Genomic DNA, 114,516 nt, shown 5'->3' on the forward strand with positions numbered 1-114,516 from the left:
CCGTTGTGTGCCTTGCGTTGAGGATGCTGTTGTCATGATTGGATCTCGAATTCCTTCTCGGTGACGTTGGTGCGTCGAACGATGAGTTGTTGGAGAGAGACAGGGGAGAGTTCAAGGCCCGCGCTCGCGGCCTCTCGCCTGTCGTCGGCGCTGAGCGGGCCGACGGTGACGGATGCCAGCCCCCCGATTCCCTCGCGGGAGAGGACCTCGCGGTCGGCGACGAACGCGTCAACGGCGCCCCGCATGCCGACGACGGTTGTCGCTGAACCCCGGAGAGCCTCAGCGGCTTCGTCGATGATGATCGAGCCCTGGTCGATCACGAGGACGTGCTCGAGGAGCTGCGCCACCTCGTCGATCAGGTGAGTGGAGAGCACGACGGTGCGGGGGTGCTCCGCGTAGTCCGCGAGAAGCCGGTCGTAGAAGAGCTGGCGAGCGACAGCATCCAGTCCCAGGTAAGGCTCGTCGAAGAACGTCAGCGGGGCGCGCGACGCGAGGCCGACGATGACGCCAACCGCAGACAGCTGGCCGCGGGAGAGTTTCTTGATGCGGCGGTCGACGGGGAGTCGGAACTCCTCGACGAGCTGTTCGGCGAACTCGGCATCCCAGTTCTCGAAGAACCATGGCGCGCTCGCAAACACGTGCTTCGCCTGGAAGTCGTCCGGGTAGCGCTGGCTCTCCTTGATGAACGAGATGCGGCTGAGCACCCGTGCGTTCTCGGCGGGAGGCTCACCGAACACGCGGACGTCGCCCGATGTCGCGAACTCCTGTCCGGTAAGTACCTGCATGATCGTGGTCTTTCCCGCTCCGTTCCGGCCCAGGAGGCCGGTGATCGTGTTGGGGGTGATGTCGAAGTCGACGTTGTTCACCGCGGTGACCTTGCCGAATCGCTTGGTGAGGTTCCGCACGCTGACGACAGCGTCGGATCGAGAGTCTGATGTGTGAGTCATGCTGAGACGCCTTCCGTAGAGATCATTTCGCTGAGCTGGTCGGGATCGATCCCGAGTTTTGCTGCCTCGGCGATGAGGGGTCGTACGAATTCATCGCGGAAACGGTCCTTTCGAACCTGGATGAGTCGGGCGCGGGCGCCCTCGGCTACGAACATGCCGATGCCTCTCTTTTTGTAGAGAATTCCGTCGTCGACGAGGCGGTTGACGCCCTTTCCGGCGGTTGCTGGGTTGATGCGATAGAACGCGGCGAATTCGTTCGTCGACGGCACCTGGCTCTCCTCAGGAAGAGAGCCGGCGATGATGTCGTCTTCGATCTGTTCCGCGATCTGCACGAATATTGGTTTGCCTTCGTCGATCACGGCGCCTCCGCGGTTGCTCGGTTGGTTACTTCACTAACTAACCAACATCCTTTCTTTCGGTTTGTCAAGCAAATTCGAGAACATTGGCGGATTAAGCTCGTTGGGTGACCGAACTTCATGAACTGAGTGCGCTCGACCAGTGGCTGGCCCTGCAGCGGGGGGAGTTCTCACCGCGCGAGCTGGTGACTCACTACCTGGAACGGATCGAGCGGCTCAACCCCGACCTGGGCGCGTTCGTTACGGTGACAGCGGATGCCGCGATCCGGCGGGCAGAGACCCTCGAGTCCGTCGTGTCACGGACCAGTCCGCTGTGGGGGCTGCCGACCGCTGATAAAGACCTGACCCAGCGCCGCGGGGTGCAAACGGGCTTTGGCTCCAAGGCGTTCACGGGGACTATCTCTCACCGATCCGACGAGATCGTTGAGGTGCTCGACGATGCGGGAGCGATCAGTCTCGGTAAGACGAATACTCCCGAGTTCGGCATGTACGGCTACACGGAGTCCCGTGTTGCCCCACCCGCACGGAACCCGTGGGACCTGTCGCTCGGTGCCGGCGGGTCCAGCGGTGGGGCTGCTGCAGCGGTGTCTGCCCGGCTGCTGCCCTTTGCGCCGGGGAGTGATGGGGGAGGGTCCATTCGGATTCCGGCTGCGGCCTGTGGTCTGGTCGGAATCAAGCCGTCTCGCGGTCTTGTTCCGGCGGGCTCCGGTATCGATTCTGTCGGCGGGCTGGCCGTCAAGGGGCCGATCGCCCGCAGCGTCGCGGATGCTGCGCTCCTGCTTGACGCCATGATCGCGCGTCGCAATGGCCGCATCGATCACCATTTCACCCTGCGGGCGCCCGACGACAACGACGGTGATCTGCTCGGTGCTGCGGTGCGGGGTGAGGGCAGGTTCAATATCGGGGTGCTTCGAAACAGCCCGTTTGACGACGCGAGGGACATCGTCATCGCGCCGGAGGCATCCGCAGCCCTTGATATTGCGCTGGCGCAGTTGTCGTCCATCGGACACGGCATGGAAGAGGTTGTTCTCTCACACGGTGGCGTTTACGCCGATGCGTTCCGGCGACTGTGGCAGATTTCGGCCGCGACGATCCCGGTGTCCGACGACAGTCTCGAGTTGCTCGAGCCCGTGACGGCCGAGCTGGTGCGCGGCGGTCGTCAGATCGGGGCCAGGGAGGTGATGGAGACGTTGTCGATTATGAGCGGATTCGAGCGTTCAGTCATTGCGCAGTTCTCGCAGTTTGATGCAGTGATCTCGCCTGCGCTCGGTCAGCTGCCGAGGCCGGTTGGTTCGTATGATCTGGAGGATCCTGATGAGAACTTCTGGCAGCAGGTGGAGTACTCGCCGTTCACGTCATTCGTCAATGTAGCCGGGTTGCCCGCGATTACTCTTCCGATCTCGGAGACCAGTGAGGGGTTGCCGATGGGAGTGCAGGTGATCGGACGGCCTGGCGGTGAGGCGACACTGCTGTCGATCGGAGCCCAGTTGGAGCGCCGGATCCGGTGGCAGCACCGGAGTCCAGCTTTCGCGAACCGGTGAGCCGCTGGCCACGCCTTCGCTTGTGCACTCCGTGGCCGGAACGTGCGGTGCGCAGCTCCGACGGCTGCGGGTAGGTGTTTGTGTGACATTTGTGACACTCCAGCGTTCCTGCATCATGATGGACAGATGACTAAAGCTGCGCGGGTTCACCTCTCCAAGACGTTTCCGTCTGTGTACGAAAAGCTGGCGGCGCTGTCCACGGAGGTGGGCCAGGTCGCTCGGGACAACGGGATCGAGCCGCTGTTGTCTGAGCTCGTGCAGATGCGGGCGTCCCAAATCACGGGCTGTGCGTATTGCCTTCGGGTGCACACAAAGAAGGCACTCGCGCTCGGTGAGACGACCGAACGGCTCACAGTTCTTTCCGCCTGGCGGGAGGCTGGCCTGTATTCCGAGCGTGAGCGTGCTGCGCTTGCCCTGTGTGAAGCGATGACGCTGATTTCGGATGGTCACGTCTCCGATGACGTGTACAACGCAGCGATGGCGGTATTTTCGGAGAAGGAGTTTGCTGCGCTCTCCTGGGTGATCGTGTCGATCAATGCGTTCAACCGAATTGCAGTGACGAGTCGCTACCTCGTCGATCCGGTGTTTGCCGAATCGGCGGGCTCGGCTCACTCTGGTTCACCCGTCAATCCCCGCGAAGCACCCGCAACCCAACCCGCTCCGGAACGGAGTCAGGCCGGAGGGCCCGACACTCACGCCGGAGCCCACTGAGAACCGGCTGGGGAGGCGCTGCATTGTCTGGTGATTAAGGTAAGGCTTGCCTATACTGAGAGGGACATGACAGTACAGCGCCGCACCGACCACGCCGGTCACAAGGTGAACGAATCGAACCATAAGCACCGTGTTCAGTTTCTGATTGCCGGTGACGAATCGTCCCTTCCCGAGCTTGAGGCGGTCCTGTCGACTCTTCCGCTGTGTGCAACCGGTCGGGTGTTCGTTGAGGTCGAATCCGAAGATCAGATCGGTTCGCTGGATGTTCCGCCGCGGATGACAGTGACGTGGTTGCCCCGGTCGCGTCGTTCGGGTGTTCCCGGATCTGGCGCCGGTTGTGCTCAGGGTGAGGCCTTTTCGCGGGCCGTTCGGGCGTGGGCTGGCGAGATGCTGTGCAGCGATCCCGAAGAGGCGCACATTTGGCTCGGTGGCCACTATCGCGGTGTTGCGGAAGCTCACGAGTACCTTACGACCTCTCTTGGTGTTGCGGCCGACGTGATTCAGACGCCACCCGCGTACCGCCTGGGCGTTTCGCGCTAACATCCCCGGTCCGGTCCGGTCCGGTCCGGTCCGGTCCTGCCGGTCTGCGTCGGAGTGGAGTGGGTTCTGGCCGTCCGCTTTTGTCTGGTCTGGTCCGTCTGCTTTGGTCACGTCTGCTTTGGTCACGTCTGCTCCAATCCGGTTTGGCCTGGCTTGGGCTGCTCCGCTCTGGTCAGAGCCTCGAGCGCGTTCGGTCGATGGTTCCGCTGGCGATCGGTCTAGTCCGGTGGCACATACCAGGTCTCCATAGCCCGTTGACTCGATTCGCGGCGGCGCTGGGATTGGGATTGATCAGCCGTTCGGTCTCGGTTCGCGGGCCGCGACGAGCCCGAAGGATACATGGGCCCCGCAGGTGATCCCGGTGCCTGCCGGGATGGTGCCGCCGGTGGAATGGGTGGAATCGGTGGTCGTTCGTGAGGCTGGGGCGACATGGCAACCGATGGCGTCTCGGACTTGGCAGACTCTGGCGATGGCGATGGCGATGGCGATGGCGATGGCGATGGCGATGGCGATGGCGATGGCGATGGCGATGGCGATGGCGATGCCCATGCCGATGGCGATGGCGATGGCGATGCCGATGCCGACGGGGTTGATGGCGGTGGTGATGGGGTCGGTGGTGGCGGCGAAGCACCGACGCTCCGGTTCGAGCTGATCCGGTCGGCCGTGCCTCCCGTGTGTCCCGCACCTCCCGCACCTCCCGTGGCGCTCACACTGTCGTCTGCGCTGCCGTCATTACTCGCCGCTTGCCCGGCCTCGATGGCGCGTTGTTTTCGTTGTTCGAGTGCGCGGGGCGGGGGTTGTTTGAGGGCGGAACGGCTGCGGAGGGGGCGTGGTTTTTGCTCGGGGTCGAGAGTTTTGGGTGGAATGGCGGAGTAGGTGGTGCCGTTGCGGATGATTTTCCAGCCGGTGTTGTGGATGAGCATGTGGTCTTCGCGGCACATGAGGATTCCGTCGGCGATGTTGGTGAGTCCGTGGTCGGCGGCCCATTCGTTGATGTGGTGGGCTTCGGTGTAGGACGGGGGTCTCGTGCAGTCTTCGAAGACGCAGCCGCCGTCACGGATGGCGAGGGCGATGCGTTGCTTGGTGGTGAAGCGACGTTGTTCGCGGCCGACGTCGAGGGGGTTGTTGTTCTGGTCGACGAGGACCGGGCGGGTGCCGGTGGTACAGATGTGTCGCTCGATGATGTTGCCGGGGATGGCTTCTCCGGTGTCTTCGTTGAATCCGGTGCCGGTGAGGTGGCCGTCGGCGTCGCGGGTGTCGAGTTGGTCCTGGGTGATCACGATCCGGACTCCGGGCTGGCGGTTGCCGAATGCTGTGTTCGGGTCGGCTTCGGCACCGGCTTTGAGGGTCGCCATCAGGAGGTCGAACACGAGCTGGTCGTTGCTCCGGGGATCGTCGATGAGGCGCTGGGCGCGTTCGGCGTCGGCGGGGTCGATCATGCGGGGGCCGCCGCGGCGGGGTCGCATTCCAGCGCCGACGAGTTGGTCGATGTATGCCGCTGATTCGTCGTCGAACTCGACCCACGCGGTCCTCACACCGTCGGCGGAGCGGGAGAAGCGCCATTTGCGGTTCTGGAAGTGTTGGTCCCAGCGGAGTCGGACGCCAACCGGGTCGATCTGGTCACGGAGGAACCGGGCCCGCCGGCCGAGCTCGTCGGCGTTGGTGCCGACGGCCTCGGTGAGGATCTGTTCCGCCGAGATCCGGAGGTCGTCGGCGCTGACCCGTTCGTTGGGTTCACCCAGGCCTCGCATGATGATCGTGACCGCTTCAGGCTTGAGGATCCGGTCGCGGACCGCACGGGTGAGGGGCTCATGCCACGGCACCTCGGGTGCCGGTCGCGTGGCCGCGGGCCCTGCGTCCGCACCATCTCGGCCGCCGGAACCATCTCGGCCGCCGTCGAGGCCGTCATCCGTGCCCGGGCCGCCATCAAGCCCACCGAGCCCACCGAAAAGCCCATCGCCAGAGCCGCCACTGACGATCGGGTGGGTGGCGGCATCCGCCTCGCCCATCGCTTCACCGAGCTTCACCTGGCGGACCGCTTCAACCCGGGTGGATCCGGTCAGTCGTTGCACCATGTCGACGGCATTGTGGTCGCCGTTACGCTTGGCCAACCCGGAGTAACCGAGCTCACGAGCGGAACGCTTCGCGACCACACCGGCGGTCGCGGCGACCACGGCATCCGCCTCGGACCGCAACCGTGACGCATCACGCAGAAGATCCTGGAGTTCGGCGTCGCTGGCCCGGTCAATGAGGATCGACAATGGTGCGGGTTCATCGCAACCTGACCGGCGGGCAGCGGCGGTCGGGGAATCATCGTTCGATGGCGCCGCACCGGGCAGCGCCGTACCGGGCAGCGCAGCACCAGTCAACGCCGAGCGGGGGACACCGGAAGGGTCAGCGTCAGACACCGCACTAACCGACCGAGGCGTGAGAGTGGCCTCAAGCGAAGCGATTCGATCGCACACGTCGAGTGCGACCCGGCGAACCTGCTCCGAGATCTGAACCATGCTCAAATTTTACCAAGCGATCCGCCAAATTGGAAGATACGTTCGAAGATATCTCAAAGTAGAGCCGAAAAAAATAGAACGAAGGCTCCCCACAGAATCTGACTCCACTGCCCACCTCCACACCGGCGCGACCATAATGGACCCATGGATCCCCGAACAGTCCCCGCCCTTACGCTCAACGATGGCCACCGCATCCCCCAGGTGGGCTTCGGGGTGTACAAGGTTCCTCGTGAACGAACAGCGGATGCCGTCGTGACCGCCATTGAAGACGGCTATCGGCACATCGATACCGCGACCCTCTACGCCAACGAAGCCGAGGTGGGAGAGGGCATTCGCCGCTCGAGAATTGCCCGCGATGAGATCTTCGTCACCACCAAGGTCTGGAACACCGACCAGGGCTTCGACGAAACACTCCGAGCGTTCGACACCAGCATGAGCCTGCTCGGACTGGACGTCCTCGACCTCTACCTCATCCATTGGCCCGCGCCGACCCAGGACCGCTACGTGGACACCTGGCGCGCACTCGAGCGTCTTCAGGCCGACGGCCGGGTTCGGTCCATCGGCGTCAGCAATTTCCACCCGCACCACCTGGAGCGGCTCTTCGCAGAAACGGATGTCGTCCCCGCGGTCAACCAGATCGAGCTGCATCCGTGGCTCCCGCAGCAGGCGACGCGCGAATTCAACGCGGCCCACGGCATCCTCACCGAGGCATGGTCGCCGCTCGCGCGCGGTCGCGTGATCGGGAACCCGACCCTCGACGCCATCGCCGACAAACACGGCGTCACTGCCGCGCAGGTCGTGCTTCGGTGGCACGTGCAGCTCGGAAACGTCGTCATTCCGAAGTCCGTCACTCCCGAGCGGATAGCCGCCAACATCGACCTGTTCGGCTTCGAACTCGACGGCGAAGACCTCGCGAGCATCGCGACCCTCGAGTCGGGCGAGCGCACCGGTCGCGACCCCGACGACCTGGACTGATTCGCGCGACAACCTCAGGCGGCCCATCCGCCAACGACGCGTTACCCCAGCTCGGCCCGCACCTGCGGGAGCACCTCGGTCGCGAGCAACTCGATCGAGGTCATCACCAGAGGGTGGGGGAGACCCGACCAGTCCATCTGCAGCGCGTGCCGATCGTGCGCCAGGTGACCGTGAAGCGCAATGATCTTGTCGGCCACCTCGTTCGGGCTTCCCGCGAAAATCGCACCACGGCGTGCCGTCTGGGTGTCAAACCCCAGCCTGCTCGGCGCCGTGAAACCGCGCTCAGCCGCAATCGCGGTCATCGACCTGTGCCAGTACGGGAAAAACGTGTCCTTCGCCTCCTGGCTCGACTTCGCCACAAACCCCGGACCCGAGACAGCGACTTTGAGGGCGGATGCCGCGTGGCCGGCCGCCGCTCCCGCCTCGCGATACAACCGGGCACGCGGCGCGAACTGCTCGGGCGACCCACCGATAATGGCGTAGTTGATCGGGAGCCCGAGGTACCCGGCGCGCATCGACGACTCGGGGTTTCCTCCCGTCGCGATCCAGATGTCGAGCTTGCCCGAGTGAGGCCGAGGCAGGATGACTGCATCGGTGAGCGCTGGCCGGTACTTGCCGTGCCAGGTCACTCGCTCATGAGCGTTGATCTCGAGAAGGAGTCCGAGCTTCTCCTCGTAGAGTTCGTCGTAGTCGGCAAGGTTGGCACCGAACAGCGGAAATGACTCGATGAACGACCCGCGACCGGCCGCGATCTCCACCCGGCCTCCCGTGAGGAGATCGATCGTCGAGTACTGCTGGAACACCCGAACCGGGTCTTCCGTGGAGAGCACGGTGACGGCGCTCGAGAGCCTGATGTTGTTCGTCACCGAAGCCGCCGCCGCGAGCACCGTCGCCGGCGACGTGATCGAGTATTCCGGGCGGTGATGCTCGCCGATTCCGAACCAGTCGAGGCCGAGCTCGTCGGCCAGTCTGATGCGCTCGATCGTGTTCCTGAGCTGCTGTTCGGCGGACTCCAGCTGCCCGGATTCGGGGTTCAGCGGAATGTCCCCGAAGCTATAGACGCCCAGCTCCATGCTCACGACCCTTCTGCCTGCGACGCGACCGCGTGCGAGGCAACCGCCGCAAGCACGAGCACTACCACGGGCGTCGACTCAGCCACGATCACTTCCAGCACCTCACTTTCCGTGAGTAGCAGGCCGGCCAGCAGCGGGACGCCCGGCGCGAGAACCGGAGGGATTCCCCGCGGCCACGCGTCCGGCGGCGGTACGCCCGGCCGAAGGACGCCGGATGTAACCGCCCTTCTCGAGCCCTGCCTCGATCTCGAACCGGTTCTTGAGCGGATCCCGCCCGGCGAAGAAATACAGGATCGGGAAGACCATCCCGTATCGCTGCCACTGCTCCTTGTGCACCGCCTCGTGTTCGAGCACATCGGCCGACACGTTCCGGTCGGTGAGGTAGCACCCGCCGACACACGACCCGCCTCGGCCAAAGGTCCATTTCGGCATCCCGGTGAAGACGAAGAGCCCATTGCGGCGCGTGATCTTTCCCGTCGACCAGATCGAGCCCCAGATGAAGCCGACGGCGGTCGCGTACAGATAACCGGCGCGGCTGAACAGCGAATTCGAACCCACGCCCGTCACTCTCCGGCCCGGTAGGTCTCGAGCAGCCGAAGCCAGATCTCACTCATCGTCGGGAACGCGGGCACCGCGTGCCACAACCGGGTGAGCGGCACCTCACCGACGACAGCGATGGTGGCTGCGTGCAGCAGCTCCGCGACATCCTGCCCCACAAAGGTCACCCCGAGCGCAACGCCCCGGTTCTCGTCAACGACCATGCGCGCATGACCCTCGTACCCGTCGGCGTGGAGTCCCGAGCCTGAGACCGCACCCAGGTCGTAGTCGACGACGCGCGTGCGGTAACCGGCCTTCTCCGCCGCGGCAGCGGTGAGCCCAACGGTCGCCACCTGCGGCTCGCTGAAAATCACCGACGGCACACGTTCGTGATCAGCGGATGCCGCCAGGTCGCCCCACGGTTCGGCCTGCGTTTCCGGCGCGCGAACGCGGGCGGCGATCGCCTTCCCGGCGGCGCGCCCCTGGTACTTGCCCTGGTGGGTGAGGAGCACGCGGTGGTTGACGTCGCCCGCCGCGTACAGCCAGCCGCCATCCACTCCGTCGACACGGAGCGAATCGTCAACGCTGATCCAGTCACCGGGTGTGAGTCCGACGGTCTCGAGCCCGATGTCTGTGGTTCGCGGCGTGCGGCCCGTCGCGACGAGAACCTCGGCGGCCGTCACGGTTTCACCGGAGTCCAACTCGATGACCGCCAAGCCGTCGTCGTCGCGGCTGACCCCGACGGGTGCACCGTGGAGGACGGTGGCGCCGTCGGCGCGAAGCCGCATCGTCACCGCTTCGCCCGCGAACGGTTCGAGTCCGGACAACAATCCACTTCTGGCGATGACGGTCACCGTCGACCCGAGCGCGATGAACGCGGTCGCCATCTCTGCGGCGACCACTCCGCCGCCGATGATGGCGAGCGACTCCGGCACGTCCTTCACGCTTGTCGCGTTGCGGCTCGTCCACGGTGCCGCCTCGGAGAGGCCGGGGATGTGGGGGATCAGCGCGTCTGACCCGGTGCAGACAGCGACGGCCTGCCTGGCCTCGAGAACGACGGTCTCGCCGGCATCCGTCGTCACTTCGACGGTGCGCACTCCGGTGAGCCGCCCGTGCCCACGGACGAGGTCGATCCCCGCGCTCTCGAGCCAGGGCAGTGAGCCGGTGTCGTCCCAGTCGCTCACGAACGAGTCGCGGCGCGCGAGCACCGCAGCGACATCGAGTGGTCCGGTGACGGACTGCTTCGACCCGGCCACCCGCAGTGCAGCGTCACGGGCCGACGGCGGCCGCAGCAACGCCTTCGAGGGGATACACGCCCAGAATGAGCAATCCCCGCCGACAAGTTCACGCTCGACGATCACGCACGTGAGGCCAGCTTTCGTCGCGTAATCAGCGACATTCTCACCCACCGGTCCTGCCCCGAGGACGATGAGGTCGTACTGCTTCTCAGTCATGACCCGAGGCTACCGGTCACCACCCACGCTGCGGAATGTCAGCGCGCGAGCGCTCCAATGATTCGCAGGATCGTAGGCAGGTCGTCGACCGCTCGTTCGGGGCTCGACGGCGCGAAGCCGCAGATCGTGGCACCCGCGAGCTCGAACGAACCGCGGACGCCGCCGATGAGGTCAACGAGGTGTGCCGCAGGGAGGCCGAACGGCTCAGCCCACGATGTGCCCGCGATGTCAGCGGGGTCGAGCACGTCGAGGTCGATGTGAATGAAGACCTTCGATGCTCCGGATGCCGAAACCGCCTCGATCACGGATTCCGGCGTCCAGTCGTCGACAGACAGCATCCGGATCGCGCGTTCGTCGATCACGACCTGCTCGGCATCGTCCATTGAGCGTGCGCCGAGAATGACGACCTGTGAGGGATCGAGCGGAGCGGTTGATGCCAGCTCGGGAATATCTTCGCCGAGCAGCGAGCGCAGCACCATGCCATCAAACGAACCGGATGGTGACGACACGGCGTCGTTGAGGTCGGAGTGGGCGTCGATCCACAGGACGCAGACATCGCCGTCCGCAGCCGCGTATTCGATCGAGGCGAGGGCAACAGCGCACCCTCCGCCGATCGTGATCACGGGGGCCGTCGCCTCTCGGAGGGCGGCAAGCTGGTGTTCACGGATGACGAGGAGCGATGAGAGCCGGTGTACTCCGGTGTCGAGCGATTCGCCGGCTTCGACGGGAACCTCGACTCGAACCGTCGCCGTGGATGGCAGGTCGCCGCCGATCGCGTCAGCACCATCGATGAGTCGCATCGCTCGGGAAGAACCGGAACCCTGCCACGCGGGCACCACCATGAAAGTCGCCATTTTCTTAGTATCCGGCAGCGGATCGGGTTTTGCCGAGACCCCTGCGCTTACCGGTGTGTTGCGCGGTGTTGCACCGGCATACGGTATTTCTCTCGGGGAGAGGGCAGAATGGAACCACAACCCGAAGGAGGCCGCCGTGTCTGACGCCGCTGCGCGCCTCGTTGTCGTCGAGGTCACCACTCGCCGCGAGAACGCTCCCGAGTACGACGCCTACGTCAGGACCATGATCGACCGGGCGGCCCACGAGGCACGCGAGACCGGTTGGGATGTCACGCAGCTGTCCGCCGCCGACCTCGGAGTCACCGGGCTGCTCGATGCGGCCGACTCCGCGGACGCCATCATCGTCATGGGCGGCGAAGACATTGATCCCCAGTTCTACGACGGCGAACGCGGTTACGAGGGCGAAAGCCATCACTTCGAAATTGCGGATGCCGCACAGATCGAACTTGTTCGTCGCGCCGCCGCGACGCGGACGCCGGTGCTCGGCATCTGCCGCGGGCACCAGGTCATCAACGTCGCGCTCGGCGGCACTCTGCTGCAGCATGTTGAAGCTCCGGGGCACCGCGTCACCGATCTTCCGGTGGAGTACGCCCTGGTCGAGCACCCGGTCCGCCTTGAGCGCGGGTCCAGGATCGCCGAGCGCTTCGGTCGCGAGCACATCCTTGTGCAGAGCGCGCACCACCAGGTCGCCGACCGGCTCGGCGATGGCCTGACCGCTGTGGGCTGGGCGCACGACGGCCACATCGAGGCCATCGAACACGAGTCGCTGCCCATCACCGGTGTGCAGTGGCATCCAGAGGGCCTCCTCGCGCCCACCGGGCAGCTCCGCGTCCTGCTCGACGGCCTCGCGGCCGAGACCCGCGCTCAGCTGCAGCGTTCCTGACCTCGCCCGCCAACGGCATCCGCTCACCGGGTTCTTCTGCAAGCGGTGGCTGGCGACGACGGATGCCGCAGGGCACGGTTAACAGGAAATCGCACGATTATCAGGACCGGTCGTTGAGAACCTGCCTGATAACCGTGCGATTACCTGTCAATCCCGCGAGCTAGGCGGCGGGTGACGTGCTACTCACCCGGGGTGTACGGCGCGCCCTGTGTGACGGCGGGTGCGCTTGAGTTGCCCGAGACGGCGCGCGAGCCGCCTGACTTCAGTTCGGCGAGCCGGGCCTCGACCTCGGTCATTTCGCCGATGTCCTCGAGCGACTCGAACTGGGCGTCGAGGCTGGAGGCCGCGAGCTCCTGCTGGCCGCGGACCTTGGCCTCCTCGCGACGGATCTTGTCTTCGAACCGGCTGACCTCGCTGGTCGGGTCCATGATGTCGATGCTCTTGACGGCATCCGCGACCTTCTTCTGGGCCTCGGCGGTCTTCGAGCGGGCGATGAGCTCGCTGCGCTTCGACTTGAGCTGCTCGAGCTTGCCCTTCATGCCATTGAGGCCGTTCTTGAGCTGGTCGACGACCTGGGTCTGCGACGCGATCTGCGGCTCGGCCATCCTCGCCTCGTTTTCGGAGGTGATCTGGCGCTGCAGGGCCACCTTCGCGAGGTTGTCGAACTTGTCGGCGTCTGCGCTGTTGCCCGCCGCACGGTACTCGTCTGCCTTGCGGCTCGCGGCGAGTGCCTTATTGCCCCAGTCGCCTGCCGCACGCACGTCTTCGGCGTGGTCCTCCTCGAGAAGGCGCAGGTTTCCGATCGTCTCGGCGATGGCGCTCTCGGCCTCAGCGATGCTGTTGGTGTAGTCACGCACCATCTGGTCGAGCATGAGCTGCGGGTCTTCTGCCTGGTCGATGAGAGCGTTGATGTTCGCTTTCGCCAGCTGGGCGATGCGCCCGAAGATTGACTGCTTGGTCATAGTTCTTCCTTCCGATCGATTGATGTCATGAAGCGAGCCGTTAGAACCGGCCGCCTCCTCGTCGGGAGCGTGAACCGCTCCCGCCGAAACTTCCCGCGCTGCGACCGCTTGACCTGCCGCCGCCAAAGCCGCCGCCACCGAAGCCGCCGCCACCGGAACGGCCGCGCGAGCTTCCGCCGCCCCCGCCGAACATGCCGCCACCGCCACCGCCGAACATGCCGCCACCGCCACCGCCGAGCACCTGGCCGATGAGGATGCCGCCGAGAATCGCACCCATGGAGCCGTCGCTCGAGCCTCTGCCGCCACCGCCCATCACGTCACCGAAACCTGTGCCGTAACCACTGACGTCGTTCTGGGCATACTGCATCGACTGCCGGGCGAGTTCGTTGGCTCGTTGCGCGTAGATGAGGGCCGATTCGCTGTCGGATTCCCGCGACTGCATGGCGAGGCCGAGGTTGCGTTCAGCCTCCGCGAGGCGGGTGCGGGCCTCGGCTCCGACCGCGCCGCGACGGGTCGTGATGTACTCCTGGGCTGCCGCGACCTGATCCTGCGCACTCGTCAGGGAGTGCAGGAGCATCGACTGCGTGCGCCGGCGCTGGCCTTCCGCGTCACGGACCTGGGTGAGCACGCTGTCGATGGTCGAGTCCGCTGCTTCGAGTCGCTGGACGAGCTCGTGAGGCGAGTATGGGCCCGCCGAACGATCGGCGCCGAGCTCGGCGAGGATTCCCTCTGTAGCGCCGATGACGTTCGCGAGCGAGCCCTCCGGGTCGGGCTGCGAGCGGGCAAGCTGCAGGTCGTTCTCGAGCTCGGTGACCAGGGCGCGGATCGATTCTTCCGCCTTCGCCAGGTCAGCCGCAGCGTGGTCGATGGCGTCGAGGAGGATTCCCGCCTGCTCGATCGATTCTTCGGCAGCACGGATGCCGACGGCCGCGGTTGAGAGGTCACCTTCCGTCAGGTCCTGATCCGCGGCATCGAGTCCTGTCGCTGCGAACCGCAGCCGCTCGTCGGCCTCTTCCACGTTGTCGGCGACAGCCGAGAGAGCGGCGGGACTATAGCGGCCCGAGAGCGTGGAAAGCGTTGCCTCTGCAGCGGGCCTGCGCTGAGAGACACGCTCGAGTTCGGAGCGAAGCCGCTTGACGGCATCCGGTGCAGTCTTTTCGATCTGCCTCAGTTCGTCGAATGCGGCAGCCTCGCGATCGAGGGCGTCGTTGGCGCTCGCGCAGAGGCGGATGATCTCGGCGTTCCAGGCGCGAACCTGTTGCTCCGTGTCGGGCTCGGCGTCGTCGAGACGCTGCTTGATCGTGAAGGCCTGCGAGAGGGTGGTCTTTGCCGTCGCGATGGCCTCACGGAACTTAGCCGCCGACTCTTCGCCGTACTGGGCGATGGCGAAGCCGAGTTCCTGTTCGCTTGTACGCACGGCGTCGTCGGTCTCGATCAGGGCACTGCCGGCCTGGCGATCGAGGTCCTCGGTGGAGATCGCCGCGAGTTCGGCTGGCTCACCAGCGCGCGGATCGACGGCCGGGGTCTTCTTGCGGCGCCGCATCAGGACGATGACCAGGACGACAGCGATCGCTGCAATGACGAGAAGGATGATCCAGACGGTGCCGCCGGACAGGCCGCCGCCACCGCCGGTGCCAACAGCATCCGTCACAGCGTCACCGTTGATCGCGTTGGTGAGCCCCTGGGCGGCGGCAACGCCCGCGCCTGCCCAGTTGCCGTCGGAGAGCTCGGGGAGGACGAGGCGCTGTTCGATCTCACCCAGCTGTTCGTCGGTGACCGGTCCACCGGAGTCACCGGAGAGGTAGTACACACGGGCCTCTGTGGCGACCGCGAGGATGTACTGGTTCGGACCGAGCCCGTTGTTTTCCGCCGTGGTGTTGGCCCACTCGGCGGCGTCGCTCGGGTCTTCGAAGGTGTCGACGTAGACGACCCAGAGGTCGGCGCCGGTTTCGGAGCGCAGTGTGTCGATTGCAGTCTCGATCGACTGGGTTCCGCTCGAATCGAGAACCCCCGAGTCATCGACGACCCGCGAATCACCGAGGATGACGGGCTCAGCTGCAGACGCAAGAGCTGGGGTTCCAAGGACGACGGCGACCGCGAGTGTCACAGCGCCCCAGATCGAGCGTGCCCGCATCGGCTCACCTTCGGTTGGGGTTGGAGGTACGGTGCGAGTCTATTGTTCGGTCACTGAGGGAGTCCAGAGAACGAGGCCCCCTGGGTAACCCGCGCGAGGTTGTGGTAGGCGGGTGCTCGTTCATCCCACGGATGCCTCAGGCGTCGCGACGTGAGGCGCGGTCCAGCCAGTCTTCGATGAGTACTCCGAGGAGTTGCGGGCGCTCGTGCATCAGGGCGTGGCCTGCGCCGTCGATGACCGCGGGGGTAGTAATCGGTCGGTCGCTGGGGTTCACGGTGGGGGCGGATGCCAGTGGCGTCGTTTCGGGAGGTAGATCCAGGTGTCGGGGCGCAATGGGTGCGCGGGCTCTGCGATTCTCCGCCCGAGCCCCTGAGAGGGCGGCGCGGCGCAGCGACGCCCGCTGCTCGGGTTCACGCTGGCGCGGATGCCCGTGGCGTCGTTTCGGGAGGTAGATCCGGGGGTCGGGGGGCAATGGGTGCGTGGGCTCTGCGATTCTCCGCCCGAAACGCTGAGAGGGCGGCGCCGTGCAGCGACTCCGCGGGCCAGGTAGGCGCCGTAAGAATGTCCGGCGAGAAGGACAGGTCCGCCAGAGATCTGGTCGATGAAGTCGGCGAGCAGGGCAACCACGTCACTATTGCTGGTGAGGCCCTCGGCCGTCGAGCGACCCATTCCCGGCAGATCGGGATAAATCCGGCGGTAACCAGCCGCAGGGACGACGGCTTCAACTGCCGCTTCGATGTCACGGTGGTCAACGCCGGCACCGTGAAGGGCGACCAGGGGGATGCCGTCTCCGTGCTCGGCGTATGAGATGAGGACTCCGCGTATTCGGGTTTCCATACTCCGAGATCGTAGTGACGCGTCTCGGTGAGGGGAACGGGGGTCCGGATGCCAGCGGTGCCAGCATTGCGAAAGCGATCAGCGCGTGGGACGGCCGCTCATCTGGACACGGCCGAAAACGTCAGGGTTCGCCGGTGCCAGCTCCGGGAACTGCTTCGCATAAAGGTCGGCGACCCGCGAATTCTGCGCTCTCACATCAATGTGATGAGGAAGAGTGCCAGCCCAGTTCGCAACCTGCGCTCGCAACGCGGCCGCTGATGAGTCACCTGGAAGTCGCCCGTGATTGTCGAAGGACATCACGCTCCGTTTGAATCGCACATCCAGAGACGCGCCTCGGGTGGAGGACAGAAACACTAAACGTTTGGGGTCCAGCAGCCGCCACGCCGCGTGCAGGAGAACGGCACCGACGATAGAGATGGTGAGGACTGCGATGTATACCGCCCCGATCACCAGGGCCCAGGTCGCGTCGAGTAAAAGCGCGAGAGAGCCCAAAGACACGGCGAGGGCGACCGCCCCGATCACCACGGCAACGAAAAGTGCGCGTTGTTTCCGGGTAGCCAGGAGCTGGGCAGACATGGTAATTGCCGCCAACCGCCAGAAATCGGCCATCGTCGCAGCGGACGGTCCAATGGGCCGGGTCGATGGAAGAGTCACCCCAGCAGACTATCGCCGCCCGCGTTTCACCCGCCTCGCCGTGGCAGCAGATCCTGCGGGTTGCCTCTGCATACAGGAGGCGGCATATCGGGTGCGGGCCTTAGGCTAACGAGCGACGGCGGACGGGGGGAGGGCGGCTTGGCTGATGGCTCGGTGCGCGTTGCCGATGCGGCGCGCGACGATATCGCCGCGGCACACCTCTCGGAAGCCGGAGTCCTGGCCTGGTTCCAATCTGAGTGGATGGCTGACCAGCATCCGCTGGCCGCCGATGTCTGGGTCTTCTCGCCGGACTCTGACCGCGTGCTCGTCGTTGAGCACCGGTGGCGGGGACTTGTGCCGCCCGGTGGTCGGGTCGAGGACGGTGAGACTCCTCGAGAAGCGGCGAGCAGGGAACTGGCCGAAGAGACGGGACTCGACCTGGACCTCGGGGAGCGACCGGCCTTCGCCGCGGTGCGCTCGTACCGGTCGGATTGGCCTGTGACGCTGAGCCTTTCGTACTGGGCGATCGCCGACACCCAAGCGGCCCTCCGCCCCGAACCCGGGCAACCTGCACGGTGGGTCTCCATCGATGACGACTGGCGCACATTCCACCTCGACGACGCGCGAGTGATGAGACGTTTCGTTGCGGAGTTGCGTGAGCGTGAAGGAGTCGCCCGTTGACCGATCCTGGTCTTCGCAGCTGGCCGCCGAGCGACGGCCGCTTCCGTCACTCTGATGTGTCAGCGCCCATAGGGCGCGGTGACGCAGGTGGGGCGGATGCCAGCTGCGTCGTTTCGGGCGGTAAATTTGGGGGTCGGGGCACAATAGGTGTGTGGACTCTGCGATTCTCCGCCCGAAACGCTGAGAGGGCGGCGCGGCAGGACGACGCTTCCAGGGAGGTCGCATGACTGATCGACAGTCCGACGGAAGCGCCGGCGACGCGAACTACGGCGCGATCGGTGAGGGCTATACGGCATACCGCCAGCCGGACCCCCGAATTGTGGCGGCAATTAACGCAGCGTTCGGTGGAGCACACACGATCATCAACGTTGGCGCGGGTGCCGGGTCGTATGAACCGATCGACCGTGACGTAACGCCGGTCGAGCCGAGCGCGACAATGCGCGCACAGCGACCACGCACGCTCGCCCCGCGATCAACGCGACGGCCGAGGCGCTGCCGTTCGAGGACGCTGTTTTCGACGCGGCGTTGGCGTCGTTCACGGTCCATCAGTGGGCGGACCTCCGCGCCGGGCTGAGCGAGCTGCGCCGTGTCACTGCGGGCCCCGTCGTCGTTCTCACGTGCGATCCGACCGCCCTCGATCGTTCCTGGCTGTCTGAATACGCACCGGAGGTCATCGCGACCGAGGCCAGCAGATATCCGAGCATCGCCGACATTGCCGACGCGCTCGGCGGAACCGTTGAGGTATCCGCGATTCCGATTCCTCTGGATTGCACCGACGGGTTCGGTGAGGCTTATTACGGTCGGCCCGAGGCGCTGCTGGACCCCGGTGCGCGACTGGCGAACTCTGCGTGGAGTTTCGTCGAGCCATCAGTGGGGAAGCGCTTTGAGGCGTCGCTGCGGGCCGATCTCGACTCCGGCGCATGGGACGCCCGCCACGGTGCACTCCGCAGCGCGCCGACCTTTGGCGGCTCGCTTCGGCTGATCGTGTCGCGCCCGGCGCAGTAATCGCGGGATCACGACGCGGGCATCGATTGGTTAAATCGACATCGCGAGGGCTGATGCAAACAAATACAGGATGCCCGTCATCAGGCCAATGAGTTCGCGGGGAGAACAGGCCAACTTTCCGTGAGCGAATCCGCTCACGGACAGGTCGCCGTGCGTTCGCTGATCGACGCTGCGGGTGGCATCCACTTGCCGTCACCGGCCAGCGGATGCCAGTGGTGTCGTTTCGGAAGGTAGATCCGGGGGTCGGAGCGCCAGAGGTGCGCGGACTCTGCTATTCTCCTCCCGAAACACTGAGAGGGGCGGCGCGGTAGGTGTGTGGCATCCACTTGCCGTCACCGGCCAGCGGATGCCAGCGGATGCCAGTGGTGTCGTTTCGGGAGGTAGATCCGGGGGTCGGAGCGCCAGAGGTGCGCGGACCCTGCGATTCTCCTCCCGAAACACCACGGCGCGGCAGGTGAGTGGCGACTGCTACCCAGCGCTACGGGCGTGTCGCGCCCGTAACCAGCCCCGCTGTAGCTCCGTGAAGAACCGAACCGCAGCGTGGCATCCGCTCGCCGTCACCGGCCGCGACTACCGTTGACGACGTGAGTTATGACCCGTACGGAAGCGATGTCCTCGCCACCGATTGGCGAAAGAGCAAGACCCCGCCACCCGAAGAGCACGAAGCGGTACCCGACCTCGTCGTCGAAGAAATGATGACCGGCTGGTGCGGTGCCGTCACCGGTATCGAGGGCAAGACCGTGCAGCTCGAAGACCGCCACGGCAAGCGCCGCGTCTTCCCGCTCGGCCCCGGGTTCCTGCTCGAGGGCAAGCCGATCATCCTCACGGTGCCGAAGAAGAAGGCCCCTGGTCCGACCCGCACGGCCTCGGGTTCGTTCGCCGTGGAGGATTCACGGGCACGCGTCGCGCTTCCCTCCCGCATCTACGTGGAGGGCAGGCACGACGCCGAACTCGTCGAGAAGGTCTGGGGCGACGACCTGCGCGTTGAGGGCGTCGTCGTCGAGTACCTCGGCGGCATCGATGACCTCGCCGCCATCATCACCGACTTCGCGCCAACCCCGACTCGCAAGGTCGGGGTGCTCGTTGACCACCTCGTCCCCGGTTCCAAGGAGACCCGAATCGCGGATGCCGTGATGCGCGGAAAACACGGGGGCAACGTTCTTATCGTTGGTCACCCCTACATTGATGTCTGGCAGGCCGTGAAGCCGGCGCGCGTCGGGCTCAAGGAATGGCCCAACATTCCGCGGTCGATCGAGTGGAAGAAGGGCATCTGCGCCGCCCTCGGCCTGCCGAACGAGAGCCAGGCTGACATCGCCCGGGCGTGGCAGGCGATCCTCGGCCGGGTGCGCAACTACTCAGACCTTGAGCCGGCGTTCCTCGGCCGGGTGGAGGAACTCATCGACTTCGTGACGGCGCCGACCCCGTAACCCGGTCACCAGCGGTTGCGGACGTCTTCCGCCCAGCCCGTGATCCCCGAGAACGAGACGCGGTTGCCGGTGTCATCAAGCAGCCAGCCGCTGAACGTCCCGAAACACTGGTGCCCGAACGACGAGAAGACCTTGAGGTCGGTGGCCGACACTTTGTCATAGAACGGGGTGAAGGTGATGTCGCCGGAGTCGCCGAAGATATGCCACGGCGCGAGCCAGTTCTCGGTGTCGTACTCCCAGGTCAACTCCTCGCTGATCTTGCTCATCCGCCCGTCAACGAACAGGGCGTTCTCGGTCGACCCGGTGCCGTCGGTCCACTTGGAGCCGAGCTGCAGCCCGATCACCCGTCCGTCCCAGACCCCGGAACCCGCAGCCCAGTTCCAGTGCATCGAGTACGGCCAACGGCCCCTGCCGTGGTCGAGGGTCGCCCAGGATGCCCCGCGGGGGATGTCGATTGCGGCGCCGTCGATCCGGATCGTGCCGGATGCCGGCCGCGCCACGTCTTTCACCGTGTACTGGAACCGCGTTTTCGACCACGGCACCACAACACCGAGCGCCTCATGGCCCTCGGGCCTCGCGGCCAGAACGTCGAGGTGAACGAGCGAGGTGTCCGCCTGGAGCCGGGTTCCGCCGTCTTCCTCGGTGATCTCGACCTGCAACGGGCGCGTGCGCACTCGCGCCGGTCCGCCGCCGAGGGTGCCGGGCAGGGTGACACTCCCGCTGAGCGGTCGGATCACGCCGGTGTGGATGACGTCCTGCGACTCACGATCGAAGAGCCACAGGTCGTGCACCGAGGCGTAGTCGAGGCTCGAGACGGTGACCGAGACAATGTGGGTGGGCGTTGTGACCGCCCAGTACTCCCAGCGTTTGTTCCTTCCCCAGCCGCGACCGAACTTACCGATGCCGTCGGTGGTGTGGAGTGGCGTCCGTGTGAAGCCGACAGCGGCGGGGTTCAGCCGCCCGTCCGGACCGGTCAGCGCGACGGGCCTGGTGATTTCACTCTCGCGCATGGGCGGGTGGGTCCTCTCGGGGTGTTTGGGTGTTGCCCGCCGTAAGCCGCGCGTTGACGCGCCGGACAACATCCGGGGTCAGCTTCACGATCCGGCGGTCGTAGGTCAGGATGCCGTTGAGCTCGTCTTCGACGTCGGAGAGCTGTGTGTAGACCGTCGCCGAGAGTCCCTGCGGGACGGCCGGGATCACCTCAGCGTCGTGCAGCCGCTCGAATGCGGCGTCGAGCTCGGCGTGCGACCGATAGCGCCGGTAGCCGAACTCCTTGTCGCTGAACGCGTGCCCCGGCTCGCGGTAGCTGTACCCGCCGTACTCCGAGAGCACGACGACGCGGCCGTCCTCTCGCCACGAGCGTCGCATCCGGAACGGCCGGATGTACACGTGCAGGCTCTTCACATCGCCAGCGCCCTGGTCGTGCCAGCCGCTCGCGTGGTCGATGGTGCGCGTCGGGTCGAGTGCCCGGACCTCGTCGGCAATCTCTCGCGCGTCGAACTGGCCCCAGCCCTCGTTGAACGGCACCCACATGGCGATGCTCACGACGTTCGACAGCAGCTCGATGGTCTCGTGAAGTTCGCGGCGGAACTCGGCGCGCCCGGCAGCATCCGCTCGCCCGAACAGGTCGTAACGGTCGTCTCTGAACCGAACGGGAGTTGCGGCGGGCAGGGTGATCACGGCTGGGCGATAGGGCGCGCCGCCGTTGACCATGTCCTGCCAGACCAGGATGCCGATCCGGTCGCAGTGCGCGTACCAGCGGAGCGGTTCGATCTTGATGTGCTTGCGCAACATGGTGAAGCCGAGATCCTTCATGGTGCGGATGTCGGCGATCAGTGCGTCGTCGGATGGCGCGGTGTAGAGACCGTCGGGCCAGTAGCCCTGGTCGAGTACTCCGGCGTGGAAGTAGGGCTTCCCGTTGAGCAGCAGGCGCGGCACGCCGTCGGCGTCCGTGCCGGTGCCGAACGAGCGGATGCCCACATAACTCGTGACCTCGTCGGTGCCGAGAGTGACGCGGACGTCGTAGAGGAACGGGTCCTCGGGGCTCCACGGGCGCACGTTTGCACCGAGGGGAATCCGGGTGGGGGAGTTGGCCTGCACCGTCGCCTCGGCCACCGTCTGTCCCTCGGCGGTGACGACGACCGTTGCGGGCGAATCCGAATCGGAGACCACGGTGACCTCGACGGCGCCAGCCTCGAGCTGCGGCGTGAGCTGGAGGCGCTCGATGTGAGCCTCCGGCACGGATTCGAGCCACACTGTCTGCCAGATCCCGGACTGGGCGGTGTACCAGATGCCGCCGCGGTCGAGCTTCTGTTTGCCGTGCGACGCCGGCACGGTGTCCGACGCATCGTGAACGGCAACGGTGAGCGTCGCGCTGCCGCTGCCGACGGCATCCGTCACATCGATCGAGAACGGGAGGTACCCGCCGACGTGCGAACCGATGGATGCGCCGTTGAGAAATACCTCGCACTCCGAGTCGACGGCGTCGAAGTGCAGGAGAAGACGGCCGACATTGAAATCGGAGGGCAGGTCGAGCTCGCGCCGGTACCAGAGCGTCTGGTCCGGGGCGAGCTGGCGGTTGACGCCCGAGAGCGCCGATTCGGGGGAGAAGGGCACGAGGATCGGCCCGTCCCACTCGGTCGGTTCGGCCTCGTCGTCGGTCCTCGCGCGGATCGCGTATTGCCACCGGCCGTTGAGGTTGAGGTAGCTGTCACGCACCAGCTGCGGCCGCGGGTACTCGGGGAGGATCGCGTTCTCGTCGAGCGCATCGCCCTCGATCGTGGTCAGGTTCATGCTGCTGTTCTCCTTTTCAAGGCTCGGAGAGGGAGGATCGCGACCAGGAGCACCGCCGCTGCGGCGAGGAAGATCCACGCCGTCGGGACCTGCTTCTCGACGCCGAGGTCGACGTACGTTTCGGCGGCGCCGACGATTACTGCTGCGCCGAGAAAGGGACCGGCGACCATCGGAATGAGCACGGCCGCGATCATCCGGAGTCCCTGCACGCTCCCGACCCGATCGGTCGGAGTGTGGTCCCGCACCGTCGCGGTAAGTGCCGCGATCGATAGCATGAACCCGGTCATCATCACGATCCCTGCGAGGATCACCGGCACCATGTCCCGCACGAAGAACATGAGGACCAGGCCGGTCGCGAGCAGGGCGACGGCAGGGGGGATCGACCGGACCTTGCCGAATCGGTCGATGAGTCGTCCGCCAAGAACGCTGAGAACGGATGCCGTCACCAGCACGGTTCCGAGAACAATGGCGTAGCCGTCGATCCGCAGGGTGCGCTGGATGTAGATGATGAGGTAAGGGAGGAAGACCTGCGTGCTCGTGCCGACGATGGCGAGGCACACGAGCGTCACGTAGAGCGTCGGGTTCTGCCGAACGGCACTCGGTCGGAGGCCAGCGACCACGGCGGAGAAGTAGCCGCCGGGTTGGGGCGAGACGGTCACCGGGTCGCGGACGAGGAACCACGCGACGACGCCGACGAGGCTGGTCGCGCCACCGATGAGCAGGAAGAACTCGCGCCAGGCACCGGCCTGAGTCAACCCGTCGAGCGCACCGAACACGATGAGCATCGCCAGGAGTGGGAGGATCGCAAGCACCGAATCCACCCGACCCCGGTTGGCGGGCACCGTCGACTCGGTCACCCAGGCGTTGAACGCCGCATCGTTGGCACCCGCCCCGATCACGCTCATGAGGCAGTCGAGGAGAATGACCGCGAGAACGGTGAGAACGACGGCATCACCGACAGCGGCGAGCTCCCGGATGCCGTCAACGCTGAGAAAACCGAAGGCCGCTGTGATGAGCCCCCACAGCACGTACCCGATCGCGATGAACTCGCGGCGCCGGCGGACCCGGTCGCTCGCCGCGCCGAGGAGCATGGTGGCGATGGTCGCGCTGGCGGCGCTCGCCGCAACCATGAGCGCGAGGACTGTCGGGTTGTCGGTGATCGTGTCGTAGACGAACACGTTGAGGTACATGTTCTCGATGGTCCACGCGAGCTGCCCGACGAGGCCGACGAGCACGATCGAGGTCCAGACCCGACCGCTGAGCGCTGGCGCAGTGCGCTGGGCAGACCCGGGTATGCCGGTGACGGGCGTCGTAGTCATCGTGGTCCTCATCATCGGGGAATCCGGCCTGAGACGGCCTCCGCTGATCATATCGGCGGGCGGCGGTAACCGCGCGGACGGCCGCGAAACAGGAGGTCGCACGATTATCAGGATGCTCGTGGCGGGATCGCCCTGACAACCGTGCGATCTCCTGCAAACCCGTCGGCGGCGGGAGCCGTTGAGTAAAACTTCTTGCACTAGCTTGCCATGCAAGCTAGCTTGTGAACATGACAGCGGACGTTGGTGCACAACTGCGCAAGGGCGTGGTCGAGTACTGCGTGCTCGGGCTGCTGTCGCGCGAACCAATGTACGGCTGGCAGCTCTCCGAAACGCTGACGGCGGCCGGCATGATCGCGAGCATCGGCACCCTCTATCCCGTTCTCGGTCGCTTGCGCGAGAAGGGCTTCGTGATCTCGTTCGATGAGGCCTCCGACGCAGGCCCCGTGCGCAAGTACTACCGGCTGACCGCAGCGGGAGAAGAGCGCCTCGACGCGTTCCGGCAGCAGTGGGCACCGTTCCGCGACACGGTGCAACATCTCATCGAAGGGAACCCCCGTCCATGACTGAACAGACCCCGCAGGTCGTTCGCAGTTACCTCGCCCAGCTGGATTCGGCACTCGAGGGCATGCCCGCCGAGCTCGCCCGCGACATCCGTTCCGGCGTGGAAGAGGAACTGGCCGGGCTCGATGCCGGAACGGCATCCGCGCGCATCGAGGAACTCGGGGATCCCGTCTTCATCGCCGCCGAGGCGCGGGATGCCATGGGCACGGTTCGGGCGCAACCAGTCGTTCTCGAGGCGCCGGCGAGCACGCTGAGCGCGTCACGCGGCTTCGCCATCACCGCTGCGTTGCTCGTCGGGATCGGCGGGTTCATCGTGCCGATCGCCGGCTGGATCGTTGGCATGGTCATGATGTGGATGTCGTCGGCATGGCGTCGGTGGGAAAAGTGGGTGGCCACGCTGGCCATACCTGGCGCGGCGATTCTCGCGATGATCGTTGCCGCGATCGGCTCGGCACTCGGGCAGCCCAACGGCCAGATGGTGTTCGGGATGCTGTCCGGCTGGCACGTTTTCCTGATTGGCGTGCCGTCGACGATCGTCGTCGGTATCTGGCTGCTCTGGCGCGCCAGGGGGCGCGTTTTCGCCTGACAGCGATCACACCCCGCCACCGTTGTTTTGAGTTAGTCAAAACAACCGTGTACTCTGGAAGATACGGAACGACCGCTCAATGCTGCGCCCGGTGCGCGGATTGAGAGATTTCCACCCGGGTGCAGCGAGTTGATCCGCCGCCCGAATCGGTGGGATCAGCGGCATCAGACGCCGAGCAACGTCGGACCGGAGACGGCCGCACGCGCCCGAATGCGCTGCGGCGCCGTGCCTGGCAACACAGCCAGATGTTCAAAGCCTGAAGGCAGAGGCCAGGCGCCCGTCGGTCGTGTCGCGGAAGCGGCACACAGAAGCTCACACCCGAATAACAGGAGAACCCTTGTCACGCCCTTACCCCCAGATGACCGAAGCGACGCTACTCCTGGGAAACATCTCAGCAGAACACGTCTCGCAGCAGCACGTTACGCCCCCGGCGTTGAACGATGACGAATACATCGCAACGCTGTCCACCAGTAGCCCGGGAGCGCCAGGCTACGTCGTCGGACGACGCGTTCAGGGCAAGGCTTACGACCGAATCGTGATGAACTACGGGCCCGCCGACAAGCCCTGGCAGCGGACCTGGCGTCTCGATGTCGACCGCGGAACCCGGGTCAACTACCAGATCCTCGACGACACGTCCTCGAACGGGTTTGCCACAGCCGAACGCTGATTGGTTCGCCTGTCTCAGTCCGCGAAGATCGGTGGCACCCGCTCGCGCCACGGCATCGCCTGCTCAAGCTGGGCCGCAACGGCGAGAAGCAGGTCTTCACGACCGTGCGCGGCCACGATCTGAACACCGATCGGCAGCGATTCCCTGCTCTCGCCGAGGGGCAGGCTGATCGCCGGGTTGCCCGAGATGTTGAACGCTGCGGTGAACGGCCCGTACTCCGAAATTCTGGCGAGCCACTCGCGGGCGGAGTACCTGTCGTTGTCGTAGTCGAGGGTTCCGTGCGGCGCCGGCAACTGCCCGATGGTCGGCGTGACGAGCAGGTCGAACGTCTCGAAGAACCCGGCGACTGAGCGGGTCACCCGATGCTGGGCGTCGATCGACGCCAGGATGTCGAGTGCGCTCGCTCGTGCAGCCTCCTCGAGCACGCGTCGCGAGACACCCTCGAGCAGCGCCGGATCCGGCCGCCGTGGTGCCCGCAGCATCGCGCCACCGGTCGAATACACGGCGAGCATTTCGCCCTCGATCAGGTCGTCAGCATCGAGGGCAGGCATTGCCTCGGTGATTGTGTGCCCAATCCACTCGAGGGTCTCGGCCGCGCGCACTGTCGCGAGCCGCACGGTCTCGTCGACCGTGGCATCCGACCACGCAGTCGACTGCAGTGCGATTCGCAGGCGTCCCGGATCGTGTTGCGTGCTGTCGACGAACGGATGCCGCGGTGCGAGCGACGTGTACTTCTCGCCGACGGTCGGTGCGCTCACCGCGTCGAGGAGAAGAGCGGTGTCGCGCACGGTGCGGGTGAGCGCGAACTCCGTGATGAGGCCGAACCCAGCCTCGCCGGCAAGCGGGCCCGACGGGGTCCTGCCGCGCGTGGGCTTGAGACCGACCAGTCCGCAACTCGACGCGGGAATGCGAATCGAACCGCCGCCGTCGTTGGCATGCGCGAGTGGAATGGCGCCAGCCGCGACGAGTGCAGCGCTTCCGCCGCTCGAGCCGCCGACGCCCCGATCGAGAGACCACGGGTTGCGCGTGATCCCATACCGACGCGACTCCGTGGCGAAAGTGAGACCCAGCTCCGGTGCCGTGGTCTGGCCGAGGGCAACGATCCCTGCCCGGCGAAACCGGGCCATGAGTTCGTGGTCGACCGCTGCAAAGGCCCGGTTGATGCTCCGGCTACCGAGGGTGAACGAGATATTCCGCGCGAACGGACCGCTGTCCTTGATGAGGAACGGCACGCCGGCGAGAACACCGGCAGCGTCGGCGTCGAGTGCGGGGTCGAAGAGTTCCAGCGTCAGAGCATTGAGGTCGGGATTCACTGCTGCGATTGCCTCGCGGGCAACAGATTCAACCTCGGCACCGGTCACCTCACCGGCCGCGATCAGTTCGCGAACGCCTGTGGCGTCGAGCGCTGAGTACTCTCGCAGCTGCACACGGACTCCCTTGACTCGTGGATCACACTAACGAAACAAAAGACCCGGTCGGCCTGAAATTCAAGCTGACCGGGTCTTTCTCTATGTGCCCTCGGAGGGATTCGAACCCCCGACCTGCGGTACCGGAAACCGACGCTCTATCCCCTGAGCTACGAAGGCGTACAACTCAAAACTACCAGAATTTCAGCGCGCCGATTGCCCGCGTCCGACGGTTGTTTCGATCGTGGAGGAGCTACGCCGGAAGATTCTGCATCGCCGCGATGGCCAGCTGCTCAACGTCGCCGGGTTCGAAGAACGTCGTCGACCGTGCCGCGATCCAGTAGGAGCCCGTGAAGATCTGCGCTTCGCCCTGGGAATCGATGACCGTGAAGTAGCCCTCGATGGGCGGCGCGCCATAGGTCGGCACCGGAGTGCTCTCCGTTATGGCGACGTTCTTCAGCGCTGTGAGCTCGTCATCGCTGAGTTTGGCCACTGCGATATCGATGGTGTCTTTGCTCGTGTTGTTAACCCACTGGCACGTGAGCCCGTTCATGCCGGCAATCTTGCCCGGCTTGGTGTCCGGGTTCGGTGCACCGTCGGCTACAAGGCTGAAGTTCGGGTTGTAGTCGTACATGTCGTCGGCGGTGATGAGTTGGTCGCACGACGCGCCGATGGGCTGGCTCACGACCGGTGTCTCGCTTGGCGGAACCGTCGCGGTCGGTGTCGGAGTCGGTTCGCTCGTCTCGCTTGAGCTCGGCTTCGGGGTCGGGCTCGCGGAACTCGAAGGCTCAGCGTCCGGGGTGCATCCCGTCAGCATGACAGCGCCGACGGATACGGCGACGATCAGCGCGAAGGAACGGGAAGAGCGGGGGAACTGAAGCGAGGTGGCCATGGATGTCTCTCTGTGAGGATGTACAAAAGATACCAAGCCACGCGTGCTCCGACGATGATGCCGGATGGTGCGTCGGGGGTCCGAAGGGTGAGGCACGGGCGCTGCCGTAGAATTGACTCTGTGACCCCTGACGATCTCTCCGCTGCCCTGTTCGACCTCATCCTCCCACTCGCCGAGAGTCACCGCGAGGGATCGAGCGCCGAGATCCGGCGGGAAGACGTCGTTCTTGAACGCCCGAAGAACCGCGACCACGGCGACTGGGCATCGAATGTGGCGATGAAACTGGCCAAGCGACTCGGGACGAACCCCCGCGAGTTCGCCGCACAGCTCGCTGCGTCACTCGCCGACGTCCCCGGCGTCGCGACCGCCGAGGTCGCCGGACCCGGATTCATCAACGTGCGCCTCGACGCAGCGGCGGCGGGAGCGCTCGCGAAGAAGATCGTTGACGAGGCTGACGCCTACGGCCGCAACGAGTCGCAGGCCGGAAGGGCGATCAACCTGGAGTTCGTTTCGGCTAACCCAACCGGCCCGCTCCACATCGGCCACACCCGCTGGGCAGCGCTCGGTGACTCGATCGCCCGCGTGCTGAAGGCATCCGGAGCAAACGTCGCAAGCGAGTACTACATCAACGACGCTGGCAGCCAGATGGACACCTTCGGTGCCTCCGTGCTCGCCGCCATCCAGGGCAAGCCAACGCCGGAGGGCGGATACCCCGGAGCGTACATCGCCGAACTCGGTCGCCAGGTGCTCGAGCTTGAGCCGAACCTGCTCGAGAAGGACGAGGCCGAAGCCCTCGCCACCGCCAGGGAACTTGCATACAAGCTCCAGCTCGCCGAGATCGAGAAGTCGCTCGCGAGCTTCAACGTGCACTTCGACGTTTGGTTCTCGGAGCGCACACTTCACGCGAAGAACCCGGACACCGGACTGAGCGCCATCGACGAGGCCGTCGACCGGCTGCGCGCGCAGGGCCACGTCTTCGACGAGGACGACGCCGTCTGGGTGCGCACCACCGACTTCGGTGATGACAAGGATCGCGTCATTCGTCGCGGCAACAGCATCTACACCTATTTCGCAGCGGATGCCGCTTACTACCTCTCGAAGTCCGACCGCGGTTTCGAGCACAAGATCTACCTGCTCGGCGCGGATCACCACGGCTACGTGCACCGGCTCAAGGCGCTTGCCGGTGCTGCCGGCGACAACCCGGACACCGACATCGAAATTCTGATCGGGCAGCTCGTGAGCGTCAACGGCGCCAAACTCTCCAAGCGAGCGGGCAACATCATCGAGCTCGACGACCTGCAGGCCTGGATCGGAACTGACGCGCTGCGTTACTCGCTCGCGCGCTACCCGGCAGACTCGCCGCTCACGCTCGACCCCGAGCAGCTGAAGAAGCGCAGCAACGACAACCCGGTGTTCTACGTGCAGTACGCACACGCCCGCACGCGCTCCGTTGCCCGCAACGCCGAGGCTGCGGGTGTCGACCGGTCGGCGTTCGCCCCCGAACTGCTTGACCACGAGACCGAGTCCGCCCTGCTCGGCGCACTGCAGGAATTCCCGCGAATTGTCGCCCAGGCCGCAGAACTTCGCGAACCCCACCGCATTGCCCGCTACATTGAAGAAGTTGCGGGTCTGTACCACCGCTGGTACGACAACTGCCGGGTGATCCCGCTCGGAGACGAACCGATCGGCGACGTGCACCGCTCGAGGCTGTGGCTCAACGACGCCACAGGCCAGGTCATCCGCAACGGTCTCGACCTCCTCGGCGTCACGGCTCCAGACAGGATGTAGCAATGACCTCCTCGGATATCGACGGCTGGGAGACGCTGAGCAGCCGTGCAACCGTGACCGAGGATTCCGAGCCGCCGCGCAGGAAAAACCGCACCGCACGGTGGATTGCCGTTGTGCTGATCGTCGCCGCGGTGATCGCTCTCGCGATCGGCGGGCTGTTTCTCGCCGAGAACGTCACGAAGGGCATCGCGACGGACGCGATCGCCGTCGCTGTCGAATCCAGCCTGCCCTCAGCGGTCGATGCTGAAGTGGATGTGGACATTGCGGGGGAGTGGGTGCTGTTCCAGATCTTCTCGGGCAGCCTCGACAAAGTCACGCTGACGAGTGATGACGCCATGGTGGATGGCAGCCCCGCCGACTTCACGCTCGTCGCGACAGACGTGCCGCTCGACCTCAAGCAGCCCGTCGGTGACATCGACGCCACGGTGAGCCTCGGACCAGGATCGATCAACGAACTCCTCACGCTCCCGGGGAACGACGCGGAGGTGGCACTCGGCGATGGCACCGTCAGTTACGCGGATTCGGCATCCATTCTTGGTTTCACCCTCGGGTACCTCGTCGAGGCGACGCTGTCACCCAACGGAACCGACGTACTTGCCACTCCGGTGGCCGCTACAGTGACGTCGGATGTCGGGTCGCTCGACGTCTCAGGTCTGATCGAACGGATACTCGGGGCCCAGCCCGTGCGCATTTGCGTCGCCGACCGCTTGCCCGTTGGCGTAACGATCACGAGCATCGACGTCACTCCGGAGAGAGCGACACTCAACCTCCGCGCAAGGGATTTCACCCTCAATGGTGAGTCGCTGCGAGCGCGCGGCACCTGCCCCGATCCGGTGTGATGCCCCCACAGGCCGCCAGGGTAACGAGCTGATGCCCTTCCCAACAACGAGCTGGATGCCCGGCAGCGCATACGGCCCGTGCCAGAATTTGCTGACGCTCGCGATTCCCGCACCCTGAGGACTTCTCGGTAGGATTTGGGAGTCTCCACCGCACCCTCACGCGGTACTCCATCACCCGCACGATTGGTTTCTGCCGTGGCTTCTCACCCACTCGCCCCCGCGTGGCTGGCGGTTCCCGACGACGCCAATTCCCTCTCCCCAGCGGTGTTCAGCCGAAACATCGGCCGCGATGACAGCGGAGCGCTCACGGTTGCCGGCGTTCCGGCCACGGAGATCGCCGAGACGTTCGGAACGCCCGTCTACGTCTTCGACGAAGCCGATGCCCGCGAACGGGCCAGCCATGTGCTCGCCGCCTTCTCCCGCGAGTTCGAAGCGATCGGGTCGAAAGCAAAGGTTTATTACGCGGGTAAGGCGTTCCTCTCCACCGAGATCGCACGCTGGGTCACCGAAGCCGGCCTCAACATCGACGTCTGCTCGGAGGGAGAACTCGCCGTTGCCCTCGCCGCCGGCGTGGACGCATCCCGCCTCGGTCACCACGGGAACAACAAGTCGCTCGCTGAGATCGACAGATCCGTCTCCGTGGGAATGGGTGCGATCGTGATCGACAGCCTCCAGGAGATACCGCGCGTTGCGGATGCCGCGGCGAGGCACGGTCGCCGTCAGGCGGTCCGGCTCCGGGTCAACAGCGGTGTGCACGCGCACACCCACGACTTCCTCGCAACGGCGCACGAGGACCAGAAATTCGGGCTGCCACTCGAGCATGCTGCGGATGCCGTCGCCGACATCCGTTCGTTCGACTCCCTCGAATTCCTCGGTCTCCACTGCCACATCGGGTCACAGATTTTCGGTGCTGACGGCTTTGCCGAGTCCGCGGCACGGTTGCTCGCGGTGCACAGGGAACTGCTCACGGCGGGACCGGTGCCAGAGCTCAACCTCGGCGGCGGCTTCGGCATCGCGTACACGACGGCTGACGATCCCGATTCGATCGACGACCTCGCCGCCGCGATCGCCGGCATTGTCGCCGCGGAGTGTGCGCGCCTCGAGATCCCTGTTCCTCTCGTCGCATTCGAGCCGGGTCGCGCGATCATCGGCCCGAGCGGGTTCACCCTCTATGAAGTGGGTACGACGAAAGACGTCGAATTGATCACGGATGCCGGCACGACGGCGACGCGACGCTACGTCAGCATTGACGGCGGAATGAGCGACAACGTCCGGCCAGCGCTCTACGGTGCCGACTACTCCGTGCGGATCGCCAGCAGGACGAGCGCCGCAGAGCCGGTCCTCATCCGTCTCGCCGGAAAGCACTGCGAATCAGGCGACATCGTCGTCTCGGACGACTACCTCCCCGGCGACGTTGCACCGGGCGACCTCGTCGCTGTCCCGGCGACGGGAGCGTACTGCTGGTCGCTCGCGAGCAACTACAACTACCTCGGGCGACCGCCCGTTGTCGCCGTGAAAGACGGCACAGCGCGGGTTATCGTCCGCGGTGAAACCGAGGCTGACCTACTGGCGCGCGACGCCGGATTGGATGCACGATGACTGAATACCGCACAGTTCGGGTGGCGCTGCTCGGCGCCGGGTCCGTCGGTTCGCAGGTGGCGAGGCTTCTTCTCGCCAACGGCGACGAACTGGCCGCCCGTGTCGGAGCCAGGCTCGAGCTGGCCGGTATTGCCGTCCGCAACGTCGACGCCGAGCGCGACGTGGAATTGCCGCGCGAACTGCTGACCACCGACGCCGAGTCCCTCATTGTCGGGGCAGACATCGTCATCGAACTGATGGGCGGCATCGAGCCGGCGCGCAGTTACATCCTCTCCGCCATCAACTCGGGGGCCGATGTCATCACCGGCAATAAAGCGCTGCTCGCCGCCCACGGTCCCGAACTCTTCGCCCAGGCGGAGCAGGTCGGGGCAGAGATCTACTACGAGGCGGCTGTCGCTGCCGCCATCCCGATCATCCGGCCGCTGCGCGACAGCCTTGCCGGCGACAACATCAACCGGATCCTGGCCATCGTCAACGGGTCGACGAACTTCATCCTCGACCGCATGGACCGCTTCGGCGACAGCATGGAGGATGCCCAGAAGACCGCGTTCGAGCTCGGGTTCCTCGAGGCCGACCCCACTCTCGACGTCGGCGGCTACGACGCAGCCCAGAAGGCGACCATTCTCGCGAGCCTCGCGTTCCACAGCAGTGTCGACCCTGAGGGCGTTTACCGCGAGGGTATCGAGCACATCACACCCGAGCAGATCGAGGCGGCCAGGAAGGCCGGTTACGTGATCAAGCTGCTCGCCATCACGGAGCGCATCACCGCCGAAGACGGGACATCGGGCGTCTCCGCACGCGTGTATCCCGCCCTCGTGAGCCGTGAACATCCGCTCGCCGCTGTGCACGGCGGAAACAACGCGGTCTTCGTCGAGGCTGAAGCTGCCGGGCCCCTCATGTTCTACGGCGCAGGTGCCGGGGGAGTTCAGACGGCGTCCGCCGTGCTGGGCGACCTCGTTTCCGCGGCCCGCCGTCACGTCGCCGGTGGTCCCGGTCTCGGTGAGTCCACCCACGCCGACCTTCCGCTCCTTCCCATCGGCGAGGTCGTCACCAAGTACCAGATCACCCTGAGGGTCGATGATCGCCAGGGTGTTCTTGCCGAGGTCGCCACGGTTCTCGCCGACGGCGGCGTCTCGGTCGAGACTGTCGAGCAGACCATCGAATCGACGGAGGACGTCCCGACGGCGTTCCTCGTCATCGGCACGCATGCCACCAGGGAAAGAGCTCTCCAGTCCACCGTCACGGCGCTCAACGCGTCCGGTGTGGTTGAGTCAGTTGTCAGTGTTCTACGAGTTGAAGGAGTCTAGTAATGGCGAAGCAGTGGCGCGGAGTTCTGCACGAGTATGCAGACCGCCTGGACGTAACGGCCAAGACCCCGATCATCAGCCTCGGTGAGGGTGGAACCCCGCTCATCTACGCATCAGCACTGTCGGCTCGAACCGGTGCAAAGGTCTGGGTCAAGTACGAGGGCATGAACCCGACCGGATCCTTCAAGGACCGCGGCATGACCATGGCGGTCTCCAAGGCCGTCGAAGCCGGAGCAAAGGCCGTCATCTGCGCGTCGACCGGCAACACATCGGCATCGGCTGCTGCTTACGCGACCCACGCCGGCATCACCGCGGCTGTTCTGGTGCCGGAGGGCAAGATCGCCATGGGCAAGCTGGCCCAGGCCATCGCGCACAACGCGCAGCTGATCCAGGTGCAGGGCAACTTCGATGACTGCCTCGACATGGCGCGTGAACTCGCCGCGAACTACCCGGTCCACCTCGTCAACTCGGTCAACAACGACCGCATCGAGGGCCAGAAGACCGCGGCGTTTGAAATCGTCGAGGTGCTCGAGGACGCACCCGACTTCCACTTCATCCCGGTCGGCAACGCGGGCAACTACACCGCGTACACCCGTGGTTACACCGAAGAGCTCGAGCGCGGCATCTCCACCAAGCTTCCGCGCATGTTCGGGTTCCAGGCGGCCGGCAGCGCACCGCTCGTCACCGGGGAGATCGTCAAGCACCCCGAGACCGTCGCGAGCGCGATCCGCATCGGCAACCCCGCGTCGTGGGAGCTCGCTCTCGCTGCGCGCGAGGCGACCGACGGTTACTTCGGGGCCATCGAGGATGCCAAGATCCTCGAGGCGCAGCGCATCTTGTCGCAGGAAGTCGGGATCTTCGTTGAGCCGGCATCCGCCATCAGTGTTGCCGGATTGCTCGAGCGCTCAGAAGCGGGTCAGGTCCCTGCCGACGCCACTGTTGTGCTCACCGTCACTGGTCACGGGCTCAAGGACCCGCAGTGGGCTCTTCGCAACGCCGACGGGGGAGACATCACCCCGACGATCGTCCCCGTCGACGTCACTGAGGTCGCGAGCGTTCTCGGGCTGGCCAAGGGTTCGGCGTGAGCCTGGCCGGTCGAAGCGTCACCGTCCGGGTACCGGCCACGAGTGCAAACCTCGGGCCGGGCTTCGACACCCTCGGCCTCGCGCTGAGCCTGTACGACGAGGTCACCGTCACGGTTCGCGATGAACCGGGTGCGACGGTCGAGGTCATCGGTGTCGGCGACGGCGAGGTTCCGACGGACGAGACCAACCTCGTGGTCTCGTCGATGGCCTACGCGTTCCGTGCCCTCGGTCAGGACGTTCCTGGGGTCGATGTCGTTGCGCGCAATGTCATTCCGCACGGTCGCGGCCTCGGGTCCTCTGGCGCGGCGGTTGTCGCGGGGATCGTCGCGGCCCAGGGCCTGCTCGACGGAATCGTCGACATCGACGATTCGCAGTTGCTCAAGCTGGCTACCGAGCTTGAGGGGCACCCGGACAACGTGGCGCCCGCACTGTTCGGCGGGCTCACCATCGCGTGGGTCGAGCCGACCGGTCCACAGCACAAGAAGCTCACCGTGCACCGCGGTGTCGCGCCGCTCGTCTTTGTCCCGCAGCACACACTGTCGACGAAGCTCGCGCGGAGCCTCCAGCCCGAGAACGTTCCGCACTCGGATGCCGTTTTCAACGTTTCGCGATCGGCGCTGCTGATCGCTGCGCTCACGCAGAGCCCCGAACTCCTGTTCGCGGGGACGGAAGACAAACTGCACCAGGACTACCGGGCATCCGCGATGCCGGAGACCTACCGTCTGGTCCTTGCGCTCCGAGCTCACGGTTTTGCGGCTGTCGTTTCTGGCGCAGGTCCGTCGATCCTGGTGCTCGCTGACGGCCCCGGGCAGCGGCTCGAGGCGGCGGAACTCCTGGCGAGCGAGTCCGACACCGAATGGGACGCCCTCTTCCTCGCCGTGGATGTGAAGGGCGCTTCGCGAAGCGAAGCGAAAGGCGGCAGCCCCAACTAAGGCAACCTCAAAAACGAGACGTCTCCCTCAACCACACTCAAACCGAACCCGTGCCTGGTCGCGCGTCCCCTCAACCACACTCAAACCGAACCCGTGCCTGGTCGCGCGTCTCCCTCAAGCACACTGAACCGAGGCGCGATTGCGTGCCCCCATTCACCGAAAAACCCGACTAATCACTCCGCCGATCTGCACCAGCCCGAGCCAGGCCAGGAACCGCTGCAGCGGGCGCAGCGGCCAGCGCGCAACGCCGCGCCAGCCGCTCGAGCGAGCCCAGGACATCGCCAACCGCAATTGGGTTCCGCCGGGTGCTTGTGCGAGTTCGATCGACAGGACGTTCGCATTGCCACGTGTGGCGTCCGGGTAACTCGTGCGCCAGGCGATCCGAACCGGTTCGGCTGAGTCGACAAGCTGCACTCGCCGTCGCCGGTATTCCCTCTTTACGCGTGCCGGTTTGCCGTCGGGGTGCACGGTGGGGGTGATGGCCAGCCAGCTGTCGCCAACGGTCGGCGTGTCGGTGTGGTCATCGCCGTCGGATTCGATCGCTCCGACACTCGGATTCCATTCGGGCATGCGCAGGGGATCCGCGAGCAGCGCCCAGACCGTCTCGACACTCGCGGGGACGAAGGCTTCGGTGTGGCCAGTGACGGAGTGTGGCATTCCCGCGGTGCCGGCCGGTCGCTGCGCCGGGGGATTCGGCTCCTCGGTCGTCAGCGCGGCCTCGACCTGGGCCGCCGAGAGGTCGAGCCGGGCGAGAAGGTCATCGATGAGTCCGCTGGGCTCGGCGATCAGCTCGCGCAGCACGGCGGCTGCGTCTCCAGAACCGTTATCGCCGGCGCGCTTGAGCAGGGTGAGTGCCCGCGGCGTCCACTCATAGCCGCGGGTCTCGTGAAAGACAATGCGACCCGGTTCCGGCTGGTCGATCGCGACACCGATGCGACGTAACTGGTCCGAGTGCATGGCATCGACGGCAGCTCTGGCACGATCGAGCGTGATGCCTGCTGTGCGAAGTGCCTTGCCGGCGACCTGGTCGCTCAGAACGAGCGCCATGAAGAGGTCCTCGAGGTCAGCATTGCGTTGCCCGCGTCGCGACGCCTCTTCCATCGCGGCCAACGAAAGCGTCTGGATCGTCGCTGCGGCGGTGGTGAACGAGCTCACTGGGTCCTCCTGGGTACGGGAATCGAGGGGTCTACGCGTTTTGCGTACTTCTTGTGAACCGCCTGGCGGGTGACTCCGAGGGCGTCTGCGATCTCAAGCCAGCTCATTCCGGCGCGGAGAGCGGCTTCAACCTGCTTGAGTTCAAGTGCATCAGCGAGGGCGCGCAGGGAAACAATCGCGCGCAGGCCCACACGGGGGTCCGTCGTGTTCGCCGCCGTCGCGGCGAGCGTCTCGGTTTCCATGTAAGCAACCTATGTTGCTTGTAGGAGTTAAGCAACCCCAGTTGCTTAACTCAGTGCAGCGCATCGTTGTGGTCGCCCGAACTGGGGCCAAATCGCGACACGGCGTGACAGTGACGCTGTTTACCTGCCGGGTGCTAGAGTGGGAGGCATCCCGACAGGCAAGCCGATAAGGCAAATCTGGCCTTCGGGTCATTTCTGCAAACCCATCGCCATCGCAACGGCAGTGTGCCTGTGATCTTCGGTTCGAAGAGCAGACAGGGCGCCAGTCAATCTGACTTCCGCCACAGCTGAAGATGAGCTCTCCTGACGCGCTCGACGTGGATCAGGGGGAAGGAACCCACTTTTAGTGACTAACGTCAACATCCGTCTTGATACGGAATCAGGCGCAAACCTCTCGTCCCTCAAGGTCTCTGACCTGCAGCTGCTTGCCAGCCAATGGGGCGTTCAGGGCGCATCCAAACTTCGCAAGGGAGAACTCGTGGAGAGAATTGCCGAGGCCCAGGCCGCTTCCGCTCCCGAGGTAAACGGCGAGGCTCCGGCCGCGTCGGCCGCCTCGGCTGAGCATGCCCCCGAAACCCAGGTCCCCGCGCCGGACGCAGTTGTCGCGCAGGACTCACCGGTTGAGGTTCCTGCTGTGACGGAGGCAACTCCCGCCGAGGAGCCGACAGCTCCTGTCACCAGGAAGCGCGCGCCGCGTCGCGCCTCCACCGGTGCCACCAAAGCGGGCGAGCGCGTTCAGGCTGCTGGTCACGTGAACTCCGACGGTGCACCACTCATTCCGGATGCTCCGGTGGCGGACGCCGCCGTCGTCGCTCCGGTGGAAGCACCGCAATCGGCCCAGGGTGAGTCAACTCCCGTCGAGGCACAGGCGACCGACGCCCAGGCAACTGACGCGCAGGCAACTGACGCGCAGGCAACTGATGCACAGGCAGCCGACGGACAGGCTGAGGGCCGCGAGAGCGGATCCCAGCGTTCAGGCCGCAAGAACAACAGGCGCGGACGCGGCAGCAAGGCTGACCGCGCCGAGAACGCCGACCGCACCGAAAACGCCGACCGTGCGGAGAACGTGACGGTCGAGGCTGACGCTGACGCGGCATCCGACACCGACACCGACACCGATGCATCGCAGGCCGATTCGTCGCAGGGCGAGCGCCAGGGCCGCGGCCGTGGACGTGGCCGTGGACGCGGTGGCGACAACGCCAACCGCGATGACGACCGCGCTGGCAACGAGCGCAACGGTAACGAGCGCAACGGCAACGACCGCAACGGCGACAAGAACGCTGATCGCGACCGGAACGCTGACCGTAACGGTAACGGTAACGACCGGAACGCTGACCGTAACGGTAACGACCGGAACGCTGACCGTAACGGTAACGACCGGAACGCCGACCGCAACGACCGCGACCGGAACGCCGACCGTAACGACCGCGACCGGAACGCCGACCGCAACGACAAGAACAACGAGCGCAACGAGCGCAACGCCGATCGTGCGCCTGCCTCCGACCGCCAGGATTCCGATCGGAACGCGGGCAACCGCCAGCTCGAGCGCGATGACGAGGGTGGCCGTAACGGCCGCAACCGTTACCGCGACCGCAAGCGCCGTGGCGGAACCGACTCGGCCGACTTCGAGCCCGAAATCGCCGACGACGACGTGCTCCTGCCCGTCGCCGGAATCCTCGACGTTCTCGACAACTACGCCTTCGTGCGCACGACGGGCTACCTGCCCGGTTCGAACGACGTCTACGTCTCGCTCGGCCAGGTCAAGAAGTACAACCTGCGCAAGGGCGACGCCGTCGTCGGTGCAATCCGCCAGCCGCGCGAGAACGACAGCAACGCGCGCCAGAAGTACAACGCGATCGTCAAGGTTGAGTCCGTCAACGGCCAGAGTGTCGAAGAGGCTGCTAACCGCGTCGAGTTCGGCAAGCTCACCCCGCTCTACCCGCAGGAACGTCTCCGTCTCGAGACCGAGCAGGGCAAGCTCACGCAGCGCATCATCGACCTGATCGCTCCGATCGGCAAGGGACAGCGTGGACTCATCGTTGCGCCGCCCAAGGCCGGCAAGACGATCGTGCTTCAGCAGATCGCCAACGCCATCTCGATCAACAACCCCGAGGTTCACCTCATGGTTGTCCTCGTCGACGAGCGTCCCGAAGAGGTCACCGACATGCAGCGCACGGTGAAGGGTGAGGTCATCGCCTCCACCTTCGACCGCCCAGCTGAAGACCACACGACGGTCGCCGAACTCGCCATCGAGCGCGCGAAGCGTCTCGTCGAGCTCGGTCACGACGTCGTTGTGCTCCTCGACTCGATCACCCGCCTCGGACGCGCGTACAACCTCGCTGCACCGACCTCGGGCCGGATCCTTTCCGGTGGAGTCGACGCATCAGCTCTGTACCCGCCGAAGCGTTTCTTCGGCGCCGCGCGCAACATCGAGAACGGTGGATCGCTCACCATCCTCGCCACGGCGCTCGTCGAGACCGGGTCCAAGATGGACGAGGTCATCTTCGAAGAGTTCAAGGGCACAGGCAACTCCGAGCTTCGCCTGTCGCGCCAGCTGGCCGACAAGCGCATCTTCCCGGCCGTCGACGTCAACGCGTCGTCCACCCGCCGTGAAGAGATGCTGCTCGGTGCAGACGAAGTCAAGGTCACCTGGAAGCTGCGTCGTGCCCTCGCTGGCCTCGACCCGCAGCAGGCACTCGAGGTCGTCCTCGGCAAGCTCAAGGAAACCTCGTCGAACGTCGAATTCCTCGTTCAGATGCAGAAGACGATGCCCCAGCCGGTTTCCGGTTCGGGTCACGACCGCGATCACCGCTAGCTGAGTTCACGAACCCGTTTGCCTCGAGCGTTCGGCCCCCCGAGGGTCGTTTGCCCGGGGCAGGCGGGTTTTCTCGTGGGACAGATGGCAGGATGAAACGTAAGGGACGGAACAACGCATGTTTGAATCGGTAAAGACTCTGATCGAAGAGCACAAGGATCTGCAGGATCAGCTCGCCGATCCGGCGGTGCACGCAGACCCGGCTCGATCCAAGAAAATCAACAGGCGGTACGCCGAACTGTCGAAAATCATCGCGGCGTACAACGCCTGGCTCGAGGCGCAGGACGACCTCGCTGCGGCCCGTGAGCTCGCCAAGGAGGACGAGGCGTTCGCCGCCGAGGTCCCCGGGCTTGAAGAGGGACTCGCGACGGCGCAGGAGAAGCTTCGCCGCTTGCTCATTCCGCGCGATCCCGACGATGGCCGTGACGTCATCATGGAGATCAAGGGTGGAGAGGGCGGCGCCGAGAGCGCGCTGTTCGCCGCCGACCTGCTGCGGATGTACCTGCACTATGCAGAGTCCAAGGGCTGGAAGACGGAACTCCTCGAGCGCACCGAGAGTGACCTCGGTGGGTATAAGGACGTCCAGGTCGCGATCAAATCCAACGCGACAGACCCGTCACAGGGTGTCTGGGCACACCTCAAGTACGAGGGCGGCGTCCACCGCGTGCAGCGCGTTCCGGCGACCGAATCGCAGGGACGTATCCACACCTCGACGACGGGCGTGCTCGTCTTCCCCGAGGTCGACGCACCCGAAGAGGTCGAGATCAGCCAGAACGACCTCAAGATCGACGTCTACCGGTCGAGCGGCCCCGGTGGCCAGTCGGTCAACACGACCGACTCCGCTGTGCGGATCACCCACCTTCCGACCGGCATCGTCGTTGCGATGCAGAACGAGAAGAGCCAGCTGCAGAACCGTGAGGCCGGAATGCGTGTCCTTCGCGCGCGCATCCTCGCCCGCCAGCAGGAGGAGCAGGCCGAGCTCGACAGCGCCAAGCGTAAAACCCAGATCCGCACCATGGACCGGTCAGAGCGCATCCGCACGTACAACTTCCCCGAGAACCGCATCGCAGACCACCGCACCGGCTACAAGGCGTACAACCTTGATGCCGTGATCAACGGCGCCTTGGATCCGCTGATCGAGTCAGCGATCCAGGCCGACGAAGAGGCGCGTCTCGCCGACATCGGCGACACCAACTAGTCGTTCCGCTTCCTCGTCGTTCCGCATCGAAAAAGCCGGTCATCTCGCGATGACCGGCTTTTTTACGACGAAAACGGATGCCGCGTGCACGCGGGTGCACCGCGGCATCCCTCCTAGATGTTGTATTCCGGTTCGGTGAGCCCGTAGGTCTTCCCCTGTATCCGCGGCCGCGCCCGAGCCGGCACGCCGACCAGCACAGAGAGGGCCGGTGCGTCCTTCGTGACGACGGCGTTGGCGCCCACGATGCTGCCCTTGCCGACGACGACGGGGCCGATGATCTTCGCACCGGCGCCGACCTGTACGCCGTCCTCCAGTGTCGGGTGTCTTTTCTCCCGACCGCGGCTCTTTCCGCCGAGCGTGACGCCGTGGTAGAGCATTACGTCGTCGCCGATCTCCGCCGTCTCACCGATGACGACGCCCATCCCGTGGTCGATGAAAAAGCGGCGGCCGATGACGGCACCCGGATGGATCTCGATACCGGTCAGGAACCGTGCGAACTGTGACAGGGCACGCGCGGGCATTTTCGCGCCGCGAACCCACATCCGGGAAGAGAGCCGGTACGCCCACACGGCGTGCAGTCCTGAGTAGGTCAGGAAGATCTCGACGCTGCCGCGGGCGGCCGGGTCGTGAACGCGTGCTGCTGTGATGTCTTCCCGGATGCGGGTGAGGATTCTCATTCTCAGTCGAGCAGGTCGGACCAGAGCGGGGTGGAAATGTAGCGTTCACCCGTGTCGCAGACCATGGCGACGATTCGCTTGCCCTTGTTCTCCGGGCGCTTGGCGAGCTCTGTCGCCGCCCAGATGATTGCGCCGGACGAGATGCCAGCGAGAATGCCTTCCTCGGCGGCGAGGCGTTTGGCGACGCGGACCGAGTCCTCGAAACTCACATCGACGACCTCGTCGTAGATCGTGGTGTCGAGGATGTCGGGGATGAAGTTCGCGCCGATGCCCTGGATCTTGTGCGGGCCTGGGGCCCCACCGCTGAGGATGGGGGAGTCCAGCGGCTCGACGACGACGATCTTCACCCCTGGTTTGCGCTGTTTGAGCACCTGGCCGACGCCGGTGATCGTTCCGCCGGTGCCCACTCCGCTGACGAAGATGTCGATGTCGCCGTCGGTGTCACGCCAGATCTCTTCCGCGGTTGTCGTGCGGTGAATCTCGACGTTGGCCTGGTTGGCGAACTGCTTCGCGAGGATCGCGCCCTCTGTCGATGCGACGATTTCCTCGGCCTTTGCCACGGCGCCCTTCATGCCGAGGGCGGGTTCGGTCAGGACGAGTTCAGCTCCGAATGCGCGAAGGAGCACGCGACGCTCGGTGCTCATGGACGCGGGCATGGCCAGGATGACCTTGTAACCGCGTGCTGCGCCGACGAGCGCGAGCGCGATTCCGGTGTTGCCGCTCGTGCCCTCGACGATGGTTCCGCCGGGCTTCAGCGCACCGGATGCTTCGGCAGCATCGACGATGGCCACTCCGAGGCGGTCCTTGACGCTCGATCCGGGGTTGTAGTACTCGAGCTTCGCGAGCACGGTGGCACCCGCGTCGTCCGTGACACGGTTCAACTGGACAAGAGGTGTATTGCCAAACGCCTCGGTGATATTGGCGTAGATTTTTCCGGCCACGAATATGCTCCTTGGGTAATGGGGACGCAACTATGCGCGTCAGGTTACAGCTTATTGCTGGGTTTATCCGGCCTGTGACGGCCCGCATTCCGGTCGGGGCGCTCTGGCGAGCGGGTAAGCTCGACCTGCGGCGGCACGACCGCAAGGGATTTGCTAAGAGAGCGCATGACTTCTTTTCACACGACGTCGGTCGGTGACGTCAGGGACCTCGCCATCGCCGCACTGCAGCAGGCGGGAGTTCCGGGCCCGGACGTCGACGCCGAATTGCTCATCGGACACGTGCTCGGGATGGGCAGGGGGCAGGTCCAGGCCGCCGTTGTCATGGGCCGCGAGGTGTCGGCCGAGTACGCGGGTGAGATCGCCGCTCTTGTGGAGCGCAGGGCGACACGGGAGCCGCTTCAGCACATCCTCGGGGTTGCCCCGTTCAGGGCCCTTGAGCTTCTCGTTGGCCCCGGCGTCTTCGTTCCCCGCCCCGAAACGGAGCAGGTGGCCCAGTTCGCCATCGACGCGCTCAGCGCAGACTCCGATCCGGAACCGATCGGTATCGACCTCGGCACAGGTTCAGGAGCCATCGCCCTTGCGATGGCGACAGAGGTCCCTCACGCGCGCATTTACGCAGCCGAGAACTCGGTGGATGCCTTCATCTGGGCGAAGCAGAACTTCCGTAAGGTGGGCGCGAGCAACGCGACACTGATCTTCGACGACCTCGCGGGGGCGTTCAGTGAACTCGACGGTCAGGTATCCGTTGTCATCTCCAACCCACCGTACGTGCCGGCAGCCGCCATCCCGCGCGACCCGGAGGTGCGGTTCTTTGACCCTCCCGCCGCCCTGTACGGGGGAGAGGACGGGCTTGACGTCGTTCGGCAGCTGTCGGTGACGGCTGCCCGGCTGCTTCGACCGGGCGGGACGCTGGTTATCGAGCATGGCGAGTTGCAGGGCGAAGCGATTCGCGACATCCTCACCCGCGACGGCTGGCGCGCCGCCGCGACCTTCCGTGACCTGACCCAGCGGGACCGGACGACAACGGCACTTCGCGCCTAGCCAGCCCCGCCCCCACCCCGCGCGAGAGCATCAGTTGCGGGCGAGCGCATCAGTTGCGCGGGATGTTCTCGACCGGAAGTGATGTTCTGGGCAGGCAGCGCGCGCCCCGGCCGCTGCGACCCGAGACGAATTCGCGGCATCCTCCCACACAGGCTCAGATAGAATCGGCGGAATGTCACGTCTCTTCGACTCCTCCGTGGAATCAGACCTCCTCACCGGCATGCGGCTGGCTCGAACGGCCCTTCGCCGCGGTGAGCTCGTCGTGATCCCCACGGACACCGTGTACGGAATCGCCGCTGACGCGTTCTCCCCGAGGGCCGTTCAGCGGCTCCTCGACGCCAAGGGTCGGACCAGGCAGTCACCGCCACCCGTCCTCGTGCCGAGTGTGCAGACCCTCGAGGCACTTGCCGCGGTCATTCCGGATGCCGTCAGGAAGCTCGTCGACGCATTCTGGCCGGGGGGACTGACCATTGTTCTGCCCGCGCAGCCTTCGCTGGCATGGGACCTCGGAGACACCGACGGCACAGTGGCCGTGCGGATGCCCAACAATCGCATTGCGCTCGAGCTGCTCACCGAGACGGGGCCGCTCGCTGTGTCGAGTGCGAACCTCACCGGTCAGCCCGCGGCGATAACCGCCAGGGCCGCCCAAGCCATGCTTGGGGACACGGTTGAGGTCTACCTCGACGGCGGCGAGTCGGCGACTGTCGCATCGACGATCGTTGACGCCACACGGCTGATCGCCCCGGGCGGACGGCTGTCGATCCTTCGTGAGGGTGCGATCTCGCGCGAGCAGATCCGCGACGTGATCGGTGACGTCCTCGAGGACCCGGTGCCGGAGGACGGTGTGTCAGACGCATGACCCTCTACGCGATCATCGCGGCGGTCACCGCGCTGATCACCTTTCTGATGTCGATCGTCGTCTACAAGCTGGCGCTCAAATTCAAGCTCTACCCGTCGATTCGCGATCGTGACGTACACACCAAGCCAACCCCGAGGCTCGGGGGAGTGGCGATGTTTATCGGTGTGGTCGCGACGTTCGCGATCGCCTCGCAGAACCCGTTCTTCAAGGACACCTTCGCCGACCCCGGCCCCATCCTCGCCATTCTCGGCGCTTCGTTCCTGATCGTGCTCGTCGGCGTTGCCGATGACATCTGGGATCTCGACTGGATGATCAAGCTCGCCGCTCAGTTCCTTGCCGCTGGCCTCATCGCGTGGCTCGGCGTGCAGATCTACTCCCTTCCCATCGGCGGTCTCACCGTCGGCTCGTCGTGGATGAGCGCGACACTGACGATTTTCGCGATAGTGCTCGTCATGAACGCCGTGAACTTCATCGACGGCCTCGACGGTCTCGTCGCCGGCGTCGGACTGATCGCCAACGGTGTCTTCCTGGTCTATGGGTACCTCCTCGTCCGCGAGATGGGCCAGTCGAGCTTCTTCAACCTGTCGCTGCTGATTTCCGCGGTGCTCGTCGGGGCGTGCGCAGGGTTCCTCCCGCTCAACTGGCATCCCGCAAAGATGTTCATGGGAGATGCCGGCGCGCTTCTCGTCGGCCTGCTCATGGCGACGTCTGCCGTCGCGATCACGGGGCAGATCGACCCGTCGGCGCTCAGCGCGAACCCGTCAGATGCGGGTGTGGTCGGGCGGAGTCAGCTGCTCGGGGCGTTCATCCCGATCATCCTTCCCTTCGCGATCCTCATCGTTCCGCTGCTCGACTTCGCGCTCGCGGTGATCCGGCGCCTCCGCGCCGGCAAGTCTCCGTTCAGCGCCGATCGCCTCCACCTGCACCACAGGCTCCTCGACATGGGCCACTCGCACTTCCACGCCGTGCTTCTGTTCTACGCCTGGACCGCCGTGATCGCGCTGTCCTGCCTGATGTTCTTCGTGTTTCAGCCGTACTGGTTCGCGCTCGTCTTCCTCATCGTCGGCGTGATCGTCTGCACGGTCTTCACGCTGGCCCCCCTCGGCAAGCGGAAAGCCGTTGAGATCACCGTGCAGTCTGCGGAGGAGGGCACGGAGGTCGCTGAAGACCTTGCGAGCTTCGACCCGCTCGATGCTGCGGCGGATGTGCGCAGCCCGGACGCACCAATCTCAGAAGACGTGGTGAGCCGCGCGCTTGCCGCAGAGCCCAGTTCCGAACCACGGGATAACGAACCACAGAAAGATCAGCGATGAAATCAACACCCATCTTCCGGCAGAGTCTCAAATGGGGAGCCGTCGCATCGCTGGCCATCGCCGTCATCGGTGGCGGGATCGGCTATATCGTCGACGGCACAGTCGGCCTGGGCAGTGCACTGATCGGAACAGCGCTCGCGCTCGTCTTCCTCAGCATCACGGCGGGCAGCATCCTGTTTGCCAACCGGTTCTTCGGGAGCGACCTCTACGTGCCGATTTTCTTCGGGGTGGTGCTCGGCGGCTGGATCGTGAAGTTCGTCCTGTTCCTCGTCATGGCGCTCCTGCTCAAGGACCAGCCGTGGATCAACCCGGTCGTCCTCTTCCTCAGTATCATCACCGGCGTACTCGTCACCCTCGTGATCGACGTCGTCATCGTTTCCCGGTCACGGATGCTGTATGCCAGCGACGTCATTCTTCCCGGCGACAACAACAGATCGCACTGATCAAGGTGTTTAGTTCGCCGCTCGGTTCGTGGGGATGCTTATCGTTTGATAGTGTTGGTATGTATTCCCGCTTGAGCATCCCACTTCGTTCGTGGCTGTCTTGCACCCCCCATTGTTCGTCGTCGCGAGAGCTTAGCTCCACGCCCGAAACAGGAGAGCGCGCTGTTAGCTAACGCTGTGAACCTACTGGTTCAGACCTCAACCGACGACACGTCGTTCCACGGTCCGTCGATTCTTGAATTCTTCCCGGATGTTGTGCTCTTCGAGGGCACCGGATTCGACATCAACCGAATCATGCTGATCCGGTTCCTCGTCGTCGCCGTGCTCATCGTCGTGTTCTGGCTCGGAACCCGGAACATGAAGGTTGTTCCCGGAAAGTTCCAGAACCTCATCGAGATGGCCCTGGACTTCGTTCGCGTCAACATCGCCGAGGACCTCCTCGGCAAGGTCGACGGGAAGCGGTTCCTGCCGATCCTCACGACGATGTTCTTCATGGTCGCGGCCATGAACATCACGGGCATCATCCCGTTCCTCAACATCGCCGGAACGTCGGTCATCGGTGTCCCACTCGTCCTCGCACTGATCTCGTACGTCACGTTCATCTACGCAGGCGTCAGGAAGAGCCCGGGGAAGTTTTTCAAGAACTCGCTGTTCCCCGCCGGTGTCCCGTGGCCCGTCTACATCATCGTGACGCCGATCGAGCTCATCTCGACCTTCGTCATCCGGCCGGTCACGCTGACCCTCCGACTGCTCATGAACATGGTCGTCGGGCACCTCCTGCTCGTGCTGTTCTTCGCGGCGACGCAGTTCTTCGTGATCACCCTCGGTGGATGGTTCATCGGCCTCGGCGCCGTCACCTTCGCCTTCGGCTTCGCTTTCACCCTGTTCGAAATCCTGGTCGCATTTCTCCAGGCCTATGTCTTCACCCTGCTTACCGCGGTTTACATCCAGCTCGCGGTAGCTGAAGAGCACTAAAAAGAGTCGGCGACCGCCTACTCTTACATCACGGAAGGAAACACACGTGGACGCAACAACCGTTCTCGCCGAGATCAACGGAAACATCGCGACGGTCGGTTACGGTCTCGCAGCCATCGGCCCAGCCATTGGCGTTGGAATCGTCGTTGGCAAGACCATTGAGGGTGTCGCCCGTCAGCCTGAGCTGGCCGGTCGCCTCCAGGTTCTGATGTGGATCGGTATCGCCTTCACCGAGGCGCTCGCCTTCATCGGTATCGCCACCTACTTCATCTTCACCAACTAGTCCTCTTTCACCCCTCGTAAGGAGGCAAGATGCTTCACGCACTCGTTGCGGCGGCTGAAGAGGGTACTACCAAGAACCCTCTTCTCCCCGAGACCTACGACATTGTCTGGTCGGCGGTGTGTTTCGTCATCCTCTTGGTGCTCTTCTGGAAGCTCGTTCTTCCTAAGATGCAGACCATGCTCGAAGAGCGTACTGCGGCCATTGAGGGCAACATCGCCAAGGCGGATGAGGCACAGCGTCAGGCTGAGGCAGCTCTTGAGCAGTACACCGCTCAGCTCGCCGAGGCACGTCAGGAAGCCGGCTCGATTCGCGACACCGCTCGCGAAGACGGCAAGAAGATCGTCGCTGAGGCCCGGAACCAGGCAACTGTCGAGGCCCAGCGCGTGACAGCCAGCGCCCAGGCGCAGATCGAGGCAGAGCGCCAGGCCGCTCTTGTTTCGCTCCGCACTGAGGTTGGAACACTCGCCATCGACCTCGCCGGAAACGTCATCGGCGAAACGCTGTCGGACGACGCGAAGGCAACGGCCATCGTCGACCGCTTCCTCGCGGACCTCGAGGCTTCGGAGAAGGCAACCAACTAATGGGAAGCGCTACCAGAGAAGCACTGGCTCAGTCGAAGAAGGCACTGTCCGACCTCGAACGCGTCGACCTGGCAACGGTTGCGGAACTTTTCGCAGCCGGCCGGGTCGTTGGCGACTCTGGTCAGCTGCGCTCGCTCCTCGCGGACCCGTCCGCTCAAGCCGGTGTCAAGGCGACGATCGTCGATCGCGTGTTCGCACGCAGCATCGGCGGATCGTCTCTTGCACTGCTCAAGGATGTCGTCTCAGCGCGCTGGTCAAGCCAGAAGGACCTGCTCGGCGGAATCGAGGAACTCGGACTCCGCGCCGCAGCCCTCTCCGCCGGCCCGGACGCCAGGCTCGAAGCCCAGCTGTTCGAGTTCGGCACGACAGTGTCTTCCGACCCGGAACTCGAGCTCGCGCTCGGGTCGAAGCTCGGCAGCCAGAACGCAAAACTCGCACTCGTCGACACCCTGCTTACGGGCAAGGGATCGCCGGAGATCGTCGAAATCGTCAAGCACCTCGTCCTGCAGCCTCGCGGCCGCCGGATCGGGGAACTTCTTCGCCACGCGGCATCCGTCGTTGCTGACCAGGGCGGCTTCTCCGTCGCCACTGTGTCAAGCGCACGGCCGCTCGGCGCCGCTCAGCTCGAGCGACTCGAAAAGGGACTCGCGGCACAGTATGGCCGCGCAATCCGTCTCAACCAGGTTGTCGACCCCGCTGTCATCGGAGGCCTGCGCGTGCAGGTCGGCGACGATGTCATCGACGGCAGCATCGCATCGCGCCTCGGCGAACTCAGACTTCAGCTTGCTGGCTAGCGCCAGTAGACAACGTAGGGGACAAGACGTCTCCACACAGATAGGGAAGAAGATGGCAGAACTCACGATCAGCCCCGACGAGATCCGGGATGCTCTCAAGGAATTCGTCACGGCTTACGAGCCGGGTAAGGCAAGCGCAACCGAGGTCGGCAAGGTCATCGACGCCGGTGACGGCATCGCCCACGTCGAGGGTCTGCCAGGCGTTATGGCCAACGAGCTCATCCGCTTCGCGGATGGAACACTCGGCCTCGCCCAGAACCTTGACGAAGACGAAATCGGTGTTGTCGTCCTTGGCGAATTCAACGGCATCGTCGAGGGCATGGAAGTAACACGCACAGGAGAGGTGCTGTCGACTCCGGTCGGCGACGCATTCCTCGGTCGTGTCGTTGACCCGCTCGGCGCTCCGATTGACGGACTCGGCGAGATCAAGGCAGAGACCCGCCGCGCGCTCGAGCTCCAGGCTCCTGGCGTTATGCAGCGCAAGAGCGTGCACGAGCCGATGCAGACCGGTATCAAGGCGATCGACGCCATGATCCCGATCGGCCGCGGCCAGCGCCAGCTCATCATCGGTGACCGTCAGACCGGCAAGAGCGCAATTGCCATCGACACGATCATCAACCAGAAGGACAACTGGGCGTCAGGCGACGTCAACAAGCAGGTTCGCTGCATCTACGTCGCCATCGGCCAGAAGGGCTCGACGATTGCCGCCATCAAGGCGTCGCTCGAAGAGGCCGGCGCCATGGAGTACACGACGATCGTCGCCGCTCCCGCGTCCGACCCCGCAGGTTTCAAGTACCTCGCTCCCTACACCGGTTCGGCCATCGGCCAGCACTGGATGTACGGCGGCAAGCACGTCCTCATTGTCTTCGATGACCTGTCGAAGCAGGCAGAGGCATACCGCGCCGTATCGCTGCTCCTTCGCCGTCCGCCAGGACGCGAGGCATACCCCGGTGACGTGTTCTACCTGCACTCCCGTCTGCTCGAGCGTTGCGCCAAGCTGTCCGACGAGCTCGGTGCCGGTTCCATGACCGGTCTTCCGCTCATCGAGACGAAGGCGAACGACGTTTCGGCGTACATCCCGACCAACGTGATCTCGATCACCGACGGACAGATCTTCCTGCAGTCAGACCTCTTCAACGCCAACCAGCGTCCCGCTGTTGACGTGGGAATCTCGGTCTCGCGTGTTGGTGGAGACGCCCAGGTGAAGAGCATCAAGAAGGTTTCAGGAACGCTGAAGCTCGAACTCGCTCAGTACCGCTCGCTCGAGGCATTCGCGATGTTCGCATCCGACCTCGACCCGGCCAGCCGTCGCCAGCTTGCTCGCGGTGCTCGCCTCACCGAGCTGCTGCGCCAGCCGCAGTACTCTCCGTTCCCCGTCGAGAACCAGGTCGTCTCGATCTGGGCCGGTACGAAGGGCAAGCTCGACGAGGTTCCTGTCGAAGACATCCTGCGCTTCGAAAGCGAACTTCACGACTACCTGGGTCGCAACACCCAGGTGCTCTCGAAGCTCCGCGAGACGAACGTGCTCAGCGACGACATCGTCGACGAGCTCGACGCAGCTGTCGACGCCTTCAAGAAGGAATTCCAGACCGGTGCGGGCAAGCCCCTCAACGGCCCGGGTTCCGAGCAGTTCACCGAACTGCCCGCTGAAGACGTCAACCAGGAAAAGATCGTCAAGGGACGTCGATAAGTAATGGGTGCACAACTTCGGGTCTATACGCAGAAGATCAAGTCTGCGCAGACGACCAAGAAGATCACGAAGGCGATGGAGCTCATCGCCGCCTCGCGCATTGCAAAAGCGCAGGCGCGCGTTGAAGCATCCGGGCCGTACTCTCGTGCGATCACCCGCGCGGTGTCAGCCGTGGCGACGTACTCAAACGTCGACCACGTGCTGACCACCGAGCCGGAGACCATCGAGCGTGCAGCCGTTGTGATCTTTGCGTCTGACCGCGGCCTCGCCGGCGCGTTCAACTCGCAGGTTCTGCGTGAAGCCAACGAGCTTGCCGAGCTGCTCCGCAGCCAGGGCAAGGACGTTGTCTACTACCTCATCGGTCGCAAGGCCGTCGGGTACTTCGCATTCCGCAAGCGTTCCTCGGAAGGTCAGTGGGTCGGCGAAAGCGAGAACCCGACCTTCGCAACAGCGCAGGAGATCAGCGCTGCGCTTCTCGAGCGTTTCGTTCAGGATGCGTCAGAGGGTGGCGTCGACGAGATCCACATCGTCTACAACCGTCTCGTCAGCATGATGAGCCAGGTTCCCGAGGTTGTGCGGTTGCTTCCACTCGAGGTCGTCGAGGGTGTCGAAGAGCCCAACGACAAGACAGTGCTCCCGCTTTATGAGTTCGAACCAGACGCAGGGAGCGTGCTCGACGCACTTCTGCCCGTGTACATCGAGAGCCGCATCTTCAACGCGCTGCTTCAGTCCGCTGCTGCAAAGCACGCGGCAACGCAGAAGGCGATGAGTTCGGCCAGCGACAACGCGGACAAGCTGATCACGGACTACACACGGCTGCGGAACAACGCCCGCCAGGCCGAGATCACCCAGCAGATTTCCGAGATTGTCGGCGGCGCAGACGCACTGTCGTCCGCCAAGTAACTTTACGAAGAGAGAAGAAGAGCATGACAGACATTGCCACCGCTCAGGACACGACGGGTGAGGTGAAGGCCGGCGCTACCGGCCGAGTCGCTCGCGTCACCGGTCCGGTTGTTGACATCGAGTTCCCGCACGACGCGATTCCCGGTATCTACAACGCACTGAAGACCACAGTGAACATGGCCGGCGTGACCCAGGTCCTCACGCTCGAGGTTGCCCAGCACCTCGGCGATGACCTGATCCGCGCCATTGCGCTCAACCCGACCGACGGACTCGTCCGCGGCCAGGAAGTGACTGACACCGGAGAGCCGATCACGGTTCCCGTCGGTGACATCACCAAGGGCAAGGTTTTCAACGTCATCGGTGACGTCCTCAACGCTGCTCCCGGCGAGCAGATCGAGATCACCGAACGCTGGCCCATCCACCGCAAGCCACCGGCATTCGACCAGCTCGAGTCGAAGACCGAGCTCTTCGAGACCGGCATCAAGTCCATCGACCTTCTCACCCCGTACGTACAGGGTGGAAAGATCGGTCTGTTCGGTGGTGCTGGTGTCGGTAAGACAGTCCTCATTCAGGAAATGATCCAGCGCGTTGCGCAGGACCACGGTGGAGTTTCGGTCTTCGCCGGTGTCGGTGAGCGTACCCGTGAAGGTAACGACCTCATCGCCGAAATGGAAGAAGCAGGCGTCTTCGACAAGACCGCCCTCGTCTTCGGCCAGATGGACGAGCCGCCAGGAACGCGACTCCGCGTCGCCCTCTCGGCCCTCACCATGGCTGAGTACTTCCGCGACGTGCAGAAGCAGGACGTCCTGTTGTTCATCGACAACATCTTCCGCTTCACGCAGGCCGGTTCCGAGGTCTCCACACTTCTCGGACGCATGCCGTCCGCGGTGGGTTACCAGCCGAACCTCGCCGACGAGATGGGTATCCTCCAGGAGCGCATCACGTCGACCCGTGGCCACTCGATCACGTCGCTGCAGGCAATCTACGTTCCTGCTGACGACTACACCGACCCGGCTCCTGCAACGACGTTCGCGCACCTCGACGCGACCACCGAGCTGTCACGTGAGATCGCATCAAAGGGTCTGTACCCCGCGATCGACCCGCTGACCTCGACGAGCCGCATCCTCGACCCGCGCTACATCGGTGATGACCACTACAACACCGCTGTTCGCGTCAAGGCGATCCTGCAGAAGAACAAGGAACTCCAGGAGATCATCGCGATTCTCGGTGTCGACGAGCTGAGCGAAGAAGACAAGATCACGGTTGCCCGTGCTCGTCGCATCCAGCAGTTCCTCTCGCAGAACACCTACATGGCGAAGAAGTTCACCGGTGTCGAGGGATCGACGGTTCCGCTCAAGGAGACCATCGAGTCCTTCTCCGCGATCGCCGACGGCGAATTCGACCACGTTGCCGAGCAGGCGTTCTTCAACGTCGGTGGCATCAACGATGTCGAAGAGGCCTGGGCCCGCATCCAGAAGGAGAACGGCTAGTCATGGCTTCGCTCAAGGTCAGTGTTGTCGGGGCAGACCAGGAAGTGTGGTCAGGGACCGCGTCCATGGTCATCGCCCGGACTGTCGAGGGAGAGATCGGTATTCTCCCCGGCCACGAGCCGATGCTTGCCATCCTTGCCGAGGGTCAGGTTCGCGTCACGGCTGAGAACGGTGAGAAGATCACCGCGACGGCCGCGGACGGGTTCCTCTCCGTTGAGAACAACACAGTGACGATCGTGGCTGGCAACGCCAGCCTGGTCAAGTAGTACCGCCGCAAGGCTCCTCGTAACGCCCCGTGCTTATCCTGCTCCCTCCGTCTGAGACGAAGCGAGCCGGTGGCACGGGGCGTTCGTTGTCTCTCGACGCGCTGCGTTATCCCGAACTCACCGCGGTGCGTCGGCAACTAACCGACGACGTTGTTCGGCTGGCAGCAGACCGGGACGCCATGATTGCTGCGCTCAAGCTCGGGCCCAAGCAGCACGGTGAGGTCGAGGTGAATCGGATGCTGTGGGAGTCACCGACCATGCCTGCGCTCGACAGGTACACCGGCGTGCTGTTCGACGCGCTCGACGCGGGAACGCTCGATGCTGAAGCCCGAGCGTTTGCCGGCAGGCACGTGCTCGTCCACGCGGCCCTCTTCGGTCCGGTTGGTGCGCTCGACCCCATCCCCGCTTACCGGTTGTCCCACGACTCGCGCATTCCGGGGGCGCCGATGAAACGCCTCTGGGCTCCTGTCGTTGCGGACGCGCTCGCCCAGCACGACGGTCTCCTGATCGACATGCGCTCCGAGGCGTATGTCGCGCTCGGACCGTCACTCGCGATGCCGAACTCCTTCTATCTTCGGGTTCTTACTGACGGGCCAAACGGCTCGCGCCGCGCCCTCAACCACTTCAACAAGAAGGCCAAGGGTGAGTTCACCCGCGCCATAGTGCGTGCGCGGATCCCGTTTGCCCATGTCGATGAACTCTGCGCCTGGGCGCCGACGGCGGGTTTCAGGCTTGAGAAACTCAGCCCGGACTCCGGTGCGAGGGAACTCGCACTACTCGTCTGAGTTTTGTTCCCGGGATCTTGCTCCCTGAATTTGCCCTCGGGATTTCGCTGACGGAAATTAGCTCACCGGCTTGTCGTCACGCAGCCCGCCAGCATCCCTCGACGTGGTCGTCGACGATCCCCGCTGACTGCATCAGCGCGTACATGGTCGTCGGCCCTACGAAGCGGAAGCCCCGACGACGGAGCTCCTTACTGAGCGCTGTTGACTCCGCGGTGATCGCCGGGATGTCACTGAACGTCGCCGGGCGCGGCGGGAGGGGATCCGGTCGAAAGCTCCAGACGAGATCTGACAGGCTCTCGCCGAGCTGAAGTGTTGCCCGCGCGTTGCCGATCACGGCTGTGATCTTGCCTCGGTGCCGGATGATGGCCGGGTTCTGTACGAGCTCTTCGACCTTGGCGTCTGAGTACGAGGCGACCGTCTCGATATCGAAGTTGTCGAACGCTTCCCGGAAAGCGGGCCGCCTCTTGAGAATCGTGATCCAGCTCAGTCCGGCCTGGAAACCCTCGAGGCTGATCTTCTCGAAGACCGCACGGTCGCCGACCAGGGGGGTTCCCCATTCTTCGTCGTGATAGCGCTGGTACTCGGGGTCATTGACCGCCCAGGCGCACCGGCTCTTGCCGTCGGTTCCGGGAACTATCGATTCGGAAGGGGGCATGCCGACCAGAGTACCGGCTGGAAAAGAGAGTACCCGCGCCGGAAAAAGGGCTGTCGACCGTCTACGAAGTTCCGATCAGTCACGCGGTCTGGAGAGTTGCCCGCTGCAGGGGCTGCCGGTACTCGATGCCCTCGTGGTCAAGCAGCCGCTCTTTGGTGGGCACTCCGTTGCCCTGCGTATACCCGGTGATGCGGCGTCCGGTTGCGAGCACCCTGTGGCACGGTACGAACAGGGGCAGTCGGTTCGCACGCACCGCACTTCCGATGGCACGGCCGGCGAGACCGGCACCGATGTCGTAGCCCAGCTGCCCATAGGTTCGTGATTCGCCGAAGCTGATCCCCGCGAGCCCGGTCCAGGTGGCCAGCTGGAACGGGGTACCGACGGGGGAGAGCGGCACATCAAACGCCCGGCGAGAGCCGTCAAAGTAGTCCGCGAGCTGCTCGGACGCGAGCACGAGGACATCGAGCGGCGATTCACGGTAGCCGTCGAGGGGCAACTCGTTCCCTCGTTCGATAACGAGCGTCGTCACGGAGGTGCCGTCACTCGTGAGTTCGATCCTGCCGAGCGGGCTGGAGAAACGGAGGAGACCGACGGGGCGGTCGAACAGGGTCGGCATCGGCCCGGGCGCGGGTGCGGGGTCGCTGTGGTGTCGTGTCATGTGCTCGACGGTATGCGGCACAGCGACCAGGGCGGGCGTTTCACAGCATCGGTGGATTCTCGCCGCCGGAGCACCGGTTGTGGGGGAGTCTGACCGCCGACCGGTAGCCTGATCGAATGGCAGACATCGAATATCGCACACTCGGCTCCAGCGGACTTCGCGTCTCGACGATCGGGCTCGGCTGCAATAACTTCGGGCGGCTCGGCACGGCGAGCGAATCACAGGAGGGCACGAACGCGGTGATCTCAGCCGCGATCGACGTCGGCGTCACGCTCTTCGACACCGCCGACATGTACGGCAAGGAGCCGGGGCTCAGCGAGACGCTGATGGGCAATGCACTCAAGGGGCGTCGCGACCAGATCGTGCTCGCCACCAAGTTCGGTCATTCCGGGGCCGACGTCGGCATTCCCGCGTGGGGCGCCAAGGGATCCAGGCGGTATGTGCGGCTCGCTGTCGAAGCATCCCTCCGGCGGCTGCAGACCGACTGGATCGACCTCTACCAGCTGCACACCCCAGACCCCCTCACGCCGATCGAGGAGACCCTCTCGGTGCTCGATGATCTCATCGTCGAGGGTAAGGTGCGCTACATCGGCCACTCGAACCTGCCGGCTTGGCAGGTTGTCGAGGCAGAGCTCACCGCCGAGCTCACGTCGCACCCGAAGTTCATCTCGTCGCAGAACGAGTACAGCCTCATCGTCCGCGATGCCGAGCGCGAGTTGTTCCCCGTGCTGGCGAAGTACGACATCGGCTTCCTGCCGTACTTCCCGCTCTACAACGGCCTCTTCACCGGCAAGTTCAGCCGGGCGGGCGGCCCGTCGGACAGCCGGATCATTCGCCAGCGCAGCTATCTCCTCGACAGCGCACCGTGGGACGCCATCGAGGCGTACGAGAAGTTCTGTGACGACCGTGGAATCACGATGCTCGAAGCAACATTCGCCTGGCTGCTTGCCCAGCCGAACCTCACGAGCGTCATCGCCGGCGCGACGCGGCCCGAGCAGATCGTTCAGAACGCGGATGCTGCAACCAGCTGGCATCCGTCTGCTGACGACCTGACCTTTATCGGTGACCTGTTCGCTCCCCGCGAAGAGGTGAACGGGTAAGACTCTCCTCGGCGGAGAGCCGCTCAGCTAGGCTCGCTGGGTGGATCTGCCGATCGGTCGGCGGTACCCCTGATAAGGACTCCCATGCTCGCAAAACTCGTCGGCCGCTACCTGAAGCCCCACTGGCCGCTTCTCGTCGGTGTCGTCGTTTTTCAGTTTGCGCAGGCAATAGCGTCGCTGTACCTGCCCACCCTCAACGCCGACATTATCGACAACGGCGTTGCCACGGGAGACACGGCGTACATCCTGAGGGTCGGGATGCTGATGCTCGGCATCACCCTCATCCAGGTGCTGTGCGCGATAACTGCCGTGTACTTCGGAGCCAAGGCGGCGATGAGGCTCGGTCGCGACGTCCGCGCGGCGGTGTTCACCCACGTCGGCCGCTTCTCCGAGCGGGAGGTGTCGAAGTTCGGGGCTCCGTCGCTGATCACGAGAAGCACCAATGACGTCCAGCAGGTGCAGATGCTCGTCCTCATGACGTGCACGCTGATGGTGTCTGCGCCGATCCTCGCCATCGGCGGTGTTGTCGCGGCGTTGAGCCTCGACCTCGAGCTGTCCTGGCTGATGGCCGTGTCCATCCCGGTGCTTCTCATCGCTGTCGGGCTCATCATCGTGCGGATGATTCCCTTGTTCCAGTCGATGCAGAGAAGGATCGACCGGGTCAACGGAATCCTGCGGGGCCAGCTCACCGGCATCCGCGTTGTCCGCGCGTTTGTGCGGGAGGCGGAGGAGACGTCTCGCTTCGAGAAGGCCAACGATGAACTGACGGATGTCGGCCTTCGCGTCGGTCGTCTGATGGCGCTGATGTTCCCGATCGTCATGCTCGTGCTCAACGTGTCGAGTATCGCCGTGCTCTGGTTCGGTGGGTTCCGCATTGCTGACGGTTCCATGGAGGTCGGAACCGTGATGGCGTTCCTCCAGTACCTCATGCAGATCCTCATGGCGGTCATGATGGCGACGTTCATGGCGGTGATGATCCCGCGCGCAGCGGTGAGCGCTGACCGGATCGAAGAGGTGCTCTCGACCGACTCAACGGTGCGGCAGCCGGACCGGCCGGTCTCGACACTGGATGTCGCTGGGAGGATCCGGTTCGATCACGTCGAGTTCTCCTATCCCGGTGCAGAGCAGCCGGTGCTGCGTGACATCACGTTCGACATCGAACCGGGCACGACGACAGCGATCATCGGATCGACGGGATCGGGAAAGACGACACTGATCAATCTGCTTCCCCGGCTTTTCGACGCGACCGGCGGGCGGGTGCTCGTCGATGGCGTCGCTGTCAATGAAACAGATCAGGACCTCTTGTGGTCGAAGATCGGTATCGTGCCCCAGCGGCCGTATCTCTTTTCGGGCACTGTTGCGACGAACCTGCGGTTTGGAAAGCCTGACGCAACGGACGATGAACTCTGGCGGGCCCTCGAGACCGCGCAGGCGCGCGACTTCGTCGAGGCGTTCCCCGATCAGCTGGACGCGCCGATTTCGCAGGGAGGCGGCAACGTGTCCGGCGGGCAACGACAGCGACTCGCCATCGCCAGGGCGCTCGTAAAGCGCCCGGAGGTCTATGTCTTCGACGACTCGTTCTCGGCGCTGGATCTCGCCACCGATGCGCGACTGCGCGCGGCTCTCGCGAGGGATGTCCGGGGTGCGACGATGGTGATCGTCGCGCAGCGCGTGAGCACGATTCGGGATGCTGACCAGATCATCGTCCTCGAGGACGGCGCGGTTGAGCGCACGGGAACCCACGAGGAGTTGCTCGAGTCGTCTGAGACCTATCGGGAGATCGTCGAGTCGCAGCTCGCCGTCGAGGAGGCACTGTGAGCGACATCGACGAGGTCGACGACGACGCACCAGTCAGGGTTCCGGCGCGACCACCTCGCGGTGGCGGTCCGTTCGGCGGAGCGGGGATGCCCGCCGAGAAGAGCATGAACTTCGGGCCGAGCGCGAAGCGTTTGCTCGCGAGGCTGAGGCCTGAGCGGTGGAAGCTCGTCTTTGTCACGGTCCTCGCCGTGATCAGTGTCACGCTGTCCGTGATGGGACCGAAACTCCTCGGTGACGCGACAAACATCCTCTTCGAGGGCGTCATCTCCCAGGGGCTGCCCTCCGGTGCCAGCAAGGAGCAGATCGTCGACTCGCTCCGTGCAACCGGCGATAACGACCGGGCCGACATGCTGAGCGGAATGACTCTCACGCCGGGACAGGGCATCGACTTCGGTGCCCTCTCCCGTGTGCTGCTCATCGTGCTCGCCGTGTATTCCTTTGCCTTTCTCTTCGGCTGGATCCAGGCTCTCGTTCTCAACGGTGTCGTCCAGAGGACGATGTACCGGCTTCGCGAGGACGTCGAGGTGAAGGTCAACCGCCTTCCCCTCAAATACTTCGACAGGATGCAGCGCGGTGAGCTGCTCAGCCGGGTCACCAATGACATCGACAACATCGCACAGACCCTGCAACAGACGCTCAGCCAGGTGCTCGTGTCGCTGCTCACCGTGATCGGCGTGCTGATCGCGATGTTCACGATCTCACCGCTGCTCGCACTCATCGCACTGGTCACGATCCCGGCGACGATCCTCATCACCGGTGTGATCGCCAAGCGGTCACAGAAGAAGTTCGTCGCGCAGTGGAAGCACACCGGTGAGCTCAACGCGCAGATCGAGGAGATGTACTCAGGCCACGCCATCGTCAAGGTCTTCGGCCGTGCCCGCGAGGTCGGGTCACGGTTCTCGTCGAAGAACGAGGAACTCTACGAGGCCAGCTTCGGTGCGCAGTTCATTTCCGGCATCATCATGCCGTCGATGATGTTCGTCGGTAACCTCGTGTACGTCGCCATAGCGGTCGTCGGTGGAATCCAGGTCGCGACCGGCGGCCTGAGTCTCGGCAGCGTGCAGGCCTTCATCCAGTACTCCCGCCAGTTCACCCAGCCGCTGACCCAGCTCGGGTCGATGGCCAACCTGCTCCAGTCGGGCGTGGCATCCGCTGAACGCGTCTTCGAGCTCTTCGACGCCGACGAACAGTCGCCGGATCCGTCCGACCCGGTGACCCCGCCACGAGACGGCAGGGGCCGCCTGGTCTTCGAGGACGTGTCCTTTAGCTATTCGCCGGACAAGCCCCTGATTTCGCACCTCAACCTCGTGGCGGAACCCGGGCACACGGTGGCGATCGTCGGTCCGACCGGCGCAGGCAAGACAACGCTGGTGAACCTCATCATGCGGTTCTACGAGCTGGATTCAGGCCGGATCACCCTCGACGGCGTGAACATCGCCGAGATGACGCGCGACGACCTGCGTTCCCGCACCGGCATGGTGCTGCAGGACACCTGGCTCTTCGGCGGGACGATCCGCGAGAACATCGCCTACGGTCGACCGGATGCCACTGAGGAGGAAATCCTCGAGGCCGCCCGGGCTACCTACGTCGACCGCTTCGTGCACTCGTTGCCCGATGGCTACGACACGGTTCTCGACGATGAGGCATCGAATGTCTCAGCGGGGGAGAAGCAACTGCTCACCATCGCGCGGGCCTTCCTGGTCAAGCCGAGCGTTCTCATCCTCGACGAGGCGACGAGCTCTGTCGACACCAGGACCGAACTGCTGCTCCAGAAGGCGATGTCGGCGCTCCGGCAGGACAGGACGAGCTTTGTGATCGCACACCGTCTGTCGACGATCCGCGACGCCGACCTGATCCTCGTGATGGAATCCGGGGCGATCGTCGAGCAGGGAACGCACGCCGAACTGCTCGCTGCCGGGGGTGCGTATTATTCGCTCTACAACTCGCAGTTCGCCCAGGCAACGACCACGGACGACGCCTGATCAGGGTTGCCGACGCCTGATCACGGCGGCCAGCGCCTGATCAAGCGACGAACGAGGCGATTCCCCTCACAGTGGCAGTGGAACGCTCGTTCACTCACCGGAGCTGGAAGACGGCGCAGAGGCCGGGCATTCGCGGTGAAGACTGCCGTCATGACGACGATCATCACCGCGCACGGCGCCCACGACTTCCTTGCCCTCGTCCCCAGCCTGGCTGGCTTCGTGCCGCGCGACAGCGTGGTTCTCGTTGCCTTTCGAGGCAACCGCACCTGCGGCGCGCTGCGCATCGATCTGCCTGGCGAGGACGCACCGGCTCCCGTGCGCAAGGCGTTTGCCACGACAACGCTCGGCATGGTCTGCAGGATCCCCGACGTCGACGCGATAGTGCCGGTCGTTTATACGGATGACACTTTCGAGCGTTACGCAGGACCACCACGTCGAGCGCTCATCGCCAATCTGACGACCCGTGCCAGACACGGGGGTTTCCTTGTGCGCGACGCGCTGTGCGTCGCCTCCGATGCGTGGGGGAGCTACCTCGATGACGGACCGCGGCGGGGGCGGTCGCTTGAGCTTATCGCCCAGTCGGCGGCGCGTCAGGACGAACGGCTGCCGCGCGACGCACCGGCGCTCGGTGACGTCCCGGCACTCGACGACGTCGTGGCCGGTGCGACGCTCGAGGCGGCCGATGCGGCCGAGTGCGAACGTGTGTCATCGCTGTACCGCGTGCTCAGCGGGCTCAGGGAGAGTGCAGAACTCCTGCCGGTTCTCTACTGGGAGTACAACTTCGACGGCGATACCGTCGCGTTCGCCGATCATCTCGTCACCGCTCGCCCTGATGCTGATGCTGATGCCGATGCCGAGAGCGGGAAGAACGCGGCGCTGCTTACCTTTCTCGTGCAGAGTCCGGCGGTCAGGGACACGGTGCTGATGACCTGGGGCTGGGGGACCACCGCGGGCGATGAGAGTGCCCTGACGCAGAGGATGTTCGCCTCGGGTGAGGACATCAGCGGGATGCCGGGCGCTGGTGCTCTCGGTGGGTGGGACATGCCGAGGCCGGACCCTGACCGCATTCGCTCGGCAATCGCCGTGCTGCGGTTCGCCGCGGCGCGCGTTCCGTCCGAGACCGCACCAGCGCTATTGACGATGATCGGGTGGCTGTACTGGGCACTCGGTGCCGGTTCGGTCGCGGCGAGGTGGATCGCGCAGGCTGTGGACATCGACCCGAGATACGGTCTCGCCGACCTCATTGGCACCATGATCGGGGCCGGACATCTGCCCGAGTGGGCCTTCGATGTGCCACCGGAAGCAACCCGGTGCGACGCAATTGACCCCTGAAGGCGACCCGAGGGAACCACTCGGTACATTCCGCCGGTATTATCTACGGAAGGGGCGACTCGCTCTGGCACCGAGAGGACGACCGCGTGACTGAGATTGACGTGCGCACCGATTCGTACGTCGTCGACGTGCCCAACGGACAGCCGCTCGCGCTGTCGTGGGCAAGTGTCACCGACACCGGCCGCAAGCGCCAGGTGAATCAGGATGCTCTCATCGTCGAGTATCCGGTCTTCGCCGTTGCAGACGGCATGGGCGGTCACGAAGCCGGCGAGGTCGCAAGCGCCGCAGTCATCGCGCGACTTGCTGAGCGCGTGGAGTCTGGCGAGACTGTCGACCGCATCGCCGTTGAGAACGCTCTCCGCGATGCCGTCGCCGACATGCTCGAACAGGTCGGCGAGTCCGACCTCGGCACGGGGACGACGGTCACGGGGATCGTGCTCGGATTTTCCGGTCCAGAGAACTCGGTCCCGTCCTGGACCGTTTTCAACATCGGCGATTCGCGGGTCTACCGGCTTCTCGGTGATGAACTCGTGCAGGTGACGCTCGACCACTCGGTCGTGCAGGAGCTTATTTCCATCGGCGCGATTACACCCGCTGAGGCGGAATCCCACCCGCACGGAAACGTCATCACCCGTGCGGTCGGCTTCTCAGACGAACCGCTTCCCGATTACACCGAGGTTCCCATCCAGGACAAGGCGCGCTGGCTCGTCTGTTCCGATGGGCTCACCAAAGAGCTGACCGACTTCGGTCTCAGGCACTTCCTTCTGCAGTCTCCGACTCCGGAGCAGGCTGTCCGCGCTCTCGTGGAAGCTGCCCTCGAGAACGGTGGCCGCGACAACGTCAGCGCCATAGTTTTGGACGAATTGCTCGTCTCCCGCGCCTGACCGCGGTTAATCGCGGTTCTTCGCCGTTCCCTCGTAGTACCCTCCACACGGGTATCGCCGGGAGGCTGCGTCCACCGGTGTCGTCCCGCTGTGTGGCCTGGCGTTCGGACATGATGTTGTGGATTCATGAGCGTCAGCGCGCCGAACGATGAACCGATCACCCTCCCGCGGCAACCCGTGCGCTCGCCCCCGTCGCCGTTTCCCGTCCTAGCGGCCCTGGCGCCGGTCGCGGTCTCGGTTCTGATCTGGCTCGTCACCGGATCATCGTTTGCCCTGATGTTCGCCGCGCTTGGTCCGGTGATCGCGATCGCGAGCGTGATTGACTCGCGGTGGTCGTCCGGCAGGCGGCTGAAGAAGGACCGCGCCGCGTATGCAGCCGAATTCGACAGCATTTCGCAGCTCATCGACTCGAGGCTCGACGAGGAGCGACAGGTGAGGAGACGGAACGCGCCGGGAGCGCGGGCACTCGTCGGTACGACCGGAACGGGCAGCACCGCAGCGCCATCTCGCCGGCCGCACGAGAGCGGAGAGCCCGACGTCGCGCGCTCGGTCCGACTCGGTCGCTGGCGCGTCAGCGGCGCAGCACGGACTCGCGTGGTCGTCGGTACCGGCACTCTGCCGAGCACCCTCCGGGTTGATGGCGCGGTGGACTCAGCGGCGGGTCGGGCGCTGCGCGATCGCGCGCGGTTCGCATCGGGAGTCCCGGTCGATATCGACGCGACTCGTGGCATCGGCGTCGTCGGCGCCACGCTTCCCGCCAGGGGGTTCGCCAGGGGCATTCTGCTCCAGCTGTGCAACGCGATGGGGCCTGAGACCGCGGAGGTCCTCACGGAGGGCCCCGGATGGGACTGGGTGTCCGTTATGCCGCACGCGGGGACAGGGCGAGGCGCTCCGGTGACTGTCGTGGTCAGGGATCTGACCGCGGCGCCGGGGTCGCCTGATCTCCTCCCGGAGAGAAATCCGAGATCGCTGGCAGGCGGGCGCAGTCACGATCGCGCCGGGTCCGGTTCCGCTTGGCCTGAACACGCATGGTCCGGTTCGGCCACGGCCACGGGCACGGCCACGGGCGAACGTGCGACGATCCTGATCGTGCTCACTCGCACGGTCGAGGAGATCCCGCCGGAATGCGGTGAGGTACTCGAACTCACGGGGTTGGCGACAGCGGTTCTCCACCACGGCGACTCCGACAGGTCCTCAGGAGTCGCCAGCCCCATAGTCCTTGCGCTCGAACTCATGACCGAGGTCGAGTGCGAGTTGTTTGCGACGGTACTCGCTGCACTCGCGGACAGGCTCGGTGTTGCGACAGCGGCAGTCGAACTTCCTGCACGCGTCGGCTTCGGTGACGTTCACCGGCGCGCCGGTGATGAGGGGGCGGTGAGCACGAAAGACGGGTCATCCCTCCGGGCGGTGCTCGGGATCAGTGCCAGTGCCAGTGCCAGTGCCAGTGCCAGTGCCAGTGCCAGTGCCAGTGCTGGTGGTGGCGCTGGTGCTGGCGGTGGCACAGCGGTTGTGGTCGACATCGTGACCGAGGGGCCACACGCGATAGTCGGCGGTACAACAGGTAGCGGCAAGAGCGAACTGCTGACCACCTGGGTGGCAAGTATGGCGCTCGGGCATTCGCCGGCGCTCGTCACTTTCCTGCTTGTCGACTTCAAGGGCGGCAGCGCGTTCGCGCCATTGAGATCGCTGCCGCACGTGGTTGGACTCATCACGGACCTCGACGAGGTCGCCGCGGCCAGGGCGCTCGCCAGCCTCAGCGCAGAGATCGTGTATCGGGAAAGGACGCTCGCCGACCTCGGGTGTCGCGATATCGCCGAGGCGCGCGGCGCCTTCCCCCGACTCGTCATCGTCGTCGACGAATTCGCCGCCATGCTCGACGGCTTCCCCGATCTCCACGCTCTTTTCGTTGACATCGGAGCGAGGGGGCGTTCGCTCGGCATGCACCTCATTCTCTGTACGCAGCGCCCGGCGGGAGTGGTCAGGGACGCCCTCCTCGCCAACTGCGGGCTCCGGCTGTCACTGCGCGTGCACAGCCGCAGCGACAGCGTCGCGGTTGTGGGCACGGATGCTGCAGCGCACCTGCCTGCTTCAAGGCCCGGTCGGCTTATTCTGGCCACAGGGGGCCGCGACCGGCAGGTGCAGGTCGCCGCGGTTTTACAGTCGGAAATCGAGAGCATTGCAGCGAACACACAATCCGGCGTCTCGCCGCGTCGGCCGTGGCTCGACCCACTTCCCGACCGGCTTGCCCTGAACGATCTCGAGCCACCGAACGCGACCTCGAACGGCATCCCCGGCGCCGTCCGCGGCGCCATCCCGGGCGCGATCCGTCTCGGGCTGGCAGATCTGCCGGGACTTCAGCGGCAGGACACCGCGCTCTGGGTGCCGGAAACCGATGGGAGTGTTCTCGTCGTCGGTGCGGCGCGCTCAGGGAAAACGACGGTACTCGACACGGTAACCGCTGAGGCGATGGCAACCGGCGACACAAATAACCGGGACCCCACCGGTTCCGGCGCACGTCGCCCGGGCTGGCGGCTGGTTCGGGTCGGCTCTGACGATGAAGAGACCTGGGACACGGTGATCGGGCTCGCGGCCAGCCTCCGCGCCCCGGCGACCGCAGGCACAGCAGGCACCGCAGGCGCCGCGGCCACAGCGGGCACCGTGTTCAGGTCAAGGGTCGCGGTTCTCCGACCGGGCGACAAGACACTCCTCCTGATCGATGATGTCGACTCCACGCTCGCGCGACTGGATGACGATTATGCGACCAGGCTCCGTGACGCCCTGGTGGAGTTGCTGCGCGACGGTCCCCGCCGGTCGGTGTGGGTGATGCTCACGCTCAAGCGGCTGGCGGGAGCACTCAGCGTGCTGTCCGGGTTCGCCGGTGCCGTGCTCATGCTGCGAATGGCGAATCGGCAGGAACACCTCATGGCGGGTGGTGACAGTGCGAGCTGGGTGGCCAATCGGCCGGACGGAAACGCGGTGTGGCGTGGGGCCACGATCCAGGTCGCTGTCGCCGACGCAACAGTCGCCGACACAACAAGCGGCCCGGTGTCCGCGCCTGGGACCGGGACCGGGTCTTCATCTGGCCGGGCAGGGCCAGGCCGACATGGGCGAAGCAGCACCGCCCCCGAATACGTTCTGGGCCAGCACCCGCTGACGGTGCTCGTCTGCCGGTCTCCCCAGCACCGGGTGGAATCGATACTCAACGATCCGTCGTGCGAGCGGGGCCTGCGCGTGGCCGCGGTCGGAGGGGCGACGCGGCTCACCGTGGGGGACCTCGGACTCGGCACTCCCGGAGCCGTAGTACTCGTTGGCGACAGCGATGACTGGCAGACCCAGTGGGCACTGTTCGCTGCGCTCCGCCAGGACGCGGAACTCATTCTCGACGGTTGCACGGTCGCCGAGTACCGTGCACTCACCAAACGACGCGAGCTTCCGCCCCTCCTGGTCTGGCCCGGCCATGTCTGGCACGTCCCTCCCGGCGGCCAGGCGGAGCGGGTCAGCCTGCGGTGAAGCCAGCCTGCGGTGAAGTCAGCCGGACTCAGACCGCGCCTGCCCGGGGCCGCGACGACCGGCCAACGCTCGACTACGCCTGCAGAAGTGTCTCGACCGAGTGGTATTCGCGTCCGTGGGCGGTAGCGACCGGTGCAAAGTAGACAACGCCGTCGTGCACATTGAGCCCCTGGGCGAGGGCGGGGTCGGTGCGAAAGGCGTCCCGCCAGCCGCTGCTGGCCAGGGCGCGAGCGTACGGCAACGTGGCGTTGGTGAGGGCGTAGGTGGACGTGTGCGGTACGGCACCGGGCATGTTGCCGACGCAGTAGAACACCGAGCCATGCACGGTGAAGGTCGGATCGGCGTGGGTCGTCGGGTGCGAATCCTCGAAGCATCCGCCCTGGTCGACCGAAATATCGACGAGGACGCTGCCCGGCTTCATCCTCGACACCAGTTCATTGCTCACGAGCTTGGGAGTTTGAGCGCCGGGGATCAGCACCGAGCCGATGACGAGGTCAGCACCGAGCAGCGAGTGCTCGATCTCGAACGCGTTGCTGGCGATGGTTTTGATCCGTCCGGCATAGATGGCGTCGAGTTCACGAAGTCTCGCGATGTTCGTGTCGAGAATCGTGACGTCAGCCCCGAGTCCGACCGCGACGGCGGCGGCGTTCGTGCCCGCGACTCCGCCGCCGAGGACCGTGACCCGGGCGGGCGACGTACCGGGCACGCCGGGAACGAGGAGTCCCGGCCCGCCGTTGGGTTTAAGCATCGTGTTGGCGCCGACGATCGCCGACAGGCGCCCGGCGACCTCGCTCATCGGTGCCAGCAGGGGGAGGGAGCGATTCGGCAGCTGTACCGTCTCGTAGGCGATGGCGGTCATCCCCGAGGCGAGGAGCGCCTCGGTCAGCGCGGGCTCTGCCGCGAGGTGGAGGTAGGTGAACAGCACGAGATCCCGCCGAAAGTAGCCGTACTCACTCGCAATCGGCTCTTTCACCTTGAGCAGCAACTCCGCCCGCTCCCACGTCGAGGCGGCATCCGGAAGGATCGTCGCCCCCACGCGTTCGAAGGCAGAATCCGGAATGGATGACCCGGCGCCTGCTCCACTCTCGATAAAGACCTCGTGGCCGGAGAGCATGAGATCGTGGACGCCGGCCGGGGTAATGGCTACCCGGAATTCGTTGTTCTTGATCTCGCGGGGGACGGCAACTCGCATGGTGCTCCTCGATTCGCTGCCTGGCCCTGGTGGGGCCGGCATCTCAGGACGTCGCGCTGGAGTCCGACGTCACTGTCGGTTCGGGCCGGATCTGGCCTCGGCCTCAGCCTAGCGAGGGAGCATGCGTTTAGAGAGAGCCCGACACCCGGATTTCGCCGACAACAGCCGTGCCGCCGAGGACATCGAGGTTGAGGTCAGGTCGGATCTCCTCGATGGCGTCGCGGCTGAGGGCACCGGCATCCGCGAGCAGTTCGAGGCCGACGATTGTGGCGGCCCGAAGGCTTCCGTCGAGCATTTTCAGGGCGACCGTTGTGCCGTCAGGCGCAGCCATCACCATGACGCCTTCAGCGCCGAGCTTCGCGAACACGCCGAGCCTGTCGATCACGACGGTGTTCGGGCGGCCGGGGCCGTCGATCGCCCAGCCGTCTTCGAGCGCCGCCTGGCACAGGATGCCGGCGTTCCGGTAGATCGCGAACGGTGACGTCGGGCTTGACGTCCGGATCCGGCTGATGCCGCGCGCGAGTCCGGCGAGCGACAGGGCGTGCACCGGCGCACCACAACCGTCGATTCCGGACGCTGCGGGGCGCTCGCCGGTGAACCGCTCGACGACATCGAGGATTGCGTGCTGCAGCGGGTGTTCCGGGTCGAGGTAGCTCTCGATGGGCCAGTTGTTCGTGACGCAGGCGAGCAGCATGGCAGCGTGCTTGCCCGAGCAGTTCATGTAGATCGGTGACTTGTCGCCGTTGTCCTTCAGCAACTCGTCGCGAGCGGCGCTGTCTGAGGGCCAGTCTGCGGGGCACTGGAGTGCGGTCTCGGTGAGTCCGGCCTGCGCCAGGATGCTGCGGACGACGGAGACGTGGCGCTGGGTTCCTGAGTGACTCGCCGTTGCGAGCACGGCGGCCGCACCGCGAAGGCCGACACCGGCGTTCATCACGGCGATCGCCTGGAACGGCTTCATCGTCGACCGCAGGAATACGGGGGCACTCGGGTCGCCGAGGGATCGAAGCACGTCGGCGTGCTGGTCGATGACGATGGCGGAGCCTGAATGGCGTGATTCGACGAAGCCGCTTCGTTCGACGACGGCGAGCTCCACTGCGCTGGTCACCGGAAAAGTCTCGACGGGGTTCGCTGTACTGGTCACCGGTCAAGATTAGCCGGGATGATGACAGACTGAGGCCATGGCGCGTGAACACAGCTACGGCATCGATGTCGTGTGGCAGGGCAACCTCGGTTCGGGCACGAGCGGGTACCGGGAGTACAGTCGCGACCTCACCGTCTCAGCCGCTGGAAAGCACCAGATCGAGGGTTCGGCGGACAAGCCGTTCCGCGGTGACCTGTCGAGGTGGAACCCCGAGGAACTGCTCCTCGCCGCACTCGCCCAGTGCCACCTGCTCTCTTACCTCTACGTCGCCGTGACCGAGGGCGTCGTCGTCACCGACTACTCCGATTCAGCGACGGGCACCATGGTCGAAGACGGTGCCGGTGGGGGAGCGTTCACCGAGGTGCTCCTGCGGCCCAGGGTCACCGTCGCTGATTCTTCGATGGCGGATGCCGCGATGCGGGCGCACAAGAAAGCGAACGAGCTGTGTTTCATCGCGCGCAGCGTGAATTTCCCTGTGCTGCATGAGCCGGAGATCATCGTCGCCTGAAACCGACTCTCCGTCCGGCGGGGTGCCGCGGGGGAGTGTCAGAGCCGTTCAGGCCGGAGTACTGCCCGCTTGATCTTTTCGATGGTGTCCGCTGGCGGCGACTCGTTGTATGCGTGTGCCAGTTCCTGGGCCGTGAGCGTGTGGATCGCCGCCATGATCTCGTCGGTGGCCTGCCGCCTCGCCTTGCCGCTCGTGGCCGGTCCGTGCACGGTGACGTCAATGGGCTCACCGAAGATGACGGTGACCTTGCCGAGTCGCGGGAACTTGCTTCCGACCGGCATCAGGTCAGCGGTGCCGATGAGTCCGACGGGGACCACGGGTGCCCCCGTCGAGAGCGCGAGCCACGCCACGCCGGTCCTGCCCTTGTAGAGGCGACCGTCGAGCGAGCGAGTGCCCTCGGGGTAAATGGCGAAAGCACTCTCGGTTTCGAGTATGCGTTTACCGGCATCGAGCGCTTCCTGCGCCGCCTGGCCGGCACCGCGCCGAACGCCAACAGCGCCGATCGACGTGAAGAAGGTGCGGGACGCCCAGCCGCGGGCACCCTTTCCGTCGAAGTACGACGACTTCGCCAGGAATTGCACCCTCCGAGGGGCAACGACGGGGATCGCAATGCTGTCGATGAACGACAGGTGGTTACTCGCGAGAATCACGCGGCCCGTCTTCGGAACGTTCTTCCTGCCGATGATCTTCGGGCGAAAAACGAGTCGAACAATGGGCATGAGAACAGCCCGGCCGAGCAGGTAGACCATGCCGGGCGCCGTGGGTTCCTGAAGCGGGGCTTGATCAATTGACACAAGGAAGCAGCGTACCCGCTCACATATTCTCAGTGACGCATGGGGCTCGTGGCACGCGTGTCACGAGCGTTCGCAGCAAATACAGAAATGACTACGGCAGACTTGGGGCTCACCCTTCCGTTTCAGAAAGTGACCTCTCCCTTGCGTACTCCCGTCTTTCTTGCTGCAGCAGCGGCATCCGCTCTCGTCCTGACCGGCTGCTCCGGCGGCGGTGAAGCCAAGCCGGACGCGACGACAGCGTCCGCAGAATGCCACGACACGAAGGAAGGCAGCGTCGTGACGTCGGTCGACATCTCGGGAGACTTCGGAGCGGCCCCCACTGTCGACTTCGCCGAGCCGCTGAGCGTCGAGAAGACCGAGCGCACCGTGCTGATCAAGGGCGACGGCGAGGAGACAGCGCCGTCTGACCGCGTCGCCGTAGAGCTCACGCTGTACAACGGAACGAGCGGTGCGACGCTCGCACAGACCCGTTACGACAACCTCGGGACCCAGCAGATCGTCATCGACGACGCGTCAGGCATCCTTCCGGGCATCGTCAGGACCATCGAGTGCGTTCCGGCAGGCTCACGAGTCGCCGCGGTGATCAGCCCGGACGATGGCTTCGGTGACGTCGGTGCGTCCGATGGCAGCGTTGCAGCGACCGATTCGCTCCTCCTCGTCGCCGACGTCCTGAGCATCACGCCGGAGAAGGCCACGGGCGCCGAGCAGACGCCGGTCGAAGGCATGCCGACCGTGAAGCTCGCGAAGGACGGCCAGCCGACGGTCAGCATTCCGGAAACCGATCCGTCGCCCGAACTCCAGATCGCGAACCTCAAGCTCGGAGACGGTGAAGCGGTCCAGGCCGGCGACACAGTAACCATGCACTACCAGGGCGTCAACTGGCGCACCGGCGAGGTCTTCGACCAGAGCTGGGGCACCCAGATCGCGAGCTTCAAGACCGACGGGCTCATCCCCGGATTCACCGCTGGACTCGTCGGACAGGCCGTGGGCTCACAGGTGCTCGTGTCGATTCCCCCGGCCCAGGGCTACGGCGAGGCCGGTAACTCCCAGGCGGACATCGAAGGCACAGACACCCTCGTCTTCGTCATCGACATCCTCGCCACAACGAGGTAGCGGCAGCACGCGAACGGATGCCGCTGGCTAGGCTGTGGGGATGCGACGCGTCATAATTCTCGGCTCAACTGGGTCCATCGGTGTCCAGGCCCTCGACGTCATCCGGGCGAACCCGGAGAGGTTCGAGGTGGTCGGCCTCGGTGCGAACAGCAAGCGGGACGAGGTTCACGCCCAGGCCGCGGAGTTCTCGGTCGACGACATTGCGTTCGGTGCCGCGGATGCCGAGCGGCTGGTGCGGTCGGTCGATGCTGACGTCGTTCTCAACGGCATCACCGGTTCGGTGGGACTCGGTCCGACACTCGCCGCTCTCGAGACCGGCCGCACCCTCGCCCTGGCCAACAAGGAATCGCTCATCGTCGGCGGTGACCTCGTGAAGCGGCTCGCGAAGCCGGGGCAGATCGTTCCCGTCGACTCTGAACACTCGGCCATCGCCCAGGCCCTGCGTTCTGGAACGAGCGCCGAGGTCCGTCGTCTCGTGCTGACGGCATCCGGTGGTCCGTTCCGGGGGAGAACACGCGAGTCGCTCACCACCGTCACCCCGGCAGAGGCGCTCGCCCACCCGACCTGGGACATGGGACTCGTCATCACGACGAACTCGGCAACCCTCGTCAACAAGGGCCTCGAGGTGATCGAGGCGCACCTGCTCTTCGACGTGCCGTACGAGCGCATCGACGTTGTGGTTCACCCTCAGTCGATCGTGCACTCGATGGTCGAGTACATCGACGGCTCGACGATTGCGCAAGCCTCACCGCCGAACATGCGCCTGCCGATCTCACTCGGTCTTGACTGGCCGCACCGCGTGTCTGGGGTAGGGCGCCCGCTCGACTGGACGACGGCATCCACGTGGAGCTTCGAACCGCTCGACTCGGACGCGTTCCCCGCGGTCGAACTGGCGAAGACCGTCGGTCGTGCCGGTGGGGCCTACCCGGCAGTTTTCAATGCAGCCAATGAGCAGGCGGTCGCGGCGTTCCACGCGGGAGGTCTCGGCTTCGTCGACATCGTCGACACCGTCAGGCGGGTCGTCGATGCGCACAATCCGGACGGGGAGCTCACCCTCGAATCCCTCGCCGAGGCCGAGTCGTGGGCGCGAGCCACGGCTGATCGTCTGATCGCAGGACTCGGCTGACGTCAGGCCGTTACAGGGTGGCCCAGCCCGCCTCGGTCAGGGCTGCCCGGGTCTCGTCCAGCACCGAGAACGGAATCTTGACACCGGCTACTTCTCGGTATTCCTTCTCGGGGAGCCCGGCCCAAAGGATGGTGTCTTCGGCGGTTGCTTCGGCGACCGCGGCACGAATCGCGAGTTCCGGGGCCGCGATCTCGCGGATGTCGCCGTCCGGCTTTGCCTCGCGTGCACCGGCAAGGACGGCGCTGCGGATCTCTGCCGGATCCTCGGATCGCGGCTGGTGATCGGTGATGATGAGCACGTCGCTGCCCAGGGCCGCTTCCCGGCCCATCTCGGGTCGCTTGAGTGCGTCTCGGTCGCCGTTGGCGCCAGCGACCATGATGACGCGGCCGCGCGTGAGTGACCGCACCGATTCGAGGGTTTTGGCGAAGGCGTCGGGGCTGTGGCCGGCGTCGACGTAGACGGTCGGACCGTCCACGACCGGCACGAGCACCGAGCGGCCGGGAAGGGTCGCGACGATGCCACCGTCCCGGTCGAGCACCGAACGGATCTCGGCGGGTGAAATCCCGGCCTCGACGAGCATTGCGATTGCGAGCCCTCCGTTGGCGGCCATGTGCCGCCCGATCACCGGCACCCTCGTCGAAAACGAACCAGCGCGCTCCGAGTGCACGGTGAACGCCGTCGAGTCCGGCTTCTCGTCGTCAATTGTGACGGTCCAGTCGGATACCGCTCCCGGCGTCGATGAGATCGTCACGACATCGACACCGGCGCGTTCCACCACAGCGAAACCGGCCGGGGTATCGAGGCTCACAACCGCTTTCCGTGACCGTTCGGGGGTGAACAGGGCGAGTTTCGCTTCGAAGTACTCGTCCATGTCGGCGTAGTCGTCGAGGTGGTCGTGGCTGAGGTTGGTGAAGGCCGATACGTCGAAAACGACACCGTCGACCCGGTGCCTCGTGAGGGCGTGGGCTGACACCTCGAGGACCGCCGCGTCAACGTCGACCTCGTGCATCCGCGCGAGCAGGGCGTGAAGTTCGGGCGCCTCAGGGGTGGTCAGTGAGCTGACGACGACCTCGTCGCCGATCCGTCGCTCGGCGGTCGAACTGAGGCCGGTCTTTCGACCGAGCTGGGTGAGGAGCGCGTCCAGGAAGTGCGCCGTCGACGTTTTCCCGTTCGTACCGGTGACACCGAGGGTCAGCGGTCGGTCTGTCGATGTGCCGTAGAGCCACGCCGCCACCTCGCCCGCGATGTCCCGCGGCGAGTGGGTGACCAGTAGGACCGGAACGCCGGCGGCCGTCGCGTCAACCGCGCCACTGGCATCCGTCAGGATTGCGACGGCTCCGCGAGCCACGGCATCCTTCGCGAACGCTGCTCCATGGAATCGCGCCCCCGGGATCCCGAGATAGAGGTCACCGGGCTCGACATCCCGTGAGTTCATGGTGATGCCGGTGAGCAGAACGTCCGGTGCATCACTGTGCAGGGCGAGCGTGAAGTGTTCGGCGAGATCGACAAGGGGCCTGGGGGTGGGGTGGAGAGGACGCACAGCCCCATGTTCTCACAGGCCCCCGTGCGGACACCGGGGCGAAAGCCCCACCGGGATCGACGCTCATTCACAGCACGCCGACAGCGGCCGTCCAGCGCGGGGATGTAGTGTTCTGGCGTGGAAACCGTCCTGCTCTATATCCTCGGCATCGTCATCATGGTGATCGGCATCGCCGTGTCGATCGGCCTGCACGAAATCGGTCACCTGGTTCCCGCGAAGCTGTTCGGGGTCAAGGTCACGCAGTACATGATCGGCTTTGGCAAGACGATCTGGTCGCGGAAGAAGGGCGACACCGAGTACGGCGTCAAGGCGATTCCGCTCGGCGGCTACATCTCGATGATCGGCATGTATCCGCCGGCGAAGGACGACAAGGAGAACTCGGCGAGCCGGGGGTTCTTCAGGACACTCGTGCAGGATGCCAGGAGCGCGAGTGCGGAATCCGTCGGTGACGGTGAGGACGACCGGACCTTCTACCGGCTGCCGGTGTTCAAGCGGATCATCATCATGCTCGGCGGGCCGACCATGAACCTTCTCCTGGCGATCGTGATGTTCGCCATAGTGCTCGTCGGATTCGGCGTACCCCAGTCGTCAACAACCATCGCGACGGTCAGCGAGTGTGTGCTGCCCGCGTCGAGCGAGAAGTCCAGCTGCGACCCTGACGACCCACTCGCGCCTGGTGCGGCCGCGGGGCTGGAGCCTGGCGACACCATCATCTCGGTTGCCGGTGAGAAGGTCGACACCTGGGACGAAGCGACGGAGATCATCCGCACCTCACCGGGCACGGACCTCGAGGTTGTCCTCGAACGCGATGGCGAGACCCGTACGGTGACGATGACACCGCTTCTCACCGAGCGTGTCGTTCTCGACGACACCGGTGAGGCCCGAACGGATGCCGCTGGCGAGCCCGTCACGGAAGAGGTCGGTTTCGTCGGTATCGGTTCGCAGTCCGAACTCGTGCCGCAGCCCGTTACGGCCGTGCTTCCCGCTGTCGGCGACAATGTCGCACAGGTTGCGAACATGATCCTCAACCTGCCGGAGCGGCTCGTCGGCATTGCCAATGCCGCGTTCGGCCCGGGGGAACGCGACCCCAACGGTCCGATGAGCGTTGTCGGCGTCGGTCGCGTCGCGGGCGAGATCGTGAGCCTCGAGGAGGTTCCCGTGTCGGCAAAGGTGCAGACGATGGTCGGACTGCTCGGATCGCTCAACGTCGCGCTGTTCGTGTTCAACCTCGTTCCGCTGCTGCCGCTCGACGGTGGTCACGTGGCTGCGGCGCTGTGGGAGTCGATCCGGCGGTTCTTCGCGAAGCTCTTCTCGCGCAAGGATCCGGGCCCCGTCGATGCGGCCAAGCTGATGCCGCTCACCTTTATTGTCGTGATCTTCCTCGGCGGGATGAGCGCGCTGCTCATCTTCGCCGACATCGTCAAGCCGGTGAACCTGTTCGGATAGCGGTACTTCACGTACTCCCAGCGCTCTTCGTACTCCTTCGGGAGTAGTCGGCGGCGCTTCGCGAGGCCGACGCCCGACCCGGTGTCTGGCGATACCCTCGGAGGATGGACACAGCGCGCACGGGACAGGGCGGCGCACAGAGTGACGCTGGGCCGGCCGGCCCGGGGTTTCGTGGGCTGCCTCCCGCCGTTCGGCTGTGGTTCCCGGCCATCGTCTCGTTTCTCGTGCAGGTGCCGCCAACCCTGTTAATTCTCTGGCGGACCGGCCCGTACAGCGCGGGTGACGCGTGGCTGGCATTCGCCCTCGCGATCGCGAGTCCGCTCCTTCTGATCGGGGCCAGGCGGTTCCCTGGACCCGTTGTCGCCGCTGTCACCGCGGTCGCCGTTGCCGACCTGCTTCTCGCTCCCTTCGTCGGACCGCCGACGGTCGCGGTTGCGTTCGCCATTGTGTCGGGGATTTTCCGCGGTGCGAGGGTGTGGGTCTACACGTCGGTGGTCATCGGTTGGCTCACAGCGGTGATCGGCGGTTCCCTGCTCGGCATGGACTGGAATCCGGTGCGGATCGCGTTTGCAACGGCCGGACTCGCGTTGCTCGTGGCGCTCGCCGAGGGCGCGCGAACACGGCGGGAGCATATGAGCCAGGTCAGGCAACAGTCGATGCAACACCGGGCTGAGGTGGAGCAGGCGGAACGAATGCGAATCGCCCGTGAACTGCACGATGTTCTCGCCCACTCGCTTTCGCAGATCTACGTGCAGGCGGGCGTTGGACTGCATCTCATGGACACCCAGCCCGACAAGACCCGCGAGTCGCTCTCGAACATCAAGTCGTCGAGCAAGACGGCGCTGGACGAGGTCCGCAGCGTCCTCGCGTTCCTTCGCTCGGATTCCCTCGACCCCGTGAGCCTGACACCCGAACCCGGCCTGTCAGCGTTGCCGCAGCTCATCGATTCGTTCCGGGCGCAGGGCATCGAGGTGTCGTTCGAAAATTCGCTGACCGAGCTGCCATCTGCCACCGTGCAACTCGCTCTCTACCGGGTCGCGCAGGAGAGCCTGACCAACGTGCTTCGGCACGCGCATGCGTCGAAGGCGAGCGTCGTTCTCGAAGACGTGGGCGACAGCATCCGATTGCGGGTGGCTGACGATGGTGCCGGAATGCAGCAGAGTGCACGCGACGCGTCGAACGGCAGCGGGCTGCTCGGGATGACGGAGCGTGCGGCCCTGCTCGGTGGCACTCTCGACGTGGGGAACACGCCACAGGGCGGGTTCGCGGTCACCGTGACAGTACCGAGGGAGCAGAAATGACGATCAGGGTGGTGCTCGCCGACGATCAGCAGCTCATCCGGGCGGGCTTTCGCGCGCTCCTCGAGGCCGAGGCCGACATCGATGTCGTCGGTGAGGCTGCGACGGGGGCGGATGCTGTTGAACTCGTTCGTTCGGAACGTCCCGATGTCGTGCTCATGGATATCCGAATGCCCGGAGGTGACGGGCTCTGGGCAACGGAGCAGATCACCGCGATGCCCGAACTCGGCGGGACCCACATTGTCGTCGTGACCACCTTCGAGCTCGACGAGTATGTGGCGCAGGCGATTGCGGCGGGAGCAAGCGGGTTTCTCGTGAAGGACACGGAGCCTGTTGAACTGATCCGTTCGGTGCGCGTCGCCGCTGCCGGTGATGCTCTGCTGTCACCGAGTGTGACCCGGCGGCTGCTCGAACGTATCTCGAGCGGGCTCGTGGCGAGTCGGCCCGTGGAGGGGCTCACCGAACTCACGGCCAGGGAGCGGGAAGTGATGGTGCTCGTTGCGGCAGGCCTGAGCAACGATGAGATCGGGGCGCGACTGTTTCTCAGCCCACTGACGGCGAAGACTCACGTGTCGCGAATTCTCACCAAGCTCGGGGCGCGTGATCGGGTGCAGCTGGTGGTGCTCGCGTACGAGAGCGGGCTGGTGACCCCCGGCTTCTCGGTGTAGCTCCGGTGGCTCTGTGCTCCGTGCGGAGTACCGCCGATTCGTTGTCCAGGCAGATTTGCCGTGGGGCGGGATTCGGGAGAGTGAGACCAGAAGGTTCCGACGGGACCGTCACGGACAAAGGACACACTGATGCTCACCGCACTGGCACAAACGGCACTGGCACAAACGGCACTGGCAAGCACAACTCTCCCCGGCGCAATTCTCGACCTGCACCCGGGCGGCTGGGGTGGAGGGCCGGGTTGGCTTTTCCTCCTGATCCCGCTGTTCTGGATCGTCGTTCTCGCGCTCCTGTTCGCCTTCCTCGGGCGCCGCTTCCGGCGGTCAGGACCGCCGTGGGCGATGGCGCACCAGGCAGGCCGAAGCGCTGAGGCCACCCTCGCGCAGAGGTTTGCGAACGGCGATATCGACGAAACCGAGTATCGGGCACGGCTCGAGGTGATTCGGACGAACAACCCCGATCCGCGGCAGAACCAGATGTAAGGGCCAGGCGCGGCGAAGACCAGGGGAGCTCAGGCGGTGGCGTATCGCTTCGCCGAGCGTTCCCTGGCCTTGGCCGCCTCGACCTCTCTGTCTTTCGGCGGTGCGCTCGTCACGAGGTCCTCGAGAAGGTGCCGCGTCGCGTGAGCGATGTCGCGGACCGCCCGATCGAAGACCTCGGCATTGGCCTGTGACGGCCGGGTCGATCCGCTGACTTTCCGTACGTACTGGAGGGCCGCGGCGTGGACCTCGTCATCTGTCGCTTCTGGCTCAAAGTTATGGAGCTGATGAATGTTCCTGCACATGCCACCGAGGGTAGTTCGGGCCCAGCGACTCCGGTAGCCCCCGCGGACTCAGGATTAGAGCGAGAACTCAGCCTCTGGCCGGTTGTCGACAGCTGCACGGATCCGCTCGGTCATGTCGGCGGACATCGGGGGAAGGGCATCGATGGGGAACCATGCGGCTTCGCTGTTCTCGCCGTCGGCGGGAAACGGTGTGCCCGACTCGAATCGCAGGCGGAAGACGAGATCGAGGTACTGGCTCCTGTCGCCGTTCGGGTAGACAACCGGCTCTGTCACCCCGACCTGGACGAGGCGCTCGACGGATGCCGTGACATCCGCTTCTTCCTTGACCTCGCGAATTGCAGCTGTCGCCGGTTGCTCGCCCGGGTCGATGATGCCGGTCACGGGCGTCCACGCTCCGTTGTCGCTACGGCGGACGAGGAGAATCTCGTTCTCTCTGAAGACCACAGCTGTCACCCCGGACAGCCACAGCGGGGCTGTGCCGATCTTTTCGCGAAGAGCAAGGACGAAATCGGGAGTCGGCATGCCAAAACTCTATTCGACGTCGCGAGCAACACTCTCATGGGGCGACGCGTGGGCCACCTAGGCTGAGGGGCATGACCTTCGCCGAAGACTCCGACCCGTACCGCTGGCTTGAGGATATCGATGGTGCCGAAGCGCTGGACTGGGTGCGGGCCAGGAATGCCGTGGCCGAATCCACGCTCGCGGCCACACCTGAGTTCGCGCGGGTGGAGGCTGCGGTGCTCTCCGTACTGGACTCGGACGCAAAGATTCCGATGGTGCAGAAGATCGGGGACTGGTACTACAACTACTGGCGGGACGCTGAGCATGAGCGGGGACTGTGGCGGCGAACGACGCTCGAGGAGTACCGGACGTCAGCTCCTGCGTGGCAGACGGTCCTCGACCTCGATGCGCTCAACGCGGCCGAGAACGAAGACTGGGTGTGGCATGGTGCTTCGGTGCTTCGACCCGGCTACCGCAAGGCTCTCATCGACCTGTCGCACGGGGGTGCGGATGCCGATGTGACGCGCGAGTTCGACCTCGACACGTTCTCGTTCGTCGAGCCGGACGACGGCGGTTTCTTCCGGCCGGAGGCGAAGGGCAGCCTCGGCTGGATCGACGACGACACCGTCTACCTCTGCTCGGACCTGGGCCCGGACTCGGTCACCACCTCCGGGTATCCCCGGATTGCGAGGAGGTGGCGTCGTGGGACACCCATCGAGTCCGCTGAGGTCATTTTCGAGGGGGAGTTCACCGATGTGTCTGTCGGTGCCTTCCGGAGCCACACGCCCGGCTACATCCGTGACTTCGTCTATCGCGGAACCACGTTCTACACGTCGGAAATCTACGTCGACGTGAACGGGACGATGACGAAAATCGACGTTCCGGCATCCGCTGAAATCGGCTTTTCGCGGCGGTGGCTGATCATCGAGTTGCGGGATGATTGGGAGCTCAACGGCAGCACGTTCGCGGCCGGTTCGTTGCTCTCCGCCGATTTCGATGCGTTTGTGGGCGGGGACCGATCGGTCGAGCTTGTTTTCGAGCCGACGCCGTCGACGTCGCTCGCGAGTGCGACCTGGACGCTCAACCACCTGGTCATCTCGGTTCTCGACGATGTGAAGAGTCGAATCCATGTGCTGACGAGGGCGGATGAGACGTGGAAGCGGAGCGAGTTTTCCGGCGCACCCGAATTCGGTTCCGTCCAGGTCGCTGCCGTCGACAGTGAGGAAAGCGATCTGGTCTGGCTGGTGACGACCGATTACCTCACCCCGACCACGTTGTCGATCGTCAAGGTCGGGCAGGCGGATACCGATCCGGTCGAGCTCAAGGCCCAGCCCACGTTCTTTGACGCGAGCGGGTTGCGGATCGATCAGCACTTTGCCCGGTCGGATGACGGGACCCGGGTTCCGTACTTTGTCGTGCGGCGTGAGGATCTCGCGTTCGATGGAACGGCTCCGACTCTGCTGTACGGCTACGGGGGATTTGAGGTGTCGCTCACGCCCGGCTATTCCGGGGCGCTCGGGCTGGCCTGGCTCGAGAAGGGCGGTGTTTATGTTGTCGCGAACATCCGCGGTGGTGGAGAGTACGGTCCGCGCTGGCACCAGGCGGCGCTCAAGGAGAACCGGCACAGGGCATTCGAGGACTTTGCCGCTGTCGCTCGCGACCTCATTTCGCGTGGTGTGACATCCGCTGCCCATCTCGGTGCGCAGGGCGGGTCGAATGGTGGTCTTCTGGTCGGCAACATGCTGACGCAGTATCCGGAACTTTTCGGCGCACTGGTGATTCAGGTGCCGTTGCTCGACATGAAACGGTATTCGCACCTGCTGGCCGGCGCATCCTGGATGGCGGAGTACGGCGATCCGGACGACCCTGACGAGTGGAAGTTCATCCGTACCTTCTCGCCGTATCACCTGTTCGATCCCAGTCGGGAGTATCCGCCGGTGTTGGTGACGACGTCGACGCGCGATGATCGGGTGCATCCCGGTCACGCTCGAAAGCTCGCGGCGCGGATGCTCGATGCGGGCAAGGACGTCACGTATTTCGAGAACATCGAGGGCGGGCACGGGGGAGCGGCGACGAACGCTCAATCGGCACACATGTCTGCGCTGTCGTACCGGTTCCTGGCGGAGCGGCTTGGACTGGAAGGGTAACGGATCGACAACTCCTTGAACCTGTGTGATGTGGCGGCGGGGTCCGATGTGGGACGGTCGGTCTGTGCGCACACATCGAATCGGGTTGGTCGTTCTGGCGTCAGCGCTCTGCGTCGCGGTTACTGGTTGCGGCTGGATCGGCGGTTGGGGCGGAGTGTGCCACCCGGTCGGATACGTCAGCCAGGTGCGCGTGCTGCTGGTCGGGGATGCCGGGTCTGTTGACGAGGTGCGTCTCTGTGATGAGGCGGGAGTCTGTTCTGCGGTGGAGGCTGAGGTTCTCGTTGGGGAGGACGAGCCCCTTACCCTCATGGAACCTGACCAGCTGAGCGGTGGACCAACTCCGGTCGAGATCCAGCCGGAGGAGGATGTGCTCGAGTCAAGGGACGACGCGCTCGAGTCGAGGCCGGTCGAGGTTGAACCCGGTGATGTGGTTCCGGAGCCAGCGCCAGGGTTGACGCCAGGGTTGACGCCAGGCGCAACGCCCAGTGCGACACCGGTTGAAATTCCGCCGTATCTGGCGCGTTCTGAAAGCGAAAACGTGTGGGTCATCACCGTGATGGCCGGGCGTCCCGACAAGGTTACGGTTACGGCGTATCGCCTGGACGGTTCGGTCGCCGGGGAGAGCAGCAGTGTCGACCTCGACTGGAAGAGGGTTGGGGGCTCCGAGCAGTGTGGAGGGCCGACGGAGACTGATCCGGTGACGGTAATGGTCAGCTAGCATCCTCTTGTCGCAATCGAACAAAACTACGATTTAACTTATCCACAACGTAGATATTTATCGAAGTAACGTCAGTGGTCTGGTGTTGACTTGTGGTATGGAAAACAACGACAGAGCCGTCGATCCTCCGGACGACGAGAATCACGATCCACCCGGTAGCCACACGGATGCCGTCGTGGCGGCGTCCGGTGCAGCCGAGTTGCTGAGCTCGGATGGCGCACCCGAAACTGAGCCTCGCGATCCGGGTACATCTGATGGAGTGGCGGCGCGCGAGGCCGGGGCCAACGTGGGCGAGGAGGCCGACTCCAGCGGCCAGGCCACTATCGCTGCCGAGTCGAGTGCGGATGCCGCCTCACCATCAGCCGAGTCACCGGTGCCGCGGCCTGACGGGCTGTTCACACCGTCTGAGGGCGCGACTGCCAATCCTGACGTCGCAGCCGGTGCGAACGATGCTGATGCTGATGCTGATGCTGATGCTGATGCTGATGCTGATGCTGACGCTGCTGAGCCTGAGCCTGAGCCGACGGTGTACGCGAAAATCGCGGATACCTGCACCGCTCTGGTGGATGCGGTGGCGCAGGTGGAGAAGCTGGAGGCCCGTCAGGCGGCGTGGAAGGCCGAGTTCATCGACCGCGCAAGGACGCTTGCCGTCACTGCGGAGGAGGGCGTGCTGGTCACGGCCCGGTCGCGGAGTGCGGTCGAGCGTCAGGATCTGGCATTGCGGTCGTTCATCGCGGAACTGGCCTGCACGCTACGGGTCGCCGAACGCACCGCCACAGCACTGGTCGACGAGAGTCGGGCCTTGTTACACCGGCTACCGGTCACCCTGGCAGCGTTGCGGGAAGGGGAGATCAGTTACCGCCACGCCCAGGTGCTGGTCGATCAGACCGACACCCTGACCGATGACGCTGTTGCGGAACTTGAGGAGAAGGCGTTGCCGTTTGCGAAGACGATGCCGGTGGCCCGGTTTCGGCAGAAGACGAGGATGCTGCGGGAACGGTTACAGCCGGAGTCCGCGGTCGCCCGGTGTCGGAAGTCGGTAACCGATCGGCGGGTAGAACTGATCCCGGCACCGGACGGGATGGCCTGGCTGAACCTGTTCACCACCGCACCGGCCGCCGAAACGATCTTCGACACCATCCGTGCGCAGTCGATGAAACTGCAATCACCGGTCGAACCACGCACCCTGTCCCAGTTGGATGCCGATGTGGTGTTCGCGGCGATGATGGAGGCGTTCACCGGTGAGTTCACCCTGCCCGACCCCACCGGCACCCGGGTCTTCGGCACCGGCCTCGGCACCCGCAATCCCTACACCGACCCGCATCCCGCACCTGCCACTGCGCCTCCATCCGGAGAAGAAGAGGGTGCTGTCATCGCCCCGGGACCCGGACGTGACCCGGCGACCGCGTTCCGGAAGATCGTGCCAACGGTGATGGTCACCGTCCCGGTACTCACCCTCCTCGGTAAAAGTGTCGAACCGGGCAACCTCGACGGATACGGGCCCATCGACCCGGACACCGCACGGGAACTCGCGTCCCAGGCACCGGAGTTCAGTCGAATCCTGACCCACCCGGAAACCGGAGTCGCCCTGTCCCTCGGCCACACGAAATACACCCCATCGAAAGCGATGCGACGGTTTCTTCGCTACCGCGACGGGTACTGCCGGTTCCCCGGCTGCACCCGCAAAGCGGTGTCCAGCGATATCGACCACACCGACCCATACGACACCGGCGGAAACACCGACTTCGACAACCTCGCCAGCCTCTGCCCCAAACACCACAAACTGAAACACGAAACCGGGTGGAACGTCGAGCAACTCGGTGACGGGATACTGAAATGGACCTCACCCCACGGACGCGAATACCTCACCCACCCCGAGAACCCCGTCCGCAACCCGATCCCACATCCGATCCCACCGGCGAAAGCGGCACCACCAAAACCCGCACCACCAAATCCCGCCGCGGGGGCTGAGTCGGACGACGCAACCGAAGCTGCCACAACCGAAGCTCACACAACCGAGGCAGAGGAGGAAGACGCCCGGCAGAACAACGTCTATACCCGACTCCTCGACGCCCAGAGAGAAAAACGTGAGAAGGAGAGAAAGGAAAGAGGGAAAGAGGGTGAGGCCAATGAAAGCGACGCTCAACGAGAAGGCGAACCGCGTGACGACGACGGCCCACCGTTCTGATTCACAACGTCATCCAGCCCGGGTTCTTGATTCATGAGGCTCATCAGGATCCGGACCCGGATACTGATTCACGACACTCATTCACCGGGATTCTGCCCCGCGACGCTCATCGAAACCTAGAATCGACAGGTGTTCACTCACCGTGACCCGCTCCCTCGTCTGCCCCGGAAGGTGCTCGTTGCCGGAGTGTCGGGAGTAGGCAAAACCACCCTGGCGAAGCAGATCGCGGAGGTCATCGGCAGCACCCACGTGGAGATCGACGCGCTCTTCCACGGACCGGAATGGGTGCCGCAACCGAACTTTCTCGACGACGTCCGAGCCTTTGTCGCAGCCGAGACCTGGGTGACGGAGTGGCTGTACCACTCTGCCCGCCCTCTCCTCGCAGCGAACGCCGACGTGCTCGTCTGGCTCGATCTGCCGTTCGTGCGGGTCACACTTCCACGGCTTGTGCGGCGCACTGTGCATCGCCGCCGAACCCGGCAAGAACTATGGAACGGCAACATCGAGCCACCTTTCCTCACGTTCTTCACCGACCCCGAATACATCATTCGATGGGGCGTCCGAACACGCAACAAGTATCGAGTTGCGATCCCTCCGCTCGAGGCAGAGAACCCGAACCTGACAGTGGTTCATCTCCGAACACAGCGAGAGGTCGACGCCTGGCTCGATGGCCCACTGGCGATGTCACTCAGTGCGAGCGACGCCTAACGACCAGCCCGTCTGAAGCCGAAATACAGGGCAACGGCGCCGGCCGTCAACAGTAGGACATTCACGGTGACGTACACGCCACCATCTGCAAGGGAACGCATCGCCGTCCAACCGGCAAGAGAACCGACGACGGCGAGTGTCACCGATGAGAGCCCGAGCATCTTGAGCCGCCCGGGCGTCTCGGTGCTCACAGCGACAGGAGAAGCGCGTCGCCCTGGCCGCCACCCCCACACAACGCAGCCACTGCTTTGCCCGAACCTCGCCGCGACAGCTCGAGCGCCGCATGCAATACAAGCCGCGCCCCGGAAGCGCCGATCGGGTGCCCGAGGGCGATAGCTCCGCCGTGGATGTTGACCTTCTCGTCATCAATACCGAGGTCACGCATCGACTGAACGCTGACGGCCGCAAACGCTTCATTGATCTCGATCACATCAAGATCGGATGCCGTCCAGCTCGCCTTGCCGAGGGCATCCGCTATCGCCCGTGACGGTTGTGAATGCAACGAGTTATCCGGCCCGGCAACCGACCCTGAGGACCCGACCACGGCCAGCCAGCTCAGCCCGTGCTCCTCAGCGTACGAACGACTGGCGAGCACGAGCGCACATGCACCATCACTGAGTGGCGATGAATTGCCGGCGGTAATCGTGCCGTCCTTGTCGAACGCCGGACGCAACGCTCCCAGAGAGTCGAGCGTCGATTCACCCCTGACACCCTCGTCCTGGGTGAGGATCGTCGGCTCACCGCGCCGCGACGGCACCTCCACTGGAGTGATCTCGTCGGCAAACACGTCACTCGCCTGCGCCCGCGCCGCCCGCGTATGTGAGCCGACCGCAATCCGGTCCTGCTCGTCCCGATCGATACCGAGTGGCCCGTTGTGCCGTTCGGTCGAGATGCCCATCGAGTCACCGTCGAAAGCATCGGTCAGACCGTCGAACGCTGCGGTGTCGAGCAAGGTTACATCGCCGTATTTGTAGCCCTTCCGCGAGGCGGGCAGCACGTGGGGCGCATTGGTCATCGATTCCTGACCGCCAGCGACGACGACGGATGCTTCGCCAAGCCGAATCATTCGAGCCGCGTCGATCACCGCCTGAATTCCAGACAGGCACACCTTATTCACGGTCACGGCAGGCACTTCCCAGCCGATTCCTGCCGCACGCGAGGTTTGTCTGGCGGGATTCTGGCCTGCACCGGCCTGAAGGACCTGGCCGAAGATCACCGCGTCGATGTCTGCAACATCAACCCCCGACCGCTCGAGTGCAGCCTTGAGCGCGATCGCTCCGAGTTGGACAGCACTGAAGCCGGCCAGCTGGCCCAGCAGTCGTCCCTGCGGAGTGCGGGCTCCCGCAAGGATGACAACATCGTTCTGGCTCATGAAAACTGACTCCCTTGTCGTTGACTTCGGCACCTGGTGCTTGGTGCCTGGCACCTGGCACCTGGTATCTGGCACTTGGTACTTGGTGCGTGGCGGATTTGCTCTTTCCAGCTTGGCACGTTTTCGCGGTGACCAGCGGGGTCAGCAGTGGGGGCAGCAGAGTGGTGTCAACAGCGCGGGGTCACAAGCGTGGGATCAGCACCATGATCAGCGCCTGGGGTTCAGCAGCATAGGGGCAGCAGTGTTACTCAGTCGGCGGCAGACCCTGCCGACGCGTACCTGACCGCGAGCTGGCGGAACGCGTCGGCAAGCTCGGGTGGGTGCACATCCTCGATATCGGTATCGAATCGGCCGAGGGCGGCAGCGAGGGCGACCCACGACCACGATCCGGACTCCAAACGACAGCGGTCAGGCCCGAGCTCCTCGACGGTCCCATCGCCGGCAAACGGTCGGACCGAGCTCGCAGGCAGCGAAAGGATGACAGTGCCTGTGCACGGCCAGGCGTTCGTCCGATCAGATCCCTTGAACCGGGCTGAGACAAACTCGTGGACGTCATCACCCGGAATCCGGCGAGGAGCAAACCGCGGACCGGTCGGCGTTCGCGGACCGATCCGATCCGCACGGAAAATGCGCCAGTCCTCGTGCTCCAGGTCCCATGCCACGAGGTACCAGCGAGCGTTGGACGTCACGAGGTGGTGTGGCTCAACGCGATGTGGTGCCCGGGGCTCGACGGTGGTGGTGTTGCCGGTGGCGCCGGTGGTGATGGTGCCAGCCTGCTCAGTGTCAGCCAGCTGAGTGTCAGCCAGTTCAGGGCCACCCTCAGCTTGGGCTGCGCTCCCGGTACGGTCGTGTGACCCGGCGTAATCGAACCGCAACACCTCCCGCGCCCGGATCGCCGTTGACAACGCGATGAGCACATCGGAGGAGACCGTTTCAGCCGCCCGGGGAATCGCGGTGAACCTCACGGCATCAAGACGGTGACGCAATCGCGACGGCATCACCTGTCGCACGGTCGTGAGTGCTCTCACCGCGGCTTCCTCGACCCCGGCCCCGGCAACGGTCGCAGCCTGCAGCGCAACGGCAAGCGCGATCACCTGATCGTCGTCGAACAGGAGGGGAGGCAGGTCCGTTCCGGCATCAAGGCGGTACCCGCCATCCGGTCCCTTCGTCGACCTGATGCGGTACCCCATCTCACGGAGGCGATCCACGTCACGTCTCACCGTGCGGTGACTGATCTCCAGTCGCTCGGCGAGAAGCTGACCGGGCCAGTCCCGCCGGGCCTGCAGCAGAGACAGCAGCAACAGAAGCCGCGACGTTGGTGAAGTCATGTTTCCGATGCTAATTCCAGTAGAGGACGAAGGCTGACCTCTACTGCCGAGAGACTCGAAGTTATCGGGCACACGAACCCGGAAACATCTCGTCAAAGGAGCACAACAATGTCTGTCATCACCACCCCGCACCTCAACTTCCGCGGCGACGCCCGCTCTGCCCTGGAGTTCTACTCGTCGGTCTTCGGCGGTCAGCTTCTGATCATCACCAATGAAGACGCTCACAGCACCGAACTGCCGAGCGAAGCACAGCAGGTCAAGTTCGGCCAGGTCGTCAGCGAGAACGGATTCCGGATCATGGCGTACGACGTGCCGGCAAGCCAGTCATACGAGCGGGGCGACAAGTCCATGTTCGTGTCGGTCCGCGGGGACTCCGCCGACGAGATCGCCGGACTCTGGTCGAAACTCGTTGAGGGATCCACTGTTGTGGAGGACCTGGCCCCGTCCTTCTTCTCGCCCGCCTACGGAATGCTCGAGGACAGGTTCGGCGTCGTGTGGGTTCTCGACGTCGCGGTCGCCTACGAACCGGCGTGACGGCACGGGCGTGGAGGCCCTGGTCTCCACGCCCATCCCGCACCGGTTTCGTGCAAGGGTCGTCCTGCGCTGGTTCTCGTGCAGGGGCGCGGTAGGTTGGAAATCGTTGGCCACCGTCGGTCTCCTCGCAGGCCGCCTCTGCCGACACGGGGGTGCCGCGAACGCGCGGCATCCGCAGCGACGGAGGTGCAACGATGACGATGGACAAGACAGTGTCGAGCGCAGCTGAGGCGATTTCCGACATCGACAGCGGATCATCGATAGCGGTCGGTGGCTTCGGACTCTGCGGAAACCCGATGATTCTCATCGAGGCCCTTCTCGAACTCGGCAGCGACGAACTGTCCATAGTGAGCAACAACTGCGGCGTCGACGACTGGGGACTCGGCATCCTGCTCGCCAACGGCCGCATCCGCAAGATGACCTCGTCATACGTCGGCGAGAACAAGGAGTTTGAACGACAATTCCTCTCCGGCGAGCTCGAGGTCGAACTGACGCCTCAGGGAACTCTTGCCGAAAAGCTCCGCGCCGGCGGTGCGGGCATCGCCGCCTTCTACACGCAGACCGGAGTCGGAACGCAGGTCGCCGAGGGCGGCCTGCCGCGCCGATATGACGGAACCGGGGGAGTGGCCATCGCCTCCGAACCGAAACCGGTCCAGATGTTCTCGGTCCGCGGCACAGAGAAGACCTTCGTTCTCGAGGAAGCCATCACCACCGATTTCGCCCTCGTCCACGCCAAACGGGGAGACCGCCACGGCAATCTTGTCTTCGACAAGTCCGCTCGCAACTTCTCACCTCTGGCCGCAATGGCCGGAAAGGTCTGCATCGCGCAGGTCGAAGAGCTGGTCGAGCCGGGAGGCATCGATCCGGATGCCGTCCACCTGCCCGGTGTGTTCGTGCACCGGGTCCTTGAGGTCGGCACCGACATCGAAAAACGGATCGAACGACGCACCGTTCGCCAGTCGGAAGGTGCGTGACCATGGCTCTCAGCCGCAATGAAATGGCCGCCAGGGCCGCGCTCGAACTTGAAGACGGTGCATACGTCAACCTGGGAATCGGATTGCCAACGCTCGTCCCGAACTACGTCCCGGACTCGATCACCGTCACGCTCCAATCGGAAAATGGAATCCTCGGTGTTGGTCCTTACCCGACGGAAGACGCTGTCGATCCCGACCTGATCAACGCGGGCAAGGAGACCGTCACGACACTCCCAGGCACATCGTTCTTTGACTCGGCCCTGAGCTTCGCCATGATTCGCGGCGGCAAGATCGACGCGGCAATCCTCGGTGCGATGCAGGTCTCCGCTCGAGGGGACCTCGCGAACTGGATGATCCCGGGCAAAGTCGTGAAGGGACCAGGGGGAGCGATGGATCTGGTTCACGGTGCCGAACGGGTCATCATTCTGATGGAACACGTCGCCCGCGACGGCAGCGCCAAGATCGTCCACGAGTGCTCACTGCCCCTCACCGGCCGGGGCGTCGTCGACAGAATCATCACGGATCTCGCCGTCATCGATGTCACCGCCAGCGGCCTCGTTCTCGTCGAGACAGCACCAGGCGTCAGCGTCGACGAGGTGATCGCGGCAACAGAGCCGCCCCTCAGGATCGCACTGTAGAGCTGAACGGAATCCAACTTTCGGACCATCATTCATCGGCTTGTGTTCAGGGGCGCGGCGTAGGATGGCACGGTGCCAGCAGTTAATTTGGGAATGCCCAAGGTCCCCGAGATCCTCGCTCCGCGACGCAAGTCCCGTCAGATCAAGGTAGGCAAGGTCCTCGTCGGCGGTGACGCGCAGGTCAGCGTTCAGTCCATGACGACGACGCCAACCACGAACATCAACGCGACGCTCCAGCAGATCGCCGAACTGACGGCATCCGGCTGTGACATCGTCCGTGTCGCCGTGCCGAGCCGTGACGATGCCGAAGCCCTTCCGATCATCGCGAAGAAGAGCCAGATCCCGGTCATCGCCGACATCCACTTCCAGCCCAACTACGTTTATGCAGCGATCGACGCCGGGTGCGCCGCCGTCCGCGTGAACCCGGGCAACATCCGCAAGTTCGACGACCAGATCGGTGAGATCGCCCGACGCGCCAAGGCCGCAGACGTATCACTCCGCATCGGCGTGAACGCCGGATCGCTCGACCCCCGCCTGCTGCAGAAATATGGCAAGGCCACTCCGGAGGCTCTCGTCGAGAGCGCCGTCTGGGAAGCCAGCCTCTTCGAAGAGCACGACTTCCACGACTTCAAGATCTCGGTCAAGCACAACGACCCGGTCGTCATGGTCAAGGCATACCGCCTGCTCGCCGAACGGGGTGACTGGCCACTTCACCTCGGCGTCACCGAGGCCGGCCCGTCATTCCAGGGCACGATCAAGAGCGCAACGGCGTTCGGCATCCTGCTCTCAGAAGGCATCGGCGACACCATCCGGGTCTCGCTCAGCGCTCCTCCCGCCGAGGAGATCAAGGTCGGCCTGCAGATCCTGCAGTCGCTCAACCTGCGTGAGCGCAAGCTTGAGATCGTGTCATGCCCGAGCTGCGGCCGCGCACAGGTCGACGTCTACAAACTCGCCAACGACGTGACCGATGGTCTCGAGGGAATGACGGTTCCACTCCGGGTCGCCGTCATGGGCTGTGTCGTCAACGGCCCAGGCGAAGCCCGCGAAGCCGACCTCGGTGTCGCATCCGGCAACGGCAAGGGCCAGATCTTCGTCAAGGGTGAGGTCATCAAGACCGTTCCCGAGTCCGAGATCGTTGCAACGCTCATCGAAGAGGCCAACCGCATCGCAGCCGAAATGCCCGCGAGCGACACCAGCATCGGTTCTCCGGTGGTCAGCGTCAGCTAGCGGGTCGGGCGCACTCCCGTGGCCCGCACCAGCGCGGCCACAGGCACTGTAAGTGGCATCGCAGCTCGCGCAGGCGCAGGGTCGGAGGGTCGGGCAGGGCTAGCATGGACGGGTGGTAACTCGGCTAACTAACTATTTCCTCAAGACCCTCCGCGAAGACCCTTCAGACGCCGAGGTGATCAGTCACCGCCTGCTCGTCCGGGCCGGCTACATCCGGCGCCAGGCTCCGGGTATTTTCGCGTGGCTGCCTCTCGGCCTCAAGGTCAAGGGCAAGATCGAACAGATCATCCGTGATGAGATGACCCGTGCTGGTGCGCACGAGGTGCACTTCCCGGCGCTTCTCCCGCGCGAACCGTACGAGGTCACCGGCCGCTGGGACGAGTACGGCGACGGACTCTTCCGGCTCAAGGACCGCAAGGGAAGCGACCTGCTGCTCGCTCCCACCCACGAGGAAGTGTTCACTCTCCTCGTCAAGGACCTGTACTCCTCGTATAAGGACCTGCCCCTGTCGATCTACCAGATCCAGGACAAGTACCGCGACGAGGCACGTCCCCGCGCCGGCCTGCTGCGCGGCCGCGAGTTCACGATGAAGGACGCGTACTCCTTCGACTACACCGATGCCGGCCTCGACGCGAGCTACATGGCACAGCGCGACGCCTACGAGCGCATCTTCACCCGCCTCGGCCTCGAATACGTCATCGTCCAGGCGGATGCCGGTGCAATGGGCGGATCACGCAGCGAAGAATTCCTGCACCCAACGCCCGTGGGCGAAGACACGTTCGTGCGCTCAGCTGGCGGCTACGCGGCCAATGTCGAGGCGTGGACCACGCTCGCACCCCCAGCCATCGCGATCGAGGGACAGGCGCCTGCAGAGGTTCACGACACCCCGAACACACCGACTATCCAGACCCTCGTCGATGTCGCCAATGCCGAGCACCCCCGCGAGGACGGTGCAGCCTGGACGGCGGCGGACACGCTGAAGAATGTCGTCCTGGCGCTCAACCACCTCGACGGTACCCGAGAGCTCGTCATCGTCGGCCTGCCCGGCGATCGCGACGTTGACCTCAAGCGCGCCGAGGTTGCCTTCGCTCCGGCTGAGATCGAGGCTGCGACCGAGGCCGACTTCGCCAAGCACCCGGGACTCGTCAAGGGCTACATCGGCCCGTGGAGCGAGAACGGCCCGGTGCTCGGCGAGAAGTCGGCGACGGGCATCCGTTACCTGCTCGACCCCCGCGTCGTGGACGGCACCAGCTGGATCACCGGAGCGAACGTCGACGGCAAGCACGTCTTCGGCCTCGTCGCCGGTCGCGACTTCACCGCTGACGGAATCGCCGATGTCGCTGAAGTGCGTGCCGGCGACCCCGCACCGGACGGATCAGGACCCGTCGAGCTCGCACGCGGCATGGAGATCGGCCACGTGTTCCAGCTTGGCCGTAAGTATGCGGAAGCCCTCGGGCTCAAGGTCCTGGACGAAAACGGCAAGCTCGTCACCGTCACGATGGGGTCATACGGCATCGGTGTCACACGAATCCTCGCGATCATCGCGGAGCTCAACAACGATGAGAACGGCCTGATCTGGCCCGAGACCGTCGCTCCTTTCGATGTCTACGTCGTTGCTACGGGCCGAGATGCAGCGGTCTTCGAGGCGGCGGAGAGCGTCGTTGCCGACCTCGAAGCTGCAGGGTTCGATGTGCTCTTTGATGACCGCCCGAAGGTCTCACCCGGCGTCAAATTCGGTGACGCCGAACTGATCGGCATCCCGAAGATCGTCATCGCCGGTCGCGGTGTCGCCGACGGCGTCGTCGAGCTGTGGGACCGCCGCACGAACGAGCGCACTCCGGTTCCGATCAGTGAAGCAGCAGCAACGCTCCAGGCCGGCAGCAAGGCCACACAGAGCGTCTGACGCTCGCATGCAAAAACCCCGGTCGGATGATTCCGACCGGGGTTTTTATATGGCGCCAGGGAGTTAGCGGCCGTGGTGAGCGCCGTGCTTGATGATCGGCATCGGGCCGGTGACGCTCAACTGGTCCTCCCAGCACTCGACGTTCTTGAGCTCGGGCAGGCGCTCTTTGGTGAACACCGGATCGAAGCCATCGCGCCTCTGGTCTGAGTAGTCCTTGAGGAGCTTGAATGCCACACCACCGAGCAATCCGATCGCCGTGAGGTTGACGAGTGCCATCACGCCCATCAAGCCGTCAGCGGTGTTCCAGACGATGTCAGCCGTGAGCACCGAGCCCGCGAGTACCGCGACCACGGCGGCAACGCGGTAGACCGTCAGCCACACGGGCTTCGTCGTGATGAACTCGATGTTCGATTCGCCGTAGTAGTAGTTTCCGAGGATCGAGCTGAACGCGAGCAGGAAGACGATCACGCTGAGCAGGATGCCGGACCACGCCCCGAGCTGACTCGTGACGGCGTCGAAGGTGAGGCCGATTCCGCGCTCAGCATTCGCGAGGTCCGGTGTCGAGACCAGGACGATGAACGCCGTGATCGAGCAGATGAGGAACGTGTCGAAGTAGACGCCGAGCGTCTGCACCAGGCCCTGCTTCACCGGATGGGTGACCGCCGCTGACGCACCGGCGTTCGGCGCAGAACCGAGCCCTGCCTCGTTCGAGAACATCCCGCGCTTGACGCCCTGGAGGATGATCGTGCCGATCGCCCCACCGGCGACCTGCTGGAAGCCGAAGGCCCCGGCAAAGATCTCCCCGAAGACCCGGGGTACCTCGGTCACGTTCAGCCCGACGATAATGACGCCGACGACGAGGTACAGGAGCGCCATGAGAGGCACGATGGCCTGCGTGACCGAAGCGATCCGTCGCACGCCGCCGAAGACGACGAGGCCGGTGAGCACGGCGAGGGCGAGGCCGACAACCCACGGCAGCCAGGTGAGCTCAACTCCGACCGTGCTCATGACTGTCGCGCTGATGGTGTTCGCCTGCAGAGAGCTGAACGCGAGCGGGAAGCAGAGGATGAGGATCACAGCGAAGAGGATGCCCATCCACCTGGCCCCGAGACCGCGTTCCATGTAATAAGCGGGGCCGCCTCTGAACCCGTCTTTGTCCTTGGTCTTATACAGCTGGCCGAGTGTTGACTCGACGAAGCTCGATGCGCCACCGATGAACGCCATGGTCCACATCCAGAACACCGCACCGGGACCGCCGATGGCGATCGCGGTTCCGACCCCGGCGATATTACCGACGCCGACGCGGGATGCTGCCGAAATGGTGAAGGCTTGGAACGCGGAAACCGACTGCGCTTTGCCGCTCGAATCGAGCGGCGTCTTGTCGGTGAGCGTCCGGAACATCTCCGGAATCATGCGGAACTGGACGACGCCGGTTCTCACTGTGAAGTACAGGCCGAGAAGTCCAACAACGGGCAGTAGCACCCAGGTCCAGAGTCCGTCTCCCGCTGCGAGCACGAGATTATTGAGTGCGTCCATCATTCAAACCTAACCGCCAGCGGACGCTCCTTCGTTCACGGAGCGGTCGTGGAGGAGGCCAGGCAGCGCCACTTCGCCGGCTTTCGTAACGCATCTGTGATCGGACCGCCAGCACTGAGCAGCGAACTGTCCAGTAGGTTCTGACCAGTGGCGAGAGTCTCGTTCTCGCTGGACGAGACGGGTAACCATGACGGTTCGGGCGCGCACGCTTGCGGCACTGACAGTAGCGCTACTTTTCGGCGCAGCGGGTTGCGCGGCTCCGCCAACTCCGCCACGGGAACCGGCCGCGACGGCATCGCCGTCAGAGACGCCGACCGTGACGCCGACGCCGACGGACACCCCCGATGCTCCCCTCGAGAGTGTCGTTGTCATCGGTGCTGACGGGCTCTCCGTGCAGTCGGCAGGCGGGGATGAGATCAGTTTCCTCCGATACGACACCGCTCCGGAAGCAGCCATCGCCGATCTGACCCGGATCTTTGGCGCTGAGCCCACCCTGGAACATTTCCCAGGTGACCAGATCTGCGAGCCGGAGAGGTTGGAGTACACGTGGGTGGGGATGTCCATCCACGTCGAAGGGGATAGTTCGAGCGCGGCCACTTTCGCGGCCGGTGTCCAAAAGGGCGCGAGCAACTCCGCGATCGTCGTCCAGACCGAGCACGGCGGACAGATCGGTGGCTCTTTCGTAGAGCTGGCTTCGGCGATTCCCGGCGCGCTGAGCGAGACCTGGGATTACGAGGGCGAGCGGTGGGATGTCGTCATGGACGGCCTGACCGCAGAGCCACCAGCCGGAGAAGAAGGCGAATTCTGGCCTGGCGTTCGAATCCACGCGATCGACGATGAAATCTTCAACATCTATGCTCCCGTGGCCTTTTCGAGCGACTGTTAGCACCATGTGCTCCGCGGCCACAGGCAGCCCCGTGGTGTTGGAAAGCGCGCGCGTCGGGTAAGTTAGAAGATCGATCCGCCAGTGCAGAAGTGGCGGTGGCAGCTGAATAGAGGAGTACCCCGGTGGACATCGATCTCAACGTACTGAAGATGATGGAGCGGGAGAAGGAAATCCCCCTCGGCGAACTCATCGGCATCATCGAACAGGCTATTCGTACCGCCTACATCAAGAGCCAGACCGAACCGGGTGAAGCAGAACCCGACGTCCGCGTCGAGCTGGACCGGAAGACCGGTCACGTCGCTGTCCTCATTCCTGAAAAGGACGAAGAGGGCAATATCATCGGCGAGGCCGAGTCGACCCCTGAGGACTTCGGCCGCATCGCTGCTTTCGCAGCGAAGCAGGTCATCAACCAGCGTCTGAGGGACCTCGCTGACGACGCGATCCTCGGCGAGTTCAAAGGCCGCGAAGGTGACATCGTCGCAGGTGTCGTGCAGCAGGGTCCCAACCCGCGCATGGTGCACATCGACCTCGGAACCATCGAAGCGATCATGCCGCCCGAAGAGCAGGTCCCCGGCGAGGAATACAAGCATGGTGCCCGCATCCGGGTCTACGTCACGAGCGTTGCCCGTGGAATGAAGGGCCCGCAGATCACCGTGTCTCGTACCCACCCGTCTCTCGTTCGCAAGCTCTTCGCGCTCGAGGTCCCTGAGATTGCATCCGGCGTCGTCGAGATCGTGTCGCTTGCCCGCGAGGCGGGTCACCGCACAAAGATCGCCGTTCGCGCCAACGACCCGAGCGTCAATGCCAAGGGTGCGTGCATCGGCGAGCTCGGACGACGGGTTCGCGCGGTGACGGAGGAACTCGGCACCGAGAAGATCGATATCGTCGACTACTCGCCGAACCTGGCTACGTTTGTCGCCAACGCGCTCTCGCCGGCGAAGGTCACGAGCACTTTCATGATCGACGAGTCCACTAAGGCTGTCAGGGCGCTCGTGCCCGACTACCAGCTGTCCCTCGCTATCGGCAAGGAAGGGCAGAACGCCCGCCTCGCCGCGAAGCTGACGGGCGCGAAGATCGACATCCAGCCGGACTCGATCCTCGAGGACTGAATACGCTGCTGACCGGATCAGCCGCCTGGTCGGGTCGAGAGGCCGAATTCTATCCTCGAGGCTCGACCACGCGCTGCCGGGCGTCTTCGAATTGAGGGAGTGCTAGGATGGAACCCGTTAGAACGTGCGTCGGATGCCGCGTACGTGCCGAGAGATCCTCCCTCGTGAGGGTCGTGGCCAGGGACTCACAGCTCGTGGTGGACACCACCGCGTCGCTGCCAGGCCGAGGCGCGTGGCTGCATCCGCAAATCCAGTGTTACCAACTCGCAGTGAAGCGGCGGGCCTTCGGGCGTGCCCTTCGTGAGCCGAGGTCCCTCGACACGGCAGCACTTGAAATTTCAGTACGAGAGAACAGGCTGAACGGCTAATGGACAACTAATGAGCGGCTCGAAATGAGACCCGTCCGTAAATAAAGGTCCGCCCTGTCTGGGTGGACCCAGACAGGAGAATAGTGGCTGGAAAACCACGCGTACACGAGATCGCATCTGAACTCGGTGTCGACAGCAAGGTAGCCCTTGCGAAACTGAAGGAACTGGGCGAATTCGTCAAGTCGCCCTCATCAACTATTGAACCCCCGGTTGCACGGAAGCTTCGTGCTGCCCTTGAAGCGGACGGCGCCAAGCCCTCCGCTCCTGACGCGGCAAAGGCCCCGGCCACCTCGGCGAAGCCGGGCTCACGCCCGACGCCCGCTCCGGCTAAGAAGCCTGCAGCCGCCGCTCCGGCACCGGCTGCGGAGCCCGCCGCGAAGACGGAAGCTCCTGCAACACCTGCAGCGCCCGCAGCACCGGCGCCAGCCGCAGAGGCAGCACCGGCAGCAGAAGCAGCACCGGCAGCATCCGCAACACCATCAGTAACGCCATTGCCCGCTGCTCCGGCAGCCGCGGAAGCGTCGGCTGACGCCGCGACCGGCTCTGCAGACAAGCCAGCAGCACCGGGCGGTCCTCGCCCAGGCGCACCTCGCCCGGGTAACAACCCGTTCGCGAGCGCACAGGGCATGGGCCAGCGCCCGGCAACACCGCGTCCGGGTAACAACCCGTTCGCAAGCGCACAGGGCATGGGCCAGCGGCCCGCTCCCACCCCGAGCAACATTCCTCGCCCGCAGGCACCCCGACCCGGTTCGCCGCGTCCGGGTGCTCCGCGTCCCGGCGCTGCAGGTCAGCGTCCCGGCGGCGGCGGATTCCAGCGTCCCGGTGGCGCAGGTCGCCCCGCAGGTGGCGGATTCCAGCGTCCAGGCGCTCCCGCTGCCGGTGGATTCCAGCGTCCGGGTGGCGCTCCAGGTGCTCCAGGCTCGAACTTCGGCCCCAACCGCCCCGCAGGTGGCGGCGGTCGTGGCCGTGGCCCCGGTGGTGGAACCGCCGGTGCGTTCGGTCGTGGTGGCGGCAAGAGCAAGTCACGCAAGTCGAAGCGCGCCAAGAGGCAGGAATTCGAACTCAGGGAAGCTCCGTCGCTTGGTGGCGTGAGTGTTCCCCGCGGTGATGGAACGACCATCGTCCGTCTTCGCCGTGGAGCATCCATTTCGGACTTCGCCGACAAGATCGACGCCAGCCCCGGAAACCTCGTCACCGTGCTGTTCCACCTCGGTGAAATGGCGACGGCTACCGAGTCCCTCGACGAGGCGACCTTCGGCATCCTCGGTGAAGAGCTCGGCTACCGGATCCTCATCGTTTCCCCCGAGGAAGAGGACCGCGAGCTTCTCGAAGGCTTCTCGATCGACCTCGACCAGGAGCTTGCAGACGAGACGGACGAAGATCTTGAGATCCGCCCGCCCGTCGTCACGGTCATGGGTCACGTCGACCACGGTAAGACCCGACTGCTCGACGCCATCCGTAACGCCAACGTCGTTGCGGGAGAAGCCGGCGGCATCACGCAGCACATCGGTGCGTACCAGGTCGTCGCTGAGCACGAGGGCGTCGAACGCCCCATCACCTTCATCGACACACCGGGCCACGAGGCGTTCACCGCCATGCGTGCCCGTGGTGCGCAGGTCACCGACATCGCGATCCTCGTGGTCGCGGCCGACGACGGCATCATGCCCCAGACGATTGAGGCACTCAACCACGCACAGGCAGCAAACGTGCCGATCGTGGTCGCAGTGAACAAGATCGATAAGGAAGACGCCAACCCGCAGAAGGTGCGCCAGCAGCTCACCGAATACGGACTCGTCGCCGAGGAATACGGTGGAGACGTCATGTTCGTTGACGTGTCAGCGCGCAACAACATCAACATCAAGGAACTCCTTGACGCTGTGCTGTTGACCGCAGACGCCGGCCTCGACATGCGCGCCAACCCGAACAAGGACGCCCGTGGTGTCGCGATCGAAGCGAAGCTCGACAAGGGACGCGGTGCTGTTGCGACAGTGCTCATCCAGTCGGGAACGCTCAAGGTCGGAGACCCGATCGTCGCCGGTACCGCTTACGGCCGTGTCCGTGCGATGGCAGACGAAAACGGCGACGCCGTCGAGTTCGCCACCCCGTCACGTCCGGTCCAGGTTCAGGGTCTGTCTTCGGTGCCTCGCGCCGGCGACACGTTCCTCGTCACTGACGATGACCGCACAGCACGTCAGATCGCTGAGAAGCGTGAAGCTGCTGAGCGCAACGCCCAGCTGGCCAAGTCCCGCAAGCGCATCAGCCTTGAGGACTTCACCCGCGCTCTCGAAGAGGGCAAGGTCGAATCGCTCAACCTCATCATCAAGGGTGACGTCTCCGGTGCCGTCGAGGCACTCGAAGAGTCGCTGCTCAAGATCGAGATCGACGACAGTGTCCAGCTGCGCATCATCCACCGCGGTGTCGGTGCGATCACCGAGTCGGACGTCAACCTGGCGACCATCGACAACGCGATCATCATCGGCTTCAACGTGCGCCCCGACCCGAAGGCTCGGGAACGTGCCGCGCGCGAAGGCGTCGACATCCGGTTCTACTCGGTTATCTACAACGCCATCGACGATGTGGAAGCAAGCCTCACCGGCATGCTCAAGCCCGAGTACGAAGAAGTCCAGTCCGGTGTCGCCGAGATCCGCGAGGTGTTCCGCTCCTCCAAGTTCGGCAACATCGCCGGTGTCATCGTTCGCTCGGGAACCATCACGAGGAACGCGAAAGCTCGCGTTATCCGCGACGGTGTTGTGCTCGGGGACAACCTCGCCATCGAATCGCTGCGTCGGTTCAAGGACGACGTCACCGAGGTTCGGACGGACTTCGAGGCTGGAATCGGTCTCGGCAAGTTCAACGACATCCAGATCGGTGACGAGATCGAGACGACAGAGATGAAAGAGAAGCCGCGCGTCTAGGCTCCTCTCGACTGCGGCAGCCTCTTCGGGGCTGCCGCAGTCGATTCCGTCCCCGCACAGGGACACAGGGACTGCAGGCAAGGCTGAAGGAGAAGATCATGGGCGAGAACCCACGAGCACGTAAACTGGCCGACCGTATCCAGGAAGTCATCGCCAAGCGCATCGAGCGTGGAATGCGTGACCCCCGGCTCGGATTCGTCACGATCACCGACGTCCGCGTCACGGGAGACCTCCAGCACGCGAGCGTGTTCTACACGGTCTACGGCTCTGACGAGGAACGGGCAGACTCAGCGGCCGCACTCGAGGCGGCCAAGGGCATGCTTCGAAGCGAAGTCGGCAAGAACATCACGGCACGGCTGACCCCGAGCCTCGAGTTCATCCACGACGCCCTCCCGGAGAACGCCAAGCACCTGGACGAGCTCCTCGCCAAGGCCCGCGAACGCGACTCATCGATCGAGGCACTCAAGTCCACGGCGACATACGCCGGCGACCCCGACCCGTACGTCAAACCACGGGTTGCTGACGACGACGAATAAACCGAACACACTAGAGCTTCGAGCAAAACGGGCTGTGTGCCGCCTCAGGGCAGCACATAGCCCGTTTGTGCGTTCACGGCCAGCCCGTCGGCGACGAGTCCAGCGAGTGCGCGTTCGCGCTGAACGGCATCCGGCCACAGGCTTTCGATCTCGGCCGGTGTGACGGGAACGTGTGCCGCACGCAACTCGGCCATGATCAGGCCACGGACGTGCCTGTCACTGCCCTCATATTTCTTCTGCACTGCCTTTCGTTTGCCCTCGTACGCCGGATAGCCCGCGAGACGCCAGGCGCAGGCATCAGCGATGGGGCACTCATCGCACTTCGGCGCCCGTGCCGTGCACACAATCGCACCGAGCTCCATCGCACCGGCGTTGAACACCCTCGCATCCTCGACGCTTTCCGGCAGCAGCCGCTCCATCGCGGCGAGGTCGCGGGCATTCGACGGGGGAGCGGGCTCCTGGTTACCGTCGATCGCGCGCGCGATGACGCGTCTGGTATTGGTGTCGACGACCGGATGCCTGTGGCCATACGCGAACACCGACACGGCTCGCGCGGTGTAATCACCGACCCCTGGCAGGGCGAGGAGATCGTCGACACCCTGCGGCACGATCCCATCGTGCCGCTCGGCGATCGTGACGGCAGCAGCGTGCAGCCAGAGAGCTCGGCGCGGGTAGCCGAGGTTCGCCCACGCCCGAACGGCTTCACCGGGCGGAACGCTCGCGAGCGCCCCCGGCGACGGCCAGCGCTCGAGCCACTCGGCAAGGCGGGGGATCACACGGGCGACGGGGGTCTGCTGCAGCATGAACTCAGACACCAGGATTCCCCACGCCGGGAACCCCGGCTCGCGCCACGGCAGGGCGCGGCCGCTCGTGGTGAACCAGTCGATGATCCGGTCAGACAGCACCGAGTCAGACAACTGGGCCGACAGCGGCGGGGACAGCACCGGGGCCGACGGCTGCGGGGCGGACGGCAGCAGCGCGGGACGCGGGGCGAGGGGAGTGTCAGACATACGTCCGTCAAGCGTATGCGGTCGGCCAGAGGTATTCTCGACTGATGAGTCTTGTTTCGACACCCAGGGTCGAGCTGTTGCGTGACCTGCGAGAAGAGATCACCCACAATTACCCCGCAGGCCGCACGATTGTGGCGGTGGACGGCATCCAGGGCTCCGGCACTGCGGCGTTCGCCGATGACCTCGCCGATGTGTTCCGTGAAGCGGACAGGGCCGCCTTCCGTGCCTCGGTCGACGACTTCCACCGGCCGAGGGAGGAGCGATACGCGCGGGGACGGAACTCCGCTGAGGGTTACTACCATGACTCGTTCGACTACTCGCTGCTTCGCCGTGTGCTCATCGAGCCGTTCCGGTTGGCGGGAAGCACCGGATTCCAGCTCGCGGGTTTCGATGAGAAACGCAACACGGGTGAAGAGCTTCGATGGGTGACAGGACCAAAAGACGCCGTGCTCATCGTCGACGGTGTTTTCCTCCACCGGCCTGAGCTTCGCGGTCTCTGGCACTATTCGATCTGGCTCGACGTGCCGTTCTCGGAGGCGTACCGGCGGCTGGCAGAGTCGCTCGGCGCAGATCCGGACCCTCAGGCCGCGTCCAACGCAAGGTACGTCGGTGGTCAGCAGCTCTACCAGCGAGAAGCGAACCCGCGCACCAGCGCGACCGCGGTGGTCAACAATTCTGTTGAAGCCAGTCCTGCCCGGGTCTTCCTCGACAGCTGCTGAGTCCGCTCACACGTGGGTGCGGGCCTCGGCACCGGACACAACGCTGGCCACAGCATCCGCCACCTGCCGCGGGGTGAAGAAGACCCCGGTCTTCTCGACCTCGTGCACGAGGGCCGTCAGTGATTCGTTGACCGGGGCGCGACGCCCGAGCGCGCGTGCCTGCCGCACGACTGCCCCGTTGAGGAAGTCGATCTCCGTGGGCTGGCCCCGCCTGATCGACTGCAATGTCGAGCCGGGGTTGGGGACCGGTCCCATCCTGGCCGCGAAACGGGCGGGCAATGCCTGTCCGAGCGCGAGGGGCAGCCGAGCGAAAAAGCGAAGCCTGAGGTCACCCAGACCCTGAATCGACCCGAAACGGATGCCGGTGGCAGCGCCGACGCGCACCGTCTCCCGCATGCTCCTCGTCATGATCATGCGAAGGGAACGATCGGCAACGACCTCCTGCACGCGCAAGCCAGTGATCGCCGGCAGGGCGTTGAGCTGGTTGACGAGGAGCTTCGTCCACTGCGCTCCCACGAAATTACCGATGGCCGTGAACCGCAACGCCTCACCGAGCTCGGCCTCGATCCGCCGGACCTCGGCGTCGGGCTGGCCGGTGCCCCTGCCGACGTACGTCGTCGCCGGGGTGGTCACCCGCACAGCGCCCGGCTCCAGGTACGACGCCGCGACGATGGACAGCGCACCGATGCAGGACGAGTCGACGAGTGTTTTCGAGACTGTGTCGACACCGTGGAGACCGTTCTGCACAACGATCACCGGTGTCCCGTTGATCGCCTGACCGTGTTCGGCGAGGGCGGATGCTGTGTCCTGCGCTTTGACGGCGATGAACGCGAGGTCGAAGTCCCCACCGGGCACTTCGGGGGTCGTGAGTTGCGGGACGGCGACGAGCTTCGTTGTGTCCCACTCGCCGAACCCGCCGCTCAGATGAATTCCGCTCTCGCTGACCGCCTCGAGCTGCGCTCCGCGGGCGACCAGCGTGACCTCGTGGCCGGCCCGGTCGAGAAGTGCCGCGAAGGTGGAGCCGAGGGCTCCAGCTCCGATCACGGCAATACGCATGCCTTCAGCCTACGGTGCCGCGTGTGGGAAGATGGTCTGTCGCCCGCAAGGCACGAAAGGACCATCTGTGCACTCCGGCATCCTCCTCGTTGACAAGCCGCAATCGATCACGAGCCACGACGTCGTCGCGCGCACCCGGAGACTCGCGGGCACCCGTCGGGTCGGGCACGCGGGCACCCTCGACCCGATGGCGACCGGTCTCCTGATCCTCGGCATCAACTCATCCACCCGCCTTCTCACCTACCTCGTCGGGCAGGACAAGGAATACCTCGCGACGATCAGGCTCGGGATCTCCACGACGACGGATGACGCCGAGGGCGAACCGGTCGAGCGGGCGGATCCGGATGCCGTTTCCAACGTCACCGACGCTGCGATCGCGTCAGCGGTCGCCGACCTCACCGGAAGTATCTCCCAGGTTCCGTCGAGCGTCAGCGCCATCAAGGTCGACGGTAAGCGGGCATACGCACTCGTCCGTGCCGGTGAAACCGTCGAGCTCAAGTCCCGCCCGGTCACCGTCTCACGCTTCGACGTTCTTAACCGAACGGACGGCGAGGGCATCGTGGACCTCGAGGTCCGCGTCGAATGCTCCTCGGGAACCTACATCCGCGCCCTGGCCAGGGACCTCGGTACAGCTCTCGGCGTCGGCGGTCACCTCACAAGCCTCCGGCGGACACGCATCGGGCCATTCAGTGTCGACAACGCTCCCCGCCTCGACGAACTCGACGTCGCAGCGAGCCTCATCGGCCCGGCGGAGGCGGCATCCGTTCTCTTTCCCCGCATCGCTCTCACCGAGCAGCAGGCCATCGACCTGGGGCACGGCAAGAAGGTTCCAGCCGCTGAGCTCGCATTGTCCGGGCCCCTCGGTGATGATTCACTCGCCGCCGCTGTCGCCCCTGACGGACGGCTGGTCGGACTCGTGAAGATCGCGGGGGATGTCGCGAAGAGCGCCGTCAACTTCCCGGCCGATGCAGTGGCACCTCCGAAGGACGCTCAGGCAACGCCTGAGCCGGCGGCTCAGGCAACAGGCGACGGGGAAACCCGGGCATGATCGAGTGGTTTACCTGGCTGCAGGTGGCTGTAGCGGTTGGGGCTGGCCTGCTCTGTGTGATTCTCGGATTCGCCGGCAAAAAACCGAGTGACCTCACCCTGGGCTCGCTCGCGCTCGTGGAACTCCTCCTCATCGCCCAGCTCGTCGTGGCCATCGTCGCACCGTTCACGGGCAACGAACCGGTCGGAAGCGTCCTCGAGTTCTACACCTATCTCGTTTCGGCGATTCTGTTGCCGGCCGCTGCGGGCTTCTGGGCTTTGGTGGACCGCAGCAAGTGGAGCACTGTGATCCTCGGCGTCGTCGCACTAGCGATCGCGGTGATGGTCTACCGGATGCAGCAGATCTGGACGACGCTCCCGTTCTGAGCCCCACTGAGGACTGCCCGCCCAACGCGAATAGAATTAGCGGTGTCATGACATCACACAACGAACAAGTCTCAACCGGGACCGGGGCGACCCTCGCGCCCCGACGGAGTATCTCAGGCATCGGCCGCGTTCTCGTTGTCGTCTACGGGATCCTCGCTCTCGGGGCGACGGGCCGTTCATTCGTGCAGATCGCCGAGCGGTTCGGTGACGCGCCGCTCGCGTACTCGCTGTCGGCACTCGCCGCCGTGGTCTACATCGTTGCGACGATTGCGCTCATTCGCAGCGGGTCAGGGTGGTATCGGATCGCCTGGCTCACCATCGGATTCGAGCTGCTCGGCGTCCTGACGATCGGGACGCTCAGTGTGCTCGAACCCCAGTTGTTCCCCGAAGCGACAGTGTGGTCGTACTTCGGCGCCGGGTACCTCTTCATTCCACTGGTGCTTCCTCCCCTCGGAATGTGGTGGCTCGCGAGCCACAGGCCCGCCCGCCGTTCGACGGTTGCGGCAGCGTGATCACGTTCCGGCGGGTCAGCGACATCCCGGCAGGTTTTGGCCCGACCGCTGTCACCATCGGCAAATTCGACGGGGTACACGCGGGTCACCGCGCGGTGATCGAGCGGCTGAAACAGGCCGCAGGTGAACGCGGACTCAACTCGGTCGTCGTCACGTTCGACCGGCATCCGCTTGCCCTGCTCGCCCCGGAAAAGGCACCGCCCGTCCTGGTGAGCAACGAACAGAAGCTCGACCTCCTCGCTGAAACCGGAATCGATGCGGCGCTGCTGCTGCCGTTCGACCGGGAATTCTCGTGGCTCAGCCCCGAAGAGTTCGTCACGACGGTGCTCACCGACGGACTGAAGGCGAAGCTCGTGCTCGTTGGCAACGACTTCAGGTTCGGCCACAGGGGCGCGGGCGATGTCGCCATGCTTCGCGAACTGGGTGCCAGACACGGGTTCGACGTGGAGACCATCGCCGACGTTGCTCCCGACGATGGCAGGCGGGTGTCATCCACCTGGATCCGTGAGCTGCTCGCGGAGGGGCGGGTGGCTGAGGCCTCCCGGCTGCTCGGACACGACCCCGCCGTTCGCGGAGTCGTCGTGCACGGGGCCAAGCGCGGACGTGAACTCGGGTACCCGACGGCCAACCTTTCGCCGGACTCGGACGGCCTGATCCCCGCGGACGGTGTTTACGCCGGCTGGCTGCGAGTGGGCTCACGACGGTTCCCCGCCGCGATTTCGGTTGGCAACAACCCGACGTTCGACGGTGTGCCGCAGAAGCAGGTCGAAGCGTACGTGCTTGACGAGGACATCGACCTGTACGACCAGGTGGTCGAGGTGCAGTTCGTCGACCGCATCCGCGGCCAGGTCGCCTTCACCGGCATCGATCCGCTCATCGTGCAGATGGCAGACGACGTCGAGCGGGTCAGGCTACTGCTTTCCTGACGGCTCTGGGCGCCTCGGGCCAATTCTGACGGCTCAGGCAAGCCCTGGCGTCGGAGCGGGTGCCAGGAGGCGTTCCCGTCCCGGCGGCTGCATGGCCTTGCGGCCGTTGAGGAACAGGATGACGCTCGCGGCATCCGCGATGATCTCCGATCCGTGCCCGATCTTCCACCCGGCGTCCTCTGCGACGAGAGTGCGGTGCCTGATGACCGCGCGCACTCGCCTCGGTGCCTTCAGCGCGCTGGCCGTCGCTACCCGGTGGGTCGTTGCCGGTGCGAACGGGAGCCGGATGTCCAGGGGGTGCAGGGCGTCGTAGCCGTGCACGACGACCTCGAGAAGTTCGCCGGCGTTCGTGCGTCCGTGTCCCTGTGCCTTCTCGGCGGCGATCGCGCGCAACTCCCGGCGCAACTCGTCTGTGCCGCCCGAGTCGGCAATCCCGCGTGCGATGTCATCGAACGACTCCATCGGGTTTGCGTGGCGCCCGGCGACGGATGCCCGGACAATGTCGCCGGCCAGTCGCATCGATGGCGTGCCGATCCGCCAGACCAGATGAGCGATGGTGTCCTTGACGCTCCAGCCCTCGCAGAGACTCGGGCTTGCCCACTGCACTGCGGTGAGGGTATCGAGGCCGTCGCCCACGATGGCAAGAGCCTCCGCAATCTCGATTCCCCTGGAGGGCGTTGACGGTTCCTGGCGTGATCGGGAGGCAGACATGAGTACAGGGTACGCGCGGCGGGCGTCGTCGGTCGAGAAGCGCACCGCCCATACACTTGGGCCGTGATGTCGAACGCGAACCGTCCGCTGCTCGCCGGCAGGACTCTCGCGTTTATCGGCATCATTCTCGTCGCCGCAAACCTCAGGACCGCGGTCGGGGCGCTGTCGCCCATCATCGGCCGCATCTCGGAGGACCTTCCTCTCGACCCCCTCATCGTCGGCCTGCTCGGTGCAATGCCGCCGGTGTGCTTCGCGCTCTTCGGGATCATCACCCCGGCCCTCGTCCGCCGCAGTCGGCTCGAGGTCGTGCTCATCCTCGCGCTCGCCGCGATTCTCGTGGGGCATCTGATCCGCGGTATCGCCGGTGACGTCCTGACGTTCGTGATCGGCAGCGCGGTGACCTTCGCCGGCCTCGGGCTCGGCAACGTACTTCTGCCACCGATCGTGAAGAAGTATTTCCCCGACCGGATCGCACTGATGACGACGGTGTATGTCACAATGCTGTCCGTTTCGACACTCATCCCACCGCTGATCGCCGTTCCCGTCGCCGATAGCGCGGGGTGGCGGATCTCACTCGCCATGTGGGCAGGGGTGAGCGTCGTCGCCCTCGTTCCGTGGCTCGTCCTCAACCTCCATGCCAGGCGTACCCCGCCGTCACCGCGCATCGAACCCGCGCGGACCGAGGTGGTTGGCCGACTCTGGCGTTCTCCGCTGGCCTGGTCCCTGGCCGTCATCTTTGGCCTCTCGTCACTCAATGCGTATGCGATGTTCGCCTGGTTGCCGAGCCTTCTCCACGACATCGTCGGTGTGAGCGACGCGACAGCGGGAGTGTGGCTGTCGGTCTTCGCCTTCATGGGTTTTCCGGCCGGGCTGCTGATTCCGATCCTCGCCGTTCGCATGAAAAACGTCGCACTCCTGGTCTATGTGGCCATCGGATGCCTCGTGGCCGGTTATGCGGGACTCCTGATCCTTCCCACCGTCGCGCCTCTCGCCTGGGTGGTGCTCATCGGTCTTGGGCCGCTCCTGTTCCCGCTCGCGCTGGTGCTCATCAACGTGCGGACAAGAACCCACGACGGAGCGATAGCCCTGTCGAGTTTCGTCCAGGGCGTCGGCTATGTCCTCGGCGCGCTTGGCCCGCTCGTCGTCGGCATTACGCACGATGTGACCGACGGCTGGACCGTTCCGCTGGTCATCCTGATCGGTGTCGCGTTCATTGGAGTCTTCGCCGGGGCGATCGTGGCCAGGGACCGCACCATCGAGGACGGCGCGTGACCGGACCCGCGTGACCTGCACCGGCGTGACCTGTGCCGGCGTCATTGCCAGCACCCAACATCCGCCGGGGTAATCCTCGCATCGTGCTCATATGAGCAGAAATCACTACCTGTGTTGTTTTGAGCACTGTCGGGATTTAGTCTGGGGGTTGGCGGGCTGGCAATGTCCGTGTCGGGAGGGTCCGTGCCGGCAGAGCAACGAACGTCAGGGGAAGCGGTGGAAACCATCGACAACGACGAGCTGCTGTCCATCCGCGCGGCCGAGCTGTACTACGACGAGAACAAGACCCAGGACGAGGTCGGCGCGATTCTCAAGCTCACCAGGTGGAAGGTCGGGCGGCTGCTTGCCTCCGCCAAGGAAAAGGGCTTCATTCGCATCGAGATCGTCCACCCCCGGGCGCGCAAGCTGACGCTCGAGCGCAGTCTTCGCGAACGCTTTGGTCTCGACGACGCCATAGTCGTCCCATCGGCGGGGACGAACAGCGCCGACGATCTTCGCGCACGCGCCGCTCAAGCCGCAGCCGACTATCTCGCGAGTCTCCGCCCCGTGCCCAGGGTCCTCGGCGTGAGCTGGGGCCGAACCCTCCATGATGTTGCCGAACACCTCAGTGACGGCTGGGCCACCGGCGTGAACGTCGTGCAGATCAACGGCGGGGTGAGCGTGAACCAGCGAGCCGGAACAGCGGCAGCCACCGCGTTCGAGATCGCCCGCAAGGCCTCCGGTCAGGCCACCCTACTTCCGAGCCCGGCCATCCTGGAGCGGCTCGAGACCAAACGGTCCATCGAGGCCGATCGCACGGTCGGTGGAGTGCTCGCGATGGCGGCTGGCGCAGCTGCGTACCTCTACAGCGCCGGCGTGGCCGGCCACGACTCCGCGCTCGTCGACAGCGGGTACCTGACACCGAACGACGTGGACGAACTCGTGCGCCGAGGCGCTGTCGGCGATGTCGTCGGGCGCTACATCGATGCGGCCGGCATGATCGTCGACCCGTCGCTCGACGAGCGAACTGTCGGCCTGAGCCTGGCCACGCTACGCAGTGCGGCGACGAGCATCGCGGTGATCGCCGGCGCTGGCAAGATCGCCGTCGCGCGCGCCGTGGTCACGAGCGGACTGTGTACGGTGCTCGTCACCGACGAGGCAACAGCGCTCGCCCTGCTCGACGCCGGCAGCTGACGCTCATATGCACCAGGCGCTGCGCCCCCGGCACAGTGCCCAACGACTTCTCGACCCGAACACACTTATGCAGGAGGATCCACGCATGACCGAAACCAGACAGGCTGTTGTTCCGCGAGCAACAGCCCTCGAGCTCTTCGACGGGCCGATGACCGACGCGAATCTCCGTCGCTACCTCGAGGGAATTCCCGGGGTCGACGCGGTCGGCCTCGAGCAGCGCGCTGCCGGACTCGGCACACGCTCAATCAAGACCAGCTCCAAGAAGTGGGCGCTCGACACGACCATCGGGCTCATCGACCTCACCACTCTCGAGGGTGCCGATACTCCAGGGAAGGTGCGTTCCCTCGTCGCCAAGGCGATCACCCCGGACGCATCAGATCCGTCGACGCCCCGGGTTGCCGCTGTGTGTGTCTATGGAGACATGGTGCCGTATGCCGTTGAGGCGCTTGGATCGCACCACGCTCGCGGTACCGACTCCGGAATCAATGTCGCCGCTGTCGCAACCGCATTCCCGTCCGGCCGCGCATCGCTCGCCATCAAGCTCAGCGATACAGCGGATGCCGTTGACGCTGGCGCCGACGAGATCGACATGGTCATCGACAGGGGTGCGTTCCTCTCCGGTCGTTACGGCCAGGTGTTCGACGAGATCGTCGCCGTCAAGGAAGCCTGCCGGCGCTCAGACGGCAGCTACGCGCACCTCAAGGTGATCCTCGAGACCGGAGAACTCAACACCTACGACAACGTTCGCCGGGCATCGTGGCTCGCCATCCTCGCCGGTGGCGATTTCATCAAGACGTCCACGGGCAAGGTGGCTCCGGCGGCGACGCTTCCGGTCACCCTCCTCATGCTCGAAGTGGTGCGCGACTGGCACCGCCTCACCGGCGAGAAAATCGGCGTCAAGCCGGCTGGCGGCATCCGCACCTCGAAGGACGCCATCAAGTACCTCGTCACCGTTGCCGAAACCGTCGGTGAGGAATGGCTGCAACCGCACCTCTTCCGCTTCGGCGCGTCGAGCCTGCTCAATGACGTTCTGCTCCAGCGGCAGAAGATGTCCACGGGGCACTACTCCGGCGCCGACTACGTCACAATCGATTAAGGATTTTCAATGAGTTTTTTGGACTACGCACCGGCCCCCGAGTCGACGGCGATCCTCAACCTGAAGAGTGAATACGGCCTCTTCATCAACGGCGAGTTCGTGAGCGGAAGCGGCACCCCGTTCACGACCATCTCACCGGCGACCGAAAAGACAATCACCACTCTTGCTTCTGCCGACGACTCTGATGTCGATCGAGCGGTCGCGGCCGCTCGTGCCGCATACGACAACGTCTGGTCACGGATGTCGGGCGCAGACAGGGGCAAGTACCTGTTCCGCATCGCGCGGCTCGTCCAGGAGCGGGCCCGTGAACTCGCCGTTGCTGAAAGCCTCGACAACGGCAAGCCGATCAAGGAGAGCCGCGACGTCGATGTGCCGCTCGTTGCAGCGTGGTTCTTCTACTACGCAGGCTGGGCGGACAAGCTCGATCACGCCGGTGTCGGACCCAACCCCGCATCGCTCGGCGTCGCCGGCCAGATCATTCCGTGGAACTTCCCGCTGCTCATGCTCGCCTGGAAGATCGCGCCTGCGCTCGCCGCGGGCAATACCGTCGTGCTGAAGCCAGCTGAGACCACCTCGCTCACCGCGTTGCTGTTCGCCGAGATCCTGCAGCAGGCAGACCTGCCAGCCGGTGTCGTCAACATCATCACCGGCGCTGGCTCGACGGGGGCAGCCCTGGTCAACCACCCCGACGTGAACAAGATCGCGTTCACCGGTTCGACGAACGTCGGCCGCGGCATCGCCCGCGCAATCGCCGGAACCGACAAGCGCGTCACTCTCGAACTCGGTGGAAAGGCCGCCAACATCGTCTTCGACGATGCGCCGATCGACCAGGCCATCGAGGGCATCGTCAACGGCATCTTCTTCAACCAGGGTCACGTCTGCTGCGCGGGCTCACGGCTCCTCGTGCAGGAGAACATTCACGACGAGGTCGTCGACCGGCTCAAGGAGAGGCTGTCGACCCTGCGTCTCGGCGACCCGCTCGACAAGAACACCGACATCGGTGCCGTCAACTCGGCCGCGCAGCTCGATCGGATCCGCACACTGACCGATGTGGGGGTGGCCGAGGGCGCCGAACGGTGGAGCCCCGACTGCGTGCTTCCGTCTGAGGGCTTCTGGTTCGCGCCGACGATCTTCACCAATGTCTCGACGAGCCACAGGATTGCCCGCGAGGAGATCTTCGGACCCGTGCTGAGCGTGATGACGTTCCGCACCCCCGCCGAAGCGATCGCCAAGGCGAACAACACGCCGTACGGTCTCTCCGCCGGCATCTGGAGCGACAAGGGCAGTCGCATTCTCGCTGTCGCGGACAAGCTCCGAGCCGGGGTGATCTGGGCGAACACCTTCAACAAGTTCGACCCGGCGAGCCCGTTCGGCGGCTACAAGGAATCCGGGTACGGCCGTGAGGGCGGACGGCACGGGCTCGGTGCCTACCTCAAGCCCGCCGGTTCGGCCCGCCAGGTCACGTCGGCTCCCGCCGCCGACCTCACCACGACTGCCGCAGCATCCGATGCAACGCTTACAACGGATGCTACGGATGCTACGGATGCAACGACACAGAAGGGCACCAAATGAGCCGCCTCGCCGTTCCCAAGACCTACAAGCTCTACATCGGCGGGAAGTTTCCCCGCTCGGAGTCCGGCCGCACCTACGAGGTGACCTCGAAAGACGGCGTCTTCCTCGCCAACGCCGCGAAAGCATCCCGCAAGGATGCCCGCGACGCCGTCGTTGCCGCACGCAGCGCGCTGTCCGGCTGGTCAGGCGCGACACCGTACAACCGCGGCCAGGTGCTCTACCGCATCGCGGAACTGCTCGAGGGGCGCCGCGTGCAGTTCATCGACGAGATCGAGCAATCCGAGGGCGTCTCGACCGAGGCCGCGACCGCTCAGGTCGACGAAGCCATCGACCGCTGGGTCTGGTACGCCGGCTGGGCAGACAAGTACGTCCAGGTCGCCGGAAACGCCAACCCGGTCTCTGGCCCGTACTTCAACCTCTCGGTTCCTGAGCCCACCGGAGTTGTGGCGATTGTTGCTCCACAGGGCACATCGCTTCTCGGTTTGGTCAGCGTGGTGGCCCCGGCGCTTGTCGCAGGCAACACGGTCGTCGTGATCGCGTCAGAAGCGCTGCCGCTCTCGGCGATCAGCCTCTCCGAGGTCCTCGCGACCAGCGACGTCCCCGGTGGTGTCGTCAACATCCTCACGGGCTCGCCCGCCGAGATCACCCCGTGGCTCGCGTCGCACGCCGACGTCAACGCGCTCGACCTCACCGGCGCGGGAGACCTCGATTGGATCGACCTCGAGATCGCCGCCGCTGAGACGCTCATGCGGGTGCTTCGACCCGAGAACGGTTCGGATGCCGCGGCGCCGAGCCTCGACCGGATCACGGCGCTGACCGAGACGAAGACCGTCTGGCACACCAAGAGCCTGATCTAGTCTCAGCGCAAAGCAAGCAGGGCCGCTCCGAAAGGGGCGGCCCTGCTGCGTGCTGTCAGTGGCTCTTCTTCATCGCGGTGATCCCGACCCAGAGTCCGACAGCCGCGAGCGCAAGAGCCGCAGCGAACCCACCGAACACGACAGGCGCTCCGAGGTCACCGGCGAGTAACGCCCGACTGGCACCGACGATGTGGCTGATCGGATTGACCGACGCGGCCACTCGCATCCACTCGGGTCCCTGTTCAAGGGGAAGCAGCATCCCGGACAGGATCATCAGCGGGAAGATCAGCGCCTGCTGTACGACCCAGAACATCCAGTCGGACTTCCGGCTCGCGAGGGCGAGCGCGTAGCTGAGCGCTCCGAGACCAATGCCGAAGATGGCGAGCAGAACGAGCGTCAGGAGCATTCCCGGGATGCCGGGCCGGAACCCGAACGGAATGGTCACGAACGCGATGACCGCGACCTGCACCGTGATGGGCACCATTTCTTTGAGCGCCCGCCCGATGAGAAGTGACGAGCGGGCGATGGGGGCGACGAGCGTGCGTTCGTGCGAGCCCGTCTGCATCTCATACAGCAGGTTCGATCCAGTCGCGCTCGCGCCGAAGAGGGCGACCATGACGAGGATGCCGGGCACAAACCAGGCGAGGACCTCGGGAGCGGGGTCTCCCGATGACCCGATGAGCAGCGGCCCGAACAGCCCGAGGAAGATGACGGGCTGCACCAGGCTGAAGATGAGTGAGAACGGATCGTGCAGGAGCGGTTGGAGTTCCCTCCAGAGCACGTTCCAGGTGTCGCGCGGAAGGTGTGTCTCGCGGACGGTGCGTGTTGCTGTGAAAGCGGTCATGATCGAACCTCTGCGTTCTCGGGTGGGGGAGTCGTGGAGTTGGGCGAGTTGGCGGAGCCGGGGCCGGATGTGCTGTCATCGCGGAGGCTTCGGCCGGTGAGGGCGAGGAAGACGTCATCGAGCGTTGGCTGGCGGAGGGCTGCCGTGCGCACGGAAATGCCCGCGGCGTCGAGGTCACGAAGAAGACGCGGAAGCACTTCGTCTCCACGTTCGAGGGTGATGTCGAGCACGCGCTCATCGTGCGCTGCCCGGTCAGGCCGGGCGTTCGGGAGCGACGCTGAGACGAGATCGGCTGTTCGCGCGGCATCGGCGGCAGAGCCGAGCCCGATGCTCAGAACGTCCCCGGCCAACCGTGATTTCAGTGCGGGAGCCGTGTCGTCGGCGATCATCCGTCCCGAGTCCATCACCAGGACCCGCTCGGCGAACTGGTCCGCTTCCTCGAGATAGTGGGTGGTCACAAAGATCGTGGTGCCATGCTGGCGTCGCAGGGTCAGGATGTGCTGCCAGAGATTGGCGCGACTCTGCGGATCCAGTCCCGTCGAGGGTTCGTCGAGGAACAACAGTTCGGGGGAGTGCACGAGCCCGAGAGCGATGTCGAGTCGGCGTTTCTGGCCACCGGACAAGCCGAGCACCGGTCTCTTCTCCAGGCCGCCGAGTCCGAGTGATTCGATGAGCTCGTCGGCCCGCTCCACCGTTGCCGCTCTCGGCATGCCATAGAAGGCTCCCTGGTTGAGCAGTTCGTCCCGCACCCGGTGGTTGTGGCCGGCGCTGTTGCCCTGGCCGATGTATCCGATGCGCGACCGCACCCGGGAACTCTGGGTGGAGATGTCGAACCCGGCAACGGTTGCTGTGCCCCTCGTCGGCGGCAGCAGGGTCGTCAGCATCCTCAGGCTCGTCGACTTGCCCGCGCCGTTCGGCCCGAGGAATGCGACGAGTTCACCGCGTTCGACGTCGATCGTGAGGTCGGTCACCGCGGCGGTGATGTTCTTCTTCACGGTGAACTCTTTGCTGAGCCCCCGTGCGCTAATCATGATGTCTCGTGTCATGACACCGAGACTAAAAACGAATGCGGCCACTTTCTGTCCTGATAAAAGTCGACAATGAGACTATGTCAGCAACCACGTCTCGGGCTCTTGAGCTTCTCGCCCTCCTGCAGACCCACCGGCACTGGCCAAGCTCCGATCTCATCCAGCGCCTCGGGGTGACGGCGCGCACCCTCCGCCGCGATATCGACAGGCTGCGTTCTCTCGGCTATCGGGTGACAGCGACGCGGGGGTCGATCGGCGGCTATCAGCTTGAGGCCGGCCCGGAACTCCCGCCCCTGTTGCTCACCGACGAGGAAGCCGTCGCCATGGCGATCGGGCTGCGGGCGTATGCAACCGAGGGCATTGCCGGCGGCGAAGTCACGGCGCTGACCGCGCTCGCCAAACTCGAGCACCTGCTCCCGGTCGAGCTGCGCAGGCGGGTGAACGCGCTGTCGGCTCATGTGCAGCCTCTACGCCGCGACGCCCCGCAGGTTTCGGCCGAACTCCTCGGCCAGCTCGCCCTGGTGTGCCGCGATCAGGACCGCATCCGGTTTCACTATGAAGCGCGTGATGGCTCACAGACCGACCGGCTCGTCGAGCCGCACTCGATAGTGTCGTCGTCCCGCCACTGGTTTCTCGTGGCCTGGGACGTCACCCGGGCAGACTGGCGCACATTCCGCATCGACAGGATCAGCAGGTTCTTCGACACCCGTGTACGGTTCGACGCTCGTGAGCTCCCCGCCGAAGACGCCGCCGAGTTCATTCAGGTCGCGGTTTCGCAGCTGGCCGAACCTCGACTGTACGCCGACGTCGTGATGGACCTTCCCATGGAGCAGATGCGCGCCCGGTTCGGGCCATGGTCGGACGGAGCCGAAGCGGTTGACGACGCCCATACCCGCTGGCCTATAGGCGG

At 64.9% G+C, this 114,516-nt stretch carries 109 protein-coding genes, 1 tRNA gene and 1 pseudogene (2 of these 111 running past the window's edge); 71 read left to right on the forward strand and 40 right to left on the reverse strand.

Annotated features, from left to right (window positions below):
• The 3 genes in view from AC1X6S_RS10265 to AC1X6S_RS10275 are tightly spaced (each overlapping or abutting the next) and all read right to left on the reverse strand, a layout consistent with a single transcriptional unit that may run on beyond the window.
• A protein-coding gene (locus tag AC1X6S_RS10265) for a hypothetical protein (RefSeq protein ID WP_483405649.1) crosses the window boundary here: on the reverse strand, positions 1-36 show its 5' end (the start). It extends 783 nt beyond the left edge of the window; the window shows 36 of its 819 coding nt (coding positions 1-36); its start codon is at positions 34-36; the stop codon falls past the left edge of the window.
• On the reverse strand, positions 33-947 hold the full coding sequence (locus tag AC1X6S_RS10270; RefSeq protein WP_483405650.1) for an ABC transporter ATP-binding protein: 915 nt from the start codon (positions 945-947) through the stop codon (positions 33-35). The genes AC1X6S_RS10265 and AC1X6S_RS10270 overlap by 4 nt, the downstream gene beginning before the upstream one ends.
• Complete coding sequence (locus AC1X6S_RS10275) at positions 944-1,306, reverse strand: GntR family transcriptional regulator (protein ID WP_483405651.1); 363 nt, start codon at positions 1,304-1,306, stop codon at positions 944-946. Before AC1X6S_RS10275 ends, AC1X6S_RS10270 begins: the two co-directional genes overlap by 4 nt.
• Positions 1,307-1,410: 104 nt before the next feature.
• On the opposite strand from AC1X6S_RS10275, the gene AC1X6S_RS10280 reads away from it, so the two are divergent.
• The 3 genes from AC1X6S_RS10280 (at position 1,411) to AC1X6S_RS10290 (ending at position 4,095) form a co-directional block, all read left to right on the forward strand.
• Positions 1,411-2,844 carry an amidase gene (locus tag AC1X6S_RS10280; RefSeq protein WP_483405652.1) on the forward strand — a complete coding sequence of 478 codons (1,434 nt, stop codon included), beginning with the start codon at positions 1,411-1,413 and terminating at the stop codon, positions 2,842-2,844.
• A gap of 126 nt (positions 2,845-2,970) precedes the next feature.
• Positions 2,971-3,555 carry a carboxymuconolactone decarboxylase family protein gene (locus tag AC1X6S_RS10285; protein WP_483405653.1) on the forward strand — a complete coding sequence of 195 codons (585 nt, stop codon included), beginning with the start codon at positions 2,971-2,973 and terminating at the stop codon, positions 3,553-3,555.
• Between the two features lie 66 nt (positions 3,556-3,621).
• Complete coding sequence (locus AC1X6S_RS10290; RefSeq protein WP_483405654.1) at positions 3,622-4,095, forward strand: SIP domain-containing protein; 474 nt, start codon at positions 3,622-3,624, stop codon at positions 4,093-4,095.
• Between the two features lie 218 nt (positions 4,096-4,313).
• Here the strand turns inward: AC1X6S_RS10290 and AC1X6S_RS10295 are convergent, their stop codons facing one another.
• Positions 4,314-6,602, reverse strand: coding sequence for a hypothetical protein (locus AC1X6S_RS10295; RefSeq protein WP_483405655.1), 2,289 nt, complete (start codon positions 6,600-6,602; stop codon positions 4,314-4,316).
• A 144-nt stretch (positions 6,603-6,746) separates the two neighbouring features.
• Between AC1X6S_RS10295 and AC1X6S_RS10300 the strand changes: the two genes are divergently transcribed.
• Entirely contained in the window at positions 6,747-7,577 is an 831-nt protein-coding gene (locus AC1X6S_RS10300; protein WP_483405656.1) for an aldo/keto reductase, read from the forward strand.
• A gap of 41 nt (positions 7,578-7,618) precedes the next feature.
• Here the strand turns inward: AC1X6S_RS10300 and AC1X6S_RS10305 are convergent, their stop codons facing one another.
• From AC1X6S_RS10305 to AC1X6S_RS10320, 4 genes and pseudogenes are all read right to left on the reverse strand, one after another.
• Positions 7,619-8,650, reverse strand: coding sequence for an LLM class flavin-dependent oxidoreductase (locus AC1X6S_RS10305; protein ID WP_483405898.1), 1,032 nt, complete (start codon positions 8,648-8,650; stop codon positions 7,619-7,621).
• Between the two features lie 207 nt (positions 8,651-8,857).
• Positions 8,858-9,253: pseudogene (locus tag AC1X6S_RS10310) on the reverse strand (Fe-S oxidoreductase); the annotation flags it as partial.
• The gene (locus AC1X6S_RS10315; protein WP_483405657.1) at positions 9,214-10,641 is read right to left on the reverse strand and encodes a dihydrolipoyl dehydrogenase family protein; all 1,428 of its coding nucleotides are present in this window, start codon (positions 10,639-10,641) and stop codon (positions 9,214-9,216) included. The pseudogene AC1X6S_RS10310 and the gene AC1X6S_RS10315, both read right to left, overlap by 40 nt.
• A gap of 38 nt (positions 10,642-10,679) precedes the next feature.
• Complete coding sequence (locus AC1X6S_RS10320) at positions 10,680-11,495, reverse strand: arginase family protein (protein ID WP_483405658.1); 816 nt, start codon at positions 11,493-11,495, stop codon at positions 10,680-10,682.
• A 136-nt stretch (positions 11,496-11,631) separates the two neighbouring features.
• Here AC1X6S_RS10320 and AC1X6S_RS10325 point away from each other — a divergent pair, with 136 nt between their 5' ends.
• Positions 11,632-12,378, forward strand: a complete 747-nt coding sequence (locus AC1X6S_RS10325) for a gamma-glutamyl-gamma-aminobutyrate hydrolase family protein (protein ID WP_483405659.1) — start codon at positions 11,632-11,634, stop codon at positions 12,376-12,378.
• A gap of 179 nt (positions 12,379-12,557) precedes the next feature.
• Here the strand turns inward: AC1X6S_RS10325 and AC1X6S_RS10330 are convergent, their stop codons facing one another.
• The 5 genes from AC1X6S_RS10330 to AC1X6S_RS10350 form a co-directional block, all read right to left on the reverse strand.
• Positions 12,558-13,340: a PspA/IM30 family protein gene (locus tag AC1X6S_RS10330; RefSeq protein WP_483405660.1), complete on the reverse strand. Its 783-nt coding sequence runs from the start codon at positions 13,338-13,340 to the stop codon at positions 12,558-12,560.
• A gap of 40 nt (positions 13,341-13,380) precedes the next feature.
• The gene (locus tag AC1X6S_RS10335; protein WP_483405661.1) at positions 13,381-15,474 is read right to left on the reverse strand and encodes a TPM domain-containing protein; all 2,094 of its coding nucleotides are present in this window, start codon (positions 15,472-15,474) and stop codon (positions 13,381-13,383) included.
• A 136-nt stretch (positions 15,475-15,610) separates the two neighbouring features.
• On the reverse strand, positions 15,611-15,748 hold the full coding sequence (locus AC1X6S_RS10340) for a hypothetical protein (RefSeq protein WP_483405662.1): 138 nt from the start codon (positions 15,746-15,748) through the stop codon (positions 15,611-15,613).
• Positions 15,745-16,311, reverse strand: coding sequence for an alpha/beta fold hydrolase (locus tag AC1X6S_RS10345; protein ID WP_483405663.1), 567 nt, complete (start codon positions 16,309-16,311; stop codon positions 15,745-15,747). The genes AC1X6S_RS10340 and AC1X6S_RS10345 overlap by 4 nt, the downstream gene beginning before the upstream one ends.
• A gap of 78 nt (positions 16,312-16,389) precedes the next feature.
• On the reverse strand, positions 16,390-16,965 hold the full coding sequence (locus AC1X6S_RS10350; RefSeq protein WP_483405664.1) for a hypothetical protein: 576 nt from the start codon (positions 16,963-16,965) through the stop codon (positions 16,390-16,392).
• 138 nt (positions 16,966-17,103) lie between these two features.
• On the opposite strand from AC1X6S_RS10350, the gene AC1X6S_RS10355 reads away from it, so the two are divergent.
• The 3 genes from AC1X6S_RS10355 (at position 17,104) to AC1X6S_RS10365 (ending at position 20,057) form a co-directional block, all read left to right on the forward strand.
• Positions 17,104-17,625, forward strand: coding sequence for an NUDIX domain-containing protein (locus tag AC1X6S_RS10355; protein ID WP_483405665.1), 522 nt, complete (start codon positions 17,104-17,106; stop codon positions 17,623-17,625).
• 492 nt (positions 17,626-18,117) lie between these two features.
• Positions 18,118-18,630, forward strand: a complete 513-nt coding sequence (locus tag AC1X6S_RS10360; RefSeq protein ID WP_483405899.1) for a class I SAM-dependent methyltransferase — start codon at positions 18,118-18,120, stop codon at positions 18,628-18,630.
• Between the two features lie 584 nt (positions 18,631-19,214).
• Positions 19,215-20,057 carry a DUF3097 domain-containing protein gene (locus tag AC1X6S_RS10365; protein WP_483405666.1) on the forward strand — a complete coding sequence of 281 codons (843 nt, stop codon included), beginning with the start codon at positions 19,215-19,217 and terminating at the stop codon, positions 20,055-20,057.
• Positions 20,058-20,062: 5 nt separating this feature from the next.
• Here AC1X6S_RS10365 and AC1X6S_RS10370 read toward each other — a convergent pair whose 3' ends face one another.
• The 3 genes from AC1X6S_RS10370 to AC1X6S_RS10380 are packed head-to-tail and all read right to left on the reverse strand — an operon-like array spanning position 20,063 to position 24,169.
• On the reverse strand, positions 20,063-21,067 hold the full coding sequence (locus AC1X6S_RS10370) for a DUF2804 domain-containing protein (protein ID WP_483405667.1): 1,005 nt from the start codon (positions 21,065-21,067) through the stop codon (positions 20,063-20,065).
• Entirely contained in the window at positions 21,054-22,850 is a 1,797-nt protein-coding gene (locus AC1X6S_RS10375) for a glycoside hydrolase family 2 protein (RefSeq protein WP_483405668.1), read from the reverse strand. Before AC1X6S_RS10375 ends, AC1X6S_RS10370 begins: the two co-directional genes overlap by 14 nt.
• Positions 22,847-24,169, reverse strand: coding sequence for an MFS transporter (locus AC1X6S_RS10380; RefSeq protein ID WP_483405669.1), 1,323 nt, complete (start codon positions 24,167-24,169; stop codon positions 22,847-22,849). The genes AC1X6S_RS10375 and AC1X6S_RS10380 overlap by 4 nt, the downstream gene beginning before the upstream one ends.
• Positions 24,170-24,396: 227 nt before the next feature.
• Here AC1X6S_RS10380 and AC1X6S_RS10385 point away from each other — a divergent pair, with 227 nt between their 5' ends.
• The 3 genes from AC1X6S_RS10385 to AC1X6S_RS10395 all read left to right on the forward strand — a co-directional run bounded on the left by AC1X6S_RS10385 (position 24,397) and on the right by AC1X6S_RS10395 (position 25,983).
• Positions 24,397-24,732: a PadR family transcriptional regulator gene (locus AC1X6S_RS10385; RefSeq protein ID WP_483405670.1), complete on the forward strand. Its 336-nt coding sequence runs from the start codon at positions 24,397-24,399 to the stop codon at positions 24,730-24,732.
• Complete coding sequence (locus AC1X6S_RS10390; RefSeq protein WP_483405671.1) at positions 24,729-25,316, forward strand: HAAS signaling domain-containing protein; 588 nt, start codon at positions 24,729-24,731, stop codon at positions 25,314-25,316. The genes AC1X6S_RS10385 and AC1X6S_RS10390 overlap by 4 nt, the downstream gene beginning before the upstream one ends.
• Before the next feature lie 337 nt (positions 25,317-25,653).
• A complete protein-coding gene (locus tag AC1X6S_RS10395) occupies positions 25,654-25,983 on the forward strand; it encodes a hypothetical protein (RefSeq protein ID WP_483405672.1) in 330 nt (109 codons plus the stop codon).
• Positions 25,984-25,997: 14 nt separating this feature from the next.
• Here the strand turns inward: AC1X6S_RS10395 and AC1X6S_RS10400 are convergent, their stop codons facing one another.
• The 3 genes from AC1X6S_RS10400 to AC1X6S_RS10410 form a co-directional block, all read right to left on the reverse strand.
• Positions 25,998-27,410: an amidase gene (locus AC1X6S_RS10400; protein ID WP_483405673.1), complete on the reverse strand. Its 1,413-nt coding sequence runs from the start codon at positions 27,408-27,410 to the stop codon at positions 25,998-26,000.
• An 86-nt stretch (positions 27,411-27,496) separates the two neighbouring features.
• Positions 27,497-27,569 (reverse strand) — tRNA-Arg (locus tag AC1X6S_RS10405).
• A gap of 73 nt (positions 27,570-27,642) precedes the next feature.
• Positions 27,643-28,074, reverse strand: a complete 432-nt coding sequence (locus tag AC1X6S_RS10410) for a hypothetical protein (protein ID WP_483405674.1) — start codon at positions 28,072-28,074, stop codon at positions 27,643-27,645.
• Between AC1X6S_RS10410 and AC1X6S_RS10415 the strand changes: the two genes are divergently transcribed.
• The 7 genes from AC1X6S_RS10415 (at position 28,061) to thrB (ending at position 35,831) form a co-directional block, all read left to right on the forward strand.
• The gene (locus AC1X6S_RS10415) at positions 28,061-28,267 is read left to right on the forward strand and encodes a hypothetical protein (protein ID WP_483405675.1); all 207 of its coding nucleotides are present in this window, start codon (positions 28,061-28,063) and stop codon (positions 28,265-28,267) included. The genes AC1X6S_RS10410 and AC1X6S_RS10415 overlap by 14 nt on opposite strands.
• Before the next feature lie 134 nt (positions 28,268-28,401).
• Positions 28,402-30,069, forward strand: coding sequence for an arginine--tRNA ligase (locus tag AC1X6S_RS10420; RefSeq protein ID WP_483405676.1), 1,668 nt, complete (start codon positions 28,402-28,404; stop codon positions 30,067-30,069).
• A 2-nt stretch (positions 30,070-30,071) separates the two neighbouring features.
• A complete protein-coding gene (locus AC1X6S_RS10425) occupies positions 30,072-30,908 on the forward strand; it encodes an LmeA family phospholipid-binding protein (RefSeq protein WP_483405677.1) in 837 nt (278 codons plus the stop codon).
• A 195-nt stretch (positions 30,909-31,103) separates the two neighbouring features.
• Complete coding sequence (lysA, locus tag AC1X6S_RS10430) at positions 31,104-32,507, forward strand: diaminopimelate decarboxylase (RefSeq protein ID WP_483405678.1); 1,404 nt, start codon at positions 31,104-31,106, stop codon at positions 32,505-32,507.
• Entirely contained in the window at positions 32,504-33,814 is a 1,311-nt protein-coding gene (locus AC1X6S_RS10435; RefSeq protein WP_483405679.1) for a homoserine dehydrogenase, read from the forward strand. The genes lysA and AC1X6S_RS10435 overlap by 4 nt, the downstream gene beginning before the upstream one ends.
• A gap of 2 nt (positions 33,815-33,816) precedes the next feature.
• Complete coding sequence (gene thrC / locus AC1X6S_RS10440) at positions 33,817-34,899, forward strand: threonine synthase (protein WP_483405680.1); 1,083 nt, start codon at positions 33,817-33,819, stop codon at positions 34,897-34,899.
• Positions 34,896-35,831: a homoserine kinase gene (gene thrB / locus AC1X6S_RS10445; protein WP_483405681.1), complete on the forward strand. Its 936-nt coding sequence runs from the start codon at positions 34,896-34,898 to the stop codon at positions 35,829-35,831. Before thrC ends, thrB begins: the two co-directional genes overlap by 4 nt.
• A gap of 153 nt (positions 35,832-35,984) precedes the next feature.
• Here thrB and AC1X6S_RS10450 read toward each other — a convergent pair whose 3' ends face one another.
• Both AC1X6S_RS10450 and AC1X6S_RS10455 read right to left on the reverse strand, forming a co-directional pair.
• A complete protein-coding gene (locus AC1X6S_RS10450) occupies positions 35,985-36,986 on the reverse strand; it encodes an SRPBCC family protein (protein ID WP_483405682.1) in 1,002 nt (333 codons plus the stop codon).
• A complete protein-coding gene (locus tag AC1X6S_RS10455; protein ID WP_483405683.1) occupies positions 36,983-37,228 on the reverse strand; it encodes a hypothetical protein in 246 nt (81 codons plus the stop codon). The genes AC1X6S_RS10450 and AC1X6S_RS10455 overlap by 4 nt, the downstream gene beginning before the upstream one ends.
• 346 nt (positions 37,229-37,574) lie before the next feature.
• On the opposite strand from AC1X6S_RS10455, the gene rho reads away from it, so the two are divergent.
• Both rho and prfA read left to right on the forward strand, forming a co-directional pair.
• Positions 37,575-40,043, forward strand: coding sequence for a transcription termination factor Rho (gene rho / locus AC1X6S_RS10460; RefSeq protein ID WP_483405684.1), 2,469 nt, complete (start codon positions 37,575-37,577; stop codon positions 40,041-40,043).
• Positions 40,044-40,161: 118 nt separating this feature from the next.
• Complete coding sequence (gene prfA, locus AC1X6S_RS10465) at positions 40,162-41,241, forward strand: peptide chain release factor 1 (protein ID WP_108390484.1); 1,080 nt, start codon at positions 40,162-40,164, stop codon at positions 41,239-41,241.
• A gap of 113 nt (positions 41,242-41,354) precedes the next feature.
• Here the strand turns inward: prfA and epsC are convergent, their stop codons facing one another.
• Together epsC and cysK are read right to left on the reverse strand one after the other, a co-directional pair.
• Positions 41,355-41,918 (reverse strand): serine O-acetyltransferase EpsC, encoded by a 564-nt coding sequence (gene epsC, locus AC1X6S_RS10470; protein WP_483405685.1) that lies wholly within the window; start codon positions 41,916-41,918, stop codon positions 41,355-41,357.
• Positions 41,919-41,920: 2 nt separating this feature from the next.
• Complete coding sequence (gene cysK, locus AC1X6S_RS10475) at positions 41,921-42,859, reverse strand: cysteine synthase A (RefSeq protein ID WP_483405686.1); 939 nt, start codon at positions 42,857-42,859, stop codon at positions 41,921-41,923.
• Positions 42,860-43,024: 165 nt separating this feature from the next.
• On the opposite strand from cysK, the gene prmC reads away from it, so the two are divergent.
• The 13 genes from prmC to AC1X6S_RS10540 all read left to right on the forward strand — a co-directional run bounded on the left by prmC (position 43,025) and on the right by AC1X6S_RS10540 (position 54,282).
• The gene (gene prmC, locus AC1X6S_RS10480) at positions 43,025-43,900 is read left to right on the forward strand and encodes a peptide chain release factor N(5)-glutamine methyltransferase (RefSeq protein ID WP_483405687.1); all 876 of its coding nucleotides are present in this window, start codon (positions 43,025-43,027) and stop codon (positions 43,898-43,900) included.
• A 172-nt stretch (positions 43,901-44,072) separates the two neighbouring features.
• Positions 44,073-44,759: an L-threonylcarbamoyladenylate synthase gene (locus AC1X6S_RS10485; protein WP_483405688.1), complete on the forward strand. Its 687-nt coding sequence runs from the start codon at positions 44,073-44,075 to the stop codon at positions 44,757-44,759.
• On the forward strand, positions 44,756-46,072 hold the full coding sequence (locus tag AC1X6S_RS10490) for an MraY family glycosyltransferase (protein WP_483405689.1): 1,317 nt from the start codon (positions 44,756-44,758) through the stop codon (positions 46,070-46,072). The genes AC1X6S_RS10485 and AC1X6S_RS10490 overlap by 4 nt, the downstream gene beginning before the upstream one ends.
• Positions 46,069-46,515 carry a Cg1360 family ATP-synthase-associated protein gene (locus tag AC1X6S_RS10495; RefSeq protein WP_483405690.1) on the forward strand — a complete coding sequence of 149 codons (447 nt, stop codon included), beginning with the start codon at positions 46,069-46,071 and terminating at the stop codon, positions 46,513-46,515. The genes AC1X6S_RS10490 and AC1X6S_RS10495 overlap by 4 nt, the downstream gene beginning before the upstream one ends.
• Positions 46,516-46,692: 177 nt before the next feature.
• Complete coding sequence (gene atpB, locus AC1X6S_RS10500) at positions 46,693-47,490, forward strand: F0F1 ATP synthase subunit A (protein ID WP_483405691.1); 798 nt, start codon at positions 46,693-46,695, stop codon at positions 47,488-47,490.
• A 46-nt stretch (positions 47,491-47,536) separates the two neighbouring features.
• Positions 47,537-47,773, forward strand: a complete 237-nt coding sequence (gene atpE, locus AC1X6S_RS10505) for an ATP synthase F0 subunit C (RefSeq protein ID WP_108390493.1) — start codon at positions 47,537-47,539, stop codon at positions 47,771-47,773.
• 29 nt (positions 47,774-47,802) lie between these two features.
• Positions 47,803-48,354 carry a F0F1 ATP synthase subunit B gene (locus AC1X6S_RS10510; RefSeq protein ID WP_483405692.1) on the forward strand — a complete coding sequence of 184 codons (552 nt, stop codon included), beginning with the start codon at positions 47,803-47,805 and terminating at the stop codon, positions 48,352-48,354.
• Positions 48,354-49,148, forward strand: coding sequence for a F0F1 ATP synthase subunit delta (locus AC1X6S_RS10515; RefSeq protein ID WP_483405693.1), 795 nt, complete (start codon positions 48,354-48,356; stop codon positions 49,146-49,148). The genes AC1X6S_RS10510 and AC1X6S_RS10515 overlap by 1 nt, the downstream gene beginning before the upstream one ends.
• A gap of 52 nt (positions 49,149-49,200) precedes the next feature.
• Complete coding sequence (gene atpA, locus AC1X6S_RS10520) at positions 49,201-50,838, forward strand: F0F1 ATP synthase subunit alpha (protein WP_108390496.1); 1,638 nt, start codon at positions 49,201-49,203, stop codon at positions 50,836-50,838.
• Between the two features lie 3 nt (positions 50,839-50,841).
• On the forward strand, positions 50,842-51,741 hold the full coding sequence (locus AC1X6S_RS10525) for a F0F1 ATP synthase subunit gamma (protein WP_483405694.1): 900 nt from the start codon (positions 50,842-50,844) through the stop codon (positions 51,739-51,741).
• A 23-nt stretch (positions 51,742-51,764) separates the two neighbouring features.
• On the forward strand, positions 51,765-53,231 hold the full coding sequence (atpD, locus tag AC1X6S_RS10530; protein WP_483405695.1) for a F0F1 ATP synthase subunit beta: 1,467 nt from the start codon (positions 51,765-51,767) through the stop codon (positions 53,229-53,231).
• A 2-nt stretch (positions 53,232-53,233) separates the two neighbouring features.
• Positions 53,234-53,497 (forward strand): F0F1 ATP synthase subunit epsilon, encoded by a 264-nt coding sequence (locus AC1X6S_RS10535; protein ID WP_483405696.1) that lies wholly within the window; start codon positions 53,234-53,236, stop codon positions 53,495-53,497.
• Between the two features lie 29 nt (positions 53,498-53,526).
• Positions 53,527-54,282 (forward strand): YaaA family protein, encoded by a 756-nt coding sequence (locus AC1X6S_RS10540; RefSeq protein ID WP_483405697.1) that lies wholly within the window; start codon positions 53,527-53,529, stop codon positions 54,280-54,282.
• A 76-nt stretch (positions 54,283-54,358) separates the two neighbouring features.
• Here the strand turns inward: AC1X6S_RS10540 and AC1X6S_RS10545 are convergent, their stop codons facing one another.
• Positions 54,359-54,937 carry a DNA-3-methyladenine glycosylase I gene (locus AC1X6S_RS10545; RefSeq protein WP_483405698.1) on the reverse strand — a complete coding sequence of 193 codons (579 nt, stop codon included), beginning with the start codon at positions 54,935-54,937 and terminating at the stop codon, positions 54,359-54,361.
• A gap of 79 nt (positions 54,938-55,016) precedes the next feature.
• Positions 55,017-55,595, reverse strand: a complete 579-nt coding sequence (locus AC1X6S_RS10550) for a methylated-DNA--[protein]-cysteine S-methyltransferase (RefSeq protein WP_483405699.1) — start codon at positions 55,593-55,595, stop codon at positions 55,017-55,019.
• Positions 55,596-55,711: 116 nt separating this feature from the next.
• Between AC1X6S_RS10550 and AC1X6S_RS10555 the strand changes: the two genes are divergently transcribed.
• From AC1X6S_RS10555 to AC1X6S_RS10580, 6 genes are all read left to right on the forward strand, one after another.
• Positions 55,712-56,695: an aldo/keto reductase gene (locus tag AC1X6S_RS10555; RefSeq protein ID WP_483405700.1), complete on the forward strand. Its 984-nt coding sequence runs from the start codon at positions 55,712-55,714 to the stop codon at positions 56,693-56,695.
• Between the two features lie 84 nt (positions 56,696-56,779).
• Entirely contained in the window at positions 56,780-58,513 is a 1,734-nt protein-coding gene (locus AC1X6S_RS10560; protein WP_483405701.1) for an ABC transporter ATP-binding protein, read from the forward strand.
• Entirely contained in the window at positions 58,510-60,495 is a 1,986-nt protein-coding gene (locus AC1X6S_RS10565) for an ABC transporter ATP-binding protein (protein WP_483405702.1), read from the forward strand. Before AC1X6S_RS10560 ends, AC1X6S_RS10565 begins: the two co-directional genes overlap by 4 nt.
• A 150-nt stretch (positions 60,496-60,645) precedes the next feature.
• The gene (locus AC1X6S_RS10570) at positions 60,646-61,827 is read left to right on the forward strand and encodes a DUF4192 family protein (RefSeq protein WP_483405703.1); all 1,182 of its coding nucleotides are present in this window, start codon (positions 60,646-60,648) and stop codon (positions 61,825-61,827) included.
• 86 nt (positions 61,828-61,913) lie between these two features.
• Positions 61,914-62,711, forward strand: a complete 798-nt coding sequence (locus AC1X6S_RS10575) for a PP2C family protein-serine/threonine phosphatase (protein ID WP_483405704.1) — start codon at positions 61,914-61,916, stop codon at positions 62,709-62,711.
• 126 nt (positions 62,712-62,837) lie between these two features.
• The gene (locus tag AC1X6S_RS10580; protein WP_483405705.1) at positions 62,838-66,221 is read left to right on the forward strand and encodes an FtsK/SpoIIIE domain-containing protein; all 3,384 of its coding nucleotides are present in this window, start codon (positions 62,838-62,840) and stop codon (positions 66,219-66,221) included.
• Between the two features lie 73 nt (positions 66,222-66,294).
• On the opposite strand, the gene ald is transcribed toward AC1X6S_RS10580, so the two are convergent.
• The gene (ald, locus tag AC1X6S_RS10585; RefSeq protein ID WP_483405706.1) at positions 66,295-67,413 is read right to left on the reverse strand and encodes an alanine dehydrogenase; all 1,119 of its coding nucleotides are present in this window, start codon (positions 67,411-67,413) and stop codon (positions 66,295-66,297) included.
• Positions 67,414-67,540: 127 nt separating this feature from the next.
• On the reverse strand, positions 67,541-68,554 hold the full coding sequence (locus AC1X6S_RS10590) for an asparaginase (RefSeq protein ID WP_108390508.1): 1,014 nt from the start codon (positions 68,552-68,554) through the stop codon (positions 67,541-67,543).
• 37 nt (positions 68,555-68,591) lie between these two features.
• On the opposite strand from AC1X6S_RS10590, the gene AC1X6S_RS10595 reads away from it, so the two are divergent.
• Positions 68,592-69,062 (forward strand): OsmC family protein, encoded by a 471-nt coding sequence (locus AC1X6S_RS10595; RefSeq protein WP_483405707.1) that lies wholly within the window; start codon positions 68,592-68,594, stop codon positions 69,060-69,062.
• A gap of 38 nt (positions 69,063-69,100) precedes the next feature.
• Here AC1X6S_RS10595 and AC1X6S_RS10600 read toward each other — a convergent pair whose 3' ends face one another.
• On the reverse strand, positions 69,101-69,811 hold the full coding sequence (locus AC1X6S_RS10600; protein ID WP_483405900.1) for a lysophospholipid acyltransferase family protein: 711 nt from the start codon (positions 69,809-69,811) through the stop codon (positions 69,101-69,103).
• A 132-nt stretch (positions 69,812-69,943) separates the two neighbouring features.
• Here AC1X6S_RS10600 and AC1X6S_RS10605 point away from each other — a divergent pair, with 132 nt between their 5' ends.
• A complete protein-coding gene (locus AC1X6S_RS10605) occupies positions 69,944-70,969 on the forward strand; it encodes an FKBP-type peptidyl-prolyl cis-trans isomerase (RefSeq protein ID WP_483405708.1) in 1,026 nt (341 codons plus the stop codon).
• Between the two features lie 40 nt (positions 70,970-71,009).
• On the forward strand, positions 71,010-72,095 hold the full coding sequence (gene dxr, locus AC1X6S_RS10610) for a 1-deoxy-D-xylulose-5-phosphate reductoisomerase (RefSeq protein ID WP_483405709.1): 1,086 nt from the start codon (positions 71,010-71,012) through the stop codon (positions 72,093-72,095).
• 10 nt (positions 72,096-72,105) lie between these two features.
• Here dxr and AC1X6S_RS10615 read toward each other — a convergent pair whose 3' ends face one another.
• A complete protein-coding gene (locus AC1X6S_RS10615) occupies positions 72,106-73,635 on the reverse strand; it encodes a Mur ligase family protein (protein ID WP_483405710.1) in 1,530 nt (509 codons plus the stop codon).
• Positions 73,636-73,752: 117 nt separating this feature from the next.
• Here AC1X6S_RS10615 and AC1X6S_RS10620 point away from each other — a divergent pair, with 117 nt between their 5' ends.
• From AC1X6S_RS10620 to AC1X6S_RS10635, 4 genes are all read left to right on the forward strand, one after another.
• Complete coding sequence (locus tag AC1X6S_RS10620) at positions 73,753-75,081, forward strand: M50 family metallopeptidase (protein WP_483405711.1); 1,329 nt, start codon at positions 73,753-73,755, stop codon at positions 75,079-75,081.
• A gap of 104 nt (positions 75,082-75,185) precedes the next feature.
• The gene (locus AC1X6S_RS10625; RefSeq protein ID WP_483405712.1) at positions 75,186-76,382 is read left to right on the forward strand and encodes a sensor histidine kinase; all 1,197 of its coding nucleotides are present in this window, start codon (positions 75,186-75,188) and stop codon (positions 76,380-76,382) included.
• The gene (locus AC1X6S_RS10630) at positions 76,379-77,047 is read left to right on the forward strand and encodes a response regulator (RefSeq protein ID WP_483405713.1); all 669 of its coding nucleotides are present in this window, start codon (positions 76,379-76,381) and stop codon (positions 77,045-77,047) included. Before AC1X6S_RS10625 ends, AC1X6S_RS10630 begins: the two co-directional genes overlap by 4 nt.
• Before the next feature lie 129 nt (positions 77,048-77,176).
• Positions 77,177-77,527 (forward strand): SHOCT domain-containing protein, encoded by a 351-nt coding sequence (locus tag AC1X6S_RS10635; protein WP_483405714.1) that lies wholly within the window; start codon positions 77,177-77,179, stop codon positions 77,525-77,527.
• Positions 77,528-77,556: 29 nt separating this feature from the next.
• Here AC1X6S_RS10635 and AC1X6S_RS10640 read toward each other — a convergent pair whose 3' ends face one another.
• Positions 77,557-77,829 carry a DUF2277 domain-containing protein gene (locus AC1X6S_RS10640; RefSeq protein ID WP_483405715.1) on the reverse strand — a complete coding sequence of 91 codons (273 nt, stop codon included), beginning with the start codon at positions 77,827-77,829 and terminating at the stop codon, positions 77,557-77,559.
• A 54-nt stretch (positions 77,830-77,883) separates the two neighbouring features.
• Positions 77,884-78,351, reverse strand: coding sequence for an NUDIX hydrolase (locus AC1X6S_RS10645; protein ID WP_483405716.1), 468 nt, complete (start codon positions 78,349-78,351; stop codon positions 77,884-77,886).
• Between the two features lie 71 nt (positions 78,352-78,422).
• On the opposite strand from AC1X6S_RS10645, the gene AC1X6S_RS10650 reads away from it, so the two are divergent.
• The 4 genes from AC1X6S_RS10650 to AC1X6S_RS10665 all read left to right on the forward strand — a co-directional run bounded on the left by AC1X6S_RS10650 (position 78,423) and on the right by AC1X6S_RS10665 (position 84,091).
• Positions 78,423-80,477 carry a prolyl oligopeptidase family serine peptidase gene (locus tag AC1X6S_RS10650; protein WP_483405717.1) on the forward strand — a complete coding sequence of 685 codons (2,055 nt, stop codon included), beginning with the start codon at positions 78,423-78,425 and terminating at the stop codon, positions 80,475-80,477.
• 64 nt (positions 80,478-80,541) lie between these two features.
• Positions 80,542-81,195: a hypothetical protein gene (locus tag AC1X6S_RS10655; protein ID WP_483405718.1), complete on the forward strand. Its 654-nt coding sequence runs from the start codon at positions 80,542-80,544 to the stop codon at positions 81,193-81,195.
• 97 nt (positions 81,196-81,292) lie between these two features.
• The gene (locus tag AC1X6S_RS10660; RefSeq protein ID WP_483405719.1) at positions 81,293-83,383 is read left to right on the forward strand and encodes an HNH endonuclease signature motif containing protein; all 2,091 of its coding nucleotides are present in this window, start codon (positions 81,293-81,295) and stop codon (positions 83,381-83,383) included.
• A 129-nt stretch (positions 83,384-83,512) separates the two neighbouring features.
• Entirely contained in the window at positions 83,513-84,091 is a 579-nt protein-coding gene (locus AC1X6S_RS10665; RefSeq protein WP_483405720.1) for a P-loop NTPase family protein, read from the forward strand.
• On the opposite strand, the gene AC1X6S_RS10670 is transcribed toward AC1X6S_RS10665, so the two are convergent.
• The 3 genes from AC1X6S_RS10670 to AC1X6S_RS10680 form a co-directional block, all read right to left on the reverse strand.
• Positions 84,088-84,282 (reverse strand): hypothetical protein, encoded by a 195-nt coding sequence (locus AC1X6S_RS10670; RefSeq protein WP_483405721.1) that lies wholly within the window; start codon positions 84,280-84,282, stop codon positions 84,088-84,090. The two genes, AC1X6S_RS10665 and AC1X6S_RS10670, sit on opposite strands and share 4 nt — an antisense overlap.
• A complete protein-coding gene (locus AC1X6S_RS10675) occupies positions 84,279-85,463 on the reverse strand; it encodes an acetyl-CoA C-acetyltransferase (protein ID WP_483405722.1) in 1,185 nt (394 codons plus the stop codon). Before AC1X6S_RS10675 ends, AC1X6S_RS10670 begins: the two co-directional genes overlap by 4 nt.
• A gap of 248 nt (positions 85,464-85,711) precedes the next feature.
• Complete coding sequence (locus tag AC1X6S_RS10680) at positions 85,712-86,791, reverse strand: helix-turn-helix transcriptional regulator (RefSeq protein WP_483405723.1); 1,080 nt, start codon at positions 86,789-86,791, stop codon at positions 85,712-85,714.
• A 108-nt stretch (positions 86,792-86,899) separates the two neighbouring features.
• Here AC1X6S_RS10680 and AC1X6S_RS10685 point away from each other — a divergent pair, with 108 nt between their 5' ends.
• From AC1X6S_RS10685 to AC1X6S_RS10705, 5 genes are all read left to right on the forward strand, one after another.
• Positions 86,900-87,325 carry a VOC family protein gene (locus AC1X6S_RS10685; protein WP_483405724.1) on the forward strand — a complete coding sequence of 142 codons (426 nt, stop codon included), beginning with the start codon at positions 86,900-86,902 and terminating at the stop codon, positions 87,323-87,325.
• Between the two features lie 194 nt (positions 87,326-87,519).
• On the forward strand, positions 87,520-88,299 hold the full coding sequence (locus AC1X6S_RS10690; RefSeq protein WP_483405725.1) for a CoA transferase subunit A: 780 nt from the start codon (positions 87,520-87,522) through the stop codon (positions 88,297-88,299).
• 2 nt (positions 88,300-88,301) lie between these two features.
• Positions 88,302-88,937, forward strand: coding sequence for a CoA transferase subunit B (locus tag AC1X6S_RS10695; RefSeq protein WP_483405726.1), 636 nt, complete (start codon positions 88,302-88,304; stop codon positions 88,935-88,937).
• A 72-nt stretch (positions 88,938-89,009) separates the two neighbouring features.
• The gene (gene ispG, locus AC1X6S_RS10700; RefSeq protein ID WP_483405727.1) at positions 89,010-90,164 is read left to right on the forward strand and encodes a flavodoxin-dependent (E)-4-hydroxy-3-methylbut-2-enyl-diphosphate synthase; all 1,155 of its coding nucleotides are present in this window, start codon (positions 89,010-89,012) and stop codon (positions 90,162-90,164) included.
• A gap of 112 nt (positions 90,165-90,276) precedes the next feature.
• Positions 90,277-92,067, forward strand: a complete 1,791-nt coding sequence (locus AC1X6S_RS10705) for a proline--tRNA ligase (RefSeq protein ID WP_483405728.1) — start codon at positions 90,277-90,279, stop codon at positions 92,065-92,067.
• A 63-nt stretch (positions 92,068-92,130) separates the two neighbouring features.
• Here the strand turns inward: AC1X6S_RS10705 and AC1X6S_RS10710 are convergent, their stop codons facing one another.
• The gene (locus tag AC1X6S_RS10710; RefSeq protein ID WP_483405901.1) at positions 92,131-93,603 is read right to left on the reverse strand and encodes an alanine/glycine:cation symporter family protein; all 1,473 of its coding nucleotides are present in this window, start codon (positions 93,601-93,603) and stop codon (positions 92,131-92,133) included.
• 187 nt (positions 93,604-93,790) lie between these two features.
• Here AC1X6S_RS10710 and AC1X6S_RS10715 point away from each other — a divergent pair, with 187 nt between their 5' ends.
• From AC1X6S_RS10715 to rbfA, 5 genes are all read left to right on the forward strand, one after another.
• The gene (locus tag AC1X6S_RS10715) at positions 93,791-94,489 is read left to right on the forward strand and encodes a hypothetical protein (RefSeq protein ID WP_483405729.1); all 699 of its coding nucleotides are present in this window, start codon (positions 93,791-93,793) and stop codon (positions 94,487-94,489) included.
• 122 nt (positions 94,490-94,611) lie between these two features.
• Positions 94,612-95,598, forward strand: a complete 987-nt coding sequence (gene nusA / locus AC1X6S_RS10720; protein ID WP_483405730.1) for a transcription termination factor NusA — start codon at positions 94,612-94,614, stop codon at positions 95,596-95,598.
• Between the two features lie 107 nt (positions 95,599-95,705).
• Positions 95,706-95,966 (forward strand): YlxR family protein, encoded by a 261-nt coding sequence (locus AC1X6S_RS10725; RefSeq protein ID WP_108390530.1) that lies wholly within the window; start codon positions 95,706-95,708, stop codon positions 95,964-95,966.
• Positions 95,967-96,049: 83 nt separating this feature from the next.
• Positions 96,050-98,881: a translation initiation factor IF-2 gene (gene infB / locus AC1X6S_RS10730; protein WP_483405731.1), complete on the forward strand. Its 2,832-nt coding sequence runs from the start codon at positions 96,050-96,052 to the stop codon at positions 98,879-98,881.
• A 98-nt stretch (positions 98,882-98,979) separates the two neighbouring features.
• Positions 98,980-99,417 (forward strand): 30S ribosome-binding factor RbfA, encoded by a 438-nt coding sequence (gene rbfA / locus AC1X6S_RS10735; RefSeq protein WP_108390532.1) that lies wholly within the window; start codon positions 98,980-98,982, stop codon positions 99,415-99,417.
• A 44-nt stretch (positions 99,418-99,461) separates the two neighbouring features.
• Here the strand turns inward: rbfA and AC1X6S_RS10740 are convergent, their stop codons facing one another.
• Positions 99,462-100,334: an HhH-GPD family protein gene (locus tag AC1X6S_RS10740; protein ID WP_483405902.1), complete on the reverse strand. Its 873-nt coding sequence runs from the start codon at positions 100,332-100,334 to the stop codon at positions 99,462-99,464.
• Between the two features lie 137 nt (positions 100,335-100,471).
• Here AC1X6S_RS10740 and AC1X6S_RS10745 point away from each other — a divergent pair, with 137 nt between their 5' ends.
• Positions 100,472-101,146 carry a nucleoside/nucleotide kinase family protein gene (locus AC1X6S_RS10745; RefSeq protein WP_483405732.1) on the forward strand — a complete coding sequence of 225 codons (675 nt, stop codon included), beginning with the start codon at positions 100,472-100,474 and terminating at the stop codon, positions 101,144-101,146.
• Positions 101,147-101,152: 6 nt separating this feature from the next.
• On the opposite strand, the gene AC1X6S_RS10750 is transcribed toward AC1X6S_RS10745, so the two are convergent.
• Positions 101,153-102,202, reverse strand: coding sequence for a ketopantoate reductase family protein (locus AC1X6S_RS10750; RefSeq protein WP_483405733.1), 1,050 nt, complete (start codon positions 102,200-102,202; stop codon positions 101,153-101,155).
• A gap of 31 nt (positions 102,203-102,233) precedes the next feature.
• Between AC1X6S_RS10750 and truB the strand changes: the two genes are divergently transcribed.
• From truB to AC1X6S_RS10770, 4 genes are read left to right on the forward strand one after another with little or no spacing between them, the layout of a single operon-like run.
• A complete protein-coding gene (gene truB, locus AC1X6S_RS10755) occupies positions 102,234-103,250 on the forward strand; it encodes a tRNA pseudouridine(55) synthase TruB (protein ID WP_483405903.1) in 1,017 nt (338 codons plus the stop codon).
• Positions 103,247-103,615: a hypothetical protein gene (locus AC1X6S_RS10760; RefSeq protein ID WP_483405734.1), complete on the forward strand. Its 369-nt coding sequence runs from the start codon at positions 103,247-103,249 to the stop codon at positions 103,613-103,615. Before truB ends, AC1X6S_RS10760 begins: the two co-directional genes overlap by 4 nt.
• 47 nt (positions 103,616-103,662) lie before the next feature.
• Positions 103,663-104,127, forward strand: coding sequence for a hypothetical protein (locus AC1X6S_RS10765; protein ID WP_483405735.1), 465 nt, complete (start codon positions 103,663-103,665; stop codon positions 104,125-104,127).
• The gene (locus AC1X6S_RS10770; protein ID WP_483405904.1) at positions 104,124-105,053 is read left to right on the forward strand and encodes a bifunctional riboflavin kinase/FAD synthetase; all 930 of its coding nucleotides are present in this window, start codon (positions 104,124-104,126) and stop codon (positions 105,051-105,053) included. Before AC1X6S_RS10765 ends, AC1X6S_RS10770 begins: the two co-directional genes overlap by 4 nt.
• Positions 105,054-105,086: 33 nt before the next feature.
• On the opposite strand, the gene AC1X6S_RS10775 is transcribed toward AC1X6S_RS10770, so the two are convergent.
• Positions 105,087-105,764: a maleylpyruvate isomerase family mycothiol-dependent enzyme gene (locus AC1X6S_RS10775; protein WP_483405736.1), complete on the reverse strand. Its 678-nt coding sequence runs from the start codon at positions 105,762-105,764 to the stop codon at positions 105,087-105,089.
• A gap of 66 nt (positions 105,765-105,830) precedes the next feature.
• Between AC1X6S_RS10775 and AC1X6S_RS10780 the strand changes: the two genes are divergently transcribed.
• The 5 genes from AC1X6S_RS10780 (at position 105,831) to AC1X6S_RS10800 (ending at position 111,734) form a co-directional block, all read left to right on the forward strand.
• Entirely contained in the window at positions 105,831-107,036 is a 1,206-nt protein-coding gene (locus AC1X6S_RS10780; RefSeq protein WP_483405905.1) for an MFS transporter, read from the forward strand.
• A gap of 216 nt (positions 107,037-107,252) precedes the next feature.
• Positions 107,253-108,209: a sugar-binding transcriptional regulator gene (locus AC1X6S_RS10785; RefSeq protein WP_483405737.1), complete on the forward strand. Its 957-nt coding sequence runs from the start codon at positions 107,253-107,255 to the stop codon at positions 108,207-108,209.
• A gap of 85 nt (positions 108,210-108,294) precedes the next feature.
• Positions 108,295-109,305: a deoxyribose-phosphate aldolase gene (gene deoC / locus AC1X6S_RS10790; protein WP_483405738.1), complete on the forward strand. Its 1,011-nt coding sequence runs from the start codon at positions 108,295-108,297 to the stop codon at positions 109,303-109,305.
• Positions 109,306-109,314: 9 nt separating this feature from the next.
• The gene (locus AC1X6S_RS10795) at positions 109,315-110,877 is read left to right on the forward strand and encodes an aldehyde dehydrogenase family protein (RefSeq protein WP_483405739.1); all 1,563 of its coding nucleotides are present in this window, start codon (positions 109,315-109,317) and stop codon (positions 110,875-110,877) included.
• Complete coding sequence (locus AC1X6S_RS10800) at positions 110,874-111,734, forward strand: aldehyde dehydrogenase family protein (RefSeq protein ID WP_483405740.1); 861 nt, start codon at positions 110,874-110,876, stop codon at positions 111,732-111,734. Before AC1X6S_RS10795 ends, AC1X6S_RS10800 begins: the two co-directional genes overlap by 4 nt.
• Before the next feature lie 55 nt (positions 111,735-111,789).
• Here AC1X6S_RS10800 and AC1X6S_RS10805 read toward each other — a convergent pair whose 3' ends face one another.
• The gene (locus AC1X6S_RS10805) at positions 111,790-112,578 is read right to left on the reverse strand and encodes an ABC transporter permease (RefSeq protein ID WP_483405741.1); all 789 of its coding nucleotides are present in this window, start codon (positions 112,576-112,578) and stop codon (positions 111,790-111,792) included.
• A complete protein-coding gene (locus tag AC1X6S_RS10810) occupies positions 112,575-113,624 on the reverse strand; it encodes an ATP-binding cassette domain-containing protein (RefSeq protein ID WP_483405742.1) in 1,050 nt (349 codons plus the stop codon). Before AC1X6S_RS10810 ends, AC1X6S_RS10805 begins: the two co-directional genes overlap by 4 nt.
• 62 nt (positions 113,625-113,686) lie before the next feature.
• Here AC1X6S_RS10810 and AC1X6S_RS10815 point away from each other — a divergent pair, with 62 nt between their 5' ends.
• Positions 113,687-114,516: the 5' portion of a helix-turn-helix transcriptional regulator gene (locus AC1X6S_RS10815; RefSeq protein ID WP_483405743.1), read on the forward strand. It continues 130 nt past the right edge of the window; only the first 830 of its 960 coding nucleotides appear in the window; its start codon is at positions 113,687-113,689; its stop codon lies beyond the right edge, outside the window.

The organism is Mycetocola sp. Y442 (genome assembly GCF_056898615.1).

Coding starts and splice junctions, on each gene's coding strand:
- AC1X6S_RS10550 (WP_483405699.1), bottom strand. CDS start 55,595: ATGACACGACACCACAGCGACCCCGCACCCGCGCCCGGGCCGATGCCG.
- AC1X6S_RS10525 (WP_483405694.1), top strand. CDS start 50,842: ATGGGTGCACAACTTCGGGTCTATACGCAGAAGATCAAGTCTGCGCAG.
- AC1X6S_RS10710 (WP_483405901.1), bottom strand. CDS start 93,603: ATGGACGCACTCAATAATCTCGTGCTCGCAGCGGGAGACGGACTCTGG.
- AC1X6S_RS10805 (WP_483405741.1), bottom strand. CDS start 112,578: ATGACCGCTTTCACAGCAACACGCACCGTCCGCGAGACACACCTTCCG.
- AC1X6S_RS10300 (WP_483405656.1), top strand. CDS start 6,747: ATGGATCCCCGAACAGTCCCCGCCCTTACGCTCAACGATGGCCACCGC.
- AC1X6S_RS10305 (WP_483405898.1), bottom strand. CDS start 8,650: ATGGAGCTGGGCGTCTATAGCTTCGGGGACATTCCGCTGAACCCCGAA.
- deoC (WP_483405738.1), top strand. CDS start 108,295: ATGACCGAAACCAGACAGGCTGTTGTTCCGCGAGCAACAGCCCTCGAG.
- AC1X6S_RS10415 (WP_483405675.1), top strand. CDS start 28,061: ATGGGCTGGCTCACGACCGGTGTCTCGCTTGGCGGAACCGTCGCGGTC.
- AC1X6S_RS10600 (WP_483405900.1), bottom strand. CDS start 69,811: ATGGTCTACCTGCTCGGCCGGGCTGTTCTCATGCCCATTGTTCGACTC.
- AC1X6S_RS10490 (WP_483405689.1), top strand. CDS start 44,756: ATGACCCTCTACGCGATCATCGCGGCGGTCACCGCGCTGATCACCTTT.
- AC1X6S_RS10800 (WP_483405740.1), top strand. CDS start 110,874: ATGAGCCGCCTCGCCGTTCCCAAGACCTACAAGCTCTACATCGGCGGG.
- AC1X6S_RS10285 (WP_483405653.1), top strand. CDS start 2,971: ATGACTAAAGCTGCGCGGGTTCACCTCTCCAAGACGTTTCCGTCTGTG.
- AC1X6S_RS10595 (WP_483405707.1), top strand. CDS start 68,592: ATGGCGCGTGAACACAGCTACGGCATCGATGTCGTGTGGCAGGGCAAC.
- AC1X6S_RS10690 (WP_483405725.1), top strand. CDS start 87,520: ATGACGATGGACAAGACAGTGTCGAGCGCAGCTGAGGCGATTTCCGAC.
- AC1X6S_RS10380 (WP_483405669.1), bottom strand. CDS start 24,169: ATGACTACGACGCCCGTCACCGGCATACCCGGGTCTGCCCAGCGCACT.
- AC1X6S_RS10510 (WP_483405692.1), top strand. CDS start 47,803: ATGCTTCACGCACTCGTTGCGGCGGCTGAAGAGGGTACTACCAAGAAC.
- AC1X6S_RS10545 (WP_483405698.1), bottom strand. CDS start 54,937: ATGCCCCCTTCCGAATCGATAGTTCCCGGAACCGACGGCAAGAGCCGG.
- AC1X6S_RS10370 (WP_483405667.1), bottom strand. CDS start 21,067: ATGCGCGAGAGTGAAATCACCAGGCCCGTCGCGCTGACCGGTCCGGAC.
- AC1X6S_RS10295 (WP_483405655.1), bottom strand. CDS start 6,602: ATGGTTCAGATCTCGGAGCAGGTTCGCCGGGTCGCACTCGACGTGTGC.
- AC1X6S_RS10675 (WP_483405722.1), bottom strand. CDS start 85,463: ATGAGCCAGAACGATGTTGTCATCCTTGCGGGAGCCCGCACTCCGCAG.
- AC1X6S_RS10635 (WP_483405714.1), top strand. CDS start 77,177: ATGCTCACCGCACTGGCACAAACGGCACTGGCACAAACGGCACTGGCA.
- AC1X6S_RS10425 (WP_483405677.1), top strand. CDS start 30,072: ATGACCTCCTCGGATATCGACGGCTGGGAGACGCTGAGCAGCCGTGCA.
- AC1X6S_RS10455 (WP_483405683.1), bottom strand. CDS start 37,228: ATGGAAACCGAGACGCTCGCCGCGACGGCGGCGAACACGACGGACCCC.
- rbfA (WP_108390532.1), top strand. CDS start 98,980: ATGGGCGAGAACCCACGAGCACGTAAACTGGCCGACCGTATCCAGGAA.
- ald (WP_483405706.1), bottom strand. CDS start 67,413: ATGCGAGTTGCCGTCCCCCGCGAGATCAAGAACAACGAATTCCGGGTA.
- AC1X6S_RS10335 (WP_483405661.1), bottom strand. CDS start 15,474: ATGCGGGCACGCTCGATCTGGGGCGCTGTGACACTCGCGGTCGCCGTC.
- dxr (WP_483405709.1), top strand. CDS start 71,010: ATGCGACGCGTCATAATTCTCGGCTCAACTGGGTCCATCGGTGTCCAG.
- atpA (WP_108390496.1), top strand. CDS start 49,201: ATGGCAGAACTCACGATCAGCCCCGACGAGATCCGGGATGCTCTCAAG.
- AC1X6S_RS10560 (WP_483405701.1), top strand. CDS start 56,780: ATGCTCGCAAAACTCGTCGGCCGCTACCTGAAGCCCCACTGGCCGCTT.
- AC1X6S_RS10715 (WP_483405729.1), top strand. CDS start 93,791: ATGACGGTTCGGGCGCGCACGCTTGCGGCACTGACAGTAGCGCTACTT.
- AC1X6S_RS10605 (WP_483405708.1), top strand. CDS start 69,944: ATGACTACGGCAGACTTGGGGCTCACCCTTCCGTTTCAGAAAGTGACC.
- AC1X6S_RS10725 (WP_108390530.1), top strand. CDS start 95,706: ATGGAACCCGTTAGAACGTGCGTCGGATGCCGCGTACGTGCCGAGAGA.
- AC1X6S_RS10775 (WP_483405736.1), bottom strand. CDS start 105,764: ATGTCTGCCTCCCGATCACGCCAGGAACCGTCAACGCCCTCCAGGGGA.
- AC1X6S_RS10680 (WP_483405723.1), bottom strand. CDS start 86,791: ATGACTTCACCAACGTCGCGGCTTCTGTTGCTGCTGTCTCTGCTGCAG.
- AC1X6S_RS10765 (WP_483405735.1), top strand. CDS start 103,663: ATGACATCACACAACGAACAAGTCTCAACCGGGACCGGGGCGACCCTC.
- AC1X6S_RS10645 (WP_483405716.1), bottom strand. CDS start 78,351: ATGCCGACTCCCGATTTCGTCCTTGCTCTTCGCGAAAAGATCGGCACA.
- prmC (WP_483405687.1), top strand. CDS start 43,025: ATGACTTCTTTTCACACGACGTCGGTCGGTGACGTCAGGGACCTCGCC.
- thrC (WP_483405680.1), top strand. CDS start 33,817: ATGGCGAAGCAGTGGCGCGGAGTTCTGCACGAGTATGCAGACCGCCTG.
- AC1X6S_RS10780 (WP_483405905.1), top strand. CDS start 105,831: ATGTCGAACGCGAACCGTCCGCTGCTCGCCGGCAGGACTCTCGCGTTT.
- atpD (WP_483405695.1), top strand. CDS start 51,765: ATGACAGACATTGCCACCGCTCAGGACACGACGGGTGAGGTGAAGGCC.
- AC1X6S_RS10320 (WP_483405658.1), bottom strand. CDS start 11,495: ATGGCGACTTTCATGGTGGTGCCCGCGTGGCAGGGTTCCGGTTCTTCC.
- AC1X6S_RS10390 (WP_483405671.1), top strand. CDS start 24,729: ATGACTGAACAGACCCCGCAGGTCGTTCGCAGTTACCTCGCCCAGCTG.
- AC1X6S_RS10685 (WP_483405724.1), top strand. CDS start 86,900: ATGTCTGTCATCACCACCCCGCACCTCAACTTCCGCGGCGACGCCCGC.
- AC1X6S_RS10695 (WP_483405726.1), top strand. CDS start 88,302: ATGGCTCTCAGCCGCAATGAAATGGCCGCCAGGGCCGCGCTCGAACTT.
- AC1X6S_RS10760 (WP_483405734.1), top strand. CDS start 103,247: ATGATCGAGTGGTTTACCTGGCTGCAGGTGGCTGTAGCGGTTGGGGCT.
- AC1X6S_RS10515 (WP_483405693.1), top strand. CDS start 48,354: ATGGGAAGCGCTACCAGAGAAGCACTGGCTCAGTCGAAGAAGGCACTG.
- prfA (WP_108390484.1), top strand. CDS start 40,162: ATGTTTGAATCGGTAAAGACTCTGATCGAAGAGCACAAGGATCTGCAG.
- AC1X6S_RS10650 (WP_483405717.1), top strand. CDS start 78,423: ATGACCTTCGCCGAAGACTCCGACCCGTACCGCTGGCTTGAGGATATC.
- AC1X6S_RS10750 (WP_483405733.1), bottom strand. CDS start 102,202: ATGCGTATTGCCGTGATCGGAGCTGGAGCCCTCGGCTCCACCTTCGCG.
- AC1X6S_RS10330 (WP_483405660.1), bottom strand. CDS start 13,340: ATGACCAAGCAGTCAATCTTCGGGCGCATCGCCCAGCTGGCGAAAGCG.
- AC1X6S_RS10640 (WP_483405715.1), bottom strand. CDS start 77,829: ATGTGCAGGAACATTCATCAGCTCCATAACTTTGAGCCAGAAGCGACA.
- AC1X6S_RS10315 (WP_483405657.1), bottom strand. CDS start 10,641: ATGACTGAGAAGCAGTACGACCTCATCGTCCTCGGGGCAGGACCGGTG.
- AC1X6S_RS10810 (WP_483405742.1), bottom strand. CDS start 113,624: ATGACACGAGACATCATGATTAGCGCACGGGGGCTCAGCAAAGAGTTC.
- epsC (WP_483405685.1), bottom strand. CDS start 41,918: ATGAGAATCCTCACCCGCATCCGGGAAGACATCACAGCAGCACGCGTT.
- AC1X6S_RS10630 (WP_483405713.1), top strand. CDS start 76,379: ATGACGATCAGGGTGGTGCTCGCCGACGATCAGCAGCTCATCCGGGCG.
- AC1X6S_RS10795 (WP_483405739.1), top strand. CDS start 109,315: ATGAGTTTTTTGGACTACGCACCGGCCCCCGAGTCGACGGCGATCCTC.
- AC1X6S_RS10270 (WP_483405650.1), bottom strand. CDS start 947: ATGACTCACACATCAGACTCTCGATCCGACGCTGTCGTCAGCGTGCGG.
- AC1X6S_RS10745 (WP_483405732.1), top strand. CDS start 100,472: ATGAGTCTTGTTTCGACACCCAGGGTCGAGCTGTTGCGTGACCTGCGA.
- AC1X6S_RS10495 (WP_483405690.1), top strand. CDS start 46,069: ATGAAATCAACACCCATCTTCCGGCAGAGTCTCAAATGGGGAGCCGTC.
- AC1X6S_RS10485 (WP_483405688.1), top strand. CDS start 44,073: ATGTCACGTCTCTTCGACTCCTCCGTGGAATCAGACCTCCTCACCGGC.
- AC1X6S_RS10625 (WP_483405712.1), top strand. CDS start 75,186: ATGGACACAGCGCGCACGGGACAGGGCGGCGCACAGAGTGACGCTGGG.
- AC1X6S_RS10385 (WP_483405670.1), top strand. CDS start 24,397: ATGACAGCGGACGTTGGTGCACAACTGCGCAAGGGCGTGGTCGAGTAC.
- AC1X6S_RS10290 (WP_483405654.1), top strand. CDS start 3,622: ATGACAGTACAGCGCCGCACCGACCACGCCGGTCACAAGGTGAACGAA.
- AC1X6S_RS10375 (WP_483405668.1), bottom strand. CDS start 22,850: ATGAACCTGACCACGATCGAGGGCGATGCGCTCGACGAGAACGCGATC.
- AC1X6S_RS10570 (WP_483405703.1), top strand. CDS start 60,646: ATGACGACGATCATCACCGCGCACGGCGCCCACGACTTCCTTGCCCTC.
- truB (WP_483405903.1), top strand. CDS start 102,234: ATGGTCTGTCGCCCGCAAGGCACGAAAGGACCATCTGTGCACTCCGGC.
- AC1X6S_RS10345 (WP_483405663.1), bottom strand. CDS start 16,311: ATGGAAACCCGAATACGCGGAGTCCTCATCTCATACGCCGAGCACGGA.
- AC1X6S_RS10435 (WP_483405679.1), top strand. CDS start 32,504: ATGACTGAATACCGCACAGTTCGGGTGGCGCTGCTCGGCGCCGGGTCC.
- AC1X6S_RS10660 (WP_483405719.1), top strand. CDS start 81,293: ATGGAAAACAACGACAGAGCCGTCGATCCTCCGGACGACGAGAATCAC.
- AC1X6S_RS10555 (WP_483405700.1), top strand. CDS start 55,712: ATGGCAGACATCGAATATCGCACACTCGGCTCCAGCGGACTTCGCGTC.
- AC1X6S_RS10580 (WP_483405705.1), top strand. CDS start 62,838: ATGAGCGTCAGCGCGCCGAACGATGAACCGATCACCCTCCCGCGGCAA.
- AC1X6S_RS10535 (WP_483405696.1), top strand. CDS start 53,234: ATGGCTTCGCTCAAGGTCAGTGTTGTCGGGGCAGACCAGGAAGTGTGG.